Below are 115,343 nucleotides of genomic sequence, written 5' to 3'. Positions count from 1 at the left end.
CCTGCCGTTGCTGCGTGCGCACGCCAAGCAGTTCGGTGAGATGGCACTGATCCACTTCGATGCCCACACCGATACCTATGACATGGGCAGCCAGTACGATCACGGCACCATGTTCTACCATGCGCCGAAAGAAGGCCTGATCGATCCAAAACACTCGGTGCAGATCGGTATTCGTACCGACTACGACAACACGCTGGGTTTCAATGTGATTGATGCCGGTACGGCCAATGATTGGTCTGTTGAGCAAATCGTTGAAAACATCAAGCAGACGGTGGGCGATCGTCCGGTTTACCTGACGTTTGATATCGACTGTTTGGATCCGGCGTTTGCTCCGGGTACAGGCACACCCGTGTGTGGTGGCCTAACGTCAGACAAGGCACTGAAAATCATCCGTGGTTTGCAGGGCATTAACCTGATCGGTATGGATGTGGTGGAAGTGGCGCCGGCTTACGACCACGCAGATATGACCGCATTGGCTGCCGCGACCATCGCGACCGACCTGCTTCACCTGTGGGCGAGCCAGCGTTAATTGCTTTTCCTGCGCCAGTCATGATTGGCAGGCGTGACTGCAAGCCATTCGCTATGTTCAGATAAAAAATAACCGCCTTTCGGCGGTTATTTATTGTCTATCGAACACGGTTCGACCTGTCGCGCTCAACACGCTTAATGTGCAGGTTCCATTTCACTGCTGAATTGGAAATCCAATTCGTCATTGACGAGATCGACACGTACCGAACCGCCATTCACGAGGCAACCAAACAACAGTTCATTGGCCATCGGTTTCTTCAAGTTATCTTGAATCACACGTGCCATTGGACGGGCCCCCATCGCCTTGTCATAGCCTTTATCAGCCATCCATTCACGGGCAGCAGACGACACTTCCATCGACACGCCACGTGCATCCAACTGGGCTTGCAACTCGACAATGAATTTATCAACAACCAGAGAAATCACCTCTTTCTCTAGGTGGTTGAACCAAATAATGCCATCAAGACGGTTACGGAACTCAGGCGCAAACACACGCTTGATTTCGCCCATCGCATCCAAGCTGTGATCCTGCTGGATCAGGCCGATCGACTTACGAACGGTTTCCGTCACACCGGCATTGGTGGTCATCACCAAAATCACGTTACGGAAATCAGCTTTACGGCCATTGTTGTCTGTCAGTGTCCCGTTATCCATCACCTGCAGTAACAGGTTAAAGACATCCGGGTGCGCTTTTTCGATTTCATCAAGCAGTACCACTGAGTGTGGATTCTTGATCACGGCATCGGTCAGCAAACCACCCTGATCGTACCCCACGTAACCTGGAGGTGCACCGATCAAACGGCTGACAGTGTGACGCTCCATGTATTCCGACATATCAAAGCGTAACAGCTCAATGCCCAACGTACGTGCTAGCTGCACGGTCACTTCCGTTTTACCTACCCCTGTCGGGCCAGCAAACAAGAAAGAACCCACAGGTTTGTTATCCGCCCCCAAGCCTGCACGGCTCAGTTTGATTGCTTCTGTCAGCACATCAATCGCCGGATCTTGACCAAACACCAACATCTTCAGTTTGCTATCGAGCTTCTGCAACACATCACGGTCACTCGATGACACAGACTTCTCAGGAATACGTGCCATCTTGGCAATCATTGCTTCGATGTCGCTCACGTTCACGGTTTTCTTACGACGACTGGCTGGTGCAAGACGACAACGCGCGCCCGCTTCATCAATCACATCAATCGCCTTATCGGGCAAGTGACGCTCATTGATGTACTTGGCAGAAAGCTCCACCGCCGCACGGATCGCTTTGTTTGTGAAACGGACCTCGTGGTGCGCTTCATACTTCGGCTTCAGACCCATCAAAATCTTGGTGGTGTCATCAAGCGATGGTTCAACCACGTCGATTTTCTGGAAACGGCGAGACAATGCACGCTCTTTCTCAAAGATGTTGCTGTACTCTTGGTAGGTGGTTGAGCCCATGCAACGCAATTTCCCGTTGCTCAGTAGCGGCTTGATCAAATTCGCCGCATCCACCTGACCGCCAGAAGCGGCCCCCGCACCAATGATGGTGTGGATTTCATCAATGAACAAAATCGCGTGATCTTCTTTTTCCAGCTGCTTCAAAATGGTTTTGAAACGCTTCTCAAAATCACCACGGTATTTCGTCCCAGCCAAGAGTGAACCGATATCCAACGAGTAAATCACACAGTCCTGGATCACTTCCGGCACTTGGCCTTCAACAATTCGCCATGCCAAGCCTTCAGCAATCGCGGTTTTACCCACGCCTGCTTCACCGACCAACAACGGGTTGTTCTTACGACGACGACACAATACCTGCACCGTGCGCTCAAGTTCGCTATCGCGGCCAATCAGTGGGTCAACCCCGCCAGCACGCGCTAACTGGTTCAGGTTTGTCGCAAAATTTTCCAGCTTATCTTCGCTGTTTTGCTCTGCACGCGGTTCTTCACCGCCCACATCTGGACCATTCAAATCGTCATTGTCGCTGTCTTTCACTGTGCCGTGGGAAATGAAATTCACCACATCCAAACGGCTAATGTCGCTTTTCTTCAGCAGGTACGCCGCATGCGACTCTTGCTCACTGAAAATGGCCACAAGCACATTGGCGCCAGTGACTTCACTGCGACCGGATGATTGCACATGGAAAACGGCACGTTGTAATACACGCTGGAAGCTGAGTGTAGGCTGGGTTTCTCTGCTTTCATCATCGACAGGGATCAGTGGCGTAGTCTGCTCAATGAATGAGTCAAGCTCTTTACGCAACGTCTCTAAATCGGCTCGACAAGCCAATAAGGCTTCTTGAGCTGCCGCGTTTTCTAGCAGCGCCAACAGCAAATGTTCAACCGTCATAAACTCATGGCGCTTTTCTCTTGCCCGTGCGAATGCACCGTTCAAGCTAGCTTCAAGTTCTTTATTTAGCATAAGGCACCTCCCCTAAATACCACTCAATATGGCGTGCCGAAAAAAGCCTAGGCCTTTTCCATCGTACACAACAGCGGATGTTCATGCTCTCGCGCATGCATCATCACCTGGGCCACTTTGGTTTCGGCTACTTCAGCAGTGAAGGTTCCACAAACCGCTTTCCCTTCATAATGCACAGCCAGCATTAACTGTGTTGATTTCTCCAAATCCATGGAGAAGAACTTCTGTAACACTTCTATCACAAAATCCATCGGCGTGTAATCGTCATTGTTGAGGATAACTTTATACATCGATGGCGGTTTTACTTGGATCGCCTCTTCTTCCATCACATCGGAATCAGGAATGATCCATTCATATAACTTACTCATAACCTTAACTTACCAGTACAGTAGGAATAGTCCACCAATAAACAAACACTTAACGAAAGTTTGTTATTTACTAACGAACCTAGTCACAGTTTTCCTACTTCTCTATTCAGACTAATGCACTCATTGTATTCCAGCAAATCAGAGATGACTATGACCTAGCCAGCAATCCGCGCTGATACTAGATGTATCTGCTAATAAAATATGCACACATAACACAATCCATGAATGAAACGGCTAACTCACTCTACTCACCACGTAAACCTGCTGTGACACCCTTTTTCCGTCTTATACATAAAATTCTTTCTAGCAATAGCATTTTATGAAAATGTTATAATATGCACTTGACTGTCTATCTCATTTTACTACAGTGTAACCAGTAGACGGTGTTAACTGCATCAAATTAGCATTACTATGCAAGTCATGCTAAAAAGGCTGAGCAGCGTAATGCAAAATGGAACTTGAATGCAAAAAAGGATGTAAGCATGGCAACAGGTACAGTTAAATGGTTCAATAACGCAAAAGGTTTTGGTTTTATTTGCCCAGAGGCTGGCGAGGGTGATGTGTTCGCACATTATTCCACCATTCAGATGGATGGATACCGTACGCTCAAGGCTGGTCAGCAGGTTAGCTACAGTGTTGAAACGGGACCTAAAGGATTCCATGCGAAGGAAATCGTACCCGTTGTTGATGGCGAAGCGGCAAAATAAGCTCACTTCCCCCCCCTCCTTCTAAAGGCGAGTCTCAGACTCGCCTTTTTCGTTCTGATACCAACCGGTACTCACCGCATTATCATCGCCTATTCATAAAATGAATAGTTAATGCATAAACCGCACACATCCCACGCGGCTTTTCCTATTAACAATACCGTTACCCACGCCATCATTCAACTTGCGCTACAGGCATAAAAAAACCCAGCCTAAGCTGGGTCTTGTGACAATACGCTACGTATAGCCTTACATTTGCTCAATCATGTCATCAGCAAACTCAGAACACTTACGCAAGGTTGCCCCTTCCATCTGGCGTTCAAAGTCATACGTTACGGTCTTATTGCTGATAGCCCCTTCCATCGCGCTGATGATAAGGTCGGCCGCTTCCGTCCAACCGAGATGACGCAACATCATTTCGGCAGACAGGATCAATGAACCAGGGTTCACCTTGTCCTGACCCGCGTATTTAGGCGCCGTACCGTGGGTGGCTTCAAACAGTGCCACACCATCACCAATGTTGGCACCCGGTGCAATACCGATACCACCGACCTGTGCAGCCAGTGCATCAGACACGTAGTCACCGTTCAGGTTCATGGTCGCAATCACGTCATACTCTGCAGGGCGCAGTAGGATTTGCTGCAAGAACGCATCCGCGATGCTGTCTTTAATGATGATCTCTTTACCCGTGTTCGGGTTTTTCAGCGTCATCCATGGGCCACCATCAAGCAGCTGGGCACCGAATTCTTGTGCGGCCACTTCATAGCCCCAATCTTTGAAGGCACCTTCGGTGAACTTCATGATGTTGCCTTTGTGTACCAACGTCAGTGAATCACGATCGTTGTCAATCGTGTACTGAAGGGCTGCGCGGATCAGACGCTTCGTGCCTTCTTCTGATACGGGCTTAATACCAATACCACACTGCTGTGGGAAACGGATCTTCGTCGCGCCCATTTCTTCTTGCAGGAATTTGATCACTTTGTCTGCTTCTTCTGTACCGGCTTTAAACTCAACACCGGCGTAGATGTCTTCTGAGTTTTCACGGTAAATCACCATGTCAGTCAGTTCAGGCTGCTTCAGCGGGCTAGGTACGCCATCAAAGTAACGCACAGGACGAACACAGATATACAGATCAAGCTCTTGACGCAGAGCAACGTTCAGAGAGCGAATACCACCGCCAACAGGCGTGGTCAGTGGGCCTTTAATGGCCACTTTGTATTCACGGATAAAATCGAGGGTTTCTTGCGGTAGCCACGCATCTTCACCGTAGACATGCGTTGATTTCTCACCGGTGTAGATTTCCATCCAAGCGATTTCACGATCACCGGCATACGCTTTTTTCACCGCCGCATCGACGACTTTGATCATGGCAGGGCTGACATCTACCCCAATGCCATCACCTTCGATGTAAGGAATGACAGGGTTGTTAGGAACGACCAGTTTACCTTCAGCGTCCAGAGTGATTTTCTGACCTTCAGCGGGTACAACTACTTTACTATCCATTTAAATCTCCTAGCGTCCATTTGTTATCTTTTTGTAAGATGCGCGCAAATCATACTTGAAATTTTATCGATACGCCACTCACCTGATTTTTCGCGTATAATAGGCGTGTCAATTTCCTATTCCCTTTACAACACGCTATTTATGAAGCCAAATACCTCTCCGCGTCAACCCAAACGTAACAATATTGAGCGTCGACCATCAAGAATGCTCAACAAACCGAAGCGTCCTCGCGGCCCGCAAAAGATCATTTTATTTAACAAACCTTATAACGTTCTGACCCAGTTCACGGGCGAACCGGGTGACCAAACGCTGTCCGATTTCATCCCGGTGAAAGATGTGTACCCCGCCGGTCGTCTGGATAAAGACAGTGAAGGATTGCTGGTATTAACTAACGATGGCATCTTACAAGCACGCTTAACCCAGCCAAGCTCTAAACAGCCAAAAACCTACTGGGTACAAGTTGAAGGTGCTCCGAGCGATGACGATCTCGACGCACTGCGTCATGGTGTCACGCTAAAAGACGGCCCGACCCTGCCTGCCGGTATCGAGCGTATTGACGCCCCTGAAATCTGGGAACGTACGCCACCGATCCGTGAGCGTAAAAACATTCCGACCACGTGGCTCGCCATTACCCTCAATGAAGGCCGTAACCGTCAGGTACGTCGTATGACGGCCCACATCGGTTTCCCTACATTGCGATTAATCCGCTACAAAACAGCAGAATGGACGATCGCCGATTTAGCGCCGGGCGAATGGCGCGAAGTGACGCTGAAATAACCCTCGCGGCACCGCACTGATGGCCCATCATTGTTCGATACTACATGATGGGTCGAGTGCTTTACGCAGTTCCTCTTCATCCTTCAACTCCCCTTCATGCGCACACCCAGACAGACACCTCACCACACGCTTTTTTGTCATATCATGACAAAAAGACTACACATTTTGATGTGGCTCCACTATCATAACCACCATGACGCAAACGTTTGCGTAAGTGATGGATAACGTAATTCCGGTTACCAATGAAATTATTAAAGTGTGATTAGGCTCTCGCTCTGTTTCGGTAAAAAGCTTTCTGTTAGAATTACGCTCTTAACTCCATTATCGACTGAAGAGAAAAATGTCAGATAACAGCCAGAAAAAAGTCATTGTCGGCATGTCCGGCGGCGTTGATTCCTCTGTTTCCGCGTACCTCCTGCTTCAACAGGGCTACCAAGTGGAAGGCCTGTTCATGAAGAACTGGGAAGAGGACGATAACGACGAGTATTGCTCAGCGGCAGAAGATCTAGCTGACGCCCAAGCAGTTTGTGACAAACTGGGTATTACTCTGCACACCATTAACTTTGCAGCGGAATACTGGGACAACGTTTTTGAGTACTTCCTTGCTGAATACAAAGCAGGCCGTACACCTAACCCTGATATTCTTTGTAATAAAGAAATCAAATTCAAAGCCTTCCTCGAATTTGCCGATGAAGTACTGGAAGCCGATTACATTGCCATGGGTCACTACACCCGTCGCAGCTTCCCAACGGCAGAAGGCGAAAAGCCACAAATGCTACGTGGCGTCGATAACAACAAAGATCAGAGCTACTTCCTATACACCCTAAGCCACGAGCAAATTGCCCGTAGCCTATTCCCTGTGGGTGAGCTAGAGAAGCCAGAAGTTCGCCGCATTGCGGAAGAACAAGATCTGATCACCGCGAAGAAGAAAGATTCGACCGGTATCTGCTTTATCGGTGAGCGTAAGTTCACGGAATTTTTGGGCAAATACCTACCGGCACAGCCAGGTAAAATCGAAGTGGCCGATGACGGTTCCGTGATTGGTGAGCACCAAGGCTTGATGTACCACACCTTAGGTCAGCGTAAAGGTCTGCACATTGGCGGCCAAAAAGGCGGTAACGGCCACGAAGATGCATGGTACGTGGTTGACAAAGACGTCGAACGCAATGTACTGATCGTAGGTCAAGGTAAAGACCACCCTCGCCTGCAATCAGAAGGCCTGATTGCCGCGCAACTTCACTGGGTGGATCGTCAACCAATCCGTGAACCCCTACAGTGCACGGTGAAAACACGCTACCGCCAACAAGATATCCCTTGCACCATCATTCCGATTAATGATGAGAGCATTAAGGTGATCTTCGACGAGCCGCAAATTGCGGTAACACCGGGTCAATCTGCCGTATTCTATAACGGTGATATCTGCCTGGGTGGCGGTATTATCGAGAAGCGTATCTAAGGGAGTTAACGCACGTGGCACATTCTGTTTATGACCGTACTATTGCATTCGCTGGTCTCTGCCAGGCGGTAAAACTCGTTCAAAAAGTGGCGAAAGACGGTCACTGCGATCATGACGCACTGGAAACGAGTTTAAACAGCATCATTGTTACTGATTCCGCCAATACTGTAGATATTTTTGGCAGCGAATCACAACTTCGCATGGGCCTAAAAGCCCTGACGGAGATTGACGGCAGCCCATCTGGCAACGAGATGACCCGTTACCTTATGAGCGTATTGGTGCTAGAGCGTAAGCTCGCCAGCCGTCGCGACAGCATGCAACAGCTTGGCGACCGCATTGATACCGCAAAACGCCAAGTCGGCCATTTTGAGTTGATGGACGATCAGATGATCAGCAACCTTGCGAGCATCTATCTCGACATCATCAGTCCGTTAGGGCCACGCATCCAAGTGACGGGGACACCCGCGCAGCTGCAGCAACAGAATGTGCAACATAAAGTGCGTGCGTTATTACTGGCCGCAATCCGTGCCGCTGTCTTGTGGCGTCAGGTAGGTGGCAAGCGCCGTCATCTGATTTTCGGACGCAAACAAATGACTGAGCAGGCGAAGATCCTATTGGCCCGCAGTTAAACAATATGCCGGCTTAGCCGGCCTATTTTTTCAGCCTAGACACCGCTTCGTTCTAGGTACGTAACACCTTTTTTATTATTCTTTAATCAGGAGAGCAACATGGAACTGTCAGCATTGACTGCTGTTTCCCCAGTAGATGGCCGCTACGGAAGCAAAACGAGTGTACTACGCAGCATTTTCAGTGAATTTGGTCTGCTAAAGTACCGTACTATCGTTGAAATCCGCTGGCTACAAAAGCTAGCCGCTACTGATGCTATCGTGGAAGTCCCTGCGTTCAGCGCTGAAGCGAATGCCTTCCTAGATCGCATTGCTGCTGAATTCAGCGAAGAAGATGCGCTACGAATCAAAACGATTGAGCGCACGACAAACCACGACGTTAAAGCTGTTGAATACTTCCTGAAAGAAAAAGTCGCTGAAGTCCCTGAGCTGCACGCAGTGAATGAGTTCATCCACTTTGCATGTACGTCTGAAGACATCAACAACCTGTCTCACGCTCTGATGCTAACAGAAGCGCGTGAACACGTGATGCTGCCAGAAGTACGTAACGTGATTGATGCGATCAAAGGCCTTGCGAACGAATACCGTACCGTGCCGCTACTGACACGTACTCACGGCCAGCCTGCTTCTCCATCAACGATGGGTAAAGAAATGGCGAACGTGGCGTACCGTATGGAGCGTCAGTTCAAGCAAATCGAAAACGTGGAAATCTTGGGTAAAATCAACGGTGCTGTAGGTAACTACAACGCCCACATCTCGGCATACCCTGAAATTGATTGGCACCAGTACAGCGAAGAGTTCGTGACCTCGCTAGGTATCACTTGGAACCCGTACACCACGCAAATCGAACCACACGATTACATCGCTGAATTGTTTGATGCGTTCGCACGTTTCAACACCATTCTGTTGGACTTCGACCGTGACGTGTGGGGCTACATCGCACTGGGTCACTTCAAGCAGAAGACTATCGCTGGCGAAATCGGTTCTTCAACCATGCCGCACAAAGTGAACCCAATCGACTTTGAAAACTCAGAAGGTAACCTGGGCCTAGCGAACGCTATCTTCGGCCATTTGGCGCAGAAACTGCCTGTTTCTCGCTGGCAGCGTGACCTGACTGACTCAACAGTACTGCGTAACCTGGGTGTGGGCTGTGGCTACGCGATCATCGCGTACACATCAACCCTAAAAGGCATCAGCAAGCTAGAAGTGAACCAAGCCGCACTGGAAGCAGAATTGGATCGCAACTGGGAAGTCTTGGCAGAGCCAGTACAAACTGTGATGCGTCGTTACGGCATCGAAAAGCCATACGAGAAGCTAAAAGAGCTAACGCGCGGTAAGCGTGTTGATGGCGAAGGCATGCGTGTATTCATCGACGGTCTTGAGCTTCCTGAGCACGAGAAAACCCGTCTAAAAGAAATGACACCAGCTAACTACATCGGTGATGCGGTTAATCTGACTGACAAATTGTAATTTATACAATCTGTTAGCGATAAATATTAAGGCCAGCCTCGTGCTGGCCTTTTCTTTATCTGTCGCTGAAGCACTCCCCCTCATCATTTTGTACAAAGAAGTAGCACGCCAAACCGCACACCTTCAGATATAATCCCCTCCCTGAACAGTCAGCAACTAAGCGTATTTATGTACCAACTTACCTTCTCGTTTGATGAATTCCTCGCCGAATTCTGGCAAAAGAAACCGACCATCCTTAAGGGTGGTTTCAAAAACTTTATCGACCCAATCAGCCCGGATGAACTGGCCGGCTTGGCGATGGAAGAAGAAATCGACTCACGCTACATTGCCAAGCTTGGCAGTGAGTGGGATGTGCGTCATGGCCCACTGACGTTTGATGACGTACCAGAAGATAACTGGTCGTTCATCGTTCAAGCGGTGAACCATTGGCATGAAGGTGCGGCACGTTTAGTGACCCCTTTCCGTCAACTGCCAAACTGGTTGATGGATGATCTGATGATCAGCTACTCCACGCCAGGCGGTGGCGTGGGTCCGCATATTGACCAATACGATGTATTCATCATTCAAGGTTCAGGTAAGCGTCATTGGCGTGTAGGCCCGAAAAAAGATGACTACGAAGAAGAATTCGGCCACCCAGCACTGCGTCAGATCAAAGGCTTTGAGCCGATCATTGATGACATTCTGGAACCGGGTGACATTCTGTACATTCCACCAGGTTTCCCACACGACGGTTATGCCATTGAAACGTCCATGAGCTTCTCTGTGGGCTTCCGCTCACCGAAGAAGCAGGAACTGTTGAGCAGCTTTGCCGATTACGTGATTGCCAATGAAATCGGTGATGTGCACTACCACAACCCAGATTTGCCGGCACGCAGCACCCCGGGAGCGATTTTGGACGATGAGTTCAACGCGATGGAAAGCATGATGCGTAGCCTGCTGGATCACCCAGAAGCGATGAAGGCGTGGTTGGGTGAACACCTGAGCAATAGCCGTCACGAGCTGGACATCATTGCGGCAGAGCCGTCGTGGGAAAATGTAGAAGTGCATCAGTTCCTGAAAAGCGGTGAAGCACTGAAGCGCCTAGGTGGCCTGCGTGCCTTCTACTACCCGGAACAACCGTCTGTGCTGTTCATTAACGGCGAGCGCTTTGAGCTACCAGAAGAGTGTGGCGAAGCAGCGGCGCAACTGTGCGATGCGGAATCCATCACGCAAGCACAAATCGGTGAGATGATTGACCACCCTGCGTTTATTGACCTTATGGCGCAGATGGTTAACCAAGGTTACTGGTACCCCGCGGAATAACCTTTCGCACGCAGACATAAAAAAAAGCGCGGTTTTAACACCGCGCTTAAAGCCTGTCACAGGCTTAAATTCATAGGGCTAGCAGTATTGCTGGCCCTTTTTCGTTATTGTCGTGCGTACGATCTGCTCTACTTTGCTCTGGTCCACTCTGCGAGAACGTTAAGCCATCAGGCACGATACGGCATGCACGTCATTCCCTTTCAACTGGGGCTTGGTCGTGGCACAGGTTTCGTTAGCAATCGGACAACGCGTGCGAAACACACAGCCCGACGGCGGATTCATCGGTGAAGGCAACTCCCCTTCCAGCAACTCGATGTGCTTATTGCGCTCCAAATCCGGATCCGGGATCGGCACGGCCGACATCAAGGCTTTGGTGTAAGGGTGCTTCGGTGCATTAAACAAGGCCTCGGCCTCCCCCATCTCCACCGAATTGCCTAAATACATCACCAGCACACGATCAGAAATATGCTTCACCACCGATAAATCGTGGGCAATAAAAATCAAACTCAAGCCCATTTCTTTTTGCAGCGATTTCAGCAAATTCACCACCTGTGCCTGAATCGACACGTCCAACGCTGATACCGGTTCATCACAAATGATCAGCTTCGGCTTTAAAATCAATGCGCGCGCGATCCCGATACGCTGACACTGACCGCCTGAAAACTCATGCGGGTAACGGTTGATCACGTTCGGCAGTAAACCCACCTTGGTCATCATCTCACGTACCTGTGCTTTCACGTCTTCTGCCGGCATCTTAGGGAAGTAGGCTTTCAACGGTTCGGCAATGATCTCCCCCACCGTCATACGCGGGTTCAGTGACGCCAATGGGTCCTGAAAAATCATTTGAATGTCTTTGCGCTTTTCACGCATCGCCTTGTGATCCAGTGCGGTCAAATCTTGACCAATCCACAGCACCTTGCCTTCTGTGGCCGCCACGAGGCCGATCACCGCACGCGCAAAGGTGGATTTACCACAACCGGATTCCCCCACTACACCCAGAGTTTCACCTTCATACAGGCGAACACCGACACCGTCCACGGCTTTCAAGGTGATCGGTTTGGTCCATGGCCAAGCGGATTTTTGTGCGATGTTGAAATGCACTTTCAAATCACTGATATCGAGTAAAAGTTGTTTTTGTGCTTCCATTACCATGTCCCCATATCAGAAAAACACGCACGCAAACGGCCTTCGGCAAACGCTTTCAGGGCAGGCGCTTCTTGTGAGCATCGGCTGGTCACACGGTGACAACGCTCTTGGTAAGGACACCCAACAGGCAGGCGCAACAAGTTCGGCGGGTTACCCGGAATGGTCGGCAACTCTTCACTGTCAGTATCCAAACGCGGGATCGCTTTCAACAAGCCTTCGGTATAAGGGTGCGACGGCTGATAGAAAATCTCATTGATTTTGCCGTATTCCATCGTACGGCCGGCATACATCACCAACACTTTGTCACAGCTACCGGCGACCACACCCAAGTCGTGGGTGATCATGATGATGGCGGTATTGAAATCACTTTTCAGCTCATTCAATAACTCCATGATCTGCGCCTGCACGGTCACATCCAGTGCTGTCGTGGGCTCATCCGCAATCAACAATTTCGGACGGCACAACAATGCCATGGCGATCATCACACGCTGGCGCATCCCGCCAGAAAATTCGTGCGGATACATGGTGATACGCTGACGGGCTTCCGGAATTTTCACCGCATCCAGCATGCGGACGCTTTCTTCAAACGCTTCGGCTTTGCTCATGCCTTTATGCAGCATCAACACTTCCATTAGCTGATCGCTGACTTTCATGTACGGGTTGAGCGATGTCATCGGATCTTGGAAGATCATCGCGATCTGCTCGGCACGAATACGGTTCAGTTCTTTTTCTGGCAGGTTTAAAATTTCACGGCCTTCAAATTTGGCACTGCCGCCAATCATGCCGTTTTTGGCTAACAAGCCCATAATGGCGAACACGGTCTGGCTCTTACCCGAGCCCGATTCACCGACAATACCCAGTGTCTCTCCCTGCTGGAGAGAAAAATTCAGATCATTGACCGCGGTGACAATGCCATCTTGTGTTTTAAATTCTACGCGGAGATCTTTGACATCCAATAAACTCATACTACTTCCTTATCACGTCTCTCTGCGGCGCGCTCTCAGCTTGTTGTTATCGTTCAAGCCGGTCTTCGCACGCCACAGTCTGTCCCTTGGGTTATCTGTCTTTTGGATCCAGTGCGTCACGTAAGCCGTCACCCACATAGTTAAAACAGAACAAGGTCACCACCATAAAGGCGGCCGGGAACATTAACTGCCAAATCGCCACTTCCATCGTCTGTGAGCCTTCTTGTAGCAAAGCTCCCCAACTGGTCATCGGCTCTTGTACACCCAGACCCAAGAAGCTCAGGAAAGATTCGGTCAGGATCATCGACGGCACCAACAAGGTGGAATACACCGCCACAATACCCAGTACGTTTGGCACGATATGACGGGTAATGATGCGCCATTGGCTTACCCCTGACACGTGGGCTGCTTCAATGAATTCTTTGTTACGCAGTGACAAGGTTTGCCCCCGCACAATACGCGCCATGTCGAGCCAGGAAATCGCCCCGATCGCAACAAAGATCAGCATGATATTGCGACCAAAAATGGTCACCAATACGATGACAAAGAACATGAACGGAATGGAATACAGGATTTCCAGTATGCGCATCATCACGCGGTCAGTTCGCCCGCCAATGAAACCGGATGCCGCCCCGTACAAGGTGCCGATCACCACAGCAACCAAAGCCCCCATGATCCCGACCATCAAGGAAATACGGCCTCCAATCAAGGTACGGGTATAAAGATCGCGTCCCAAGCTATCAGTACCAAAGAAATGCCCTTCTGCGCCCAAACTTGGCGCCGCATGCAAGGCATACCAGTCGGTATCATCAAAGGCATAACTACTGAACATCGGACCAAAAATCACCGCAAGTGTGATCAACGTAAGAATGGTCAAGCTGACCATCGCCGCACGGTTACGCATGAATCGAATACGGGCATCCTGCCATAAGCTACGGCCTTCGATTTCTAATTGCTCAGAAAACTTCTCTACCGCATCAACGTTTTCTTTTTTCGTTAACATCATGTGATTGGCCCCTTAATAACGGATCTTCGGATCGATATACGCCAACACGATATCGACAATGGCATTGAAGATAATGGTCAATGAACCAATCAAAATAGTGATCCCCAGTACCAGCGAATAATCACGGTTAAACGCGGCATTGACGAACAATTTTCCGATCCCCGGCAAGCCAAAGATGGTTTCAATCACCACCGAACCGGTAATGATGCCGACAAACGCGGGGCCCATGTACGACACCACCGGCAACATGGCAGGCTTGAGCGCATGCTTCATGATGATGTACGGATAACTCAGGCCTTTCGCACGCGCGGTACGGATAAAGTTACTGTTTAAGGTTTCAATCATGCTGCCACGGGTGATACGGGCAAAAGTAGCCACGTACAACAAGGACATCCCCATCATCGGTAACAACATGTATTTAATTGACCCGTCATGCCAGCCCCCCGCCGGTAACCAACCCAGATTGATCGAAAAAATGTAGATCAATACCGGCGCCAATATGAAGGAGGGCATGACGACCCCCGCCATTGCGGTCGACATAATGGTGTAATCAATCCAACTGTTCTGTTTCAAAGCGGCAATGGTGCCGACAGTGACCCCCATGATCAGTGCGAATATGAAGGCAAAGACCCCAATCTTGGCCGACACAGGCAATGCCTTGCCCACTAATTCATTAACCGTGAAATCTTTGTATTTAAAAGAAGGACCAAAATCCCCTTGGACAATATTGCCCAAGTACGTGGTGTATTGCTCAAACACCGGTTTATCGAGGCCGTATTTAGCTTCAATGTTCGCCATCACTTCGGGTGGCAGAGGACGTTCGCTGGAAAACGGGTTTCCGGGGGCGAAGCGCATGAGGAAAAAGGAAATTGTAATCAATACCAACAAGGTGGGTATGGCTTCAAAAATCCGTTTTGCGATGAATTTAATCATAAACTACACCGTATTTTATCGTCTGTGACAGTCAATTGCTCACTGGCATAAAACCAGTAAAAAAGGGCACAGCTCCCATCCTGAGAGCTGCGCTTATAATCATTTTTCTTGCTGTTTATTAATCAGCAATGATGTACAAATCTTTACTAAAGATGTTGTCTTCTGGGTTGTTTACTGGATAACCGCCCAACTTCGGATTCACCAAACGCGCATTCACGTAGTGGTAGATCGGCATGATTGGCATGTCTTTCGCCAGTAAGGCTTCAGACACTTTATACGCTTGTGCACGCTCAGGGGCTGACGCGGCTAGCAACGCATTATCCAACTGCTGATCGAATTGCTTGTTGGCGTATTTCGGGTAGTTCTGTGAATGGCCATCACGCATGATCCCCAAGAAGGTTGACGCTTCGTTGTAGTCACCACACCAACCGGCACGTGACACATCGAAGTTACCCTGACGCTTGCTGTCGAGGTAGCTCTTCCACTCTTGGTTTTCCAATGTCGCCGTTACACCCAGTGTTTTTTTCCACATGGAGGCAATCGCCACGGCGATTTTCTTGTGGTTTTCACTGGTGTTGTACAACAAATCAAACTGTAGGGGTTTGTCTTTGCCGTAACCTGCCGCTTCCAGCAGAGCTTGTGCTTTCACGACACGCTCTTTCTGTGACAACTTAGCATAATCCGGCATTTCTACGTCAAGACCATTGGTGGCCAACGGTGTGAAGTTATAGGCTGGGGTTTCACCTTTACCTACGATGAACTTGGCAATCACGTCACGATCGATCGCGTAAGACAATGCCTGACGCACACGCTCATCGTTAAATGGGGCTTTCGCCGTGTTGAATTCGTAGTAGTAAGAACACAAGTACGGTGTCACTTTGACAGACTCGGCATGCTGCTTCACCAAACGCTTAAAGTGTTCGTTTGGCATTTCATACGTCATGTCGATTTCGCCCGCCAAGAAACGGTTCATGGCCGCCACTTGGTTTTCAATCGGCAAGAAAGAGACTTGAGTCAGTACGGTTTTTTCGTTATCCCAGTAATGGGTGTTTGGCTTTAGCACAATGCGCTCGTTCACCACCCACTTATCCAACTGGAATGCACCGTTACCCACGTAAGTAGCAGGGCTGGTCCACTTATCACCGTACTTTTCAACCACTTTCTGGTTAACCGGTTTCATCGAGGTGTGAACGGTCATTGCATCAAAGTATGGCAGCGGCTTTTCCAGCTCCACTTTCAGTGTGTGCGCATCAACCGCCACGACACCCAGTGTTTCAGGGGCTTGTTTACCCAGAATGATATCACCCGCGTTTTTCATGGTGGTCATTTCAAGGTAAGAGGCATACGGCGAGCCGGTTTTCGGATCGGCAAGACGACGCCATGTATAGACGAAATCACTGGCAAGTACAGGATCGCCATTGGACCATTTCGCGTCTTCACGCAAATGGAAGATCCACGTTTTGTTATCTTTACTTTCCCATGATTCCGCGACACCACCAATCAGGTTACCGTCACCGTCTTGGTTAACCAGACCTTCTAGCAAATCACGAATAACGTTAGATTCGGGAACACCAGACACTTTCTGTGGATCCAGTGATTCCACTTCCGTGCCGTTACCACGCACTAATTCTTGCGTCGTTGCTAGCTTTACGCCGTCGGGAACAGTTGCAGCAAAAGAGGGAGACGCCGTGGCTGCCATCGCTATGCCGAGTAGCACAGCCTGAGATACTTTATTCTTATACATGCATTCACTCCAACACATCATTTTATTACGTCCTTGAAACTCTTCCGTCGGCGCTTTACAGCAGCAACATGCATATTCTTTATCCTAAACAACACACATCAAACCGAAGATTTGCTCGAAACAGTATCAGCCATCAAAGTAATTTGCCACATTTTGGTTACAAAAACAGACATAATCCTTAATAACCACCCCATATGAAGCGTAAGTCTCCATTGGCGTAACAGCCAGCAGCGAGATCTATTGCAAAATCCATACTAAGAAGAAATATCCGCCATTTCATCCACTCTTAAAGCCTTTTCTGCATGATTTATCGCCTTTAAAAATCATTAGCCAGCATAAAAACCCACGTCATTTCACAGCAAACCTAAATCAACGCAACATGACCGTAAAACTACGATCACAAAAAAAGCGCCTCGCGGCGCTTTCTTATTTATTGTTCGATTACTTATTTTCACTGTCGAGATTAATATTGGGAGGCACTTCATGACCATCATTCGATTGTTTCTCATTCAGTGACTGACTATTCCCCTCTGATAGCGCCTCATCAAACAAACCATCGTGATTAATGTCTTCCATCATTTGCTTGATACGGCGATTCGTTACTCTTTTATGCTTCATAAGCCCTCCTCGGTTCACACAGCTAACAAAAAACAATCAGCAAAACACCGTTTACCAACCGTGCGCTGGGCGCCTTTTCTGGTGATGATGTCCCCACCCAGTAAGAATTTTTTATGATCAGCTACCAGCGCCTATAAAATATGGCACATAAATTGGTTTTCTGCTGATAACCCCTCACACCCCACCCTGTTTTAATAACAAAACTCTATATAAAAAAGAGCGCATAGATTAAGTTCTCACATAGTGAGATTTTCATACCCAATACGTTTCCATAACAGAACAATAACGCTACTATCTTCTTGTTGGCGTATACCCCTAATAATACTGGGTTTATCGCTGTGTCCGTTTCCGTTCCGTTCCATATTGAGAGTATGACATCCATGAGACCAGCAGGTTGTGTTTCACGTCCAAGTCCCTCCCGTCACCGTCCTGGCTACGTACCGTCATCGTACAAAACCAAAGATGTGGTTAACGGTGTTAAGTGATACTTTCTAGCCCCTCTCTCTGAGGGGCTAATTTCTTTCTCACCTCCCGTTTTTCCCTGTAACACACCCGCCTCCCTGCTTACCCCTTGTTATTTCAACAGCGCTATGAAATCATTTCTGACGGTCAGGGAATGGCCGCTCGACACTGCATTCATGCCCGTTAGGGGCGTAGACACCCCATGCAGTGAGACACGCAATACAGTTACGACGAAGGGATGACGGATGCAAACCACCACCACACGCCGCAACGATACCTATTCAATCTCGCAATTGGCTGACGAATTTTCAGTGACCTTGCGCAGCATTCGTTTTTATGAAGATCAAGGCCTGCTTAGCCCGACACGCCAAGGGCAACACCGGATTTTTTCGAGCCGTGATCGTGCCAGACTCAAATTGATTTTGCGGGGAAAGCGGCTGGGATTCAGCCTGTTAGATATTCAAGAGTTGTTCAATTTGCACGATGCGGATATACGTTCCAAGGGGCAGTTACAGGCCATGCTCAATACCATTCAGCAACGGCAACAAAAACTCCAGCAGCAGCAAACGGACATCAATTTGATCATGATGGAACTGAACGCCGCAGAGCGCCAATGCTATAAACAGTTGGGGAAATTTACGAAGCGAGTAAGCGAGTAAGCGAGTAAGCGAGTAAGCGAGTAAGCGAGTAAGCGAGTAAGCGAGTAAGCGAGTAAGCGAGTAAGCGAGTAAGCGAGTAAGCGAGTAAGCGAGTAAGCGAGTAAGCGAGTAAGCGAGTAAGCGAGTAAGCGAGTAAGCGAGTAAGCGAGTAAGCGAGTAAAGCATGGCGCCTGCGTCTTTTGCTGCAAGCACGAAGCAGAAAAAGCACAAAAAAATACCTGCACATTTGGCAGGTATTTTTTCAGTCTTTCAACGTCACTGAGCGCGGAAGATTATTGATCAACCCAGCGGTCAGCGGCAGACGTATCGGTTTCACGGGCATCAACCCAGCGGGATTCGTCTGGCGTTTGTTCTTTTTTCCAGAACGGGGCGCGCGTTTTCAGGTAATCCATGATGAACTCACACGCTTGGAACGCCGCGCCACGGTGTGCACTGGTCACGCCGACAAACACGATCTGATCGCCCAATGCTAAGTCACCGACACGGTGGATCACTCGTACTTTCAGTAGTGGCCAGCGTGTTTTCGATTCTTCAACAATGGCTTCCAGTGACTTTTCTGTCATGCCCGGGTAATGCTCAAGCGATAACCCTGTCACGCTGTCACCTTGGTTAAAGTCGCGGACTTTACCGATAAAGGTCACCACCGCACCGGCTTCTGTCCCTTGCGATAGAGCCGCATATTCATCGGCAACAGAAAAATCGTCAAACTGAACGGAGATCATACTTAGCCCCCGGTCACAGGCGGGAAGAAGGCCACTTCGTCACCGGCTTTGATTTCGCTATCCAGCGCACAAATGGTCTGGTTGATCGCCACCAGCAATTTACCTGGCTCCAACGCCAATGCCCACTTGTCACCTTGTGTGACAAGGTGCTGACGCAAGGCTTCCGCTGTGGTGAACTCAGCCGCGACCTCGAGGCGATCCACACCCACAAGCTCTTTCACTTGTGCAAAGAAAAGGACGTTAATCATGCTTCCACCTTAAAATGACCGGATTTACCGCCTGTTTTTTCTAGCAGACGCACATGGCTGATCACCATGTCTTTTTGCACGGCTTTACACATGTCATAAATCGTCAGCGCAGCCACAGAAGCGGCGGTTAGCGCTTCCATTTCTACGCCGGTTTTACCCGCCAGCTTACAGCATGATTCGATACGGACTTTGTTTTCCGCTTCAATCGCTTCCAGTTGTACTTCTACTTTTGACAGCAGCAACGGGTGGCACAGCGGGATCAAATCCCACGTTTTTTTCGCGGCTTGAATACCGGCAATGCGTGCTGTTGCAAACACGTCACCTTTATGGTGCTGACCTGAAACGATCAACTGTAGTGTTTCTGGTGCCATATGGACGAAAGCTTCTGCGCGCGCCTCTCGTACCGTTTCAGCTTTAGCAGAAACGTCCACCATGTTTGCTTCACCCGAAGCATTAATATGCGTAAATTGGTTCATCCGTTTTTGTTCCAACAGAAAAATGTATGAAAGGGCGGGCTCAGCCGCCAATAGAAGCCAGGTTCGGTGTCATACCGGTGTTGCCCTGATCCAAGAAATGGCTGACGGCTTTTTCGTCCAAACCACCTTGAATACGTGCAATCAGTTCATCGCGCTGATCGTCACGTTGCAGCAAATCACGCAGATCAATACCATGATCGCCAAACAGACACAGGTGCAACTTGCCCAACGCCGACACACGTAAGCGGTTGCAGCTTTTACAAAAGTCTTTTTCGTAAGGCATGATCAGACCGATTTCACCCTGATAATCAGGGTGACAGAATACCTGCGCCGGACCGTCATTGTTGCTCTTGATCTTCAACACCCAACCGTTCGCGATCAAGTGATTGCGGATGCTGGTGCCTGACACATGGTGATTTTTGAACAGGTCGTCCATCTCACCGGTTTGCATCAGTTCAATAAAGCGCAATTGAATCGGACGGGTTTTGATCCAATCAAGAAATTGAGGCAGTTGCTGCGCGTTCATATCTTTAAGCAGAACGGTGTTCACTTTCACTTGTTCAAAACCGGCATCAAACGCCGCATCGATCCCGTCCATCACTTTGTGGAACATGTTCTCACCGGTAATTTGGTGGAACATTTTCGGGTCAAGGCTATCCACACTCACATTGATGTGTGTCAGGCCTGCGTCACGCCATTCCGCCACATGTTTCGCCATGCGGTAACCGTTCGTGGTGGTCGCCACTTTTCGGATCCCCGGCTGCTCAGCCACGGTACGGATGATGTCGGTAAAGTCACGGCGTAGACTTGGCTCGCCGCCAGTGATACGCACCTTGGTTGTCCCACATTGGGCAAACGCCCCCGTTACCCGCTGGATTTCATCCAATGACAGGAACGACGGTTTCTTCTTCTCACCCGGGTGATACCCGTCTGGCAAGCAATAGGTACATTTAAAGTTACAAACGTCAGTAACAGAGAGGCGCAAGTAATAAAACTTGCGATGAAAATTATCTTCAAATGGTTTCGCCACGGAACACCTTTCCAAGTATGGGAGGCCGATGCATTTCTAGATCGACCCTGGTGACAGTATCGTCACTGGCTTTACACACATATCCCCTCTTGGTGACTTAGCGGGTAAAGCTCGGAGCTATGGCAGCTGCACAGTTGGCGTGAACCAAACGGCGTACAACAGCGTAATAGTTATAAAATATCAGATGATTTACCAAACAGGCAAACCACAGCAAAAATTTCGTGCTGCATTCTACCGTTCAGTGGTTTTCACGACAATACTACTAAAGGGAATACTGTCAGTTTTTCTTACGACTTGTGAGGATATTATGTCCAACATTATCGAATCTGCGACTATTGATGATATTGCGCTCTATCTGCAACGCGAAGAAGGGCTTAATGCGGCGACTGCCCATGAGCAAGCCAAAATCGTGGTGGATGGATTTACCGACATGCAAGCAAAAGGGTTAATCAAAGGCTGGTACTTTGACGAACAAAGCCATTTAGAGCTGCTACCGAGTGATAATGCGCTGCGAATCATCGCAAACCAAAAATGATTCGCATTTTGCATCTATCACTGAGATCATCATTGCAAAATGATAATCGTAAACCATGCCAGCAGTGGCTAATAAACTGGGCAACTGTTAGCAATACGGCGCTTAGGCCTTTTTTTCATCGGTATCGTTTTTAGGCATCAGATTTGCACCTCCTTTGCATAGACAACGTAAGGAGATAGCAATGAAACAAACGATACCGCTACTTTTCCAAAAACGTCACATTCTTCCTGGCGGTCGCATCCCTATCCGCGTCGCGCCTGGCATGCAAATGGAAGCCTTTAAAGCCGCCCTCAAGCAAGGTGACAGCTTCGGGATCTGCATGTTTGATAAAGATGACACCGGACACCACTTTTTCAGTGTGGGTACACGTGTGACAGTCGAAAATTTTGACACGTCCCTTCACGATGGCGCGCTGATTGTTACCGTTGCCGGTCATGAAGCCTTCCAAATTGATAACCTGGAAGAGGACGATTTCGGCTTTTTCACCGCTGGCTATGACACACTGCCACAATGGCCTGAGACTGCCGTTCGCCAAGATCAAGAAATACTGGCCGATAAACTCAAGCAGATGTTCCAAAAGCACCCTGAACTAGATGATCTGCACGAAGACAAGCAATTCCACAATTTAAGCTGGCTTTGTCAGCGCTGGCTCGAACTGCTACCCGTGCCACCCAGCGAAAAACAAATGCTGATCCAATCTCCCAGCTGCCAAGACACTTACGACTACTTGATGAGTATTATGCAAAAACCGCACTGACCGGTTTTCTGCACGCATTCGATTTTCTTGCTACCGCTGTTGTCTTTTCACCCTCTCCCCACCTTAGGATGAGGGTGTTTTTTTATATTGCCCTTCTGCCCGCTATCACTTTTGATGAAAAAATATTCAATAAAAGCATACCAAACGTGATTAATATACCAGCATGCCGACGGGATGCTGTATTCAGAGCCAACAAAGCAGTAGACTGCAGATTATTTTATATTGATCACACCATTTGATGAATCATGTCTAACTCAACAGGGAAAAATCCAACTCAAGCCAAAATCGTAGCGATCGGTGGCGGTCATGGGCTTGGGCGTATTTTATCGGCATTGTCCGATTACGGGAGCAATGTCACTGGGATTGTGACCACGACCGACAATGGCGGCTCGACGGGTCGTATCCGTGCATGCCAGGGCGGTATTGCATGGGGAGATACCCGTAACTGTATTAACCAGTTAATCACCGAGCCTTCTGTCGGTTCAATGATTTTTGAATACCGCTTTCGTGGCAATGGTGAGCTTGATGGGCATAACCTTGGCAACCTAATGCTAAAAGCACTGGATAATTTGTCGATTCGCCCCCTTGAGGCGATCAACCTGATCCGTGACATGCTCAAAGTGGAACCCCACATCCTGCCCATGTCAGAACATCCTGCCGACCTCTCTGCCATGACCCCTGAAGGGGATATTATTTGTGGGGAAACCAGTGTGGATGAATTGCTGGCCGTGCCGCAACGTTTATACGTTGAGCCCGCCGTGCCCGCAACAAAAGAAGCTGTGAGCAGCATTCAAGATGCCGATATTATTTTGCTTGGCCCCGGCAGCTTCCTGACCAGCGTGATGCCGCCGTTGCTGCTAGAAGAAATGAAGGTGGCGTTGCGAAATTGTCGAGCCAACATTGTCTTTGTCACCAATTTGGACAAAGAAAAAGGGCCGGCTGGCATGATGAGCTTGCAGCAGATGCTGCATTGGTGTGAGCGTGCGATGGGGGGACGTGCCGTCGACTCCGTGCTGACGGACAAACAGCAGGATATTGATGCAAAGTACCACCAACACATTGCGGTACTTGCATCATCTAATCATGAATGGCGTCATGACCGCGAGAAACTACGACAAGCAGTTGATCGGATTATCATGACTCGCTAAGTGTTTATATTCCATTGCCACCTGTTCGACCATCTGCCGATACTGCGGTAGATGGTCTTCCATCCATTGCTCTTGCCCCTGCTTCACGCGGAATTCACATTCCTGCGCCATCATCGCCAACTCATCGGCACCAAAACTCGCCGCACTGCTCTTGATTGAGTGACTAATTTCCCTCACTTGAGCCAGAGAGGGTTGTGCTGATAGTTGTTGAAAAAACTGATCCAATTCATCGCTAAACATATTCAACAAAAGCAATAAGGTATCCTGGCCCACTTCATCCGCCATACGCTTAATTGTGTCAGCATTCATTGTTGTTACCATGCAATCCTCTCCCTACAATTAACCTTGCGCTTCCTGCCAGGTTTGTAATTTACGGTAAATCGTTGATGGACTGACTTCCAAAAGTCCTGCGGCACGTGGAATATTGCCGTCACACGCATCAATCGCCGCCTGAATGGCCCGTTTCTCCACGACCCAAAGCGGCTCAACCTGTGATTTATCCACGTTGTAAGGCATCATCGGTGACTCAATGCTCGGCATGTCACTCGCTTTATCCCGATGAGCAACAAAAGACGATGCAAGTTTAACGCCACCATTGTTAATCGGAGGCGGAACCATCGACAATGTCACTTCTTCGCCGCTATTGAGCACCACAATATTGCGGATCACGTTTTGTAATTCACGCACATTTCCCTGCCAATGGTACTGCTTAAATAAGGCAAGTACCTCTGACGAGAACCGGCTGAAGTTTTTCCCTTCCTCCAGTGACATCAAGGCCAGCAAGGCGTGAGCGATTTCCAGCACATCCTCGCCCCGTTCACGCAATGGCGGCAGCGACACCGGGATCACATGCAGGCGGTAGTATAAATCTTCACGGAAGCGGCCTTCTTGCACTTCCAGCCACGGATTGCGGTTAGTGGCACACACAAAGCGCACATCGACCGTATGGGTTTTTGATGCACCCACTTTCTGATAGGTCCCAGTCTGAATAAAACGCAGCAATTTACTTTGCAAATCCAAATCCATTTCGCAAAGTTCATCCAGAAACAAGGTGCCTTGATTGGCGAGCTCTACCGCCCCTTGGCGCTCTGTCGACGCCCCGGTAAACGCCCCTTTGACGTGACCAAACAACTCACTTTCAATCAATTCTTTCGGTATCGCCGCACAGTTTAAGGCCACAAACGGTTTGTCATTACGCGGGCTCGCCGCATGCACGGCTTCCGCGCATACCTCTTTACCGGTCCCACTTTCCCCCGTAATGAAGACCGTGGCTTTACTGGATGCGGCCGATTCAATCACACGGTACACCGCCTGCATCGGCAAACTGTTACCAATAAAACCTTGGTATTGTGCCCCACCTTGTTTAGACGATGACGGTGACCCTTTGTCTTTCTGGTCTTCTTCTTTGAGCGCATTATTCACGGTGACACGCAAGCGATCGGCTTCGCATGGCTTGATCAGGAAGTCCTTTGCGCCATAGCGCATGGCCTCCACAGCCACATCAATCGACCCGTGCGCCGTCATGATAACCACGGGAATATCGCCATACTCCCGCTTCACCGCCTCAAGCACTTCCATGCCCGTCATATCAGGTAAACGCAGATCCAAGAGGATCAAATCCGGCGTGGTCTCCTTCACAAATGCCAGGGCGTCAGAGCCTGAACCTACGATTGTGACGGCCACGCCCAATGGATTAAGGTACGATTTATACAGTGCCGCAACAGACACCGTATCTTCCACCATTAACACTTGCCGCTGCCTCGGTTTGCTCTCCATTGCCCCCTCCCAATCCTGTTGCTCTTTACTAATTGTAATCAAAAGAAAAAAATGAGTATCACTTTTTTGTCCTGCTCGCCATGTTATGGCCATGGTCGCTTTTTCATAATGAATCGCATAATGATTCGCAAAATGCAAATACACAGTGATTTTTTACACCCGCAAAATGGAAATGTTTGCGCTAAGCCAATAAAAAAGTGCAATTAAATCGGAATAGAAAAGTTGGCACGCTGTCTGCATTACTTACTATGACTCTTCCTAGAGTCAACCTAGCCAACTGACGTTGTTTGTGGATTTTTTCACTAAAACAATGACGCCAACCGAACTGTTTATCGGTTGGCTTTTTTTTGCCTGAAATTTGGCACATGTACACAGTAGAAAGGATTTTCAGCGGCGGGATAGCACTCAGAGCAAATGCCCTAAGTGCTTTGTTTGCGGCAGATTAACTGTTGGCGATAAACTGCTCTCGCAGGGTATGAATTTTGTCACGCAATTCCGCCGCTTGCTCAAATTCGAGGTTCTGCGCGGCATCATACATGGCCTTTTCTAACTGCAAAATTTCGGTTTCAAGCTGCTGCGGTGTCAGCGTGGTATACGTCGCTTTTTGCTCTGCCACTTTATGTAGCTGCGCCGCACGGTTCACTTTTTTGCCTTTCCCTGCTCCGCCCAATTCCATAATGTCCGAGACTTTCTTGTTCAAGGCTTGCGGGGTTAATCCGTGCTTATCGTTATACGCGATTTGCTTATCTCGACGACGGTTGGTTTCACTGATCGCCCGCTCCATGGAACCGGTGATCCGATCCCCATACAAAATGGCGCGCCCTTCTAAGTGACGGGCCGCACGACCAATGGTCTGAATCAATGACCGCTCAGAACGCAAGAAGCCTTCTTTATCCGCATCCAGAATCGCCACCAGCGACACTTCAGGCATATCCAGGCCCTCACGCAGCAAGTTAATCCCCACCAACACATCAAAGACCCCCAAGCGCAAATCACGAATGATTTCGACGCGCTCAACTGTATCAATGTCCGAGTGGAGATAACGCACTCTCACGTCATGCTCCGCTAAATACTCGGTGAGGTCTTCCGCCATGCGCTTGGTTAAGGTGGTCACTAATACCCGCTCACCTTTCGCTTCTCGAATGCGGATTTCAGACAATAAGTCATCCACCTGTGTTGCTACCGGACGCACTTCAATTTGTGGATCCAACAACCCCGTAGGACGGATCACCTGCTCAGCAATGTCCCCACCGGATTTTTCGATTTCGTACTTGCCCGGCGTCGCGGAGATATATAAGGTTTGCGGCGCCAGCGCCTCAAACTCTTCAAACTTCAGCGGACGGTTATCCAAAGCAGACGGCAAACGGAACCCGTATTCCACCAAGTTTTCTTTACGGGAACGGTCACCACGGAACATGGCGCCAATTTGTGACACCGTTACGTGCGACTCATCAATGATGAGCAAGCCATCGGGCGGCAGGTAATCAAACAAGGTCGGTGGCGGCTCACCCTCTGTGCGCCCACTGAGGTAACGGGAGTAGTTTTCAATCCCTGAGCAGAAACCCAATTCGTTCATCATTTCGATGTCAAATTGCGTGCGCTGTGAAATTCGCTGCTCTTCCACCAGCTTATTGTTGGCCAGCAGTTGGGCTTTACGTTGCTCAAGCTCCACTTTGATCCCTTCAATGGCATCGAGCACTTTTTCACGCGGGGTCACGTAGTGGGTTTTCGGATAAATGGTGCAACGTGGCATATCCCGCTGCAAAACGGTGCCAGTAAGCGGGTCAAACTGGCTGATGCAGTCCACTTCATCGTCAAACAGCTCAATACGCACCGCTTCTTTTTCCGATTCTGCCGGAAAAATATCAATCACTTCCCCACGTACACGGAACGTACCGCGCTCAAAGGCCATGTCATTACGGGTGTATTGCAACTCAGCCAATCGACGCAAAATATCGCGCTGATCCAACACGTCGCCGCGTCGAACGTGCAGCATCATCTTTAAGTAAGAATCCGGATCACCCAAACCATAAATGGCCGATACCGAGGCAATAATAATGACATCGCGGCGTTCCATTAACGCTTTTGTCGCTGACAGGCGCATTTGCTCGATGTGTGCGTTTACTGACGCATCCTTTTCAATGAAGGTATCGGTGGTCGGCACATACGCTTCCGGCTGGTAGTAGTCATAATAGGATACGAAGTACTCGACAGCATTGTCCGGGAAAAACTCGCGCATTTCGCCGTACAGCTGCGCCGCCAAAGTTTTATTGGGGGCTAAGATCAATGTCGGCCTATCGACGCTCGCAATCACATTGGCGACGGTAAAGGTTTTCCCCGTACCCGTCGCGCCCAGCAACGTTTGATGCGCTAAACCTGCATCTAACCCTTTCAGCAATTGGTCGATCGCCGTGGGCTGGTCACCGGATGGCGAATAGGGTGATGAAAGTTTGAACGATTTACTGGCAGGCTTTTCCATAACGGTACCGAACTGGTTGGATAAACAGTGTATCTATTCAAACTACCTCAATATCTGCCTTTGAGCGAGAATTTCTTGATTCAGTACAAACGAAGGCAAAGCAACCCATAAAAAGACGATTAAAGCTTGAATGGTTTTTCATCAAGGCGTATTATCACCGCCCGCAACGTAGCCAATCAACCTCACTTTCGTGCAAAATACGTTCATTTATACCCCTTAAAAATACTGTTATACCCTTTTTGCCCACAAGTTATTCAAGGCTTGATATAAATCAATTCACAAGCAAACGATATCCTTTTTTTCCTTTCTGCTATTCTTAAACCTCATTTTTTTGTCTGCAGAAGTATCCCAAGATCCCCCCAATTACAGCGTTTTATTCCTTATTGCTCATTTGTTTATTTTTTGAACAACCTGCGAGAGACGTGAGCATTCACCCTTGTTCCTCAGTATCCATTAACACACTTATCCACAGTTTCCGTGGATAACTATGCTAACTCCTTGTGTTATCAGGGCTGGAGAAAAGCAAGCTCTTTGTATGATAAAATTTCTTTCTCCTTACGAGGGATTATTTTTATGACCATTATCGCTCCCCCTTTTCCTGCACGTCTTGTGCATCGCTGGTGATGACTTCCCCCTGATCCCTTTCAAAGACAATCCATGTAATGAAGGAGAATCTATTGTTAATGTCATCATTTTCTCCGCCATTTGGCTGGCGGGAATGGCCGTTAATGGCAAAAACCCTGCTCCGAGGGAGTTGTTAATGGGGGCACAAAGGAAGATAATGTAAGGATCTTTTGCAAACAGTATTTTGATGGTATGACTGAATACCTACTCCTCCTTGTCGGTACCGTGTTGGTTAACAACTTTGTACTCGTAAAATTTTTAGGCTTATGCCCCTTCATGGGCGTCTCCAAGAAACTGGAAACCGCGATTGGTATGGGGTTAGCCACCACGTTCGTACTGACCTTGGCGTCTGTGTGTGCGTATCTGGTTGAAACCTATATCTTGGTTCCGCTTGGGATCCAATACCTGCGCACCCTGAGCTTCATCTTGGTGATCGCGGTGGTCGTGCAATTTACCGAAATGGTCGTGCACAAAACCAGCCCGACCCTGTACCGCCTGTTAGGGATCTTCTTGCCGTTGATCACCACCAACTGTGCCGTATTGGGTGTTGCCCTACTGAACATCAATGAACGTCATAACTTCATTGAATCCGTGATTTACGGCTTCGGTGCTGCCGTCGGTTTCTCCCTTGTCTTGGTCCTGTTTGCTTCCATGCGCGAACGCATTGCAGCGGCTGATGTACCGGAACCGTTTAAAGGGGCGTCCATTGCAATGGTCACCGCTGGCCTGATGTCGCTGGCGTTCATGGGCTTTACTGGATTGGTGAAATTGTAAGATGAGCGGATTACTTATCGCGGTGATTGCCATTGCAGCACTTGCCGCTATCTTTGGTCTCCTGCTGGGCTTTGCGTCTATTCGCTTTAAAGTCGAGGCTGACCCTATTGTTGAGCAAATCGATGCGATCTTGCCGCAAACCCAATGTGGCCAGTGTGGTTACCCGGGGTGTCGCCCGTATGCCGAAGCCATCGCCAATGGCGATGCCATCAACAAATGTCCGCCGGGCGGTCAACAAGCCATTGAAAAACTCGCTGATCTCATGGGCGTTGAAGTGCAAGATTCTGCCCATGACGCAGAAAAAAGCCTCAAGAAAGTCGCTTTTATTCACGAAGATATGTGCATTGGTTGCACCAAATGTATTCAAGCCTGTCCGGTCGATGCCATTGTCGGCGGCACCAAGGCCCTGCATACCGTGATAAAAGACGAATGCACCGGTTGTGATTTGTGTGTGGCACCTTGCCCGACGGATTGTATTGAGATGATCCCTGTTGAAACCACGCCTGATAACTGGAAGTGGGATTTAAACCAGATCCCAGTGGTGAACCTCCCTGTTGACAATAAAGAAAGCGCGGTGAAGTAAACATGCTGTCAATTATCGAACAAATTAAACAAGGTCAGCTGTGGGACTTCCCGGGCGGTATCCACCCGCCTGAAAACAAAACCTTGTCCAATCATACGCCGATTATTCACGCGGGCATTCCTGACGAATTAGTGCTGCCACTGAAACAGCACATTGGTACCAAGGGCGACATTTTGGTTGCCGTCGGCGATCAGATACTAAAAGGCCAACCGCTGACCCAAAGTGACATGAGCATGTGTGTGCCTATTCACGCGCCGACCTCAGGCACGGTTACCGCGATTGAACCCCGTACTACCGCGCACCCATCCGGTTTGACGGATCTATGTATCGTGATCAAAAGCGATGGTCACGACACGTGGGCACCCCAACAAAAAATCACCGATTACACGGCCATGGCGCCGGGTGATCTGATCGATATTATCCGCTTTAGCGGCATTGCAGGTTTAGGCGGTGCAGGCTTCCCCACTGGGCGTAAGCTACAAGGCAGCTTGGGCTTGACAGACATCATGATCATCAACGCGGCCGAGTGTGAGCCTTACATCACTGCCGATGACCGTTTGATGCAAGATTACGCGCAAGAAGTCATCGAAGGTATTCGTATTCTGCGTCACGTCGTCAGCCCTAAACTGACCTTGATCGGTATCGAAGATAATAAGCCGGCAGCGATCAAAGCGCTTGAGCAGTGTGTCTCGCCAGAAGACAACATTCTGATCCGCGTGATCCCCACCAAATACCCGTCAGGCAGCTCCAAACAGCTGGTGAAATTGCTGACGGGCCGTGAAGTCCCATCCGGTGGCCGCTCTTCAGCGGTTGGCGTAGTTGTGCAAAACGTGGGAACCGCCTTTGCGGTAAAACGCGCGGTGATCGATGGCGAGCCTTTGATTGAACGTGTTGTCACCCTGACCGGTGAAGCCTTTAAAAACCGCGGCAATGTGTTTGCCCGCTTAGGCACACCCGTGTCCTACCTGCTGGACACCTACGGCTACCAACCAGATAAAAAATACCCGCGCGTGATCATCGGGGGCTCTTTGATGGGCTTTACCCTGCCCCACGCCAATGTGCCGATCACGAAAATCACCAACTGTATTCTGACCCCGAAGCGCCGCGAACTGCCGCTACACAACCACGAAATGGCGTGTATCCGTTGTAGTGCGTGTGCTGATGCGTGTCCAAGTTCTTTGCTACCACAGCAATTACAGTGGTACGCCAAAGACCAAGACTACGCCAAGTGCGAAGAATACAACTTGTTCGACTGCATCGAATGCGGTGCCTGTGCGTACGTGTGCCCAAGCGAAATTCCACTGGTGAATTACTATCGCCAAGCCAAAGCGGAAATCTACGCCCGTCGTCAAGATGAAGCCAATGCAGAGCGGGCAAAACAACGCTTTGAGGCCAAGCAAGCCCGTTTTGAACGCGAAAAAGCCGCCCGTGAAAACCGCTTTAAGAAAGCGGCGGAAGATCGCCGTAAAGACATGGCCGCCACTGGCGGTGATGATGCCGTTGCCGCTGCGATTGCTCGCGTAAAAGCCAAACAAGCCGCAGCCGCGTCAGGTCAAGACAACGATAAGAAACCGGCTGTGGCCGCAGCCATTGCGCGTGCGAAAGCCAAGCAAGAACAAGCCGCACAAACCGCCACAACCGCATCCGCGCAACCGGATAATACTGAAATGGCCAAGCTGCGTGAACAACGTAAGCGTGAAGCGCGCGAGCGTAAAGCCGCGAAATTCGCGGCCGATCAAGCATTAGCCGCTGAACACGCAGCCTCTTCGCATACCAACGAAGCTGCCGGCGCATCGACAGAGGCAGATCCAAAGAAAGCGTCTGTCGCCGCTGCCGTTGCCCGCGCTAAAGCCCGCAAGGCTGCACAAGCGACAGAATCGCAGACCGAGCCATCAGCAGAAGCTAAACCAGCTGACGTAAAACCAGTTGAAGCCGAACCCGCTAAAGCAGATACATCAGCTAATGCGGATCCGAAAAAAGCCGCAGTCGCTGCTGCCGTTGCCCGTGCTAAAGCCCGCAAGGCTGCACAAGCGGCGGAATCGCAGGCCGAGCCATCAGCAGAAGCTGAAGCAGAAACATCCGCTGAGGCAGACCCGAAGAAAGCTGCAGTCGCCGCTGCCGTTGCCCGTGCTAAAGCCCGCAAGGCTGCACAAGCGGCGGAATCGCAGGCCGAGCCATCAGCAGAAGCTAAACCGGTTGAAGCAGATACATCAGCTGATGTGGATCCGAAGAAAGCTGCAGTCGCCGCTGCCGTTGCTCGCGCGAAAGCCCGTAAGGCTGCACAAGCGGCGGAATCACAGGCCGAGCCATCGGCAGAAGCTAAACCAGCTGACGTAAAACCGGTTGAAGCAGATACATCCGCTGATGTGGATCCGAAAAAAGCCGCAGTCGCTGCTGCCGTTGCTCGCGCGAAAGCCCGTAAGGCTGCACAAGCGGCTGAATCACAGGCTGAGCCGTCAGCAGAAACGCAATCGGCTGAAGCCAAACCAACTAAAGCCGGCGCATCGGCTGATGCGGACCCGAAGAAAGCCGCAGTGGCGGCTGCCGTTGCCCGTGCTAAAGCTCGCAAGGCTGCACAAGCGGCTGAATCGCAGGCCGAGCCATCAGCAGAAGCTAAACCAGCTGACGTAAAACCGGTTGGAGCAGAAACATCCGCTGATGTGGATCCGAAAAAAGCCGCAGTCGCTGCTGCCGTTGCCCGTGCCAAAGCACGCAAGGCCGCGCAAGCCGCTAAAGCCGCACAAGAAAACAATGAGGAAAACTAACGGTGGCGTTTAATATTACCAGCTCACCCCATGCCCATAGCCGCCGCAGCACCAGCAGTCTGATGCGCACGGTCATCCTTTGTACCTCACTGGGCGTTGCTGCCCAGTGGTACTTCTTTGGTTGGGGTGTCTTAATCCAAGTGGCTCTGTCAGCCTTGCTGGCTGTGGTTGCTGAAGCGGCCGTTTTGTTGCTGCGTCGTCGCCCGTTAGTGCCATATTTACGTGATAATACTGCCCTGTTAACCGGTGTATTGATCGGCTTGGCGATCCCGCCGCTCGCCCCTTGGTGGATCAGCGTGATTGGTGTGCTCTCAGCCATCATCATCGCCAAACACCTGTACGGCGGATTAGGGCAAAACGTATTCAATCCAGCCATGGTGGCTTACGTGGTATTGCTGATTTCATTCCCTCTACAGATGACCACTTGGCTGCCGCCATCATCCCTGAGTGCCGAGCCCGTCAGCTTTATTGATAGCCTGTCTGCCATCATGACGGGCTTCACACAAGACGGATTCAGTGTCTACCAGCTGCGTTTGTCCGTGGATGGCGTCACTATGGCGACCCCATTAGATACGCTAAAAACCTCACTGACCACCGGACACACAACAACCGAAATTCTGGCCGGTCCCGTCTTCGGTACCTTGGCCGGTATTGGTTGGGAATGGGTCAACATCGGCTTTTTGATCGGCGGCCTGATCCTGCTCAAAATGCGCGTGATCCAATGGCATATCCCTGTCAGCATGCTTGGTGCCCTGTTTGCCATGAGCACGCTGGCATTTTTAATCAGCCCTGATACTGCGGGGTCTCCCCTGTTCCATTTGTTCTCTGGCGCCACCATGCTCGGTGCGTTCTTTATCGCCACCGATCCGGTAACGGCATCGACCACGGTAAAAGGCCGCTTGGTCTTCGGTGCCCTTATTGGTGTGTTGGTGTATTTGATCCGTACCTTCGGTGGTTTCCCCGACGGTGTCGCGTTTGGCGTGCTACTGGCCAATATGTGTGTCCCGTTGATCGATTACTACACCCGCCCACGAACCTTTGGCCACTAGAGGAACTACCATGCTGAATGCAATGAGAAAAAACGGTGGCGTATTGGCAATTTTTGCCCTGCTATCGACCAGTTTGGTTGCGGTCACTCACTTAATGACGGCCGATAAAATTGAAGAACAGCAGCAACAGCAGCTGTTGAAAGTCTTAAATCAGGTGATCCCTGCGGCCAATCACGACAATGAGTTATACAAAAGCTGTACCTTGTTGACCGATGAAGCCGCACTGGGCACCACCGTGCCTATGCCCGCTTACATCGCTGAAAAACAAGGGCAAAAAAGCGGGATGGCGATTGAAGCCATTGCGCCAGACGGCTACAGCGGTGCCATTAAACTGATTGTCGGATTAGACCAGCAAGGCGTAGTCACGGGCGTGCGTATTCTCAGCCACAACGAAACACCGGGGCTGGGTGATAAAATTGAAACCCGCATCAGTAATTGGATCGACAGCTTCACCGGTAAAAAAGTGAACGGGGCGGACGATGCTCGTTGGGCGGTACGTAAAGACGGTGGTGACTTTGACCAGTTTACGGGCGCAACCATTACGCCACGTGCGGTTGTCGGCGCAGTAAAACGCGTATCACTGTACTACCAAGCCAACCAAGATCGTCTTTTCGCACAACCACTGAACTGTCAGGGGGAATGAGTGCCATGAATACTGAATTAATGAAGAACGGGTTATGGAACAATAACCCGGCCATCGTCCAGCTATTGGGCCTGTGTCCCCTACTGGCGGTTTCCGCGACCGTCACGAACGCCTTAGGCCTCGGACTGGCGACCACCGCCGTGTTGGTTGGCTCTAACTTGATAGTGTCATTGGTCCGCCAATGGGTGCCGTCTGAAGTCCGTATTCCGGTGTTTGTGATGATCATCGCCGCACTGGTGACCTGCGTCCAGCTGCTGATGAATGCCTACACGTTTGGCTTGTACCAATCTCTCGGCATCTTCATTCCATTGATTGTAACCAACTGTATCATTATCGGTCGCGCTGAAGCCTTTGCATCAAAGAACAGTCCGATTCCGGCAGTGCTTGATGGCCTGTGGATGGGATTGGGCATGACTGCCGCCTTGGTGGTATTGGGTGCATTACGTGAAGTGCTAGGGAACGGTACCCTGTTTGACGGCGCAGATCGTCTGCTTGGTGACTGGGCTTCATCACTGCGTATTGAGATCTTTACCTTTGATAGCAGCTTCTTACTGGCCATCTTGCCACCCGGTGCCTTTATTGGCGTTGGCTTTATGATCGCGCTAAAAAATGTTATTGATAAGAAACGCGCGCAAAAAGCGACTCACTCACAAACGAAGCCAGTGATTGAACGCGCCCGCGTAAGCCCAACCGATTAATGCCCTGATGACGCTTCAACGGTTAAGCGCAACGCATTGATCGGCATGCCGTGGCTGATGGACTAGCCTCGGCACCTGACACCGTAGGGTGCAGGTAACTATAACAATAATGGCTTAACTGGAAGTCTCTATGAACAATGAAAAGCGCGTTCAGATCCTTGAACGTTTACGCGCAGAAAATCCCCATCCGGAAACGGAACTGAACTGGAGCAGCCCCTTTGAGTTACTCATTGCGGTACTCTTGTCGGCGCAAGCCACGGATGTCAGCGTCAATAAAGCCACTGACAAGCTTTATCCGGTCGCGAATACCCCACAAGCCCTCTTTGATTTGGGTGTTGACGGGGTAAAATCGTACATCAAGACGATTGGCCTGTTTAATTCAAAAGCCGAGAACGTCATCAAAACCTGCCAGATTTTGCTCGAAAAACACGGTGGTGAGGTGCCTGAAGATCGTGACGCGCTCGAAGCCCTACCGGGCGTAGGCCGCAAAACCGCTAACGTGGTGCTTAATACCGCGTTTGGTTGGCCGACCATCGCGGTCGATACTCACATTTTCCGCGTGTCGAACCGTACCAAGTTTGCGGTGGGCAAAAATGTGGATCAGGTTGAGCAGAAACTGCTGAAAGTGGTCCCGAAAGAATTCAAAGTGGATGTGCACCACTGGCTAATTTTGCACGGGCGCTACACCTGCATCGCACGTAAACCCCGTTGCGGCAGCTGCATTATTGAAGATCTTTGCGAATATAAAGACAAGGTCGATCCTGTCGACTAATCACCGATACCCCGCTTAATTCCTTCACACTAAGACACGCCGCCCCCTCGGGTACGGCGTGTTTTTTTATGGAAATCAGGAACAGGTCTTATTTACGGGGATCACATGCACGGTATCGTGTCACGCGGCGGACTTATTCTGCGTCCACTTTCCCGAAGTACTCCGTCACCATGGCACGATAAGCATTATCGTCACTGGTTGGGTCATTATATTCAATGGAATAGTACGGCATGATGCTCTCTTTCAGTTTTTCAGCCAACTGCAACTCGAGATTGTCCACACTGACTGTGCTCGTCACTTCATAAGTTTCAGCGCGGTTCAACCCCATTTCTTTGGCTTGATCCGCAGTGATCTTCTGCGCTTTTACTTGCTTCGCCAGTTCTGATTCCACTTTCGTGACATCACTGTCAACCACCACATCATCACCAGCAACCGCAGTACCCGAACTGATTGCAGCACCCAGTCCTACACTCAAGATAAGCATCCATAATTGTTTCATAGTCCACCGCCTTTCTTACTCTATTGTGATTATGGTGCCATGTAACAAGTTGCAACCCGGCACAAAATAACTGTAGTGCGCCCGCCTAATGACGCCGTTGCAAAAATAAGAAAACATCGTGGGATCACAATCCCATCGCCCCCAAAAAAAGGGCGTAAAAAAAGAGGCATAGTGCCTCTTTCTTCTTACCGATGATAATGACTACATCAAGGTGCGCCCCAACGAAATCACCACGCGACGGTTTTTATTGCGCCCAATCGGGGTCGAGTTATCCGCCACCGGACGACGCTTACCGTAGGCTTCTACCTGAATACGGTTTTTCGGTAACCCCATCGCCATAAAGTACTGCTCCAACTTCGTGGCTCGGCGTTCAGATAGCGCTTGGTTCACCTGTTTACCGCCTTGTGAGTCGGTATACGTCGCCACCAGCACCAAATCCACATCATCACTGTAACGCACAAAATCAGCAATTTGCGCCAACCGTTGTTGCGACGCTTTATTGAGCTCTTCGCTGTCTTGGGCATAGTGCAGCACGGTAAAGGCAATGTCTTCGAAACTGTAAGGCAGCAAATTATCCAGACACAGGCTGAACTGGTTATACGCCGTCTGGAATGCCACCGCAGACAGTGACACCTCAATACGCTTGTTACGGTGTTGCCAGTCTTGATAGCTAAAGGTCGGATAACGCCCCGTTTCTAGCTCTGCCAGCATTGACCACGCTATTTGACCACCAATATAGCCGTCGAACTGCTTAAAAAAGGTCAGCGTGGTAATGGATTCCGCCGCTTCACCCGGCATCCAGCGGGGAGGCATCGACACCAAATTCACATTGCGCGTTTCCCCCATCGGACGCCGCATCTTCAATTCAAAGTCCAAATTGACTTTTTTACTGGCACGAGACGTAAACTGCGCTTCGCCATAATTCGGGATCCCATGCAGCATACGGCACTCCAGCGGCGTATCGACCGCCACTTTCCATGACGACTGCGCTGGCTCTGCCACGTAAAGCTGCCGCGCAACAACGCCACTGCTCAATGCCAAACTGATTGCGGCTATACCGCATACGGTCAATGATGTTTTCGCCATTCTCTTGCCGGCCGAAGCCATTCTCAGGGTCGCGGCCGAAGCGGGCGACGTGCTTTGTGGGGGGTATTATTGTATCGGAAGTGACAGAAAAATCTTTAGCTAATCGTTATCAGCTAAAGGTTTAGCTCTGCCGACGAATCTGACATAATGTCCCCTTCACTTTTTTTGCCCGCAGTGCTATGAGCCAAGATAACGAACTAAATACGCTGAAAAGTCGCTTTCGCGGCTACTTCCCTGTCGTCATTGATGTTGAAACTGCCGGTTTCAATGCCAATACCGACGCCTTGTTGGAAATCTGTGCGGTCACGTTACAGATGGATGAAGACGGTTGGCTAAAACCGGCCACGACGTTGCATTTCCATGTGACGCCGTTTGAAGGCGCGATCATCCATAAAGAAGCCTTAGAATTTAACGGCATTCGCGACCCGTTCAGCCCATTGCGCGGCGCCGTGTCTGAAGAAGCCGCTCTAAAAGAGATTTATAAGCAGATCCGCAAAGAGCAAAAAGCCACGGGCTGCTCCCGCGCGATCATGGTGGCGCACAATGCCAACTTTGATCACAGCTTTGTGATGGCCGCGTCTGAGCGTGCGAAGCTTAAACGCAATCCGTTCCATCCGTTTGCGACCTTTGACACGGCCGCCCTCAGCGGATTGGCATTTGGTCAAACGGTATTAGCCAAAGCGTGTGCAACGGCAGAGATCCCGTTTGATAACAAAGAAGCTCACTCGGCCTTGTATGATACCGAACGTACTGCTGAGTTATTCTGCAAAATTGTCAACAAATGGAAAGCCTTGGGTGGCTGGCCATTGGTAGCGCCTCAAACAGACGAGGCTGACGTCGCGTCATAATTCAAACACGACGGTGCCACACAATCACACACAAGCCCTGTTATGCAGGGCTTGTGTGCATTTACGCTTAAACACACCAATCAATATCGCTGCCTGTTTTAAACACGCCTCTCTCCCTTCCAACTCGCCGCGCATCGCAACACCTAAAAAACAAACCATTACATAAAGTTAACATTTCATCTTTCAGCCTCTATACTGTCTGAGCGGTTTGGCATATTCCACGCAAATACAAGGTTTTAGCGATTTGTGCAGCTATACGGCCCTCCCGTGACGCTTACTGACTTTCATTCAAGGATCGGATTGCACGGTCACCTTTTAAAGAGGCGAACAGAATAATGATAAAGACGCGTACTTACATTGCACTCTCGGCAGCCCTCATGGCCTTCACAAACAGTGGCAGTGTCTATGCCGCAGGGTTTCAAGTGAATGAGCACTCCGCCTCCGGCCTTGGCCGTGCCTTTGCGGGGGATGCAGCCATCGCGGATAACGCCGCCGTTTTAGCCCGCAATCCGGCGGCCATGGCCTTGTTTGATACCATGCAACTGTCGGGCAGCCTGTCTGTCATTGAGCCGTCGATTGATGTGTCTACCGTCGGCTCCTCTCCCGCACAAACCTATAATGATATTGCGCCCGCGGCTGTGGTACCGGCCGGCTATTTTATTCAGCCACTCAGTGATCGCGTCGCATGGGGGATCGGCCTTTTCTCCAACTACGGCTTTTCTACCGACTACCCAACCGATGCCAACTTTGGCGCCCTGGCCGGTAAAACCGACCTTCTCACCCTGAATATCAATCCCAGTGTGTCATGGCGTATTAATCCACAATTGAGCGTGGGGGCCGGTGTGTCGTTAGTCTATGCCGATGCCGAACTCAATCGTCACTTTGGTGGATTGGGCACCGCCTTCGGTATTCCCCCGAGCCAGACACTGTTGAACTTGCAAGGGGACACATGGGAATGGGGCTGGAATATCGGGGCGTTATGGGAAGTGAATGACGATCATCGCTTTGGCCTGAGCTACCGATCGCAAGTGGATCTCGACTTTGATGGCAAGTTCACCGACTACCAAGGCAGCGGTGTCGCTGGCGCGAATCCCAGTAACCCGATCACCGTTGATGGCGCATTAAGCGTACCGCTACCGGCCATTGCCGAATTTGGCGGCTTCCACCAAGTCACGTCACAATGGGCGGTGCATTACGGCATTCAATGGACACAGTGGAGTGAGTTCGAGGAACTGAGAGCCACCAGCGAATCATGCAATAACAACACCTGCTTCCTCAAAAAAGAAGAATACGATGACAACGTCCGCTACTCCCTCGGTGCGACGTATAACCTCAACCCGGATTGGGTTGTGCGTGCAGGCTTTGCGTTTGATGAACAAGCTGGCGTTGCTACCCTCAGCATTCCAGACACCGATCGTTACTGGTATTCCGCCGGTGCCACCTACACTTACCACCGCCATTTAACGGTCGATATAGGCCTGACTTACCTCTACGGGAAAAGCAGCACCTTCACCGAAGAGTATGTAGACGGCCTTGAGTACACCTTTAACGGCAAAAACCACGCATGGCTTGGCGCCATCCAGCTCAATTACTTATTTTAAGCGAATTACGAATAATCCCCGTTATCATTTCCCTCCTCAAAACCACCGCCGTCACACGATTGGCGGCGGTGGCCACTCGTTAGCATCTTCATCTTTTATTCTGTCACCTTTGGCTGATAATTCAGTACGTTGCCCTCTCCGCCCCAGATCGTTTAGGAATATAATTCCCATTTCGTATGATTTTTTCCTCGACATGTTGTCATTTTTAAGCAAACTGAATGTTTTTGAGCAAAACCGCCAAAATAAATTAAAAAGAATTACACATTTAGTGTAAAAATCATGCAAATTATATCGACATAACACAACGGACGGATCTTAGTTTATGAACCCTGTAGTAGTATCGGTATGCGTCATGCTTTTACTCGCATTATTGCGGGTAAATGTTGTTGTTGCGCTTACCTTCAGCGCCATTGTCGGTGGTCTGATCGGCGGCCTGTCTTTAACAGAGACAGTCGCTGCCTTTGAAAGTGGCTTGGGTGGTGGTGCAACCACCGCATTGAGTTATGCGATGCTTGGTACGTTCGCGGTCGCGATTTCGCGCTCGGGTATTACCGATGTTTTGGCACAAAAAGTGATTAAACGTCTCAGTGGTACTGAGAACGCAGCCGCGGCAACGGGCGTAAAGTATTCTGTTATCACCATTCTTGCACTGCTTGCTATTTCTTCTCAAAACGTCATTCCGGTACACATCGCGTTTATCCCGATTGTGATCCCGCCGCTACTGCATGTTTTTGCCAAGCTAAAACTGGATCGCCGCCTGATTGCCTGTGTACTGACGTTTGGTCTAGTGACCCCCTACATGCTCTTGCCGATTGGTTTTGGGGGGATCTTCCTGAACAACATTCTGCTGAAAAACCTGCATGACAATGGGTTAGATGTCACCGCGGCACAAGTGCCCTACGCGATGATGATCCCAGCAATGGGCATGCTGTTTGGTTTGCTGGTGGCCGTCTTTTTCAGCTACCGTAAACCACGCGACTATTCCGTCGAAAAAATTCTGGCCAATGAACCAGAGCACAAAGAAATCAACATGCGTCACGTCTACATTGCCATGCTGGCGATTGTGTCGGCGTTGGGCGCACAGATCTACAGTGGTTCAATGATCATTGGTGGCTTGATGGGCTTCATGGTGTTCACGTTTGGTGGTGTGATCAAGTGGAAAGAAACCCACGATGTCTTCACCAAAGGCGTACACATGATGGCGATGATCGGCTTCATTATGATCGCGGCTGCCGGTTTTGCGTCGGTAATGAAGTCAACCGGTGGTGTAGAAACACTGGTTAGCTCGCTGGCGGATGTGATTGGTAACAACAAGCCACTGGCCGCACTCTTGATGCTGGTAGTGGGCCTGTTGGTCACCATGGGGATCGGTTCGTCGTTCTCAACCATTCCAATCCTAGCGACGATTTACGTGCCTTTGTGTATCACGTTCGGCTTCTCCCCGATGGCAACCATTGCCCTTGTGGGTACCGCAGCCGCATTGGGTGATGCGGGTTCACCCGCCTCTGATTCCACCTTGGGGCCAACGTCTGGCTTGAATGCAGATGGCCAGCACGAGCACATTTGGGAAACCGTTGTGCCGACGTTTATTCACTATAACCTGCCGTTGATTGCCTTTGGTTGGTTAGCGTCAATGGTGCTGTAACGCTTCATTTGCAACGGCAAAAAACAATACATAAAAAGACCGCTTCGGCGGTCTTTTTTATGGCCGTTATATCGCGTTAGCACCTGACGCTCCCCTGCGACAGGCAAAAAAATACCCCAACCAAGGTCAGGGTATTTTTCACACGCTGTGCATACCGCCAATAGCAGTATTCACATGGCGATGGCAATTACTCAGCCGGTGTTGCGCGCTCAGCCGCTTCTTTCACCAATGGCTGTAGTTCGCCTTTCTGGAACATCTCGATGATGATGTCACAACCGCCGATCAATTCGCCTTCAATCCATAGCTGAGGGAACGTTGGCCACTGTGCGTAAGCCGGTAGTTCAGCACGGATGTCTGGGTTTTGAAGGATATCGACATAGGCAAATTTTTCACCACATGCCATCAGCGCTTGTGCAGCCTGAGATGAGAAACCACAGCTTGGTAGTTTTGGGGAGCCTTTCATGTACAACAGAATGGCATTTTCTTCGATCTGTTGCTTAATTTTGTCGATAGTTTCCATAGCTTCCTCTTTACGACTTTACTTATAAGTTGAATCTTACAGGCATCATTCTACTGTTTCCCGCAGCGGAAAAAAATGCCTAATCGTTTTAGGGGTATTCTTTCGGCTGCACACTAAGCAGATAGCCACGTTATCATGCCGTGCCCCGCATTTCGCCTATCTTTTTTTACTCTAGCTCTTTTAATAAAGAAAAAACTTGCTAAAATGGTTTCACCGTCACAAATTCATCATCTTACACAGGTATCGTGGCAGAGATGAGAAGACGAGTCAGTTTCAAATAATAAGTTAGCTAAAGCTAACTGGAAGCAATGTCGAGGGGCACTCCCCCAAACCAATACGGAGAATCGAGCAATGGCTTTTGAATTACCCGCTCTACCATACGCAATCAACGCACTTGAGCCACACATTTCTCAAGAAACGCTTGAGTACCACCACGGTAAGCACCACAACACGTACGTTGTTAAGCTAAATGGCCTTGTTGAAGGGACTGAGCTTGCTGAGAAATCTCTAGAAGAGATCATCAAAACATCTACTGGTGGCGTATTTAACAATGCGGCTCAAATCTGGAACCACACGTTCTACTGGCACTGCCTAAGCCCAAATGCTGGCGGCGAGCCAACAGGTGCGGTTGCTGACGCGATTGTTGCTTCATTCGGTTCTTTCGACGCATTCAAAGCACAATTCACTGATTCTGCAATCAACAACTTCGGTTCGTCTTGGACATGGTTGGTAAAAAATGCAGACGGCTCTCTTGCTATCGTGAACACGTCTAACGCAGGCACGCCACTAACAGAAGAAGGTGTAACACCGCTTCTAACTGTTGACCTGTGGGAACACGCTTACTACATCGATTTCCGCAACGTACGTCCAGACTACATGGGCGCGTTCTGGGCATTGGTAAACTGGGAATTCGTTGCACAGAACCTAGCCGCGTAATCGCCTCTGCGTCTGGCAATTCAGACCCATAAAAAAACGCCTGCATTGCTGCAGGCGTTTTTGTTTGTGTTTTTCTTGATGGTTTTTCTTAATAGTTTTTCATGTCAGTCTAGCCCGTCACGTTTCTGCCACGGGCTATCTTTCATGTTATCCCGCGTATTTCTCTGACAGGATAATGCGCAGTGTACGACGTAGTGGCTCTGCCGCACCCCATAGTAGCTGATCACCCACAGTGAAGGCATTGAGGTAGTCATCACCCATTGCCAGCTTACGCAAACGACCCACAGGCACAGACAAAGTCCCCGTCACTTTCGTTGGGGTTAGCTCTTGCGCCGTGATATCACGGTCATTCGGGATCACTTTCACCCAGTCATTGTGTGACGCAATGATCGCTTCCACTTCATCCAACGGTACGTTCTTCTTCAGTTTCAGCGTCAATGCCTGGCTGTGACAGCGCATTGCACCGATACGTACACACGTGCCGTCGATCGGGATCGGGTTGTTATCAAGACCCAGGATCTTGTTCGTCTCAACCGAGGCTTTCCACTCTTCCTTGCTCTGACCGTTTTCACGCTTCACATCAATCCATGGGATCAATGAACCGGCAAGCGGTGCACCGAACTCTTGTGATGGGAAATCGGCAGAACGCATCGCTTCCGCGACTTTACGATCGATATCCAAAATAGAGGTCGCAGGGTTCGCCAACTCGCTAGAGACTGCATCGTTGATCACGCCCATCTGGCTGATCAATTCACGCATGTTCTTCGCACCCGCCCCTGACGCGGCCTGATACGTTTGAGAGGTCATCCACTCAACAAGACCCGCTTTATACAGACCACCCACGGCCATCAGCATCAAGCTAACCGTACAGTTACCGCCTGCAAACGTTGATACACCACGGTGGATGCCTTGTTGCATTTGGTCAAAGTTAATCGGATCCAATGCGATGATCGTGTCATCTTTCATGCGCAACGTCGAAGCTGCATCAATCCAGTACCCTTTCCAACCCGCTTGACGCAGCGCAGGGTAGACTTGTTCCGTGTAGCTGCCACCTTGGCAGGTAATAATGGCGTCGAGCTTTTTCAGGCTCTCGATATCAAAGGCATCTTGAAGCATGCCTGCGTCTTTCCCAAAATTCGGCGCGGGGATGCCAATTTGAGATGTCGAAAAGAAAACAGGCTCAATGACATTGAAATCGCCTTCTTCAACCATACGCTGCATGAGGACAGAACCCACCATGCCACGCCAACCCACTAAACCTACTTTCATCATGTGCACAACACTCCCTGATCATTATCTATCGGTATAACTATTGGCAATGCATCCCATGGCCTTTGGCTCACAGGTCTTGCCGATAGTTATAACGACAGGCCGCCTTACTTAGCGTCAGTCCAGCATACAAACATAAGGATAATATGCAATAAATCTGAAAAAAAAGTCATCACAATACAAACAAAACGTGTAAAAAAAGCACGTTCACGCCAAGAAGGCAACCAACTTTATTCACTCAACCGCGAATAAAACGCGCATAAATTCCGTACAACAAAACAAGAAAACGGTGTAAATAAAACCCAAAAAACCAACTAAACAAACGATAAAGCCACACCCATCAATAAAAACCAAAAAATAGGCTAAAATTTATACCTTCAATTTTTTGATCATTTATCCACATATTGATAACCTAGCCACCTTTCAAAAAAAGCAAAATATTATACTGCTTAAATCAGGATTATATGGAGTAAAAATCCGGACAATATCCATTGTTTATAGACGGACACATTTAAACACAACAGATAAAACACAACAAAAACACAACGTACGAACGTGAATTTAACAAAAACCCAAATTATAACTATGGTTTTTACGCGTTCCGCAATGATGATTGAATGAAGTCACAGAAAGAAACATTATCTGTCGTCGCCCTAGCCACATTCCGTTAGAGTAGCAACGACTAGCATATGTTTTGGTTTCATTCATGATCAGCCTGACCACACATTACGTGCAGGCTTGCTCTCTTTACAGGCTCGAACTGACAAGGTTAGAAGTATGAACACACAGACTGTAAAACTGCCGTCGATCACCCAGGTCGTGATTGCACTGGGTATTTTTCTTGCGCTGGCATTCTCTTTCACCGCACAACTGAATTTACCGATCCAATTAGCATTGTACATTGGCTGGTTTATCATCATGGCGCTGGGTATCAAACTCGGTCATGACTATAAATCATTAGAAAAAGCCGCCACAAAAGGGATTTCAAACGGCTTAGGCGCGGTATTGATCCTATTGGCTGTCGGCGCATTGGTCGGCACGTGGATTGCCGGCGGCATTGTTCCCACCATCATTTACTACGGTCTGAAAGCCATCCACCCTTCTATCTTCCTTTTGGCGACCATGTTGATCTGTTCAATGACGGCACTGGCAACCGGTACCTCTTGGGGTGCGGCTGGTACGGCGGGTATTGCAATGATGGGGATCGGTCAAGGCTTGGGTATCCCAGCGCCAATGACGGCGGGTGCGGTGCTATCAGGCTGTTACTTCGGTGATAAAATGTCACCGCTGTCTGACTCCGTGATCTTGGCCTCTTCAATGTCTAACGTTGAAATCGTTGAGCACATTAAAGGCATGCTGCCTATCGCACTGATCAGCTACGTGATCACCGGTATTCTGTTCACCGCCGTGGGCTTCCACTACGCCGGTAACGTTGACATGTCACAGGTTGAATCTGTGATTGTGGCAATGGATCAGCAGTTTGTGATTTCACCATTCTCGTTTGTTCCAGTGATCATCGTACTGGCACTGTTGGCCATGCGTCTGCCTTCTTTCCCTGTGATCTCATTGGGTTCTCTGCTGGGTATTATCTGGGCTGTGATGGTTCAGGACATGGATCCACTGCAAGCGTTTAACACCGCTTGGGCACCGTTCTCCATTAACTCTGGCGTTGATTTCATTGATGCCATTCTGAACCGTGGCGGCATGTCGTCCATGCTGAGTTCTGTTGCCGTGATCATCTTTGGTCTGGGCTTTGGTGGCTTACTGGATAAAGTCGGCGTGCTGCAAACCGTCGCGCAATTGTTTGAAAAGCGAGTGAACTCTGCAGGCAGCCTGTCGGTTTCTACCATCGCAACTGCCTTCTTGGGTAACGTCTTTGGCTCAGCGATGTATGTATCACTGATCCTGACCCCTAAAATCTGTGCGAAGAACTATGACCGCTTGGGCTACCAACGTAAGAACCTGTCCCGTAACGCAGAATTTGGTGGTACGTTGACATCAGGTATGGTGCCGTGGAGTGATAACGGTATCTACATGGCGAGTATCCTGGGTGTTGCGACGTTCTCGTACGCGCCATTCATGTGGTTAAGCTTCGTGTGTATTCTGGTGACGATTATCACCTCTTACATGGGTTGGTTCGTTGACCGCTGTCCACCGGTAGCAGAAGTCACGGAAACAGAAGAAGCGGCAACAGCCCAAGTGGCTACGCAGCAGCAAACCGCATAACGGTTTCTATCTTCCCTTTCTGACATCAAGAGCACCTACACGGTGCTCTTTTTTTATCCGCGGTCTTCGCACGCGACCCTGTTATGACAATCGCCTAATTCCTGCCGTCTAGGCGCTTCTATTCTTCGCATTTTAGCGCATCACCGCACGCTGTATGACATCACCGCCCCACACCCCGAACCACAACCCGAACCACAAAAAAGTTCAAACATATCGCATTACCGAACTTTGACTGCTATTACATAATCAGATAGTCACTTACATGCATAAAGGTGATATTTATTGGTTATTTCATTAATGAAAACATTGTTTTTACCAAAGCAAACCATTTAATTAATAAAGAAAAAACAACTACTCATGTATTTTTATTCCGATCACTCATATTAATGGTTATGAATGAGATATTAATGTAGATCAAGATCACAATTTGGCTCCTATCTGTCCTTTATAGGACTTTTCAGTGGCACATATTGACCCCGATCAAATTTTTCTCTTACTAATAAGCGAAAATAAGCGTGTTTTCTTATTTTCTGCAACATTTTGCGTCTTACACGATATGAAAGATTGTGAATTGCTGCCGATGGCCAGTTTGGCGTTTTTGATTCCTAAGAGGTTATATATGAGCAATCCCGCAGAGCAGGGTCGCAAAGTTACGATAGGCAGTTACATTGCCCTCGCCTTTGCTATCGTCTTTTTCTCAGGCGCACTACAGTCCAACCAGTGGTACGGTGTGTTTGACTTTACAACCCTAAACGGTTCATTCGGTAGCCTTGTGCACTCCGTGAATGAAACGGCTGATGGCGTACAAACAGCCAGCACCAGCATGCGTGGTAAAGGCGGTAGCGGTGCACGTGACGGTTTCATGTTTGCCCTAACCCTTATCCCTACTGTGATGTTTGCTCTAGGCATGATCAACGTGCTTGAGCACTACGGTGCCCTTGATGCGGCGCGTAAACTTCTTACACCTCTTCTGCGTCCGCTAATGGGTATTCCAGGCAGCACCGGTCTTGCATTGATCGCGTCGCTACAAAGTACCGATGCCGGCGCCGCCATGACCCGCCAGCTCAAAGATGAAGGCCACCTCACCAAGCGTGAAGCGGATGTCTTCACCATGTTCCAGTTCTCTGCCGGTGCCACCATTGTTAACTTCTTCTCTTCAGGTGCTGTGCTATTTACCCTTTCCAACATGGACGGTACCCCTGCGGTAACGGCATCCATTGGTATGGCGGTTATCGTGATGTTCGCGTTCAAATTCGTGGGTGCAAACCTGTTCCGCGTATACCTGAACATGACCGAAGGTAAAGCAGACAAAAACGAAGACGCACTGCAGACGGAGAAAGCATAATGAGCGCAGCTAAAAAACCAATGGTAACGGACATCTTCGTAGAAGGCGCTAAGAAAGGCTGGACCATCGCGACCATGTCTACCGTGCCTAACGTTCTGATGGCTTTCGTTATCATCAAAGCCCTACAAATCACCGGTGCACTTGACCTGATGGGCAGCGTGTTCTCGCCTATCATGGCGGTATTCGGCCTACCTGGTGAAGCAGCAGCCGTACTTATCGGCGCATGGATGTCGATGGGCGGCGCTGTGGGTGTTGTGATCACTCTGTTTGACGCAGGCATTCTTAACGGTAGCCACATCGCGATCCTTGCACCGGCTATCTACCTAATGGGTTCACAGGTGCAGTACCTTGGCCGTATTTTGGGTCCAATCGGTACAGAAGGCCGCTACATCCCAATCATGATCGCGATTTCAGTGATCAACGCCTTCGGCTCGATGCTGGTGATGAACCTGTTCGTTTAATCTTTTTCAAAAGGAGGCCTCGCCTCCTTTTTTTCCTGTCGCTATTCACACCCCAAAAGGGTTTTCAGGAGCAATTATGAATTTCTCACTACCAGATTACTTGGAAGAACTACGCCCACTGATCAACGTAGACTGCGGTACGCTAACGAAAGACGGCATCGAAGTTATTGCGAACCAGATGGAGCAGAAGTACCTAGACCTTGGTTGGCACGTAAAACGCGTTGACTGTGGTATTGCAGGAACCGGCCTTGAAGTCCGTAACAAGCCTGAAGCAGAAAACATTGATGTAATGCTAATCGGCCACATGGACACCGTGTTCCCAGTGGGTACCGTGGCTGCGCGTCCAATGACGTTTGACGAAAAACGTGCCTACGGCCCGGGCGTGTCAGATATGAAATCTGGCCTGCTAAACATCGTCTACATGCTACGTGAAATGGACAAAGCGACACTGGACAAACTGTCTATCTGTGTGTGCATGAACCCGGACGAAGAGATCGGCTCGCTACACTCTGAAGAGTGGCTGAAAAGCGTGGCAGTGAACGCGAAAAACGTATTGGTTGCAGAAGCAGCCCGTGCTGACGGTTCATTGGTTAAAGCCCGTAAAGGCATGGCACGCTACCGTCTAACGTTTGCCGGTAAAGCCGCACACGCCGGTAACGATCCACAAAACGGCCGCAGTGCAATCACTGAAATGGCGAACTGGATCCTTGCAGTTAACGCACTGACTAACTTTGAAACCGGCACCACACTGAACGTGGGTGTAGTGAAAGGCGGTGCAGGTGCGAACATCGTACCGGATCACGCTGAAGCGGTTGTGGATGTCCGTTTCTGGGACAACGATGAATACGCGGCGGCTGATGCAACCTTGCGTGCACTGACTGAAACGCCATTCGTTGAAGGCGTGCAGATCACCGTTGACCGTGAAGCACACAAACCGTCTATGGTTCCGTCTGAAAAAACACACGCATTGATGGCGTTGGTTGAAGAAGCGGGCCGCGAAGAAGGCATCGACATTACATGGCAAGAAGTGGGTGGCGGCTCTGACGCGAACCTGACGGCTGTGATGGGCATTCCTACACTAGATGGCCTAGGCCCAATTGGTGCGGGTTTCCACAGTGCTGATGAATACCTAGATCTAGAAAGCATTGCACCACGCATTCAGCTTTTGAAGCGTGTGATGACAAAGCTTGCCGATCAAGCTAACTAACGGCTCCCTCTATTCTCAGGGACAGACTAAGGGCGCTTCTGGCGCCCTTTCTTTTTTCTCTTTTCATCGTTTTGCCTTCTTTCTGCCACGAAAAAGCCGTTCTTATGGCCTGTTATCATAAACCGCAGGTTCTGCTGATTTATCCGCCTCATTCCCTCTCAATACATCACGTTTGAGGTAAAACACACACCTCACCTTATAAAGTATCATTTGAAATGCATGTTATTTTCGTAAATTGATCTCAATCAATGAATCACGGGCAAAGTCGCCGTATCCTTACCGCATAAGTTGCAAAACAAATATACCTTTAAAAAAGGATGCAGTAATGTCGAATCTAGCAATGTTCTGTCACCAGTGTTCAATGGCCCAATCTGGCGGTTGTGGTAGCAGCGGTAAAACCCAAGGTACTTGCGGCAAAGATGAAAACCTCTCTCGCCTGCAAGACATTATGATTTTTGGTCTGAAAGGCCTGTCAGCGTACCGCACACACGCCAACGATTTAGGTGCTGATACCAAATCTGTCGATGACGTCATTGCAGAAACCCTGTACTTCACCCTCACCAATGTCAACTTTAGCTTTGATCAACACATTGCCCAGCTAATGAAAATTGGCGGCGCGGGCAGTGAAATGATGGCGCGTTTGGGCGAAGCGCACCACAACCGTTTAGGTGTACCTACTCCGGTTTGCGTGCCGCAAAACAAAGCGGAAGGCAAAGGTATTTTGGTTACAGGCCACGATCTTGAGCTGCTAGAACGCCTGCTGATTGCCACTGAAGGCACCGGTATTAATGTGTACACCCACTCTGAAATGCTGCCTGCACACGGTTACCCTGAACTGCGTAAATTCAGCCATCTGAAAGGCAACGTGGGTAAAGCCTGGTTTGATCAGAAGAAACTATTCCAACAGTGGAACGGCACCATCATCGTGACCACCAACTGCATCGTACCACCGACAGGCCGCGCGGATTACGCCGACCGCCTGTACAGCTACGGCATTGTGGGCATTGATAACTGCCGCCAGCTTGAAAACGATTTTGCACCGATCATTGAACACACGCTCAGCCTGCCTGACATCGAAGGCTTCGAGAGCGCTGACACCATCATGACCGGTCACAACTACAAAACGATCTTGGGCTTGGCACCACAGATCCTTGACGCGGTGAACGCTGGTCAAATCAAACAGTTCTTCGTGGTGGCAGGCTGTGACAAGCCGGGCAAACAGAATGATTACTTCCGCGAATTGGCGCTGTCTATTCCTGACGATTGCATCATCCTGACCTCATCATGCGGTAAGTTCCGTTTCAACGACCATGATTTCGGTACCATCCCAGGTACAGAGATCCCACGTTACCTTGACCTTGGCCAATGTAACGACAGCTACGGCGCCGTGATGATTGCACTGGCGCTGAGTGATGCGATGGGCGTGCCAGTGAACGACCTACCGGTCAACATTGTGCTGTCTTGGATGGAACAAAAAGCGGTATTGATCCTATTGGCGCTGTTCAATCTGGGTATCCAGAACATTTACTTGGGTCCAAACCCACCTGAGTTCGTGAACGAAGCGATCTTCACCTTCCTGCAGCAGCAATTTAATTTGCAGCTGACCGGCGATGCACACGCCGATCTTGAAAAGATGCTGAACCCACAACCTCAGCTAACGGTGGTTGAGGTGTAATCACCGCACCCCCGAGGGGCACGCCTGTCATACCGTGACAGCGTGTCCCTGCTCTTCCCGAGAGTCCTTCCTCTCACCCCATCCCTCTGAGGTTTCTTCGTCGTCATTACAGTGCCCGTTCGCTGGAGTTCACTATGTCTGTACATTCTCAATCAACACGGGATCGCTCCCCGTTAACCGCGCCTCGCTTTGCCACCCTGGATGGCAATGATGCCGCCGCCTCTATCGCTTATCGCTGCAATGAAGTGATTGGCATCTACCCCATTACACCGTCTTCCCCGATGTCGGAAGCCTGTGAAGTGTGGGAATCACAAGGTAAAACCAATCTATGGGGACAGGTTCCCCGCGTGATTGAAATGCAATCGGAAGGCGGTGCCGCCGGTGCGGTACACGGGGCGTTAATGGCTGGCGCCATGGCTACCACGTTCACCTCCTCACAGGGTTTGCTGCTGAAAATTCCCAACATGTACAAAATTGCCGGTGAACTGACGCCGTTTGTCATGCATGTCGCGGCGCGTACGCTCGCCACCCACGCGCTCTCCATTTTCGGTGATCACTCCGATGTCATGGCCGTGCGCCAAACTGGTTTTGCCATGCTCGCCGCAGGCAGCGTACAACAAGCTCACGATTTTGCCTTGATCAGCCACGCGGCGACGTTGGCCAGCCGTATTCCATTCGTGCACTTCTTTGATGGTTTCCGTACATCGCACGAAATCAACAAAATCGCCCTGATTGACGATGCCACCCTCACCGCGATGATCGAGCAAGAACAGGTGGATGCCTTCCACCAGCGCGCACTCACGCCAGATGCTCCCAGCATTCGCGGCACCGCACAAAACCCAGATACGTTCTTCCAAGCGCGTGAAGCCGCTAACCGGTATTACCAAGCCTGCCCACACATTGTGGCCGACACCATGGCACGCTTTGCGACCCTAACAGGGCGTGACTACAAGCCGTTTGACTATTACGGTCACCCTGATGCCACCGACATGATTATCGTCATGGGCTCCGCCAGCGCGACCGTGCAACAAGCGGTCGATCACCGCCTCGCACAAGGCGAACGTGTCGGCATGATCAGTGTGAACCTGTACCGTCCTTTTTCGCTCGACCATCTGCTGACCGTGATGCCGCACAGCATCCAACGCATTGCCGTGTTGGATCGCACCAAAGAGCCCGGCGCCACAGGCGAACCGTTATACCTTGATGTGATGGCGGCGCTGCAACAAGCCGTACACCGTGGCGAACGCACACACTGCCCAATCATCATGGGGGGACGTTATGGGCTATCGTCGAAAGAATTTACCCCTGCCGATGCAGTTAGCATTTTTACCTCCATGGCGACAGACACACTACACCATGACTTCACCGTGGGTATCACCGACGACATCACCCATTTGTCGTTACCGGCTGCCACACCACTCGACATCGAACCGTCTTCACGTCTGCGTGCCTTGTTCTATGGCCTTGGTGCCGACGGGACGGTCAGTGCCAACAAAAACACCCTCAAAATTTTGGGTGAAAACACCCCGTTGCACGCACAAGGTTACTTTGTGTATGACTCGAAAAAGTCAGGCGGGATCACCACCTCGCACCTGCGTATCGACACCGATGCTATCGAAGCACCGTATTTGATCCAGCAAGCCGACTTCATTGCGTGCCACCAATTCCCGTTCCTCAACAAACTGGAAATGGTCGAAAAAGCCGCCCATGGCGCGACCTTGCTGTTGAACGCACCGTATGCAGCAGATGCCGTGTGGGATCACCTGCCACAAGAAGTACAGCAAGCCATCATTGATAAGCAACTGTCCCTCTACGTGATTGATGCCGTTGCACTGGCACGCGAACTGGGGCTGAAAAACCGCATTAATACCATTATGCAGACCGGCTTCTTTGCCCTGAGCAACCTCATGCCACTGGATGAGGCCATTGCAAAACTCAAGATCGCGATTGAGAAAAGCTACAGCAAACGTGGCCCTGCCATCGTGGCCGCGAACCATGCCGCCGTTGATGCCACCGTGGCACGCTTAGACGCCGTGACTATCCCAGCGCAAGCTACCAGCCTGTTCCGTCGCCCACCGGTGGTGAATGAACGTGCGCCGGATCTGGTTAAACACGTCAGCGCGATGATGATGGCCGACAAAGGCGATCAACTGCCTGTCAGCGCCTTCCCCGTCGATGGCTGCTGGCCAACCGGCACCACGCAATGGGAAAAACGCAACATTGCCCAAGAGATCCCAGTGTGGGAAGAAGACTTATGTACCCAATGTAATATTTGTACCTTGGTGTGCCCACATGCGGCGATCCGCGCCAAAGCCGTCTCGCCGGACGCACTTGCAGATGCCCCTGAGGGCTTTAAGCACACCGATTACAAACAGCGTGATTTCAAAGGCCAAGCGTACACTTTGCAAGTGTCACCGATGGACTGTACCGGTTGTAACCTGTGCACCACGGCGTGTCCGGCCAGCGACAAAAACGATCCGTCACGCAAAGCCATCAATCTGGCACCGAAGCAACCGCAGTTAACTGAACAGCAAACCCACTACGACTACTTCTTGGATCTGCCTGAGGTTGAACGCATTGACATCAAACGCATTGATGCGCGCACCAGTCAGTTATTACAGCCGCTGTTTGAATATTCCGGCGCCTGCTCTGGCTGTGGGGAAACGTCTTACGTGAAACTGCTGACCCAACTGTTTGGCGACCGTCTTTTGATCGCTAACGCCACTGGGTGTTCGTCCATTTATGGCGGGAACTTACCGACCACACCGTATACCGTCGACAAACACGGTCGCGGTCCGGCATGGGCCAACTCCTTGTTTGAAGATAACGCCGAATTTGGTTTAGGCATGCGCTTGGCGCTCGATAGCAAGCGCAATACCGCCCTAACATTGCTGGACACCGCGGCCGATTTCATCCCGCACGAACAACTGGCACAAATGAAAACCGATGCCTTTGACAGCAGCGAAGTAGCGGTTGTACGCCAACGTGAAAACATTGCGCATTTACGTGCACAACTGCCGTATTCGCACCGTCAACTTGATCAAAAAGCCGATGACTTGGTGGCGAAAAGCAACTGGATTGTCGGCGGCGATGGCTGGGCGTATGACATTGGTTTTGGTGGCCTAGACCATGTGCTGGCAGGTGGCGATAACGTCAATGTGCTGGTGATGGACACCCAAGGCTACTCCAATACCGGTGGTCAGCAATCTAAAGCGACGCCAACGGGCGCGGTCGCTAAATTTGCCACCCAAGGTAAAACCAGCAACGGCAAAGACTTGGCGCTGAACATGATGATGCACGGCAACGTGTACGTGGCCAAAATTGCCCTTGGCGCCAACATGAACCAGACCATTAAAGCACTGCAAGAAGCCGAAGCGTATCCGGGACCGTCATTGGTCATCGCCTACTCACCGTGCATCACCCACGGTTTTGATATGGCAGAAGGCGTAGAACACCAACAACTGCTGGTGGAATCTGGCCTGTGGCCGCTGTTCCGCTTTGATCCGCGTCGCTTGGAAAAAGGACGTGCAGCGTTGCAGATGGATTCCAAACCACCGAAGAAAGATGTCGACGCCCTGATTAGCCGCGAAGCACGCTTTACCCAAATTGCCCGTCGGGACCCGCAACGTTACCAAGCGAACCTCGACCGATTACGCGAACAAGTGGCCCATAAGCACCGCCTGCTCGAGCAGTTAGCGCAATGGACACCAGAACCGCAGAACGCCTAACTAATAACGCATAGCACTTAGCACTTAGCACTTAGCACTTAGCACTTAGCATTTTTAACTGATTGAGGCCGTGGCACACCGCCCGGCCTCCCCAAGAAACACGGAGATACCATGGCTACTATTGGCATTTTTTTCGGTAGCGATACCGGTAACACAGAAAACGTCGCAGCAAAGATCGCGGCACACCTTGATCTTGAAGCTCAAGACATTGCTGGCAACGACAACGCCATTTTTGATGACTATGATTTTTTGATTTTGGGTACGCCAACCGCCAACTACGGTGAAATGCAACCGGATTGGGATTACTTTGTGCCGGAATTGGAAGACGCGGATCTGAACGACAAAACGGTGGCGCTATTTGGTTTGGGTGATCAGGTGGACTACCCTGACAGCTACTTGGATGCCATGGGCGATTTGGCGGAACTGATTGAGCAAGCAGGCGGTAAGCTGGTGGGCGAATGGCCAACCGACGGTTACACATTCAATGATTCACGCGCTGTCAGAGACGGCCAGTTTGTCGGCCTCGCGTTAGATGAAGACCGTCAACCGGAGCTCACAGACAGCCGTATTGCCGATTGGTTGAAGCAACTGGGGCTATCCGCGTAGTTCCCCTCGCTTCTCGTCAGCCCCCTTATATGGGAGCAAATGACGCAGAAACAACAAGGGCAGCCGAATAAGCTGCCCTTTTGCATGTTTGTTCACTGACACTATGGGTTCACAGACGGTATAACGCGCGCCTTACGGCTCGATGGAAGTCGATGTATCGACGTTTTCACCTCGCCGCAAACAATCTAGCTTGAACTTCAGTGCTTGAACCGGATTACGCCAAGAAAATTTAGGCATCGTCCAGCGAATGACGTGCGCCAACTCCAGCCGTTTTGCCGGTTGATAGCAATGGCACTGGCATTGGGAACAGTTTGGCTTCTCATTGCCTAACCGGCAGTTTGTTATCCGGTTTTCCACGTACTCAATGAGTGCCTCACAATCAGGGCACACTACCGCGCCCCGGTGCAGCGTTTTACAGTAAAGTCGAATCATCGCTTTAGCCGTATCCAGTTCACGCTGCTGACGAACTGGACGATTAGTTTGTACGTTCATAGTGGCGATATTATCCACCGCGCGCTTGCCTTGCCTCTGATCTAGATCAAGATTGCTTGATGAACTACCCCGCCAACGGAAGGATTTTTTACAATGCGAGAGATCGCACTGAGAATATCCCTCGTGTCTGATAGCCCCAATTTCGTGTTTTGCGAAAAAAAACACATCCTCTATACGCAAAAAACACAGCAGCAAACGCAACAATACATGACCTATAACACCGTTTCTTCGTTGTCTTCTACCGCATCGGTACGGCGTCTTTCTCGCTGCACAAACACAGCGGGATCAGGTGCGTGATATTCTTCAATCGCCACTGCCGCCTCCGCCTGCGCGATATGTTCACGTAATCCCACCATATAAGTGTTAATTTCATCCTCTAACCCAGTGATGGTTCGCCCTAACCATGCCCTCTCTTGTGACGGCAAGGTATGCTCTGTTTTCAAATGTTTTTCCAGATACTCGCTAACCGCATGCAGTTGTGCAGCACCGACACTGCCCGCCACCCCTTTTAATGTGTGTGCAATACGGTGGGCGCTATCGTTATCCCCTTCCTCCAGCGCCTGTGAAAAACGCACGGCATCTTGACCGTGATCTTCCACAAAAAGTTCGAGCAACATCAGCACCGACTCGTGACAGCCATCCATACTATTGAGCAAGAAATCCGAGTCAAACACCGATAACGCCGACCAGCCATGCAGGTCATCCGGTGCCGTAGACTCGCTTGGCGCGACGATCGAAGACGCTTCAACGTCCCCTTCATCATTCGCCCCCATTTTATCGGCAACCCACGCATCCATATGGGCACAATCCGTCATCACCGTATTGTCTGACGCGACAGTCTGAGTCGTTGCTGCAGATTCTGTTGCTGGCAACTCTGCCGACGCAAAAGAATCCGCTGAACATCCCACATCAACGTCTTCCTCACTGGTAACCTGCGCACTCGCCATGACGTTATTTTTCAGATATCGATTCACCGCCAAGCCCGTACCAGCCACCACGACCATCACCGCGAAAGCGATCCCCCAATATCCCCACAAACTGGGAGTGGTCATGCTGAATAAGACACCCGTAACAATCGCACAAAGAGACAGGCCCCCCAACACCAATGAAATAAAGCGAAAGCGAGAAAGCGTATGACGTGATTTCATATCAGCTCCTGTCTATGTGAAAACACCTAGATGTGAAAACACCTAGATGTGAAAACACCTAGATGTGAAAAGCACTTATATGTAAAAAGCACTTAGGGAAGCATCCATCTGCTTACATAAAAACCGTCACAAATGAACAACAATGCATACAAATAAAGGTAGACAAAAAAACAGGAAGGCGACAAATGAAAAAACGGGCAATACGGTTATCCGTATTGCCCGTTTCGGGTCTGGCTTACAGCAAAGAAGCCAGGAAAAGGATCAGTTATCGCTGTTTAAACGGCGTAACAGCTGATCTTTTAGATTTGGCGGCACCCCTTTCAATGTCAGAGTGTCACTCTCTGCATCATAGAAAATGCGCTCACCCAGCAGCATACTGTCAAAGTTGATGGTCACACCGCCCCCTGAACCAACAAACTTGGTCAGCTTGCGCATCGCCGTGCGATCAGCAGGGAAGCTTTCTTCCAACTCATACCCCTGCTTAGAGGTGAATTGGTAAAAATCGGTGCCATCTTCAGATTCCGGCAGTTCTGCCGCCAATTCTTTGATGGTCACTTCATCACCCGATTGCAGCTGACCGTTGCAGTAGTCGTATACCTGCTTGCGGTACTGCTGCTTTTCTTCTTTGTCTAAGCGCGAATCCGCACAAAAATCTTCCACCGCCTGCATCAGCACCTGGTTTTGTACTTTGACATCCAAACCCACTTCGGCTTGCAAGAAATCCAAGAAGAAATCCGCGATCTTACGGCCAACACGCCCTTTGATGTACGTCAGGTAACGGTTTGATTCTGCATCCGTCTCCCAAGAAGACAAATCAATACGGGCCACGATATCCATCTTCGCGACATCCAAGTAATCGGTCGCGCTGATGTCCAGTTGCTCGGTCACTTTCATGCTATGACAAGTTGGCAGCAAGCCAATAAACAGATAATCCGTCGCCAGTGATTGGTATTCTGCAATCACAAGAGTGCCCACATCGGCAAACGGGTATTTCGCCAATTCTGCCTGCAAACGCTGCGCAGATTGGTTAGAAAAGGTCAGAAAATCCATTTCTCCACGGCGAACTTGCTTCAACCAATGGCTAAACTCACTGTCATCAGCGAAATGACCGAAGCCCTTTGCGCCTTTACTGCTATAAACGCGATGTAGCTCAGCAACTAAATCTTCTGTGGATGCATCGTTTTCAAGTGTTTGTTTTCGTAGATGAACTTCCAGTTCATCGTTGCCATTCTTAATCAATTGATGAAGGATGACATTGGAAAGGTTCAGACTCATAATGGAAAAGTTTCAGTAAATCTAAAGTGTAGGTTATTATAAGTCGCTTTCTTTAACATTAAACAAGATTAAACAAGACTTCCTATGCCAATTACTTCAAAATACACCAATAAAAAAGTTGAACAAATCATTGATGACGTGTTCGATGTACTAGAAAAGCATGACGCTACTGCAGAGCTAGCCCTAATGGTGGTCGGTAACATCGCGACAAACATCATCAACGCTGACGTGCCTGCATCGCAAAGGAAAGCCATCGCAGAGAAATTTGCACACGCTCTGCAATCTTCGATCAAAGAAGACTAATCTTGTTAGCTTGCGTTACAGCAATCGTTAAGACTGGGAAATTCTGACATTTATGGTCGCCAGCGGTAACAACTACAAAGAGAAAGTCTCTCAGCTGATCAGCTGGGGGCACTGGTTCAGTTTCTTCAATATCATCGCCGCAATCCTTCTGGGTACGCGATATATTGTGGCTTCTGAATGGCCAGACACACTCCTTGGGCAGCTCTACTTGGCATTAAGCTGGGTGGGGCATTTTAGCTTTTTGGTGTTTGGCTTCTATATTCTGATCCTTTTTCCAGCCACCTTCCTGATCCCCTCTCAGCGCTTAATGCGCCTGTTTGCGGTATTAGTCGGCACAGCAGGGCTTACCGCTCTGTTGCTGGATACACACGCCTATGAGTCACTCGATCTTCACCTCAGTCCGCTGGTGTGGGATTTGTTACTCAGTGGCGAGGGTTCAGAACTCAATACCCGCTGGCAATACCTGTTTGTCACTGTTCCGGTCATATTCCTGCTGCAGATGGTGCTGTCGGAATGGCTGTGGCGCAAGCTAAGAAAACTGACCCGTAAACACGTTGGCGTCCCTATTGCCACGGTGTTTGGGATCTGCTTTATCAGCAGTCACCTGCTGTATATCTGGGCCGATGCGAACTTGTATCGCCCGATCACCGCTCAGCGTTCAAACTTCCCCTTGTCCTACCCAATGACGGCCAAGTCGTTCATGGAAAAACACGGGTTGTTGGATCGCCAAGAGTACACAGAGCGCCTCAATGCCCAAGGGATTGAGAGCAGCCAACAAATTCGTTACCCCTTAGAACCACTGACCTTCAATGATCCTGGCACCGGCCAGAATTTATTGATCATCGTTGTCGATGGCTTGCGCAGTGATATTGTCGAAGCAGAAACCATGCCTTATCTGTCGGCGTTTGCCCGTCAGAATGTCAACTTCAGCAATCACTACAGCAGCAGTAACGACAATACGTCAGGGATTTTTGGGTTATTTTATGGCTTGCCAAGCAGCTACATTAATAGCGTACGCTCGGCAGAGACCTCCCCATTACTGATCAATACATTGGAAAAACGCGGTTACGATATCGGCGTTTTCAGTGGTAACGATCTTAATGATGACCCGATTTACGCAGAAACCGTGTTCCATGGCCTCACTCTGCCTGACAGTGATCAGCCGCACAGTGACACCGCGGCCATCAGCGAATGGACAGCCTGGTTAAACACTCAGACCGATGACACCCCATGGTTCGGTTACCTTGAATTGGCCTCGTTAGAAAGTTTTGAAGAAGGGGGCGACTACTTACCTAAGTTCACGCCTTCGCTCGGATCTGACAACATTGCGGGTCAAGACACCAATGTGCTGATGAAAAACAGCTACCGTAACGCGGCGTATCACCTTGATGAACAACTGATCACCATCTTTGATCAGTTAGTCGCGAAAGGCGTGATGGATAACACCATCATTCTGATCACGGCGAACCACGGTACTGAGTTCAACGAAACAGGCACCAACAGTTGGGGCGCCAATACCAACTACAGCCAATATCAGCTTAAAGTGCCTATGATCATTCACTGGCCGGACAGCATTGCTTCCGACACTGATCGTCTCACTAGCCATCTGGATGTGGTACCCACACTGATGGAATCGATGCTCAGTGCGACGACGCCGACATCGACATACAGCAGCGGTACCAGCCTGTTCAACAACGCGCCGAAACGCCGTTGGATTTTGGCCGGTAACGAAGACGACATCGTGATGATCCAGCCTAAATCAACCACGGTAATTGATAAATACGGTAATTACCGTGTTTACAATCAGGATTACAAGAAGCAAGACAGCGCCAAACCGAAACTGTCGACACTCATGCAAGCCATGCATGAAATGAAACGCTTTAACCAAGCGGAGTAAGCCTGAGAACGTCCTCGAAAAATGCAGCCCATCTGGCTGCATTTTTTATTTCTGCCGCTATCTTTATACTCAAGTGACCTCAATACGCAAGAACTCGGCATGCCCAAGGATTAAGACAGGTGATAAACAACCTGACACCGAACGATTCTGGATTATTCATTGATTACCAAGGTAATTCCCTCCCTTGGTAAGAAAAAGGGTCACTTTTATCCCGTATTAAAATGTGATCCGGACGAACTTTTACATCGCGATTGCACATAATTGCTTACAGCTTCTCGTTTTTATATCTTTTGTGCTGAAAATTAAAAACTTTGCGGCCGTTGTACCCAATTCATAATGAAAAATTCGTAACAATACATAACTGACCTTAGTTGTAATCGATGGATCCGATCTTTTGGCCCAGCACGCACCAATCACACGCTTCTACCATCATCTCTTCTCTCAATGGGGAAAGGCGCACGGTTTACATACCATTAGCGAATTGATTTGCCGCCGTTTAGCGGTCGATTTTTCCGTTGAAAAAACAGTGCTTATCGTTGCTTATAAATCACATTGGAAAATGCTTTTTTCGATGCAAGCCGACGATCTTTCGCATCACTTCCCCCCCATCGAACTCCCTGAGCATGTTGGTATCCCTTTCTATCAAATCACCAAAGCCATTCGCCGTGGAGAACCGTACATGGATGATATTGGTGATATACGTCGCTTATGGCTACCGTTAGAACGCCGCGCTGTGATCATGGGGTGCTTGGTGATTGATTTGCCCAAAATGGCGCAAAACGCCTCCCTCACTTGTGATCATTTCAAACAATTAGCAACCTTATTGGCCGCTGAGCTTGATGCCTCTTTAGTGAATGAAACGATTCAAGATGAGCATGCCGGTCGACGTACCGCAGAGCGAGAACTACAAATTCGTTTAGACGAACAGCACAGCCTGTACTTGCAACTGCAAGCACTGCACGACATCTCGTTTAAATTGTGGCGTGCAACGTCAATGGACAACATGTTTTTCACGGCCGTTGATGAAGCCAAACGCGCCTTGTGTATCGACCGTCTAGCCATTTTTCTGTTCAAAGAGCAGGGCCGTATGCAGGGCACGTACGGAACCGATCTGGAAGGCAAAACGGTGGATGAACGCTACTTTGAATCGGCGATTCCGGATATGTGGTTTGCGAACCACACAGTCGAGAACAAAGAATATCTCGTCGTGGAGAAAAACACGCAGATCATCCACGATTTGAAACCACTGGGCGTCTTGGGCTGGAGTGCGTATTTATCCCTGTGGGATGAAGACACCCCTATCGGCTGGATTGCTTGCGATAACTTACTGACAGGCGCACCGATTCACGATTACCAACAGCATGTGTTGAAGCAGTTTGGCTTTATCGTGTCGCAGCACTTTGTCCGCCGTCAAGCAGAAGAAAAACTCATTTCACTCAATGCCGAGTTAGAACAACGCGTTACGGAACGCACCGAAGCACTGCAATGTGCCAATGAGCAGTTGGAAATTATGTCGCGGTTGGATCCGTTGACCAACGTGGCCAACCGACGGGTGTTTGATGCGCGGTTTATTGAGGAATGGCGACGCGCTGAACGTCACCAGTTGCCGTTATCGCTGTTGGTGATCGATGTTGATCATTTCAAACACTATAACGATCACTACGGCCATGCCGCAGGTGATGACTGCCTGCGCGAAATTGCTCAGGCGCTGTCGTCACTGGAACGCCGTGCAGGGGCGTTATTTGCCCGTTATGGCGGGGAAGAGTTTGTATTGCTGCTGCCCGGGCAAGATCACTATGCCGCGCGCTATACCGCTAAACGGGCGGTGGATACGGTGTATCGATTACACCTTCCTCGCGAACAAGGTGCTGACAGTGCCCCCAATGTGGTCACTATCAGTGTCGGTGGGTGTACCGTGATCCCATCCAGCGACATCTCGCCAACCCAATTTTTTGAGCGGACAGATGGCGCACTGTATAACGCAAAATCAAAAGGCCGTAACCAATTCGTGATTGCATAGCCTAAACCAACAAGGCCGTGAGAAACTCACGGCCTTGTACATTATTCAGGGCTAATCCGTCTTGTTTCTGCGGTCTTAGTCCGCAGCACGTGGCTTACGGGTACGCTTGGTCGTGGCAGTCTTAGTCGCGGTTTTACGCCCCGCCCCGGACAATTTCGCGCTCCCGCCTTTCTTGCTGTATCGCCCTTTTTTACCCTTAAACGGCTCCGGTGAGGTGAGCGACATTAAGCTACGCGGTACCTCACTGGTTTGCACCTGTGTCATCAATCGATGCACTTGTGCTTCCAATGCCGCCATGAAGGGTTGATACGCGCATTTCTTATCTGCCATATCTTGCAACTGGTGTTCCCAATGGGCTGTCATATCCGGATACGTCGCTTCATCCGGCAACGCGTAAATCAGTCCGCGTCCCGCTTCTGTGGCGTGAATGCTTTTTCCCTGTCGCAGTAAAAGCTGACGCTTAAACAGAATATCGAGGATCCCCGCTCGGGTGGCTTCGGTGCCCAATCCGTCGGTATCGCGCAGAATTTTTTTCAACGATTGATCCGAAACAAAACGGGCGATCCCCGTCATCGCCTGCAACAAGGTCGCTTCTGTAAACGCCTTTGGAGGCTCCGTCATCTTGTCTTTGATCTCGCCATCCTGACAGAGCAACACCGTGCCTTTGTCTAACGGCGGCACTTTATCGGCCAAATCACTGTCGGTCTCTTTGCTGTCATCGCGCCCCAGTAGTTGACGCCACCCCGGTGACATCAACTGACGCCCACGGGCAATAAACAATCCACCCACAATGGTAAATTCGAGCTTGGCTTCACTGTACACGGCGGCCGGATAGAACTGCATCAGGTACTGACGGGCGATCTGCTGATAAATTTTTTGTTCATTCGCACTAAGACTCGCCGGATTCACCGCTTTCGGTGTAGGAATGATCGCATGGTGTGCGTCTACTTTTTTATCGTTCCACGCCTTGGATTTCAGACCCAAATCTGCGCCGGTGACCGCAGATGCAAGCTTAGGATCGGTATTGGCAATGGCCTGCGACACCTCGCTGGCTTGTCGGTAATGATCCATTGGCAAATAACGGCTGTCTGAACGCGGGTACGTGATGGCCTTGTGCTTTTCATACAACGACTGACACGTTGCCAGTACATCCGCCGCACTCATGCCGTAACGCTTGGCAGCATCAATCTGCAACGCGGACAGTGAATACGGCAACGGAGGTGCTTGGCGGGTTTCTTTTCGCTCAGCGGTTGTGACCTCGGCAGGCTGCCCTTTAATCCGGCTGATCACGTTTTCACACAGCTTACGGTTCAGAATGCGGCCATCTTCGTCTTGCCAAGGCTGACACGCCTCACTCGGTTGCCACTTGGCACGGATCACCATGTCCTGATACGGGATCAAGGCAAACAGTTCATAAAACGGTTTAGGGATGAAATTCGCAATTTCATCATCACGGCGTGTCACCAAGCCCAATATCGGTGTCTGTACCCGTCCGACAGACAATACGCCGCGGTAACCGCCCTTCTGCCCCAATAAAGTGTAGGCACGGGTCATGTTCATGCCGTACAGCCAATCTGCCCGCGAGCGCGCCAAGGCCGACACCGAGAGAGGAATGAAATCACGGTTACTGCGTAGTTGCCCCAAGGCACGTTTCACCGCTGCAGGATTAAGATCGGAAATGAGTAAGCGTTGCATCGCCGCTTTTTTGGCCTGTGATAACTTCACGTAGTCGATCACTTCGTCCACCAGCAACTGGCCTTCACGATCGGGATCTCCCGCATGCACCACGTCTGTTGCTTGCTTACACAGTTTTTTGACCACAGCCAATTGCTGCTTGGCCGATTTACGTGGGCTAAGTTGCCACTGCTGCGGCACAATCGGCAAGTCAGCCATGTTCCACTTTTTGTACTTCGCATCATAGGCATCCGGCTCAACTTGCTCGAGCAGGTGGCCAATACACCAGGTCACAATATCGCCGTTGCCCACTTCAATGTAACCATTATTGTTTTTATGGGGACGGGGTAACACCGCGGCAATCGCGCGGCCAAGACTTGGCTTTTCAGCAATGTACAAACGAGTCATTCACAGTTTCACTTGGTAGCAGTAATAGCGAGACTGTACCGAAAATGGCGAAAAGCGGCAACCATTACACTGGATATAAAAACAGTTACCGAGAAACAAAATCACCAATAAATACCACAAAGGAATGCTTGATAGCCTAAAAAGATGGGCGTAAGGTACAGATCTTCTTTCGGGTGCGTCTTTAAGGTACTAACCATTATGACCAAAGTTTCCACCGTTGGCGTGATCACTCTCGCCGCCGCGGTCAGTTTGACCGCGATTCATGCTATCAAGGTAAGAGCCGAGCAAACGCCACCGCACCATACGCCGACAACGCATCACCTTGTCGTAAACAATAACAAGCCAAACTTCGCCGCAATGGGCAATGTTGCGGAAAAGAAAACCGCCTTTTTCGCTTACCTGCAACCCATGATTGCTCAGGCTAATCACGCCATTGCACAAGACCGTGCCGCCCTTCAAAAGCAGTTTGCACAAAGCCCAACAACACAGAACACGCCTTTCTTACAGAAGATGGCCACACAGTACCGTTTGCCTATCCCGGCAGCGGGCGTTGATGCCGCTTGGCAGCAGGCCCTGTTAGCACGCGTTGATACCTTGCCCGCCCCTTTGGTGATGAGCCAAGCGGCGATTGAATCCGGCTGGGGCACATCGCGCTTTGCGGTAGAGGCTAATAATTACTTTGGGCAGTGGTGCTACACCCAAGGCTGCGGCTTGTTCCCGCACCAAGAAACCAGCGGCAATTTCCATGAAGTGCAACGCTTTAACAGCACACAAGCCGCCATTGATGCGTACTTTAACAATGTGAACACCAATCCGGCCTATCAAGCCTTGCGTGACATCCGTTTGCAGCAACACGCCACAAATAAAAGCATTACCGATGATGCAATGGCCGATGCCTTGGCAGAAGGCTTACTCCATTACTCGCAAATCGGCGAGAAATACGTGCAAGAAATTCAGGCGATGATCCGTGATGATCGCCAATACATGCCCCCTGTCAACGCCGCCTAATCGGTTGTGTCAGACATAAAAAAACACCCCGCGCTGTTCGCTTGAACGGCGCGGGGTGTTTTTCGTTTCATCGTGCGCAATCCGAGTGACTACGCATGAACAACAACTAGCGGGTCGCCAACCACTCACGCACCGTCGCGTAATCACCACGGAACACGATACGATCGGCTTTTTTACTCAGCTGATAGGTATACATGGGATCGTAATAGTCGGTCAGCAACGGCGTTAACCAGCCTTCGTGTCCAGCCAATGAGCCAGTCGCTTTCATCGCTTGAATCGCGGCTTGCTGTGTCGCCAGTAAGGCATCATAACGCTCAATGCCCAAACGCTTACGGATACCGAACATGCCACGGGCTAAGTAGTCAGCAAACTGCTGCCAGCCGTCTTCTTCGCCATACGTTGCACAGAAATCACGCTGCATACGTACCACGTAGTCATCCAATAAACGGCCTAGTCGTACCTCCAGCGGATCTTCAACAATCGCGATCTGCGCTTGCTCCATCCCGCGGTTAATCGACAATGGCGTACTGACCGAACCGATGATTTTGCCTTCATCTTCAAAGACGAAGCTCGACGCACCTGCGGCTTGTTTTTTCAACATTTCCACCGCCAGCACATTTTCAAAATCAATCTGCGTACGCTGCGCCGTCACATAGCGACCAAACGAGGAGCCACGGTGATTCGCCGCGCCTTCCAAGTCGATGCCATTGTTCAACTCATGCAGCATCAGGGTTTTACCGCTGCCGGTGTTCCCGCCAATCAGCGTCATCGGCTTCTCAGCCACCGCATCAATGGTATCGATCAGGAAACGGCGCAGGGCTTTATAGCCCCCGACGATCATCGGGTAATCAATGCCCGCTTCTTTTAGCCATTGCTGGGTAATGCGTGAACGCAAACCGCCGCGGAAACAGTACAAGTAACCGTTCGGGTTCGCCTCACAAAACGCTTTCCACTGTGCGACACGTTCCGCTTTCGTTTCACCGTTCACCAATGTATGACCCAGTGCAATGGCCGCCTCTTGCCCTTCCTCTTTGTAACAGGTGCCGACCGCTTTGCGCTCGTCGTCTGTCATCAGTGGACGGTTGTCTGAGGTCGGGAACGCGCCTTGTTCAAATTCAATCGGCGCGCGCATATCCATTAACGGGATATCGTTAATAAACAGGTGTTGAAAATCTTCACAGTTAGGACGAGACATTAGCGGATCTCAATCAAAACAGTGTCATTGTCTGTCGCGGTAAACAGCTCACCAATCGCATTCAGTGTGATACCGTGCTGCTGGGCAGCCGCTTGCACTTCCGCTTCCGCTTCCGGCGTAACGGCCAGCAATAAGCCGCCTGATGTTTGTGGATCACAAAGCAGTGATTTTTGCTCTTCAGTCATGGCACCTAAACGGTGACCGTAACTGTCAAAGTTACGGGTTGTCCCGCCCGGTACACTGCCTTGCGCGATGTAATCAAACACACCCGGTAGGTGTGGGATTTGATCAAACTGAATGGTCGCTTTCAGGCCGCTGCCTTCACAGATCTCATTCAGGTGTCCCATCAAACCAAAACCGGTCACATCGGTCATGGCTTTCACGCCCGCGATGTCAGCGAAGGTTTCACCCGGCTTGTTCAGTTTGCACATCCAATCACGAGCCAAACCTTGGTGCTCATCTTTTAGCAGGGATTTTTTCTCGGCAGTCGTCAATACGCCAATGCCCAATGGCTTGGTCAGGTACAACTTGCACCCTGCTTCCGCTTGGTTATTACGCTTCACGCGATCAGTATCCACAATACCGGTCACGGCCAAACCGAAAATCGGCTCAGGGGCATCAATCGAGTGACCGCCCGCCAGTGAAATACCCGCTTCGCGGCACACAGCACGACCACCTTCAATGACTTTTTGTGCAATCTCTGGCGGCAACACGTTTACTGGCCAGCCTAAGATAGCAATCGCCATGATCGGCTTACCGCCCATGGCATAGATGTCGCTGATCGCATTTGTTGCTGCAATTCGACCAAAATCATACGGATCATCGACGATCGGCATAAAGAAATCGGTTGTGCTGATCACAGCGGTGCCGTTGCCAAGATCATACACAGCGGCGTCATCTTTACTTTCGTTCCCCACCAGCAGGTTAGGGTCAGCGAACGGAGCGATCTGGGTTTTAAGAATAGTATCAAGCACTTGAGGTGAGATTTTACAACCACATCCTGCACCGTGGCTGTATTGAGTTAGGCGAACATTGTCCATGACGCGCTCCGATATAATAACAAGAAGCGGAGGATTCTACTCCTGCCACCAGATCCTGTCATCCATCAGGATCAAAAAGGGAAGCCTAAACGGCCTCCCTTTGCGCCACATCAAGTGGATTTGTTAGCAAATAAATACCTCAGGAAAGATATTCAACAAATTGTGCTAAATCTCGCTCTGGCGCTTTTACATCGCGACAACCCGCAGTGCCCACATACAAAAAGCCGACAATCATATCGTCACCCGTGACCCCCAATGCCTCACGCACGGCTTCATGATAGGCCCATTTTCCGGTTCGCCAGAAGGCGGCAAAACCCTGTGCGACAGCCGCCATTTGCATGGCATGAGCTGCGCAGCCTGCTGAGAGATACTGTTCAATAACAGGTACCTTCTCATGCTCGGTCACCTTGGCCACCACGGTGATCACCATGGGTGCACGAAACGGAGCGTTGCTGACTCTCTCCACCGTGGTCGTATCCTCGCCTTCCGTTTGCGCCGCCGCGGCGAAAATCCCCGACAAGGTGTGTAAGCCTTCGCCCTGCGACACAATAAACCGCCACGGCGTCAATCCGGCATGGTCGGGCGCGCGCAAACCGGCACGGAAAATCGTTTCCAGCGCCTCTCCATCTGGAGCAGGGGCGGTCATTTTAGGTAACGACCGACGGTTCAACAATAAAGCCAGTGCATCCATAATCCCTCACTATTACACGTTTTATAACACGCTCTTGTGTCATCAATGACGGTGACACGTTGTAGGATCTACCCTATCACACCCTGTTCGGCATAAAACCCGGCAAACAACATGGGTATATGACCCGCTCACATCACCGCCCTCTGAATCGTGACGGTTATCGCTTGGCCGTTATCGCTTACCCGTTACAGCTTGGCCGCCAATTCCACCCCTTGGCGGATCACGCGCTTAGCATCCACCTCACCGGCAACCTCGGCACCGCCAATCACATGCACGCTCACCTGCTTTGCACGCAACGTGGCCGACAACGTATCTACCGAGGTCTGTCCGGCACAAATGACGATATTGTCCACCGCCAGCACACGCGATTGCCCTTCTACCGTAATGTGCAGCCCTTGATCGTCAATATGATCGTAACGGACTCCACCCAGTAGCTCGACACCACGTTTTTCCAGCACTTTTCGGTGGATCCAACCGGTGGTTTTCCCCGGCCCTTTGCCTACTCGTCCAGATTTACGTTGCAGTAGCCAAACCTGACGCGGACTGACGTACGAAGCAAACGGGTACAAGCCGCCTGCGTGTTCCACTGTCTTATCAATGCCCCACTCTTTAAGCCAATCATCCAGACGCTGCTCCGTGGGCTCCGTCAGCATCGTGGCGACATCCACCCCAATCCCGCCGGCGCCAATCACAGCCACGTTCGCTCCCAGCACCCGCTGTTCACGGATCACGGTTTGGTAATCCACCACTTTGGGGTGATCAATGCCTGAAATCGCGGGCATGCGCGGTTGTACCCCCGTGGCCACCACAACCTCATCAAAGCCAGATAAAGCATCTGCATCAACCGCATGCTCAAGGTGTACCGTCACACCCGTTTGTTCTAGGCGGCGGGTAAAATAACGAATAGTTTCTTTGAATTCTTCTTTGCCCGGAATTTGCATGGCGAGATTAAATTGCCCGCCCAGCTCTGCATTTTTTTCAAATAACGTCACCGCGAAACCCCGCTCTGCTGCAGCCACTGCCGTCGCCATGCCAGCAGGCCCACCGCCGACCACGGCAATGGTGCGCGAGGTCGCTGCCGGTGTCAGTTGCAACTCCGTCTCGTAGCAAGCGTGCGGATTCACCAAACACGTTGCACGCTGGCCGACAAACACATGATCCAAACACGCCTGATTACAACCGATGCAGGTGTTGATATCCGCGGCGCGGTTCTCACTGGCTTTGTGCACAAAATACGGATCTGCCAAAAACGGCCGCGCCATCGACACCATGTCCGCTTGCCCCCCCGCCAAAATGTCTTCAGCCACCTGCGGGGTATTGATGCGGTTACAGGTGATCAGCGGGATAGACACCGCGTGTTTGACTTGCTCTGTCACCCAAGCAAAAGCCGCACGGGGCACTTGCGTCGAAATGGTAGGGATCCGCGCTTCGTGCCAACCAATGCCGGTATTTAACAACGTCACGCCGACTTGTTCTAACTCTTTGGCCAACTGCACCACTTCGTCATGGGTGCTGCCTTGCTCGACCAAATCAAGCATCGACAGCCGAAAAATCACGATAAAATCCCGCCCCACTCTAGCCCTGACCGCTTTCACGAGTTCAAGCGGGAAACGGATGCGGTTCTCATAACAGCCCCCCCATTCGTCATAGCGGTGATTCGCCCGCTGACAAATAAACTGATTAATGAGGTAACCTTCTGAGCCCATCAGTTCGATGCCGTCATAACCGGCCTCTCTGGCCAATTCAGCACTGCGGGCAAAATCGTCAATGGTGGCGCGGATCTGCCTTGCCGTCATTTCACTGGGGGTAAATTTGGAGATTGGCGATTTGATCGCCGACGCACTCACCGCAAACGGGTGCAAGGCGTAGCGCCCGGCATGCAGCAATTGGAGGGCGATTTTGCCCCCTTCATGATGGACAGCGTCGGTGATCACACGGTGGGCGCGCGCGGCGCGGGCTGAGCTGAATTCAGCACTCAACGGGTGTAAACGGCCACGCAGATTGGGCGAGAAGCCTCCGGTAACAATCAGGCCGACACCACCGCGGGCACGTTCGGCATAAAAAGCCGCCAATTTACGAAAACCATCGCGCGACTCTTCCAATCCCGTATGCATCGATCCCATCAAAACGCGATTACGCAATTGCGTGAACCCTAAGGACAACGGCGCGAGTAAATGCGGGTAAGCTTGCTCATCCATGGCGATCACACCTTTTCTGATATGGTCTGACCAGTATACGAAGGAGTGATAGTTTTATCAAAAATTTGTTTACATATCAGTAACGCAATATTTGCATCTTATCCCTCACACGCAAAGAAGCTCGCATGGCGATTTATTGCTCTATTTCATGCTAACCGCCTAGCCTATAGGGAATTGTTACTGAAATTGCGTGTCTACTCGGTTAGGATAGATACCCAAGCATCCCCAATATGCTTAGGGACTCATAATAATTAGGAATTTCAATGAAAGTGATCTTCAGAGGAATAGGAAAACTGTTTGGCTGGATAGGTAAAGGCATCAATATCCTTCGCCAGATCCTCACAAACCTGCTCTTTTTCGTCGTCATTGGTGCATGGCTATTCATCTTCAATGAAAGCTCGAAAGAGCCAGAACTCCCAGAGAAAGCGGCGCTTGTCCTCGACATTGCTGGTCCGATTGTCGAACAACGTTCGCCCGTGAATACGTTTGATACCCTCGCAGGCAACGCACTCGGTCAGCCGCCGGTACAAGAAACCGTGCTGTTTGACGTCGTAGAGACCCTGCGCACGGCAGCGACCGATGATCGCATTACCGGTTTGGTGCTGAACCTGAAAAACATGCAGGAAACCAGCCTGACCAAAATGCGCTATATCGCCAAAGCCATTGAGGAATTCAAGCAAACCGGCAAGCCGGTTGTCGCCATTGGCGAACACTACAAGCAAAGCCAGTACTACCTTTCAAGCTATGCCGATACCGTTTTCATGGCACCCGATGGGGGTGTGATGCTGCAGGGTTACGGCACCTATAGCTTGTACTACAAAACATTGCTCGAAAAGCTGAACGTCAACACCCATGTGTTCCGCGTGGGCACGTATAAATCGTTTGTTGAACCGTACACCTTAGACGGCATGTCAGACGCCGCGCGTGAAGCCAACGGTGTGTGGCTGAACCAACTGTGGGGGGCGTACACCAGTGATGTGGCTAAAAATCGCCAAATCGATACTGCGGTCATGACGCCAGAGTTGGATCAACTCATCGAACAATTTAAAGCCGTGAATGGCGATTGGGCGCAGCTCAATCTTAACCAAGGCATGGTCGATGAACTGCTTAGCCGTCCGGCATTGCGTCAGCGTTTGATCGATCTGTTCGGTGACAATAACGATCACAGCTTTAATCAGATCAGTTACTACGACTACCAGCCTACGCTGAAAGAGGCCATGACGTCGCAAGACAGTAATGCGCTTGATCCGACCGTGGAAACGAATCACATCGCTGTGGTTGTGGCCAGTGGCGCGATCATGGATGGCCCGCAAAAACAAGGCAATGTCGGTGGTGATACCACTGCGGCACTGCTGCGTAATGCCCGTTATGACGACAGCGTAAAAGCCGTGGTACTGCGTGTGGACAGCCCAGGTGGCAGTGCATTTGCCTCTGAAGTGATCCGCAATGAAGTCGTGGCTCTCAAAGAAGCAGGGAAACCCGTGGTTGTCTCGATGTCGAGCGTGGCAGCCTCCGGCGGTTACTGGATTGCAGCCAGTGCGGATAAGATCATGGCACAACCGACCACGATCACCGGCTCTATCGGTATTTTCGCCATCATGACCACCTTTGAAAAAGGCTTGGAAAAAATGGGCGTGTACAGTGACGGTGTCGGTACGACCCCGTTTGCAGGTGTGGGCGTGACCCGTGAATTGCCAGAAGGCGTAGCCGACCTGTTCCAGATCAGCATCGAAAATGGCTACCAGCGTTTTATCAACTTAGTCAGCACAAGCCGTGACATGACCTTGGCGCAAACCGATAAGGTGGCACAAGGCCGCGTATGGACCGGACAAGATGCCCTAAAACTGGGATTGGTGGATGCTCTGGGTGACTTCGATGACGCTGTCGCCAGCGCCGCTGAACTGGCCAATGTTGGTAATAACTACGAACTTGAGTGGATGGCGCAACCGCTGACACCGTTTGAATTGTTCATGAAAGACATTTCGGGCCAAGCCAAATTGTGGGTAACGGAAGCCATGTGGGGCAGCGTGCCAACGGCACTGCAACCGGTCTCCCAACAGGTTGTAACAGACCTTACCACCCTTGGTAACTTCAACGATCCAAAAGGGCAATATGCGTTCTGTATAAACTGCCTCAATATCGAAAAGTGAGATCAGCCCGGCGTTGCCGGGCTTTTTTTACGCGCTGTTCACCGTATAATGCGGGCCACCAACCGATAATTCTGTGCCTTACATATGGAAAGAAAAAACATTTACATCGCCTATACAGGCGGCACCATTGGTATGCAGAAATCAGACCATGGGTATATCCCGGTTGCTGGCTTCATGGAAAAGCAACTGGAAAGCATGCCAGAATTCCATCGTGCAGAGATGCCTACCTTCACGACCCACGAATACGAGCCTCTGATCGATTCGTCGGACATGACACCAATGGATTGGCAGCGCATTGCTGATGATATTAAAGCGAACTATGACGACTACGATGGTTTTGTGATTTTGCATGGTACGGATACCATGGCCTACACCGCATCAGCGTTGTCTTTCATGTTTGAAAACCTCGACAAGCCGGTGATTGTGACAGGCTCACAGATCCCACTGGCAGAACTGCGTTCTGATGGGCAGAGTAACTTGCTAAACGCATTACACATTGCGGCAAACTACCCTATCAATGAAGTCACGGTCTTTTTCAATAATAAATTGATCCGTGGTAACCGCAGTACTAAAGCACATGCTGACGGGTTTGGTGCCTTTATTTCACCTAACCTGCCCCCACTGCTTGAAGCAGGGATCAACATCCAACTTAACAATGTTGAATTGGATAAAAAACCAGACGGTCCCTTCCGTGTACACAACATCACCCCACAACCGATTGGCGTGATCACCATGTACCCGGGCATTTCACCGGAAGTGATCCGCAATACGTTGCGTCAGCCGGTGAACGCGATGATCCTGCTGACCTTTGGCGTCGGTAACGCCCCCCAAAACCCCGAGTTACTCGCGCAGTTGACGGAAGCAACAAGCCGAGGCGTGGTCGTAATGAACCTGACACAGTGCCTGTCTGGCAAAGTGAACATGGGCGGTTACGCGACAGGGTGTGCACTGGCAGATGCCGGCGTACTGAGCGGTTACGACATGACCCCAGAAGCGGCATTGGCAAAACTGCATTACTTGCTGAGCCAAGATCTACCGATTGAATCGGTACGCAGCTTGATGCAACAAGACCTGCGCGGCGAGCTGACACACTAAGTGCCCTCAACGCATCAGCAGGCATCTTGCCTGGCTTGAACGGATGCCCCGCGGCATCCGTTTTTTTATGCCTGCTCACCCAAAAACGCCACCGTCACTCACCGGATACACCCGTACATCCCCCATCACGGCCAACTCAGCTACACTTTCACTATTCCAATATCGTGAAGGCCAAGCACTGATTATGATCCTCCATGGTTCCTCTATTTCACCGTTTGTCAGGAAAATCATGCTCGCGCTTGCGTATAAGGGCATTACTTATGAGCTGCAACCCCTTAACCCTTATATGGAAAAAGAACTCGCGCAAAAACGCCATCCCATGGGCAAAGTACCGATCCTGGAACACGACGGGTTAACCATTATCGACTCCACCGTGATCGCCCATTATCTTGATGATTTGAACCCCGTCCCCCCTCTTTATCCCGGCACGGCACGTGAACGGGCACAGATCCGCTGGTTAGAAGAGTATGCCGATACACGGTTAACGTCTTTAGTGGGTGGGGTATTGTTTTATCAGAAGATATTACGCGGAAAAATGCTCAACAAAGACGTCGACCACGATGCGGTCGAACAGTGCATTGAGCACCATCTACCGTTGGCGCTGACGTATTTAGAAGAACAAATGCCCGAAAAAGGCTTCGTGGGAGGGCACTTTTCCATGGCAGAAATCAGCCTATGGAGCGTCTTGCGCAGTGGTTGGATGGCCGGGTTACGCTTTACCCATTACCCTCGCCTCAATCACTACCTCAGTACCATTGAGCAAGAGCCGTGGGTCGCTAATTTAATCAGTAAAGAAGATCATGAACTCGCCAGTTTTTACTGCGAGCCCATCATTGTGGGAACGGTGACTCGCTAAGCCCTGAATCGTGGTACAGGGCGCATAGTCTGCCATCATGTTTTTGACGGACAGCGCTTAAAAGCTGTCCCCCTTAAAGCGTGCAATGGTGGGCGAAATAGTCGGCGCGTCATCATGGTCGTCAGTCGGCACAAATTCCCGCGTCAACTCAGCCTTGGATTTGAACACCATCTCGCCCCCCTGCGCGACGGACATATGGGCTGCCTCTTCGTTATGGCGCGATTGGTATAACATCACCGCTTGCAGTGTGGCATCACGTTGTTCGGCAGTCAGGGGAGTACCATCCGGCCACTTGCCGATCTCCACCGCCGTACACAATCGCGTATACACATCAGGGGTCATTGCGTTAAGCAGCGTCTCTACATCCATGTTATTTCCTCTTCCGGCACGATGTCGGCACTGTGCGTCCGATCGGGTTTATTGCTATCACTCACGCAGTAATAACAGTTTCAGCTAAAGGTCGCTAAGAATACGTCGATAAAATGCTTAGGGGATCACACCCTGCCCCTGACTGTTTATTTATCCCGCGTGAGAACATGGCTGTTATGACTCGAGTATTGCGTCGCCTTACCCAAACTACGGTACTGCTGGTGAGCCTTGTGCCACTAGCGGGTTGTTTTGAACGCCACCGCACCACAGATCAACTGTGTGAGGCTTACCCCGAGATCTGTGCGGATACCAACCTCAATGACGGGCAATGCCGCATTCAGCGAGCAAACGTGATTTGGCAGCGTTATGACGTGATGCAAACGCCGACCGATCAAGAGAAATTCAAAGAACTGAAATTCACCTCGGCGTATCAGCACTGCTTGGAATATGCAGCCCGTATTGAACCCACTGAGCTCAAAGAACGCAAAACCCACCGCAACCGCGCGCTACTCAATACCTATGCATCGATAAAGCGGCTGAATGAGGAACTGGCGACATCCACCGATCCTGAGATCATTTACTACCGATGGAGCCAGGGGGATCAAGATGCGCTGCGTCAGTTTTTACGCCTTGAAGGGACACCCGCTTTAGATACGCCAGACTTACAATTGGCACTCGCGACGTTTTATATCGCCAAAGATCGCACGAAGACCCAGATGTTGCTGCTGCGGGCACTGTCGCTTTATGACGCCAATCAAACCGTGAAGCCTGAAATTATTCAAACGCTGGCGACCCTGTCGCATCAACAAGGTCACCCGCACCATGCCTATCTCTGGTCAATGACGGGGATTGCTCTCGACATGCCGATCGCAAGCCAAGAAAAATTGGCGTTCCTTTACCCTATGGACGAAACGCAACGTGCCGCGATCACGGCACAAGCGATACGTATGGCAGAAATGATCCGGCAGGGTGAGTTTGATCCCGCGCAGCTGATGCCATAAACGACTCAGATAGCCTACACCGGTTCTGCTGGCGGCTGGAAAATCAGCGACACGGAGTTAACGCAGTAACGCTCGCCGGTTGTCAGCGGGCCATCCGTAAACACGTGCCCAAGATGACTGTCGCATTGAGCACAACGGATTTCAACGCGTCGCATACCGTGACTGTCATCTTGCAAGAAACGAATCGCGTCTTTGTTAACAGGCGCATCAAAGCTCGGCCAACCGCAACCCGAATCGAATTTACTCTCCGAATGGAACAATGGCGCCTCACAACAGGTGCAGGTATACATCCCCGTTTCCCTGTTATGCAGCAACGTACCGGAAAATGGTGCCTCCGTCCCTTGTTCGCGACACACGCGATATTGTTCAGGAGATAGCTTTTCACGCCAATAAGCATCTAATTTATTTGACATTCGTTATCCTTTCTATCTGTCTTCCTCTCGTCATCGCTGAAAAGGTGTTGCCAACAGGGTACACCGTGGCACATACTTTCCGCCGAAAGGATTTTACATCTTCACTGCCCATTTAAGCATATTTCGATGTGGTGAGTGTTGATATTAAAAGTTAATAACGGTAATGATGGATATTCATACAATTGCTGGTTACTTTTGCAGCGTTGTAGTGGGAATGTAAAAAGAATCCGAACTTTTTTTTGACCTCAAGCAATTTAAGTACGTTTTTAGCTTGCAGCGTCACGTTAGATTCTGTAATTTTACTACCAGTTATCTTTCATTAGAAATTAAGTTGTGGAGCAACTGTAATGACTATCAAAGTAGGTATTAACGGTTTTGGCCGTATTGGACGTTTTGTTTTCCGTGCTTCTGTAGAGCGTAACGACATCGAAGTTGTTGGTATCAACGACCTTATCGACGTTGAGTACATGGCATACATGCTTAAGTACGACTCAACTCACGGCCGTTTCAACGGTACTGTTGAAGTTGTAGACGGTAACCTAATCGTTAACGGTAAAACTGTTCGCGTAACAGCTGAGCGTAACCCAGAAGACCTTAAGTGGGATGCAATCGGTGTTGACGTTGTTGCTGAAGCAACAGGTCTATTCCTAGACGACGCGACTGCTCGTAAGCACATCACTGCTGGCGCGAAGAAAGTGGTTCTAACTGGCCCTTCTAAAGACGCTACTCCAATGTTCGTAATGGGCGTTAACCACGCTTCTTACGCTGGCCAAGACATCGTTTCTAACGCATCTTGCACAACTAACTGTCTAGCTCCAGTAGCTAAAGTTCTTAACGACAAGTTCGGTATCGAATCTGGTCTTATGACTACAGTTCACGCAACGACTGCAACTCAGAAAACTGTTGATGGTCCTTCTGCTAAAGACTGGCGTGGTGGTCGTGGTGCTTCTCAGAACATCATCCCATCTTCAACTGGCGCTGCTAAAGCAGTAGGCGTTGTTCTTCCAGAACTAAACGGCCTTCTAACGGGTATGGCTTTCCGCGTACCAACTGCAAACGTTTCTGTTGTTGACCTAACTGTTAACCTAAAAACTGCTGCATCTTACGAAGCAATCTGTGCTGCTATGAAAGAAGCATCAGAAGGCGAGCTTAAGGGCGTACTAGGTTACACTGAAGACCAAGTTGTATCTCAGGACTTCATCGGCGAAACTCAGACTTCAGTATTCGATGCTAAAGCGGGTGTTGCTCTAACTGACAAATTCGTTAAAGTTGTATCTTGGTACGACAACGAAATCGGTTACTCAAACAAAGTTCTTGACCTAATCGCTCACATCTCTAAGTAATGTAAGCTTTTAGCAAGAAATAAGGCGACGCTACGGTGTCGCCTTTTTTGTATCTGTCATTCCATAACCCCCTACCCATCACGCCACAAAGGTGATCTAGCTCACAAAAACAGTCACAAATTTAACAAATAACTTTTATTATTTTCTTTTAATTTTTAAACAAAAATAAGTGTTTCAATCCGTGAAATATGCCCCAAATAGCGCTCTATTTCAGTGATTGACACATTGCCCAATGAAAGGATTGTTCGATGAAACTTCAAGATCTACCAACGATTGCGGTGTTATCTGATGCCGTCACTGTCTGCGAATACCAAGGTTTAAAAATGGTACGTGTCCTTCACGGCACAGCGGAAGCCGGCATTACGTTGCACGGCGGCCATTTGCTCTGCTTCAAACCGGCCGGTGAAGAGGACGTCATTTGGCTCAGTGAAAACGCAGAATTTGATCCAGCAAAAGCCATTCGTGGCGGTATTCCCGTCTGCTGGCCATGGTTTGGAAAGGCTGGCACACCCTCTCACGGCTTTGCACGCACCAGTGAATGGACGTTGCTAGAACATCGTGAGAACGAAAATGGCGTGATTGTTGCGCTTGTACTTGAAGACAGCGAAGCCACCCATGCAATTTGGCCGCATAAGTTTCGCAACGTACTGACGTTTGAAATCGGCCAATCACTGAAAGTAACACTCACATCAACCAATACTGACACGCAACCTTGGCAGTATTCGGGCGCGCTGCACACGTACTTTGCCATTGATGATATTCACCACGTCGCCATCAATGGTATGGGTGAAACCTACTTGGATAGCACCCAAGCGGGCAAAACCTGTACGGGGGGTGACAGCCTGCGATTCCATGGTGAAGTTGACCGTGTGTACACGCAACCTGCTCACACCATTACTGTGGCAGACGGCAGCCCACGCCAACTGCATATCACCAACGAAGGCCATACTGCCGCGGTGATTTGGAACCCATGGCAGGATCTGTCTATCAGCATGGCGGACATGGCAGACAACAGCTTTGAAACCATGGTCTGTGTAGAATCTACCATCCACGGTGACAGCGCCGTTACCCTTGAGCCGGGTGAGTCTCACGCCTTGGTGACCACCGTGGCCGTTAGCCGCTAACGTCAACGTACAAATGCAAACAGGGGAGCAGCCGTCGGCCACTCCCCTGCTTACACCAAATACGATCGAACCTACAAGTAAATCTATAATTAGATCTACAAGTAAACCTACAATTGAAATACGTTAAGCCAGCATCTGTGAATGTGCTTCAATCAACACCCAACCATTCCCATCCGGATCAGCAAATGTCGCAAAACGCCCACCAATAATGGTCACGATTTCCGATAACGGTACCCCGCGACGAGACAACTCGCCGTGCGTGGTATGAATATCATCTGTTTGTACAACCAACCCCTGTACCGAGCCGGCTTCCATTCCGCCAAATGGCATCACTAAGCTAATCGTGGTTTCCGCCCCTTTCGGTGCTAACTGGATCCACCGCTTATGGTTGTCTGCCAAATGATCACGTATCAGCTCAAAACCCAAGGCATCACGATAAAATGTCAATGCTTGCCCCTGATCAGAAACCGGAATTGAAACGGTATCAACACGTGAAATACTCATCAATCAAGCTCTCCCCAACTATGCGCACATTTTTAGCTTAATCTAGAGTTTTTGATTTCGCTCGCAAAAAAACACCTTGTCGCAATCATAAAACAGTCCCTCTTTATACCAAGCCGTAGACCAAAATCCGCCCACTCTCGTTTTTTTTGCAAGAGTCGCTGTTGAAAATGTCCGTTTTCGCAAAAAACAGTAAACCCCCTGAATTCGACCTACTTTTATCACCATTACATGACTAAAAGCCTTTATTTTTAGACGATATAACCAAATAAAAAACAAAACTCACAACAATCCACCGAAAAATAAAACCAGAAGGCACCATGTCACAAACGCATTAATTCGTTAACCATTTTCAAACATATTCCCTTGCAGTACGTGATGTATAGGAGGATAGTGAGGTCATACGCAAAAGAAATTCCTTTTTGCGATGAAATGTAGAATGGAAATTTTGGTTTATAAACCAACAACTCAGTGACGCAATTTAATCAGTTAGGTCTAGGCTTAGTTAGTGAGGGATGTGAAAGTATTTCGTTTTCGTCCTTTCTAATTGATTGAAGAACGATTCAGGGGGCATACCATGAGTATTTTTGACCACTATCGTCAGCGCTATGAAGAAGCCAAGGATGAAGAGCTTTCATTGCAAGAATTCCTTGATATCTGTCGTAACGATCGCAGCGCCTATGTAAATGCCGCAGAGCGTTTGCTAATGGCCATTGGCGAACCAGAAATGATCGATACCGCGCAAGACCCACGCTTGAGCCGACTGTTCTCTAACCGCGTGATCTCGCGTTACAAAACATTTGAAGATTTCTACGGCATGGAGGAAGCCATCGAGCAAATCGTGTCTTACCTTAAGCATGCTGCACAAGGCTTGGAAGAGCGTAAGCAAATCCTCTATCTTTTGGGACCAGTGGGTGGCGGTAAGTCCTCACTCGCGGAAAAACTCAAAAGCTTAATGCAAAAAGTACCGGTGTATGTACTGACCGCCAACGGCGAACGCAGCCCGGTCAACGACCATCCATTCTGTTTGTTTGACAAGAACGAAGACGGCGCATTACTCAACAGTGAGTACGGCATTCCAGAGCGTTACCTCAACAACATCATGTCACCATGGGCCGCAAAACGCCTGCATGAATTTGGTGGCGATATCACCCAATTTAAAGTGGTGAAAGTGCGCCCATCCATTTTGGACCAAGTCGGTATCGCTAAAACCGAGCCGGGTGATGAAAATAATCAGGATATTTCATCACTGGTTGGTAAAGTCGACATTCGTCAGCTTGAACACTTCTCACAAGACGATCCGGATGCATACAGCTATTCCGGCGCACTCTGTAAAGCCAACCAAGGCTTGATGGAATTCGTCGAGATGTTTAAGGCACCGTTGAAAGTGTTGCACCCGTTGCTGACCGCGACACAGGAAGGCAACTATAACGGGACCGAGGGACTTTCTGCCCTGCCGTTTGACGGGATCATTCTCGCGCACTCGAACGAGTCAGAATGGCAAACGTTCCGTAATAACAAGAACAATGAGGCCTTCCTCGATCGTGTGTATATCGTGAAAGTGCCTTACTGCCTACGCGTCTCGGAAGAGATGAGAATTTACGAGAAACTGCTGCAAAACAGTGAACTGTCTGCTGCACCGTGCTCACCAAGTACACTCGAAATTTTGGCGCGTTTCTCTGTGCTGTCTCGTTTGAAAGAGCCTGAAAACTCTAGCATTTACTCGAAAGTGCGCGTGTATGACGGTGAAACCCTGAAAGATACGGATCCGAAAGCCAAGTCATACCAAGAATACCGTGACTACGCCGGTGTCGATGAAGGGATGGCAGGTCTTTCAACGCGATTTGCGTTTAAGATCCTGTCTCGCGTGTTCAACTTCGACCACTCCGAAGTGGCCGCGAACCCCGTTCATCTGTTCTATGTGTTAGAACAACAAATTGAACGTGAGCAGTTCCCGCAAGAGATCGCCGAGAAATACCTCGAGCACCTCAAAGGGTACATCACGCCGAAATACGTCGAATTCATCGGCAAAGAAATTCAGACCGCCTACCTCGAGTCCTACTCGGAGTACGGCCAGAATATTTTTGACCGCTACGTCAGCTATGCCGACTTCTGGATTCAAGATCAGGAGTACCGCGATCCGGAGACCGGGCAGCTGTTTGACCGTGCAGCGCTGAACAATGAACTCGAGAAAATTGAGAAGCCAGCAGGGATCAGCAATCCGAAGGATTTCCGAAATGAAATCGTCAACTTCGTACTGCGTGCACGCGCCAGTAACGCCGGGAAAAACCCAAACTGGACGAGCTACGAGAAACTGCGCACCGTAATTGAGAAGAAAATGTTCTCCAATACGGAAGAGTTGCTTCCAGTGATTTCATTCAATGCCAAAACCTCCACCGACGAGCAGAAGAAGCACGATGATTTCGTGGCTCGTATGATGGAGAAAGGCTACACCCGTAAGCAGGTCCGCTTGTTGTCTGAGTGGTACCTCCGCGTACGTAAGTCTTCATAACCAATTGGATGGGATGAATAAGGGGAGAGCTTATGGCGCATTTTATAGACCGCAGGCTCAACGGTAAAAATAAAAGCACGGTGAATCGCCAGCGCTTTTTACGCCGACATAAACAGCAAATTAAAGAATCCATTGCTGATGCGGTAAATAAGCGTTCGATCACTGATGTGGATAGCGGCGAAGACATTACAATCCCTTCGCGTGATATTCGTGAGCCAAGCTTTCACCAAGGCCGTGGTGGACAACGTGAAGTTGTCCACCCGGGCAATGACCAGTTCTCACCCGGTGACCGTATTGAACGCCCCCAAGGAGGGGGCGGGCAAGGTGGCGCGGGCGAAGGACAGGCCAGCCAAGATGGTGAAGGTCAAGACGAATTCGTGTTCCAAATCTCGAAAGATGAATACCTCGATCTGCTATTTGAAGATCTGGAATTGCCAAATCTCGAGAAAAATCAGCTCAATAAAATTATTGAATGGAAAACCTTCCGTTCAGGCTACAAGTCATCCGGTGTACCGGCCAATATTGCGATTGTGAAATCATTGCAGAATTCTCTCGCACGACGGACGGCCATGACGGCCGCGAAACGCCGTAATCTGAGAGAACTCGAAGCAGCCCTTGATAGGCTGATGAATACGGAGCCCGCACAGCCGTTTGAAGAAGAACGCGTAAAAACAGAAATTCTGTCTTTACGTGAAAAAATCAGCCGTGTGCCGTTTATTGATACGTTTGATTTACGCTACAAAAACTATGAACGCCGTCCACTGCCCACCAGCCAAGCCGTGATGTTCTGCTTGATGGATGTGTCCGGCTCGATGGATCAAGCCACCAAAGATATCGCAAAGCGTTTCTATATTTTGCTGTACCTGTTCCTTAACCGTACCTACAAAAACGTGGACGTGGTGTTTATTCGCCACCACACACAGGCGAAAGAAGTGGATGAACACGAGTTCTTCTATTCGCAAGAAACGGGGGGCACCATTGTCTCCAGTGCATTGCGATTAATGGATGAAATCGTGAAAAAACGTTACTCGCCAGCGGAATGGAATATCTACGCAGCCCAAGCGTCTGATGGGGATAACTGGGCGGATGATTCACCGGGATGCCGAGAATTGCTTAACAAGCAAATTCTCCCTGTTACCCGCTACTACTCGTACATTGAGATCACTCGACGGGCACACCAAACCTTGTGGCGGGAGTATGAAGCACTCCAAGCAGGTCACCGCAATTTTGCGATGCAAAACATAAGGAGCGTGGAAGACATTTTCCCTGTATTCCGGGAGCTATTTAAGAAGCAAGTCAGTTAAGACGCTTTAGGGGGAGTGTGCTATGGAGACAAGCATTAAAACAAAAACACTCAATGATGGTCCTGATTGGACATTCGATCTGTTGGAACAGTATCACCAAGAAATTAAGCGTGTCGCCAACCATTACCGGCTCGACACCTACCCCAACCAGATTGAAGTGATCACGGCAGAACAAATGATGGATGCTTATTCCAGCATTGGGATGCCGATCAACTACCATCATTGGTCGTTCGGTAAACGCTTCATTGAGACTGAGCGCGGTTATAAACACGGCCAAATGGGGCTGGCGTATGAGATCGTCATTAACTCCGATCCTTGTATTGCTTACCTGATGGAAGAGAACACCATTACCATGCAGGCATTGGTCATGGCCCATGCCTGCTACGGCCATAATTCGTTTTTTAAAAGCAATTACTTATTCAAGACATGGACGGATGCCAGCTCCATTGTCGACTATCTGCTTTTTGCCCGTAAATACATCACAGAATGTGAAGAGAAATACGGTGTCGATGATGTCGAGAAACTGCTCGATTCCTGTCACGCCTTGATGAACTATGGGGTCGACCGTTACAAGCGACCACAAAAAATCTCGATGGTAGAAGAGAAAGCGCGACAAAAAGCGCGCGAAGATTACCTGCAAACCCAAGTCAATTCTCTGTGGCGAACCATTCCTGTCCAACAGGAAAAAGAAACCGTGACAGAAGAAGTGCGTTACCCGGCAGAGCCGCAGGAAAACATTCTCTACTTCATCGAGAAACATGCCCCACTGCTTGAACCTTGGCAACGGGAAATTGTGCGTATTGTCCGTAAGGTCAGCCAATATTTCTACCCGCAAAAACAAACGCAGGTGATGAATGAAGGTTGGGCGACTTATTGGCACTACACCATTTTGAATCACCTCTATGATGAAGGCTTGGTGAGTGAGCGTTTCATTATGGAGTTCCTCCACAGTCACACCAACGTGGTGGCACAGCCTGAATATAACAGCCCGTACTACAGCGGGATCAACCCGTATGCACTAGGGTTTGCGATGTTCCAGGATATCCGCCGGATCTGTGAATCTCCTACGGAAGAAGACAAACATTGGTTCCCTGATATTGCAGGGACAAACTGGCTAGATACCTTGCACTTTGCGATGGAGAACTTTAAGGATGAAAGCTTTATCAGCCAATTCCTGTCACCGAAAGTGATCCGGGACTTCAAGCTGTTTGCAGTGAACGACGATGACCGACACAACTATGTGGAAGTCAGTGCTATTCATAACGAAGAAGGGTATCGAGCGATTCGTGAAAAGCTGTCATCACAATACAACCTGAGCAACAACGAACCGAATATCCAAGTGTGGAATGTGGCACTAAAAGGGGATCGCTCACTGACCCTGCGTTATGTCCCACACAATCGGGTACCACTGGCAGATGGGCATCAAGAAGTCTTGAAGCACTTACACCGCTTGTGGGGGTTTGAAGTGACGATGGAAGAAGAACTCGCCGATGGTCGGTCGCAAATCTTAGCGACTTGCCCTTCCCGCACCCAGTACAACACGGATATTTAGACAACGGTAGACACAACAGTTACTGAGACTGAATAAAGACATACCGTCATAATAAAAAAGAGATGCCTTAGCATCTCTTTTTTTTGTGTTGTTCGCAGCCAGTTAATCGCGCTTATTGCTCTTCTTCAAACAAATAGCGTGCGATCTCAATGCGGTTGGCATACCAAATCGCCCCACTCTCGCGGCCGTATTTGCGGATACGGTCAGCAACAAGCTCTGGCTGATGATTACCACAGAACTGCTTCATGTCACGGTAGAAGTCTAACGCCAACTGGCATGCTTCTTTTGACATAAAGTAATAACCACCGACACGGGTATAGATCTTACGCAAACCGTTAATGGTCAACACGTACAGCGTGTTGCCTGATTTCGCCGCCATACCTTGGAACATACGGTAGTCATAGTAGTTGAACGCGCGAGCACGGCAGATCGCTTCGCACAGCTCAGGATCATCTTTACCGTACTTATCGACGATTTTCTTCACTTCTTGCGTCAGTACCACTTTGTCTTCACTGTTTTCAATGAAGTCAGCAAAGCTTTCTGCCGCAATCAGTCGCTCACACGATTCGATCACTTGATCGATCAATGCCGCCGACTCGTCTGCGTTACCTTTCACGGCATAACGCATGTATACACAGCTAATATCGGTACGTGCTGAAAGCAAATCTTCCAACACGCCCTGAACATCCTGTCCATCTAAGGTAATCAGTGTATCAAGAATGCTTAATCCTGACGTGTCCATGTAATTATTTACACGGGTCGGTTTACCGTGTTGAATGGTTAACCAACCGTCACGCGCCAAACGTTGCAACACTTCACGAAGCGTTGTACGTGTTACCCCAATTAGTTCAGACAACTCTCGTTCTGCGGGAAGGATTGAGCCCTGCGGGAAGTGATTATTCCAGATACTCTCAATGATGTATTTCTCAGCAAATGTTGCTGGGCTATCCGCCTTTATTACCATCTGATTAATTTTCCAGTTGCTTCTTGCTCTATTTTTATTAACTCATCATACCACCAGTGTTCACCGATTGCCTACCCAAATGCCAAAAGATGCCGCAGGTCTGACAGTAAACTGACGTCCATTCATATGCATACCGTTGGTCTCTTACTGACATATTGCCTATTCACTGCATTCGAAACACAAGTTTGATAAAGCTCAACGTAATTTGAAATGTGTAAGCATATATTTCAAAACCTGCCTGAAATCTTGTATGTAGCCCGTGTTTTTTGATGAAGTTTCACAATCTTAAATAAGTTCATCGCGAAGCACTTGACTGATCTCGATCTCAAGGTAGAGTGAGCACGTTTTATCATTGGGAGCTGAAAGGATGCTGCTGCCTGCTTTAAGTTAAATGCAATTGCACCGCAGGGTGTTTAGCTTAAAGAGTCTCTAAGAACATTTAACCAGAAAAATAACAAAATGGTTACCTTGCTCTCGGATGACAAGGCAATACTGCGCTCAGCCCTATCTATCCATTGCGTATTTAAGAGACTCAAACACATGGCAATTTCGCTAGGGAACGCCTTTATTAAAAACTTTTTAGGCAAAGCGCCTGATTGGTATAAAGTCGCGATCATCGCCTTTCTGATCATTAACCCCATCGTATTCTTCTTGGTCGATCCTTTTGTAGCTGGCTGGCTACTGGTGATTGAATTCATCTTCACATTGGCAATGGCACTGAAATGCTACCCATTGCAACCAGGTGGTTTATTAGCCATTGAGGCGGTCGCCATTGGCATGACCAGCCCTGATATGGTCAAACACGAAATTGTCGCAAACATTGAAGTACTCTTGCTATTGATCTTCATGGTCGCTGGTATCTACTTCATGAAGCAGCTGCTGCTCTTCATCTTTACCAAGATCTTGATCGGTATTCGTTCAAAAGTGCTGCTGTCATTGGCATTCTGTGTGATGGCGGCCTTCCTGTCTGCTTTCCTTGATGCATTGACCGTTATCGCGGTTGTGATCAGCGTAACCGTTGGCTTCTACAGCATCTACCACAAAGTCGCATCTGGCCAAGAGCCGCATGCCGCGCACGACCATACTTCTGATAGCGATATCCAAGAAGTGAGCCGTGACGACCTTGAAAACTACCGTGCATTCCTACGTAGCCTGCTTATGCACGCGGGTGTGGGTACTGCGTTAGGTGGTGTAATGACCATGGTTGGTGAGCCACAAAACTTGATCATCGCAGACCGTGCAGGTTGGCAGTTCGGCGAATTCATCATTCGTATGGCACCGGTAACCATCCCTGTGTTCTTGTGTGGTATCGCAACGTGTATGCTGGTTGAGAAGTTCAAGATCTGCGGTTACGGTACCGAACTTCCTGAGAATGTACGCCACATTTTGGTTGCTTTCGATAAAGAAGAAAGCAAGACCCGTACTAACTTGGATTACGCTAAGCTGATCATTCAATCTATCATTGCGGTATGGTTGATTGTGGCGCTGGCGATGCACCTTGCTGCCGTTGGTTTGATCGGTCTAACCGTGATTATCTTTGCGACCTCGTTCACCGGTATCACCGAAGAGCACGCACTGGGTAAAGCGTTTGAAGAAGCCCTACCGTTTACCGCGCTATTGGCCGTATTCTTCTCTATCGTTGCCGTTATTATTGACCAGAAGCTGTTTGCCCCTGTTATTCAGATGGTATTGCAGATGGAAGGTAATACCCAGATGACGATGTTCTACTTGGCGAATGGCTTGCTATCGATGGTATCGGATAACGTGTTCGTGGGCACGGTCTACATCAACGAAGTAAAAGCAGCATTGGTGGATGGCGTGATCACACGTGATCAGTTCGACATGCTGGCTGTCGCGATTAACACCGGTACAAACCTGCCGTCTGTTGCGACACCAAACGGTCAGGCTGCGTTCTTGTTTGCCCTAACGTCTGCACTGGCTCCGCTTATCCGCTTGTCTTACGGCCGCATGGTTTACATGGCATTGCCATACACCATCGTGCTGTCACTGGTGGGTCTAGCATGTATTGAATTTACCCTTGTGCCTATGACACAGTGGTTCTACGACATGGGTTGGCTAGAAGCGGCGAAAACCGTTGTGGAAGCCAGTTCACAAGCTGTTGGCCATTAATTGGAATTATTCGTCAGTTTCATTGACTAATAATCAGCTATCCTAAACACAAAGCCCTGACCTATCAGGGCTTTGTACTTTAAGGGGCCACACTACTTTTTGTGACTTTCACATTTACACCTCTCATAAATGACAACGTCATGATTGAGAGCGCGTTACTCAGGAAATCCGTTGATGGAATTTTTATACTCATTTTCAAAAAGCCGCCTGTCATGGCTGATCTTATTCGCCTTCATCATTTTCTTTGAAGGTTGTGCCCTTTTTTTCCAACACGTTATGAAACTTGACCCGTGCGTCATGTGTGTTTACGAACGTGTTGCGATGATGGGGATCGCCATTGCCGCGCTGGTTGGTATGCTTGCACCACAAAACGCCCTGATCCGTTGGGCAGGCTTGATGGGTTGGGGTTACAGTGCTTACCAAGGTTTGGTGCTGTCGACACAACACGTCGGTTACCAGTTCCCGGAGTTTCCGTGGTCAGCCAGCTGTGCGTTGGAGGTGAATTACCCAGCATGGGCACCGCTGGATCAGTGGGTTCCTTGGATGTTCGCGGCGTCAGGTGACTGCGGTAAGATTGTGTGGGAGTTTATGAACCTGACCATGCCACAGTGGTTGGAAGTGATCTTCGCAGCGAACTTAGTCGCGTTGGCCTTGATTGTGATTGCACAGTTATGGGCGCTCAAAAAGGCTAAAGGCTAAGTTCGAGATTCGAGCAGAATGTTAGACAATAAAAAGCGAGACAACGAATAGCTGTCTCGCTTTTTTATGATCTGCCGTCTAACGACACACTTAGCCGTGTCGCGCGTACAGGGCATCTACAATGGGATAATCCGCCGGACACAAGGGGTAATCACGAATGGCATCCAAAGGTACCCACACCGCCGCCTGATGGCTGTGCAGCATGATCTCACCCGACTGCCAGTGTGACAGGAATCCTTTCAAGTGGATCACCTTATCGCCGTAATCAAACACACTGTCCGCCAAAAACGCGCCGGTTTCCGTCTCTATCGCCAACTCTTCCCGCAACTCACGCACTAACGCTTGCTCAGGCGTCTCTCCGACTTCGACCTTACCCCCCGGAAATTCCCATAGCCCGCCTTGGCTAGCATGATCAAACCGTTGCATCAGTAAAAACTGCCCCGCTTTTACGATCACACCCGCGACCACCAGCAGGATCGGTTTCGCCGTGTTCTCACGCTGTATCGCCATGTCAGATGACGGTGCCATCGCGCTTATTGCCCGCAGCACTGCTTGAATTTTTTACCGCTACCGCACACGCAAGCATCGTTACGGCCTGTCTCTTTGTACGGGTTTACCGCTTGTGCGGCTGCACCTTGCTGACATTCGTCTGCCGCCATCACCACTTCAGACAGCATCAATGGCAATTGTGCATACAATGTCTCTGACGCAGGCATACCCGTGACACCGGCTTCCGCCATTTGTGCCAGCGTCGCCTCTTCGTCTACCATCAGCATCAAGGTGGTGATAAATGCAGACAACATACGCATGGTGCCATCAGAGATCGTCTGCTCAGCCCAGTTAGGCTCAATCAATGGCCAGACGGTCAAGAAACCTGCCGCAAACTCGCTCATCTCCGCCGTCAGTGATTGTGTTGTCACCCAGCACAGTTCCTCAGGCAACGCATATTCACCGGCTTTGATGTGGCGATACTGCATTTCAAAGTGATTCAACACCGCCATTTGATCGTCTTTCGCCATGGTGACAGGGGCGTTTTCTTCCACCTCTCCCGTCATCAGCACAGGCAACCAAGCATCAGGGTCTAACGGCTTAGGGTTCGCATTGGCCGCCAACAGCGCCCCTTCAATAAAGGTCGCAGGCATGCCTTCCCACGCGTCAGGCAGTGTCATTAGTTGTGTCATGTTTCCATCTCGTCTCATCGATCAATGCCGCGATTATATACCCAAGTGAGAAAAAAAGGCGATGCCGACCAGTGTGATGACCGGCATGCAGGGCCTGCTATCGGACATGATACTTCGACTAAGTTGTTGCGCTAGCTCAGAGAAATACCGATCAGACGATAAAACGGTTGATGTCATTATCAAAGAATGGCAAAAAAGACACAGTTTCAGGCCAACATGTAGACACAGAGATCAGCATGACGATGCACAACGCGATTATTGCCGGCGCCAGTGGGTTAGTGGGCGACGAGCTCATCCACCTTTTACTTAAACGCGAAGACATTCAACACATTTATGCCCTTGGTCGGCGCGAACTGCCGCTGCACAGCAGCAAACTGCATCAATGCATTCACCCTGAGTTGCACCTTGATCTTGGCCTGAATGAGGGAGAGCTTCCCCTGCCCGCCCCCGATTTTGGTTTTATTTGCCTCGGCACCACCAAAAAACAAGCCGGTAGCCGCCAAGCCCTGGAAGCGGTTGATTACCATTTGGTCAAACACGTTGCTGAACAAATGAAAGCGCACGGGGTGAAACACATTGTGGTGATTTCCAGCCTCTTTGCCAGTCGCCGTTCCCCGTCTCATTACCTGCGCTGTAAAGGCAAGATGGAGCACGCATTGATTGAGATGGGCTTTGAACACTGCATCTTTGTTCGCCCCGGCCCACTCCGCGGTGAGCGCGGGCACCCAAGAAAAGATGAACTGCTGGTACAGAGTATTTTTGACGCGCTACATCCACTGGCTGTCGGGCCGTTATCTAACTTTGATCCAATCCCGGCAGAACAAGTGGCGAAACGCATGATCGAATTAGCATTGGCCGCCACCCGCCGCGAACTGCCAGCGGTTCTCACCCTGTCCGGTCGGATGTTATTAGACAAGCCCGCCGTTACCCTCTAAAATCTCGCACCCAATCAATCACTATTTGGCCATCGGCACATTTTTGCCCACGGCAAAAAGAGAGAACCCATGCGAGTTATTTTAGGCCCAATGGAAGGTGTGCTGGATCACCTGATGCGGGAAATGCTTACTGAGATCAACGACTACGATTTATGCGTCACCGAATTTGTGCGCGTGGTTGATCAGTTACTGCCAAATAGTGTGTTTTACCGCCTGTGCCCCGAGCTACACCAAGGGGGCAAAACCGTTGCGGGTACGCCCGTGCGCGTGCAGTTATTGGGGCAAGATCCTCACTGGCTGGCCGAAAACGCCCACCGTGCGATTCAGTTGGGTTCACCGGGTATTGATATCAACTTTGGCTGTCCGGCAAAATCGGTCAACAAGAGCCGTGGTGGCGCCGTGTTACTGCAAGACCCAGAGCTCATGTACCAAATTGTCAAAGCCGTACGCGAAGCCTCTGACCCTCGCCTGCCCGTCACCGCTAAAGTGCGTTTAGGCTGGGATGATCCGAACCACTGCTTTGAGATTGCCGATGCCGTCGCCCAAGCCGGCGGCGATGAAATCGTCGTACACGCGCGTACCAAAACTGACGGCTACAAAGCGGAAACCATTAAGTGGGATTACATCCGCCAGCTGAAAGAAAAAATCACGATGCCGATCATCGCCAACGGTGAGATCTGGACCTACGAAGACGGCCAGCGTTGCATGGAAGTCACGGGATCAGATGCACTGATGGTGTGTCGCGGGGCAATTAACCTGCCGAACTTAGGCAGCGTGGTGAAACACAACCATGCCCACATGCCTTGGGCGGCGGTGTTAGAGCTACTGCTTAAATACTCCACTTACGAGATCAAAGGCGATAAAGGCCTGTACTACCCGAACCGCATTAAACAATGGTTCGCGTACTTACGCCATGAGTACCCACAAGCCAAAGCCCTGTTTGCCGACATTCGCCAGCACAACAAAGCCGCGCCCATTGTCGCGATTTTGCAGCAAGCACAGGACGACCTAGCAGCTTAAGCCTTCCCCCTCTTCAAACAGCCAAAAGCCCGACACGTTCGGGCTTTTTGTTGTCTGCACGTTAGCATTCATTTATCGCGAATAAACTGAGAAGCATCCTCCATTCACACCCATTGTGACTCACTCCCCGCATCATGTTTTGCTACTCTCCCTGTCTACGTCAGCGAGAATGCAGTGCTGTACTCGTTATGATTTCCATTCACTGGTTCTGGTGTCTATGAGTGACGTATTCTTATTTTATTTTGACCTTTCCGTTATCTTCGTTGGCATCTCATTTTTAATGAGCTGGCTTATTTTTAGCCGCGGTTCAGTCCAATCGATTAAAGATCGTATGGCCTCCGAGGTAGAGCTTTACTGAAGGCGCTTATGCTACTCGTTCATCAATACACTGGCTTTGAAGTCCAAGGTCTTACTCATGAATGAACTCATCTTAATTTTCAAAACCATAGCTAATGCTAATTTTTTAATATGGCTTATTAGTTGGCTTATTTTTATTCGCTGTTCAATTAAATCCATAGAAAAACGCATGGCAGCGGAGGGCGAATTGCCAGCATCATGGGATAGCAACGGGTGGGGATTTCGTTTTTCCATGTACGCCATGGTACTTGTCGCAGGAAAGCCAGCCAAAGTATCCCCCGTCAATGATGCGCTCATTTTAAAGCATGCTACCCGCTTTGATCGCATCATGGCATTTATCTGCGCGGGAAGCCTGATAATTCTGTTAGTCGCAGGAGCACTTATGACCTGGGGGCCAGAAGCTATAAGATTTGACGGTGATATGTAATCACTCCACGCATACAAAAACGGAGGCCATAATGGCCTCCGTTTTTTTATATCTCTATTAACCACTTAACCGACATTAACGATTTGGGTGATTTAGGATGTGGTCTTCCCAATCTATTACGTCGATTTCGTACACGATCTTATCGCGTACAGACTCGTCTGCGGCGTGCATCGCGTCTTTAGAGCCCGTTAGCAGTGGGTGCCACTCAGGGAGGTCTTTGCCTTCCGCCAGCAAGCGGTAGGCACAAGTTTCCGGCAACCACACGAATTCATCAATACGCTCACGGGTTAGCTTCAAGCACTCTTCACCGGACTCAAAACGGTTCGGGTAATCACGGCATGAGCACGTTTGATTGTCGAGCAGGCTACACGCCACATTGGTGTAATAGATATCATCAGTATCGTCATCGATAAGCTTATGCAGGCAGCATTTACCACAACCGTCACAGAGCGCTTCCCACTCATCATCGGTCATTGCTTTCAGATCTTTTTCTTGCCAATAGTGTGTCATCGCGCTGCCTTCTATTACCTCGCCGCTCCAGAATTGCCAGAGCAGTCTCACCTCGAAGGCGGTTTTATAGCCGCCAGCCCTACAAAGTGCAAGCACTTCTGCCGTTCAGAGGGAAATCCCCCCGCTTATGGCGATGGAATAAGAGTCATTACTGTTTACCACCCAGAATGGGCGCTAAATGGCGATATTTTTTGATCCCAATGGGCGACGGTGATAAGTTTCGCAACCGTTCAAATAAGTGTAGGTGAGTTATGGAATGTCGTTTAGGGTGTGGCGCTTGCTGTATCGCCCCGAGTATCTCTTCGGCGATCCCGGGCATGCCCAAGGGGAAACCAGCAGGGGTGCGCTGTGTACAACTCAATGATGAGAATCTGTGCAAAATTTTTGGCAAGCCAGAACGCCCTGCCGTGTGTGGTCAATTTAAAGCGTGTGCAGACCTGTGTGGTAAAACGGCACAACAGGCATTAGATAACATCACAGAACTAGAAAGCATGACCTGAGAGGTCATGCTTCATCTTTTATTGCTTAACGGTTTTCAGGCGGTCATCGCCTATCGTCACTATTCCGCGACTTTACCCGTCAAAATTCTCAGCACTGACTTGGCATGCTCGACGGCCTGATGACCAGAGTGAGTCAGATAGCCACCATCTTCGCTGGTCACTAACCCTTTCGCATATAGACGCTCAGCGGCTGTCACCATCTCAGGGGCGGCATTGCTACGCACTTTGATACCTTCCATATCACTGTGCATTGGGAATTTGATCAATAGGTTCATTTCATGAACTAAGTCTGCGTTATATGGCATGTGTTACTCTCTACTTATCTAACTTAGTGTTAATACTAGCGGGTCACTGTAAGAAAAATAGGTGATGAGATCATGTCCTGTCTAATCACTGAGAGATCAAGATCAAATTTTTGACATAAAAAAACCGCTCCGAAGAGCGGCTTTATTTCTTAATTATCTTATTGTTCAATAATTAAGCTTGAATGCCAACAATCAACCAAGGGGCGTTCGGGGTGCGCAAATCACGCTCAAGGTGCCAAACATCGGTGATGTCTTCTTCGACGCCTTCCGCCTGATCTTTATAACGACCAGAGAACTTAATACTCAGCTGTGCTGTGTTCGCATCGTAGTCTGCACGAACCAGTTCTGCATCCACGTACATCACTTCTGTCTGCTGCTCACCATCAAGCTTATTACGCTCAGCGGCAAGATCATCAAACAATGCAGGGCTAACGTATTCACGAATTTTGCCCAATTCATTGTGGTTCCATGCACCCTGAATAATACGGTAATGCTCACGCGAACCATTCAAGAACGCATTCATGTTAAAGCCAGGAGGCAGATTGAACGGTACATCGCTGTCTGTTGACGCGTAAGACTCCGTGTTCGCCTGCTGACGGAATTGCGCTTGATTACGCTGTGCTTGCTGCTGAGGGGAGTTACCCGCATACGCTTCGCGATGACCCATTGGGGTCGATTTCGTGCTGCGCATTGCTTTGAACAACTTAAAGATAACAAAGGCAATCAAGCCAATGATCAGGATATCCATAAACTGGATACCGTCAAACGCACCGCCAAAGAAGGCCGCAAGAAGACCACCCGCCAATAGACCGCCTAACAAGCCGCCCATCAAACCTTTTTTGCTCGAACCGGCTTGTTTCGCACCCGGCTGTTGCTGCTGTTTCAATGTGTCCGTTTGCTGGGGTTGCTGCTTTTTCACTGGCGCTGTTTTAAAGCTTTTGCCAAATGATTTACCGCCACCAAATTTCTTAGCCTCAACATGCGGTGACACGAAGGACACCGTCAAAATCAGGGCAAATATTGTGAAGATGCGTTTCATTTCAAGAAATACCTTTGCCTCATAGTAGAGCTTGCATCGTAGCGGCCTGCTGCTGAATGTCAACTAAACCCCATAAAGCAAATTGTTACTATTCTTAATAATGATAGATCCGCCTCCTTTTCATTCAGCCGCACACAGGGGCTGTCTCGATCGCATCAGGCTTGCAAACCATTCTTACTCTGTGCAATTCTCTTTCTCCCCCTTAGGCTTTGCCGCCTATACTAGGAGTCATTCATGCTCCTCGATCACCACGTGAAGAAGGCAACAGCGACATGCAAGATACACACAGCAAATTGATTGGCTATTTATTATGGATTTTTGGTTTCACCGGCGCACACCGCTTTTACTACGGTAAACCCGTAACCGGGACGATATGGTTTTTTACCCTCGGCCTGCTGGGTATTGGCTGGTTGATTGACTTGTTTTTGATCCCATCCATGGATCGCGAAGCCGATTTACGCTTTACTGCCGGCGAGACAGACTACACAGTGGGCTGGCTGTTACTGACCTTCCTGGGGGTCTTTGGCCTACACCGCATGTATATGGGGAAATGGCTAACTGGGATTTTATACCTGTGCACTTTCGGCCTGTGTCTGGTCGGTGTGCTGTATGATTTCTGGACGCTCAATGAACAGATTTCAATGAAAAACCGCACAGATCAACGTCATGCTTCTTAAGGCACTTTGACGCCCATTTATCCGGTGCGCGAGCGGGGAGCGGCAAGGCACTCCGCTCGATCTATCACACACAGGAACCCGCTATATGACGGTGTTCACAACTTGCCAAATAAACAGGCAAAACCCGAAGACTCCACCGTGAAAAGCAGTTGATCAAATGGTACACCGATCTAAAATATTGAACGTTGTTCTATAATATTTACTTTTACGATACAAAGTGATAGCTAAACTTTGCCTGTTAAGGTAAAAGGAAAGGCTGTCGTTGCTACGAGCAGCACATATGCAAACAATAATAAAATAATTCGATCATAGAGTAACCTTCCATGGCAAGACGCAATGACCATACTCGTGAAGAGTTGGTAAGTATGACACTGGAGCAAGTCAAAAACTTTCTCGCAGATCACCCACATCATGAACTTAGCCTGCGCAAAGTTGCCGCAATGATTGGCTATGTACCCAGCACACTCGTCAATGTTTTTGGCAATTACAATCTGCTGCTTTTACACGCGGTTGCGCAAACGCTGGATGAATTATTCGTACAAGCTGAAATCGAAATGGTGAGCGCCCAATCACCAGAAGATGCACTACGTAAGCTAGCCTACTGCTATTTGACTTTTGCGATGGAAAACCCTTATCGCTGGCAGCTGATTTTCCAACACACCATGAACGGTGAAGAGCTGCCTGAATGGCAAACCGAGCGCATCAATGGGATGACAGGCATGCTGGAAACCTTGATTGGGCAAATCAACCCACAGCAGAGTGAAAGTGACGTACTGGAAGCCAGTCGCGTATTGTGGGCTGGTGTACACGGTATTACGCTGCTGACGGTGGATGATAAGCTGTTCACGGCCACACCGGTTAATGGCAAAGCCTTGATCGACAACCTGCTCAATACTTACTTGAATGCATGGAAAGCATGATCATTCGTGCAGCTAAGCGATTTGCCTTCACGCTATCACACCCTTTGTTCGCTTAGCGGTACACGTATCACTGCTGTTCTTGTAATAGCAGTGATACCGCCTTCCCCTCCAACTGATCAGGTACATCACTGGCAAAAATAACAGGACAATAAGGTAACTAACATGTCACGGAAGTCACAATCCCACCTACTCACGACTCGACGTTTTTTACCCTACTTTTTGACCCAAGCATGCGGGGCGTTCAACGATAACGTCTACAAGAACGTACTGTTGATCTTCATTGCTTTTGCCGCGCCCAATACCTTGCCGTTTGACAGTGATTTGATCATCAACCTCGCCGCTGGCTTATTTATTTTGCCGTTTTTCCTTTTTTCAGCGACCGCTGGGGTGTTATCGGATAAATACGATAAAGCCAGTATCATGCGAAAAGTGAAGCTCGCTGAAATCGTGATCATGTCACTGGCAGCTGTCGCGTTTATCTATGAAAGTTATGTGGCCCTGCTGATCCTGCTGTTTTTAATGGGCACGCAGTCGGCATTTTTCGGCCCGGCAAAATACGCCTTACTCCCCCAGCACCTAAAAAAAGAAGAGTTAGTTTCAGGCAATGCATTGGTAGAAACCGGCACATTCTTGGCCATTTTGATCGGCACCTTATTGGCGGGCGTGATTGCCAACCAAGCACAGGCGACCTACTTGGCCGCCGCCAGTGTGGTGATTTTCTCCGTTATCGGTTATTTATGTTCTCGCCATATTCCCGACGCCACTGCGAGCGACCCGACCCTGACCTTCAAATGGCAACCGGTCCGACAAACCCGCCGCACCTTGGCGATTGCCCGTAAAGACAAAACCATTTTTCAGTGCGTGATGGGGATCAGCTGGTTCTGGTTCTTAGGCGCGTGCTACCTCACGCAATTGCCGAATTTTGCCAAGCTGTATCTCGGTGGCAATGCGGCGGCGGTGTCTTTCTTGCTGACGCTTTTTTCTATCGGCATCGCGATAGGCTCGCTGTTGTGTGATCGCCTGTCCAACCACCGCATTGAACCGGGTATCGTTCCACTGGGCAGCTTGGGGATCACTCTGTTCAGTGCTGGCTTGATGTTCACTACCCCTGCAAGCACGCCTGAAACGCTCACTATCATTGCATTCATCACTCACACTGCCCTATGGCCGGTATTCATCAGTTTGACCTTGCTGGGTGTCTCTGGCGGGATTTTCATTGTGCCGCTGTATGCCTTGATGCAGCAACGTGCGCCAGAAAGCGAACGCGCACAGATCATTGCCGCCAATAATATCTGGAATGCCATTTTCATGGTCGGCAGTGCCATCAGTGCCATCCTTTTGCTGTCGGTTCTGGGGCTGTCGATCCCAACCTTCTTCCTGATCTTAGCGGTGTTGAATTTACTGGTGGTGGTGTACATCTACATTCAGGTACCGGATTTCTTCTGGCGCTTTTTGGTATGGCTGGTTGGTCACACCTTGTATCGCGTCAAACATCAGGGCTTAGACAATATTCCGACCAAAGGGGGCGCACTGGTGATCTGTAACCATGTCAGTTACATGGATGCGCTGTTATTGGCCGGTGCTTGTCCGCGCCCTATTCGCTTTTTGATGGATGGCGATATTTATAAACTGCCACTGATCAACAGTTTTTGTCGTGCCTGTAAGGTGATCCCCGTGCATGCGACCGACAAAAAATCGGTGCTGAAATCCTTTATTGATGTCAGTAAATACCTTGAGCAAGGCGATGTGGTGTGTGTGTTCCCTGAAGGCCAATTAACCAAAGATGGGAATATAGGGCCCTTCATGCGTGGGATTGATTTGATCATCAAACGCTCACCGGTGCCAGTGGTCCCAATGGCATTACAAGGACTGTGGGGCAGCTACTTCAGCCATGAAGGGGGCAATGCCTTATTCAAGTGGCCAAAACGCTGTTGGTCTAAGGTCACTATCATCGCCGATACCCCGCTGGCACCCGAGGAAACCAACAGCGTGATGCTACGTGAAAAAGTACAGGCACTGCGCGGTGAGTACCGATAGCGCCAATGCCGGTAAGCGTGGTGATGACGGTGATGGAAAAACTGTATTGATCGGGACAAGCCGCACATAAAAAAAACGAGAGGCCATGGCCTCTCGCTTTTTATTGGGTCTGTGCCGTCAGACTAAACGTTCAACAAGGCCTTGTTGCAACCACTGCGCTAAACGTACCCGCGACACTTTGATCCCACTGGCCAACACATCTTGCGGTAACACAAAGTAGTCAACTGGTCGGCGGTAAGCGGCCACTTGCTCGCGCATGTAAGCCACCAGCAGTTCGCGTGGGTTCGCCACGTGTGCCGTCTCTGACAGCGCGACAATGGCCACCGGACGCTGACCAAATTCCGCATCCTCAACCGGCAGCACAAACGCTTGCGTGATCGCCGTATGGGCTAACAGCACACGCTCAATGTCTTCCGGTTGCACATTCTCGCCGCCCGAAATAAACATATTGTCAACGCGCCCGCCAATGTGCAGTTCTTCATCCTGCCAGTATCCCGTATCTTTCGTGGCAAACCACGCTTGATCGCTCACGGGAAAGACGGTTTTATTGCGGTAATAGCCTAAGCATAAGGTCGCCCCTTTTACCCACACTTCACCGTCGTGCAGCATCACTTCACGATTGGGTAGCACGGCTCCCACACCTGCACTGGCGTTGGCTTTTTTAACGGTCACGGTCGAGGCCATTTCTGTCATGCCATAACCACACCAACACTCAATGCCACGTTCACGCGCGGCATCGGTCAGGCTGACGGGGATCACCGCGCCCCCCAACAGCACCTGTTTCAGAGGCAAGGAAGCAACCACTTCACTGTCGAACGCCCTATCAAGTACGCGCTGTAATTGCGTGGGCACCAATGAAGCATGGGTTACCTGTGTCAGTTTTTGTTCCATGTGTTCCGGTTCGCACACGACCAACTGCGCACCGCGATACAACCAACGCCACACAATCGCCATGCCCGAGATATGGAAAAGCGGCAATGACAGCAACCAACTATCATCTTGCTCAAACGGTAACCAAGCCAACAAACCCGCCGCACTGGCCAGATGGGTTAAACCTGAATGCACCACGGCTTTAGGTTGTCCAGTGGAACCCGATGTTAACGTGAGCGTGACCGCGCGCGAAGGTTGCCACGTCACCGGCACCAAACGCGGTTGTGCCGCCGGTTGTAGCTTCAGACGCGGCACTGACACATCGACGCCCGTCAGCGGATCAGTATCGTCGGGATACCACACTGCATCACAGGCTAACTGCGCCAGTTGTGCATCTAATTCCGGTGCACTGGCGCGGGGGTTTAAGCCGACAAAGCGAGCCCCCACACGCATGGTCGCCAATAACAGCCCAAGCAGAGCTAACCCATTGGGCGCAATCGCCGCAATCAGTTGGTCCCGCTTGATGCCTTGTTCCAGTAGCCCTTGCGCATACACATCCACTTGCGTGGCCAATGTCGCCCATGAGATCGACTGATCCGCCCATTCAATCGCAACGGCATCCGGCCGCTCTGCCGCCCAATGCTGCCACGGCCATGTGACAAAAGGCGCTGAGATTACGTCTGCCATGCCTTATTGTTGCCACACAACCGTCAAGCTATCCAACGTGGTCACTGGCAACGTGCAACCCGGCCATGGGTGTTCCAATTGCATCTGGAACAACTGCATGGTGTCTAACCCCGGGATCACGTCGGGTGTCTGCCAAGCGGCAAAACGCGCCAACTGGTTCAAGCCTAAGCTCGATTCCATGCTTGAGCTGATCACCGCAGTTAAGCCAGCGGCATGGGCTTGCTCAACCAATTCCACACAACGCTGTACCGAACCAATCAAGGTCGGCTTGATCACAATCGCCACCACACCCGGCTCCGCTTTCACTTCAAAACCGTCATCACGCACGGTTTCATCCCACGCAATGTTAATACCGGTTTCAGCGGCAAACGCCAAGCTGTCAGCCGGTGTCATGCACGGCTCTTCCAAGAAAGCGATCCCGCTGCGGTGTTCAGGTTTCACGTATTTCGCAAACTGCTGGGCTTTCAACGGGGTCCAACGGCGATTGGCATCTAAACGAAGACGGATCCCCGGAATAGATTCAATGAACATGTCTGCCACCATGCCATCACGCACCGCTTCATACATGCCCACTTTAATTTTGGCCACTTTCTCGCCCGGCATGTCATTGAGTGCCACGACCAAATCATCCGGATCGCCCGAACACAGTGGCGCCACTTGGTAATTGCCTTCAACGGGTAAACCACCTTGCAGCTCTAACTCTGCCATGCTCAAACCAAACGCGACCGATGGCAGCGCATCGCTAAGGCCAAAACAGCCCGTGTCTACCCATTGTGCCAATCGTTGCTGCGCCTGCTCACCGGCTTGAGCGGCATCTTCTTGGCTAAACTCAGGCAACGGCGCAATTTCGCCGTACGCCACACGCTCACCATCGTGCAACTCCACAATCCAACCATCACGGTTAACCAATCGTTGATCACGCAAGATCACGCCAGAATCCATCGGAAGCTGATATTGGTACAGTTTTGCACTACGCATGTTAACAATCCACCTTGCTAAATCTTGAATCACATCATGTGACATAAATAATGTTCTACGGCCTTGGCAAACGCCAGTGGTTGTTCCACGTGCACGTTATGTCCAGCCCCTGCAATCACAGACACCGTTAACCCAGAACGGGTGGCAAGATCCGTAAACTTTGTGTCTTTCTCACCGCAAAGATAATGCACCGAAGGATACCGTTCGGTCAGTGGTGGCAGTAAGAAAGGTTGCTTGGCCAACGAGGTGGCCAAGAGCATGTGCGCGACAGCAGCCCCTTGGTTAGCACTGCGTTTCTGCACTAACTGTTGGCGTTGCTCTGCTGTCAAAGAAGAAAAGACCGGTTGTTGATACCAATCGGACAACACCGTTGTCAGCGGCTCCTGCGTTAAACGCTGTGCCCAGCGCGAATCATGGGCGAAACGCACGGCACGCTCCTCTTCCGGCAAACCGAAATGGCCACCTTCCAGCACCATGCCCACAAGCCGTGGCGATGACACCGCAGGGCGCATTGCGGATACCGAAGAGGATACCGCAGAATCTGTTGCATCATTGAATGTACAGACAGAAGACCGTAAATAGCAGCACGCGTGATACATGGCGACGCGCGCCCCGAGCGAATAACCGACCAAAACATAGTCCGTCACGCCACGATGGCGCAAGGTGACCTGAAGGCTTGCTGCGGTTTGCTCAAAATCATCCGCCCATTGGTGACGGCTGTGCCCGTGCCCGGGTAAATCCACCGTCAGGCAACGGTGACGAGGGGCAAGGTGATCCACCACGCTTTGCCAATCCCGCCCCGAGCCTAACAGGCCGTGCAGAAAGACCAGCGTGGGCTGATCGGCATTCAGCTGACTATCATCAATGCATTGATCATTACCCCGCTCATTAGCGTGGAGCTCAGAGTAAAGCAGCATGGCGTACCTCGGCAAACAATGCCTTCAGTTGCTCCCCACTCTCGCCTGCGGGCGTTTGGATCTCAATTAAAGTCGCTCCCGGCAAGGTTAACCCTTCACGGCAAGCGGTTTCCGCGTCTGCCAATGTGGTTGGACGTTCATAACGCAAGCCAAACATAGCCGCCGCATGCTGGAAATCCAGCCCGTGCGGCATGCGGTAGAGGGCCTCTTTTTGTTCATCCGGTACGGGCAATAAATCAAAAATCGCCCCGCCGTCATTGTTAGTGACCACCACCACGACCGGTTGTTCTGAAGCGCGCAATAACGCCAAGGAATTCAAATCGTACAACAACGACGTGTCGCCCAGCACACACAACAAAGGTTGCTGGCGGCCTTTTTGCACACCAGCCGCCGTGGCTATCAAACCATCAATCCCCGAGGCGCCACGGTTCGCATACGTGGCCGTGTGTGGCAAGGTGCCGCACATATCCAACAAACGAACGATCAGGCTGTTCCCCAAGAACAACGCGGTATCAGCAGGCACCCAATCCATCATGTGGGCCGCCAAGCTCAATTCGCTCAGCGCGGTATACTGGGTTTTCACTGAAGACAAATATCGCTGTGACGCTGCTTTCAGGTTATCAGCCCAACCAAACGCCGCTGGTGTCACTGTGGCTTCCAGTGCGGTTATCTTCAACGCATGGGCAAAATCGGCAACCGGTGCTTGCACACGCAAAGTACAACGGAAGCTTGGATCGAGCGGCACCGCCAGTGGATCCACAAGCCAATACTGTTGCCAATCACCGCTATCAATGTACTGCGCCAAACGCTTTGACACCAAGCGACCGCCAAATTGCAGCAACACATCGGCCTGCGCCAATTGCGCGCGACAATCTTCTTGTTGCAGCCAGACATCAAACCCTGCCCATTCACTGCTGCCACCCGCTTGCGGATCCGCCAGTAATGGCCAACCCAGGTGTGCCGCTAACGCCTGTACATCGGCCAATGCGTCCGGGGCTAATCGTCCTGCGATAATCACGCCTTTCTGGTGCATCATCGCTGGCCACTGCATCGGTACACTCACGGCCTCGCTCATGCGGGCATCGTGATAAACCGTATAAGGCTGAGATTGGGTCTGCCACGCGGATAACGGGGCTAAATACGCCGAAAAATCCGCCGCATCGCCATACAAGGGCTCTGGGTAATGGCAATTGAAATGCACCGCACCACCGTGTTGATGCTGCTGATGCATCACTTTATCCACGGTAGAAACTAACCAGGTTGGGGAAATATCGAGTGTCGGAGACGGGATCGCCTGAAAGGCGCTGACGTGGTCTGAAAAGATACCATGCTGACGAATGGCCTGATTCGCCCCGCACTGGATGAGTTCGTCCGGACGATCAGAGGTCAATAACACCAACTTTTCGCCGGTTAATCCACTCTCTGCGACAGCAGGCAACAGATTGGCCACTGCGGTGCCAGACGTCACTACCACCGCCACAGGGGCATCGGTGGCTTTGGCTAATCCCAAGGCCATAAAGCCAAGACCGCGCTCATCAAAGTGCGTATGCACAGTCAGCTTGTCGTTACTGTCAGCCGCTAAGGTCAGCGGCGTAGAACGTGAACCGGGGGCGATACAAATGTGTTCCACCCCAAGCCGTGCCAGCTCTTCCAGCATTAACCCTGCCCACAATTGGTTCAGGGCAGCACGGTAGGGTTTTGACGATGACATCACAGTCGAAGAATGCATCACATCACTCATGCCGTTTTACGCTCCCATTCGCCTTCCTCACTGGCAAGTAAGCTGCATAAGGTCGAGGTTTTCCGATCAAGCTCTTTCCATTCGCTGTCGGCCGTCGATCCCGGCACAATGCCCGCACCGGCAAACAGGTGAACTTCGCCATCCATCATTAATGCACTGCGGATCGCCACGCAAAATTCACTGCGTTGGCCACCCAAGAAACCCACCGCCCCGCTGTACCAACCACGGGCAAACGGTTCGTTTTCACTGATGAACGCCAAAGCTTTATCTCGCGGTAAGCCCGCAATGGCTGCTGTCGGTTGCAAGCTATCAAGCAATTCGGCGCTGTACACGTCATCGTTCAATTGGGCGTCAATACCGCGCTTCAGGTGCTGCACTTTACGCAGTTGGATCAGCTCCGGCGTTTGTGCCACGTTCATATTGACACAACGCGGTACCAAGCGGCTGACAATGTCATCCACCACTAAACGGTTTTCGTAGCGGTTCTTGCTGTCGTCCAGTAGCCACTGCGCCAACGATGCATCTTCTTCTGCATTGATACCGCGACCTGTAGTACCGGCTAATGCTTCCGTGTGTAAATCACGATCGTGACGCAGGAACAAGCGCTCAGGGGTCGACCCGACAAAGCAATGCTTGGCATCCAACGCCATCATGAAATGGAAGCTGTGATGATTACGGCTACGGCTGGCTTTGAGCAATTGTGCCGGTGACACCGGCGCATCCAGCGTTAACGTTGTTTTGCGCGCTAACACCACTTTCTCAAACACGTTGTGCGCGATGGCATCCAGCGCATTGCTGATCATCTGTGACCAACCTGAAAAATCCGGCGAATACCGGCGACCCAGAATTTTACTGGTGATCGCGCCCACTTCTGTGGTGTCTGCCGAGATCTGTGCCAACCCGTCCAGCACTTTTTGACGGTGCTCATCAGACAGGTTTACGGCCAGTAGCCAATCGCCATCAACGCGACTCACTTCCAGCACTGGCAAGAAAAAGAAAGAAGATAAACAACGCTGATTACGGTGCGTGCGTCCATCAAAAGATCGCCCACCCCAAATACGCTGTTCGGTGTCTAACACCTTTTCAGCCGCTTTCGGATCGGTAAAGGTTCGGATTTGACCAAGTGCAACCACTTCTTCCCGGCTGTCACGCGACTGCCAGTAAAACTTCGGAAACAAAGGTTGAGATTCCATCCAGTCAATCAAGTCGGTATTCGCTGGAAGCTCCAGTTTTACCGTTAATCGTTGAGTTGTCGCTGCAGATTGTTGAATTTTATTAATTAAGAACTCAACGGCTTTTTGTAACGCGGTCAAGGTAACCTCACTCAGCTCTTAAGCACTTTCAAAGGCTCATCCCTGGCTGATTGTAACATTGCTAATCACTTAGCTGACTTCTACCCTTATGGCGTTGTCGGGTTATTCCATCGGCAACCCCATAATGAATAGGGCATTCTACCTCAGAACTCGTATTCTGACTAATAAAGTAATGACTCAACACGAATCTTCATATCTCATCATAAACGCAGAAAAGCGCATCATAAATGCCATAAAGCATTGCTGAAATTCGCAGCAATTCCTTTCATTGTAATATTTTATACTGCCCAAAGAGGGAAACCCCCCTCATTTTTTACTGTGACTAGCGAATTCAACCTGACAACGCAGAATTTAATGATACGAATAACTATTTTTCACTATTTTTTCCTGCAGGGTGTTTATTTTTCACGGTTTTATAGTGTAATTTGAAGTCATAAACTCAAATCAGATCAGGATTACAGGAAATGCACAACATCGGGATGTCATCAAAACTCAATAATGTCTGTTACGACATACGAGGTCCCGTCCTGAAACATGCCAAACGCATGGAAGAAGAAGGACAGAAAATCCTCAAACTTAACATTGGCAACCCGGCACCGTTTGGCTTTGATGCCCCTGATGAGATCTTGGTGGATGTGATCCGCAACCTGCCCACCTCACAGGGTTACTGTGATTCCAAAGGGATTTACTCAGCGCGCAAAGCCGTGGTGCAGCACTACCAAAAACGCGGCATGTTGGATGTGGACGTGGAAGATGTCTACATCGGTAACGGCTGTTCTGAACTGATTGTGATGGCGATGCAAGCCCTGCTCGACACCAACGATGAAATCTTGGTACCGTCACCGGATTACCCGCTATGGACCGCTGCCGTTTGCCTGTCTGGCGGTAACGCGGTGCACTACACCTGTGACGAACAGTCTGACTGGTATCCTGATCTGGACGACATTCGTAGCAAGATCACGCCCAATACCCGCGGTATTGTGTTGATCAACCCAAACAACCCAACCGGTGCGGTGTACAGCCGTGACTTCTTGTTGGAAATCGTGGAAATTGCCCGTCAGCACAAACTGATCATTTTTGCCGATGAAATCTACGACAAAATTTTGTATGAAGGTGCGCAGCATACCTCCATTGCCCCGTTGGCACCGGATGTCTTCTGTGTGACGTTCAATGGCCTGTCTAAGTCGTACCGCGTGTGTGGTTTCCGTGCAGGCTGGATGGTACTGTCTGGACCTAAACTGCCCGCTAAAGGCTACATTGAAGGCCTCGATATGCTGTCTTCAATGCGTTTGTGTGCCAATGTCCCGATGCAGCACGCGATTCAAACGGCGCTGGGCGGTTACCAGAGCATCAATGAATTGATCTTGCCGGGGGGTCGCTTGCTGGAGCAGCGCGATAAAGCGTACGACTTGCTGACGTCAATCCCAGGTGTGTCGTGTGTGAAACCAAAAGGCGCACTTTACCTGTTCCCGAAACTGGATCAGAAGAAATTCAACATCGTCGATGACCAACGTATGGCGCTGGATTTCTTGCAGCAAGAGAAAGTCTTGATCGTACACGGCACGGGCTTTAACTGGAAAGAGCCGGACCACTTCCGTATTGTGACGCTACCGCGCGTGGACGATCTGGAACTGGCCATGAGCCGCCTTGAGCGCTTCTTGCACAGCTACCGTCAGTAACACGGGTTCGTTGCACGAATGATGATCACGATAAGCCTCAGTCTCACGACTGGGGCTTTTTTCTGTCTACGATTCGGATAGCGCTACGCCGTACCCCCCAAAGTCTGTTACCTTTATAGCGACCCTTCTGTAAAGAACCGATACGGTAACCGTTGAGAGCAACCTGATGAAACAAAGCCATTTTTTCGCCCACCTCGCCCGCATGAAGCTGATCCAACGTTGGCCGTTAATGCGTTGCGTAGAAACTGAAAACATCTCTGAGCACAGCTTACAAGTGGCCTTTGTGGCGCATGCGCTTGCCTTGATCAAAAACCGCAAATTCGGGGGGAACACCAATCCTGAACGTATCGCCCTGCTCGGCATGTTCCATGATTGCAGCGAAGTGTTAACGGGCGATATGCCAACGCCCATCAAGTACTACAACCCCGCCATTGCGCAAGAATACAAAAAGATTGAATTGGCCGCAGAGCAAAAACTGCTGTCGATGCTGCCGGAAGAATTCCATGATGACTATGCGCCCCTGCTGGACAGCCACTGCATTGACCCTGACGATTATGCCATCGTCAAACAAGCTGACAGCCTGTGTGCCTACCTAAAGTGTCTGGAAGAATTAAGCGTCGGCAACCATGAGTTTACGTCGGCGAAGAAGAACTTGGAGCAAACCCTTGCCGATCGCTCGACCCCCGAGATGGACTATTTTCTCGCTACCTTTGTCGACAGCTTCAACCTGACCTTGGATGAAATCAGCTAATGCCGTTGTTTACCCTAAACGCCGATTTCCACACCGCGTGGGAAGCCCGTAAGAGCAATGAACAAAAAGAACGCCGTAATGATCACCGCTCAGCGTTTCAGCGTGATCGTGCCCGTATTCTTCACTCCGCCGCCTTTCGTCGCTTACAAGCCAAAACCCAAGTGCATGGCGCGGGCCACCACGATTTTTACCGTACCCGCCTGACCCATTCACTGGAGGCGTCACAAATTGGCACCGGCATTGTCGCGCAATTGAAGATCAACCAACCGGATTTTCGCGATCTCTTGCCCTCCACCAGTTTGATGGAAAGCCTATGTTTAGCCCATGACATCGGGCACCCGGCCTTTGGTCATGGCGGTGAAGTCGCTCTGAACTACATGATGCGCCACCACGGCGGCTTTGAAGGCAACGCACAAACGTTCCGGATCGTCAGTCACCTTGAACCGTATACCGAACAGTTTGGGATGAACTTGTCACGCCGCACCTTGCTGGGCTTGTTGAAATATCCTGCGTTTATCAGCGACACCCGCGCCACTGAACTGCCTGCGGATGTCGTGAATTTTCGCCACCTGAAAGCCAAAGACTGGCACCCCGCGAAAGGGGTTTACCGGGATGACAGCGACACTTTTGATTGGGTATTAGCCCCATTAAGTGAACATGATCGCGCCTTATTCAGCACGATGCGTGCTGAGCGCCATTGTGCGACTGCCCACCTTAAAACACGGTTTAAATCGTTAGACTGTTCGATCATGGAACTGGCGGACGATATTGCCTACGGGGTACATGATTTAGAAGACGCCATTGTAATGGGCATTGTCACCCGTGAGCAGTGGCAGGAAGCGGTCGCCAGCAAGTTAGCGGACTGTGGTGAGCCGTGGATTGAAGAACGCATTAGTCAGCTCAGTGATCAGTTGTTTGGGACCCACCACGAACGCAAAGACGCCATTGGCGCGATGGTGAACGCCCTGCTGACCTCGATCCACATTGCCCCGACATTGCAAAACGGCGTGGAAGCCTTTGATTGCCCGTTGCTGCAATGGAATGCGTTTCTGAGTGAGCCGATGGAACACGTACTGAATGTGCTGAAACAGTTTGTCAGCCAATACGTGGTACATAAACCTGAAATCCAGTTGTTGGAATATAAAGGGCAGCAATTGGTGATGGAATTATTTGAAGCGTTTGCCGCGGATCCTGAACGCCTGTTGCCCGAGCACACCCGCGAACGCTGGCTGCGCGCCCATCAGCAAGGCGATAACGCACACCGTGTCATTGCCGATTATATCTCTGCAATGACCGATGGCTTTGCTCAACGCTTGTACAGTACCCTGTTCCACCCAACATCTGCTGTCGGCGTCGGGATTGAGGGGCATGGGTTTTAAGGACAAACGCAGGGACGTTTGTAGGGACGAGTGTCGAGTTCAAAGGGGCTAGGAAGAGCGGAAAAACTGGAAAAACAGGTACTAGGGGCTAGTGCAAAGGGACGAGAAAAAGCAAAAAAGACAAGACTGTGGTCCTGTGGTCCTGTGGTCCTGTGGTCCTGTGGTCCTGTGGTCCTGTGGTCCTGCAAGCAGGATTTCAGATCCCTTTATGGGTGTAAGCACTTTCGCTCCTGCTTTTTCCATAGGGCCTTAGGGCCACAGGGTCGCTTTTTCACGCCCCTCGACACTCGTCCCTTTACTTATAATTCTTCTCAAACACCCCTTCAGGCATTTGCTGGATCTGGAACTCAATCATCTGGTTAAAGACATCAAGCAACGGGGTGTATGCCTCTTCGTTGCCTTTGTCCAGCGCCGTTAACGCCAGATAGCCCGCTTCTACCGTAGATACGCCCTGCGATTTCGGGGATTTTCGGATACGGTAATTACCGTCGTCGGCATTGTCTAATGCCACCGCGGGCAGTTGCTGTAAATTGCTTGAAAGCTGCCACATTTTGTAGGCTTTCTTCCACGTGCCATCGAGCAAGATCAACGTCCGTTTTGTTGCCGTTGTATCAGATGCCATGGCATCAGGTGCTGCTTCTTTTGGCTCTGTCGCCTCAGCCAAGGCCGAGATCGGTGTGGCGTGCTCGCCAGGGTAAATCACCCACGCTTGACGGAGAGGATCAGCCAATAACTGGTTTATCTCAGCATGCGCAGAAAAGTCTTCACCGATCCATAATTTGGCATTGGGCAGTGACAACGTCAGAATACGTGCCGTGCCAATCGCACGTTTCACCTCAGAAGGGTGTTGTAAAATCCACAGTTCAGTTTTAGCATCAATCACTTGGATCCAGCGGCAAATACATGCCTGCTTGGCTTTACCGCACTGTTCACAATATCGACTCATCGAGGTGGCCTTGTCTATTCGTCTCTTTGTTATTCTCACTATCGCGCTGATAGCACTCATGCAATTGCCTGCGATAGCGTCCGCGCTGTTCTGGCAACGCGATGCCATTGTACACGGGGAGATCTGGCGGCTCATTACCGGCAACCTCACCCACACCAATTGGCCACACATGATAATGAACACGCTGGCCTTGGCAATCATTACCTTTATCTTTCGTGCACAATTAACCGCCGCACGGTTAGCCGGACTGATTGTCAGTTTATCGCTGTTTATTGGGCTGTGCCTGTTCGGCTCTTCAATGCACAACTATGCCGGGCTCTCTGGCGTCTTGCATGGGCTCTTTGCGTGGGGTGCCTGTCGGGATATCCTCGCCAAAGACAAACTGGGGACAGTGATGTTAGTCGGGGTCATTCTGAAAGTCGCGCATGAACAACTCTTTGGCGCCTCTGCCCTCTCTGAATCACTGATCCAAGCTCGCGTGGCCACAGAAGCCCACCTTGCCGGTCTGGTGGGGGGGATATTGATTGCGCTGCTCCCTGTCGTCTGGCGAAGCGTTCGCGCACGTTGCACGCAGTAAATACGTGGCCAAAGTATAAAAAAAGAGAGCACCACAACGGTGCTCTCTTTCGTTTTCACTGCGTGTAGTATCGCGCTTACAGTTTGATGCGCGCGCGATTCTTCTCAACCGTCGCCGCACCGATGCCCTTCACTTGAGACAAGGCTTCTGCTGACTCAAACAGTCCATTGGCCTGTCGGTACTGCACAATCTTCGCCGCTTTGTTCGGCCCAATACCCACCAATAAGGTATCCAACTCTTCCGCATTGGCCGTATTGATATTCACGGTGATTTCAATCCCTTCGTGCTTATCCACCTTCTCGACCTTGGGCTCAGTACTGTCAGCGGCCATCACCGGTGACGCCATCCCTACCAATAATGCCCAGCCCATCGCAGCAACTATGCGTTTCATCGTTCTCTCCTTATTATTGAGCCAGACTGTTATATCTGACATTAAACGCTTGTGTATCAAGCGATTGTTCATCAACAAGGGATACGCTGAAGGAATGGAGCAAAGGGGTAAAGCCCCCTATCGAATTCCTATGCGAAAAATACGCAAAAAAAAGACGGGCCGCACATGGCGGCCCGTCTACAAACGTATAAATTACAAATTAATTTGCCGCTTCGTCTTCTTCGACAGGGTATGACACTTCAGCCGTATCACGCAGCACTTGCAGTGTTGCCATCACGTCTTGCTGAGCGTACATCTGCTCTAACTGCATCGCCAGTTGGCTGTTTGTAGCAACATCACCCACGTTCGCATCAATGACATTATCCAGTGCAATGATCATCACGTTACCGGCAGCATCGCGCGTCACACTGTACACGGTTTTACCCGCGTCAGGTTTTGCCATGCTGAAAGCTTCTTGTGCAATCATGCGGTCAGAGCCAACACGTGCAATGGTTTCTGGTGCAGAGAAGCTCACGCCTTCCGTTTCCAGAATCGCGGTGTTGCCTTTGCGTAGCTCAGTAATCAGCTCATCCGCTTTCGCTTGCGCTGCCGCTTCACCCTTCTGGATAGCCAGTTGTTGCTTCACTTTTGCCGATACTTCGTCAAAAGGCAGCACCATTTCTGGACGACTGTCATCAATACGAACAACAACAACATGCTCAGGACCAACTTCAATCACTTCTGAGTTTTCGCCGTTATCACGTACTGTCGAGCTCATCAATGCTTGCAAAACAGCCGGTGTTTTTAGCAATTCTGGCGCATCGGCTTCTGAAATGAAGTCTGTCGTGTGCACAGTCGCATTCACCGCTTCTGCCGCATCTTGCAGTGTGTCATGCACTTCAAATGCCGTTTCAGCAAGCTTAGTTTGCTGGTCATAGAAGGCTTCAGCCGCACGCTGCTCACGCAACTCCGCCAGAATATCATCACGTACGTCAGCAAATGGCTTCACTTTCGATGGCTTAATATCATCAAGCTTGATGATGTGGTAACCGAAATCAGATGCCACAACACCCGAAATTTGGCCTTTGTTCAGGGCAAATGCTGCATCTTCGAATGCAGGATCCATCACGCCACGCTCAAACCAATCCAGCTTGCCGCCTTCTTTACCGCTGAAGGTATCGTCTGAGTCAGTTTTCGCCAGTTCAGCAAAATCCGCACCGTCATTCAGTTTCGCCAGAATCGCTTCTGCCTTAGCTTTTGACTCGTCGCTCTTACCTTCAACCAAAATGTGGCTGACTTGACGCTGCTCAGCAGAACCGAACTTGCTCATGTTGTCATCGTAGTACGCTTTCACATCAGCGTCAGACACATCCAGTGTCGTCTTCAGCGTATCACCCGATAGCTCAACATAAGACACCTTCACTTGCTCAGGACGGGTGTAAAGTGCTGGGTTTTGCTCGTAGAATGCTTTCGCTTCTTCGTCTGTCACGATCGCATTTTGCGTGAACGTGGCAATGTCGAGTGACAGCGTACGAATTTCACGTTGCTGCTGCTCAAGCTTTGTCAGTGCCGTTAGCTCATTTGCCAGTGCAAAGTCAGAACCTTGAATCGCCGCCAAGAACTGCTGACGCAGCATATCGGTACGCATAGATTCCGCAAACATATCAGGCGTCAGGCCAGCACGACGTAGCAATGCGTTGTACTGATCGTTGTCGAACGCACCATCACGCTGGAATTCTGGCATCGCCAAAATTGTCGTACGGATTTGCTCGTCACTGATACGCAGGCCAAGTTCATTCGCACGCTGCTCGATCAACAGGTCATTGACCATACGATCCAGCACGCTACGCTTGAACTGCTGCACATAAGCAGGATCGCCCATTAGTGAAGAGAAAGACTCTCCTAACTGCGATTGCATGCGGTTACGTTCGTTCTGATACGCCATGTCAAATTCACGCTGCGTGATTTCATGACTGTCGACCTTTGCCGCCACTTGCTGACCACTACCTGCGAGGTAGCCGCCCACACCAGCAAAAACAAAAGAAAGTATAATTAAGCCAAGAACGATCTTGACCCAAATGCTGCTTGCGCCTTCGCGCATACGGTCCATCATAATTTGCCGTATCTCCTACTGATTCGATCTGGCGTGGTAATACCAAGTTCACTGTTTATTTGATGCTTCCCGACAAGTTACGTTGCCAGAGAATAGTGTGCTTGGCTCGAGTATGGTTTAAGACGGATTTGCCTCAAAAAACACACGCATATAAAGTAAAAAAAGCGCATCTTCAGGATGCGCCCTTTGTCCATACCAAGTTGCTGTTATGACAACCGGAATGCTTGTTTGTTCACACAAACTGACGGGCTAGGCCCAACGGTTAGTTTACCGAATCTTTCAGCGCTTTACCCGCTTTAAAGCCAGGTACTTTCGCCGCTGCGATCTGAATCTCAGCACCTGTCTGTGGGTTACGGCCCGTGCGTGCCGCACGCTCACGAACAGAGAACGTACCAAAGCCAACAAGCGCTACTGAGTCACCTGCTTTCAAGCTATCAGAAACTGCGTCAAGGAATGCGTCTAAAGCACGTCCCGCAGACGCTTTTGAGATATCAGCATTCTCAGCAATTTTATCAACTAATTGAGTTTTGTTCACGGTCTCATCCTCTCTATGAACGCCATCCGTACGCCGCCGTTTTTACTGCTGTTTAGGGGCGTTACGAACACAAAAATATATCAGGCCTAATTCTATCAGCACACAACACCCCAATACGGGGAAGCGTTGATATTATTGAGCTAACGGCAAATTAGACTCTCTTATAGCGACACAAAAAAACGCTGACAAGGATTTTGTCCCTGAAAGCGTTTTTTCATACTTTAACTTTGCTGCATGTCACTGTTTTGGGTGTTGACCAGTTCAATACCTGTTGGATTATTCTGCAGTGCAATGGTGAGCACTTCATCAATCCAACGGACTGGACACACTTTCAAATCAGCAATCACGTTATCTGGGATCTCTTCCAAATCACGCTCGTTCTCTTTCGGGATCAGCACTGTCTTGATACCACCGCGGTGGGCTGCCAACAGTTTTTCCTTCAAGCCGCCGATAGGCAACACTTCACCGCGCAAGGTGATTTCACCGGTCATGGCGACATCCGCACGTACCGGGTTACCGGTCAGGCTAGACACCAATGCCGTACACATGGCGATACCGGCACTTGGGCCGTCTTTCGGTGTGGCACCTTCGGGTACGTGAACGTGAATATCACGCTTCTCGTAGAAGTCAGGTGCAATGCCCAGACGCTCCGCACGGCTACGTACCACTGTCATCGCCGCTTGGATGGACTCTTGCATCACATCACCCAGTGAACCCGTATAGGTCAACTTGCCTTTACCCGGCATGGATTCGGTTTCAATGGTCAGCAAATCGCCGCCCACTTCCGTCCACGCCAGACCAACGACTTGACCAATACGGTTGCTGTCTTCCGCTTTACCGTAATCAAAACGCTGCACACCCAAGTATTCTTTCAGGTTGTCCTGATTGATCACCACTTGTTTGGTGGTTGGGTTAAGCAAAATTTCTTTCACCGCTTTACGGCACAGTTTAGACACTTCACGCTCAAGGCTTCGCACGCCCGCTTCACGGGTGTAGTAACGAATAATGCCCAACAGTGCAGAGTCATCCACGTCGATTTCAGCCGGCTTCAGACCGTTGCGCTGAATTTGCTTACTCAGCAAATGGCGCTTCGCAATGTTCAGCTTTTCATCTTCGGTGTAACCCGACAGACGAATCACTTCCATACGGTCAAGCAATGGACCCGGAATATTCATCGAGTTTGACGTGGCAACGAACATTACGTCAGACAAGTCGTAATCGACTTCCAAGTAGTGATCATTGAACGCGTTGTTCTGCTCGGGATCCAGCACTTCAAGCAAGGCTGAAGACGGGTCACCGCGCATGTCTGATGACATCTTATCGATTTCATCTAACAGGAACAGCGGGTTCTTCACTTCTACTTTAGCCATTTTCTGGATCAACTTACCCGGCATAGAACCGATGTAAGTACGGCGGTGACCACGGATTTCCGCTTCGTCACGCACGCCACCCAGTGCCATGCGCACGTACTTACGTCCGGTCGCAGCAGCAATAGACTGACCCAATGAGGTTTTACCCACACCCGGTGGCCCCACCAAACACAGGATCGGGCCTTTTAGTTTGTTTACACGGCTTTGAACCGCTAAATACTCAAGAATACGCTCTTTCACACGGTCAAGACCGTAGTGATCGGCGTTGAGCACTTCTTCCGCTTTCGCGAGGTTCTTCTTCACTTTTGAACGCTTGTGCCATGGCACACTCAGCATCCAGTCAATGTAACCGCGAACCACGGTTGCTTCGGCTGACATCGGAGACATCATCTTCAGCTTTTGCAGTTCTTGTTCGGTTTTCTCACGCGCTTCGGCCGGCATTTTCGATT

At 50.1% G+C, this 115,343-nt stretch carries 102 protein-coding genes and 1 riboswitch (2 of these 103 only partly in view); of the genes, 55 read left to right on the top strand and 47 right to left on the bottom strand.

The window, feature by feature from the left end; translation table 11 throughout:
• On the top strand, window positions 1-529 hold the 3' portion of the coding sequence (gene speB, locus ACSF8W_RS05000; RefSeq protein ID WP_500845588.1) for an agmatinase. Its footprint begins 386 nt before the window's first position; 529 of the gene's 915 nt are visible here — the last part of the coding sequence; its start codon lies beyond the left edge, outside the window; the stop codon is at window positions 527-529.
• A 134-nt stretch (window positions 530-663) separates the two neighbouring features.
• On the opposite strand, the gene clpA is transcribed toward speB, so the two are convergent.
• Together clpA and clpS are read right to left on the bottom strand one after the other, a co-directional pair.
• Window positions 664-2,928, bottom strand: a complete 2,265-nt coding sequence (gene clpA, locus ACSF8W_RS04995; protein ID WP_500845586.1) for an ATP-dependent Clp protease ATP-binding subunit ClpA — start codon at window positions 2,926-2,928, stop codon at window positions 664-666.
• 47 nt (window positions 2,929-2,975) lie between these two features.
• Window positions 2,976-3,296 (bottom strand): ATP-dependent Clp protease adapter ClpS, encoded by a 321-nt coding sequence (clpS, locus tag ACSF8W_RS04990; protein WP_428476848.1) that lies wholly within the window; start codon window positions 3,294-3,296, stop codon window positions 2,976-2,978.
• Window positions 3,297-3,778: 482 nt separating this feature from the next.
• Between clpS and cspD the strand changes: the two genes are divergently transcribed.
• A complete protein-coding gene (gene cspD / locus ACSF8W_RS04985; RefSeq protein WP_428476849.1) occupies window positions 3,779-4,003 on the top strand; it encodes a cold shock domain-containing protein CspD in 225 nt (74 codons plus the stop codon).
• Window positions 4,004-4,249: 246 nt separating this feature from the next.
• Here the strand turns inward: cspD and icd are convergent, their stop codons facing one another.
• The gene (gene icd, locus ACSF8W_RS04980) at window positions 4,250-5,503 is read right to left on the bottom strand and encodes an NADP-dependent isocitrate dehydrogenase (protein ID WP_500845583.1); all 1,254 of its coding nucleotides are present in this window, start codon (window positions 5,501-5,503) and stop codon (window positions 4,250-4,252) included.
• Between the two features lie 141 nt (window positions 5,504-5,644).
• On the opposite strand from icd, the gene rluE reads away from it, so the two are divergent.
• From rluE to ACSF8W_RS04955, 5 genes are all read left to right on the top strand, one after another.
• A complete protein-coding gene (gene rluE, locus ACSF8W_RS04975) occupies window positions 5,645-6,280 on the top strand; it encodes a 23S rRNA pseudouridine(2457) synthase RluE (RefSeq protein ID WP_500845581.1) in 636 nt (211 codons plus the stop codon).
• 340 nt (window positions 6,281-6,620) lie between these two features.
• A complete protein-coding gene (mnmA, locus tag ACSF8W_RS04970; protein WP_500845580.1) occupies window positions 6,621-7,736 on the top strand; it encodes a tRNA 2-thiouridine(34) synthase MnmA in 1,116 nt (371 codons plus the stop codon).
• Window positions 7,737-7,750: 14 nt separating this feature from the next.
• Window positions 7,751-8,365 (top strand): high frequency lysogenization protein HflD, encoded by a 615-nt coding sequence (hflD, locus tag ACSF8W_RS04965; protein WP_500845578.1) that lies wholly within the window; start codon window positions 7,751-7,753, stop codon window positions 8,363-8,365.
• A gap of 99 nt (window positions 8,366-8,464) precedes the next feature.
• Window positions 8,465-9,832, top strand: coding sequence for an adenylosuccinate lyase (gene purB, locus ACSF8W_RS04960; RefSeq protein ID WP_500845576.1), 1,368 nt, complete (start codon window positions 8,465-8,467; stop codon window positions 9,830-9,832).
• Window positions 9,833-10,000: 168 nt separating this feature from the next.
• Entirely contained in the window at window positions 10,001-11,134 is a 1,134-nt protein-coding gene (locus ACSF8W_RS04955) for a ribosomal protein uL16 3-hydroxylase (protein WP_500845574.1), read from the top strand.
• A gap of 159 nt (window positions 11,135-11,293) precedes the next feature.
• On the opposite strand, the gene oppF is transcribed toward ACSF8W_RS04955, so the two are convergent.
• From oppF to ACSF8W_RS04925, 6 genes are all read right to left on the bottom strand, one after another.
• Complete coding sequence (gene oppF, locus ACSF8W_RS04950) at window positions 11,294-12,280, bottom strand: murein tripeptide/oligopeptide ABC transporter ATP binding protein OppF (protein ID WP_500845572.1); 987 nt, start codon at window positions 12,278-12,280, stop codon at window positions 11,294-11,296.
• Entirely contained in the window at window positions 12,280-13,245 is a 966-nt protein-coding gene (locus ACSF8W_RS04945) for an ABC transporter ATP-binding protein (protein WP_500845570.1), read from the bottom strand. Before ACSF8W_RS04945 ends, oppF begins: the two co-directional genes overlap by 1 nt.
• Window positions 13,246-13,336: 91 nt before the next feature.
• On the bottom strand, window positions 13,337-14,248 hold the full coding sequence (oppC, locus tag ACSF8W_RS04940) for an oligopeptide ABC transporter permease OppC (protein WP_500845924.1): 912 nt from the start codon (window positions 14,246-14,248) through the stop codon (window positions 13,337-13,339).
• A 15-nt stretch (window positions 14,249-14,263) separates the two neighbouring features.
• On the bottom strand, window positions 14,264-15,184 hold the full coding sequence (oppB, locus tag ACSF8W_RS04935) for an oligopeptide ABC transporter permease OppB (RefSeq protein WP_428476858.1): 921 nt from the start codon (window positions 15,182-15,184) through the stop codon (window positions 14,264-14,266).
• A gap of 118 nt (window positions 15,185-15,302) precedes the next feature.
• Entirely contained in the window at window positions 15,303-16,928 is a 1,626-nt protein-coding gene (locus tag ACSF8W_RS04930) for an ABC transporter substrate-binding protein (protein ID WP_500845569.1), read from the bottom strand.
• A 441-nt stretch (window positions 16,929-17,369) separates the two neighbouring features.
• Window positions 17,370-17,546, bottom strand: a complete 177-nt coding sequence (locus ACSF8W_RS04925) for a hypothetical protein (protein WP_500845567.1) — start codon at window positions 17,544-17,546, stop codon at window positions 17,370-17,372.
• Window positions 17,547-18,253: 707 nt separating this feature from the next.
• On the opposite strand from ACSF8W_RS04925, the gene ACSF8W_RS04920 reads away from it, so the two are divergent.
• Window positions 18,254-18,667, top strand: coding sequence for a MerR family transcriptional regulator (locus tag ACSF8W_RS04920; RefSeq protein ID WP_500845565.1), 414 nt, complete (start codon window positions 18,254-18,256; stop codon window positions 18,665-18,667).
• Between the two features lie 272 nt (window positions 18,668-18,939).
• Here ACSF8W_RS04920 and moaE read toward each other — a convergent pair whose 3' ends face one another.
• The 4 genes from moaE to moaA all read right to left on the bottom strand — a co-directional run bounded on the left by moaE (window position 18,940) and on the right by moaA (window position 21,143).
• A complete protein-coding gene (gene moaE / locus ACSF8W_RS04915; protein ID WP_500845563.1) occupies window positions 18,940-19,389 on the bottom strand; it encodes a molybdopterin synthase catalytic subunit MoaE in 450 nt (149 codons plus the stop codon).
• Between the two features lie 2 nt (window positions 19,390-19,391).
• On the bottom strand, window positions 19,392-19,637 hold the full coding sequence (gene moaD / locus ACSF8W_RS04910) for a molybdopterin synthase sulfur carrier subunit (RefSeq protein WP_500845561.1): 246 nt from the start codon (window positions 19,635-19,637) through the stop codon (window positions 19,392-19,394).
• Window positions 19,634-20,113, bottom strand: coding sequence for a cyclic pyranopterin monophosphate synthase MoaC (gene moaC, locus ACSF8W_RS04905; RefSeq protein ID WP_428476864.1), 480 nt, complete (start codon window positions 20,111-20,113; stop codon window positions 19,634-19,636). The genes moaD and moaC overlap by 4 nt, the downstream gene beginning before the upstream one ends.
• Before the next feature lie 40 nt (window positions 20,114-20,153).
• Window positions 20,154-21,143, bottom strand: coding sequence for a GTP 3',8-cyclase MoaA (gene moaA, locus ACSF8W_RS04900; RefSeq protein WP_500845559.1), 990 nt, complete (start codon window positions 21,141-21,143; stop codon window positions 20,154-20,156).
• A riboswitch (molybdenum cofactor riboswitch) is annotated at window positions 21,133-21,272 on the bottom strand. It overlaps the preceding gene by 11 nt.
• Before the next feature lie 178 nt (window positions 21,273-21,450).
• Between moaA and ACSF8W_RS04895 the strand changes: the two genes are divergently transcribed.
• The 3 genes from ACSF8W_RS04895 (at window position 21,451) to yvcK (ending at window position 23,583) form a co-directional block, all read left to right on the top strand.
• Window positions 21,451-21,678, top strand: coding sequence for a hypothetical protein (locus tag ACSF8W_RS04895; protein ID WP_500845557.1), 228 nt, complete (start codon window positions 21,451-21,453; stop codon window positions 21,676-21,678).
• Between the two features lie 181 nt (window positions 21,679-21,859).
• Complete coding sequence (locus ACSF8W_RS04890) at window positions 21,860-22,435, top strand: LON peptidase substrate-binding domain-containing protein (RefSeq protein WP_500845555.1); 576 nt, start codon at window positions 21,860-21,862, stop codon at window positions 22,433-22,435.
• 245 nt (window positions 22,436-22,680) lie between these two features.
• Window positions 22,681-23,583, top strand: a complete 903-nt coding sequence (gene yvcK, locus ACSF8W_RS04885; protein ID WP_500845553.1) for a uridine diphosphate-N-acetylglucosamine-binding protein YvcK — start codon at window positions 22,681-22,683, stop codon at window positions 23,581-23,583.
• Here the strand turns inward: yvcK and ACSF8W_RS04880 are convergent.
• The 3 genes from ACSF8W_RS04880 to uvrB all read right to left on the bottom strand — a co-directional run bounded on the left by ACSF8W_RS04880 (window position 23,545) and on the right by uvrB (window position 27,838).
• Window positions 23,545-23,904 (bottom strand): Hpt domain-containing protein, encoded by a 360-nt coding sequence (locus tag ACSF8W_RS04880; protein WP_500845551.1) that lies wholly within the window; start codon window positions 23,902-23,904, stop codon window positions 23,545-23,547. The two genes, yvcK and ACSF8W_RS04880, sit on opposite strands and share 39 nt — an antisense overlap.
• 18 nt (window positions 23,905-23,922) lie before the next feature.
• The gene (gene luxO, locus ACSF8W_RS04875; RefSeq protein ID WP_500845549.1) at window positions 23,923-25,359 is read right to left on the bottom strand and encodes a quorum-sensing sigma-54 dependent transcriptional regulator LuxO; all 1,437 of its coding nucleotides are present in this window, start codon (window positions 25,357-25,359) and stop codon (window positions 23,923-23,925) included.
• Between the two features lie 442 nt (window positions 25,360-25,801).
• Window positions 25,802-27,838: an excinuclease ABC subunit UvrB gene (gene uvrB / locus ACSF8W_RS04870; RefSeq protein ID WP_500845547.1), complete on the bottom strand. Its 2,037-nt coding sequence runs from the start codon at window positions 27,836-27,838 to the stop codon at window positions 25,802-25,804.
• Window positions 27,839-28,654: 816 nt separating this feature from the next.
• On the opposite strand from uvrB, the gene rsxA reads away from it, so the two are divergent.
• From rsxA to nth, 7 genes are all read left to right on the top strand, one after another.
• On the top strand, window positions 28,655-29,236 hold the full coding sequence (gene rsxA, locus ACSF8W_RS04865) for an electron transport complex subunit RsxA (protein ID WP_428476872.1): 582 nt from the start codon (window positions 28,655-28,657) through the stop codon (window positions 29,234-29,236).
• A gap of 1 nt (window position 29,237) precedes the next feature.
• Window positions 29,238-29,819, top strand: coding sequence for an electron transport complex subunit RsxB (gene rsxB / locus ACSF8W_RS04860; protein WP_428476873.1), 582 nt, complete (start codon window positions 29,238-29,240; stop codon window positions 29,817-29,819).
• A 2-nt stretch (window positions 29,820-29,821) separates the two neighbouring features.
• Window positions 29,822-32,584: an electron transport complex subunit RsxC gene (rsxC, locus tag ACSF8W_RS04855; protein WP_500845544.1), complete on the top strand. Its 2,763-nt coding sequence runs from the start codon at window positions 29,822-29,824 to the stop codon at window positions 32,582-32,584.
• A 2-nt stretch (window positions 32,585-32,586) separates the two neighbouring features.
• Window positions 32,587-33,633 carry an electron transport complex subunit RsxD gene (rsxD, locus tag ACSF8W_RS04850; protein WP_500845542.1) on the top strand — a complete coding sequence of 349 codons (1,047 nt, stop codon included), beginning with the start codon at window positions 32,587-32,589 and terminating at the stop codon, window positions 33,631-33,633.
• A 10-nt stretch (window positions 33,634-33,643) separates the two neighbouring features.
• Complete coding sequence (gene rsxG, locus ACSF8W_RS04845; protein WP_500845540.1) at window positions 33,644-34,276, top strand: electron transport complex subunit RsxG; 633 nt, start codon at window positions 33,644-33,646, stop codon at window positions 34,274-34,276.
• Window positions 34,273-34,974, top strand: coding sequence for an electron transport complex subunit E (locus ACSF8W_RS04840; RefSeq protein WP_428476877.1), 702 nt, complete (start codon window positions 34,273-34,275; stop codon window positions 34,972-34,974). The genes rsxG and ACSF8W_RS04840 overlap by 4 nt, the downstream gene beginning before the upstream one ends.
• A gap of 130 nt (window positions 34,975-35,104) precedes the next feature.
• Window positions 35,105-35,746 (top strand): endonuclease III, encoded by a 642-nt coding sequence (nth, locus tag ACSF8W_RS04835; RefSeq protein WP_500845538.1) that lies wholly within the window; start codon window positions 35,105-35,107, stop codon window positions 35,744-35,746.
• A 133-nt stretch (window positions 35,747-35,879) separates the two neighbouring features.
• On the opposite strand, the gene ACSF8W_RS04830 is transcribed toward nth, so the two are convergent.
• Both ACSF8W_RS04830 and motY read right to left on the bottom strand, forming a co-directional pair.
• On the bottom strand, window positions 35,880-36,245 hold the full coding sequence (locus tag ACSF8W_RS04830) for a hypothetical protein (RefSeq protein WP_500845536.1): 366 nt from the start codon (window positions 36,243-36,245) through the stop codon (window positions 35,880-35,882).
• Window positions 36,246-36,446: 201 nt separating this feature from the next.
• Entirely contained in the window at window positions 36,447-37,331 is an 885-nt protein-coding gene (gene motY / locus ACSF8W_RS04825; RefSeq protein WP_500845534.1) for a flagellar protein MotY, read from the bottom strand.
• 179 nt (window positions 37,332-37,510) lie between these two features.
• On the opposite strand from motY, the gene rnt reads away from it, so the two are divergent.
• The 3 genes from rnt (at window position 37,511) to ACSF8W_RS04810 (ending at window position 41,425) form a co-directional block, all read left to right on the top strand.
• Complete coding sequence (rnt, locus tag ACSF8W_RS04820) at window positions 37,511-38,179, top strand: ribonuclease T (protein WP_500845532.1); 669 nt, start codon at window positions 37,511-37,513, stop codon at window positions 38,177-38,179.
• Between the two features lie 332 nt (window positions 38,180-38,511).
• Window positions 38,512-39,780: an outer membrane protein transport protein gene (locus tag ACSF8W_RS04815; protein ID WP_500845922.1), complete on the top strand. Its 1,269-nt coding sequence runs from the start codon at window positions 38,512-38,514 to the stop codon at window positions 39,778-39,780.
• A gap of 322 nt (window positions 39,781-40,102) precedes the next feature.
• Complete coding sequence (locus ACSF8W_RS04810; RefSeq protein ID WP_500845530.1) at window positions 40,103-41,425, top strand: Na+/H+ antiporter family protein; 1,323 nt, start codon at window positions 40,103-40,105, stop codon at window positions 41,423-41,425.
• A gap of 187 nt (window positions 41,426-41,612) precedes the next feature.
• On the opposite strand, the gene ACSF8W_RS04805 is transcribed toward ACSF8W_RS04810, so the two are convergent.
• Entirely contained in the window at window positions 41,613-41,945 is a 333-nt protein-coding gene (locus ACSF8W_RS04805; RefSeq protein WP_500845528.1) for a Grx4 family monothiol glutaredoxin, read from the bottom strand.
• 351 nt (window positions 41,946-42,296) lie between these two features.
• On the opposite strand from ACSF8W_RS04805, the gene sodB reads away from it, so the two are divergent.
• Entirely contained in the window at window positions 42,297-42,881 is a 585-nt protein-coding gene (gene sodB / locus ACSF8W_RS04800) for a superoxide dismutase [Fe] (RefSeq protein WP_428476885.1), read from the top strand.
• 147 nt (window positions 42,882-43,028) lie between these two features.
• On the opposite strand, the gene asd is transcribed toward sodB, so the two are convergent.
• Window positions 43,029-44,150, bottom strand: coding sequence for an aspartate-semialdehyde dehydrogenase (gene asd / locus ACSF8W_RS04795; RefSeq protein WP_500845920.1), 1,122 nt, complete (start codon window positions 44,148-44,150; stop codon window positions 43,029-43,031).
• Window positions 44,151-44,927: 777 nt separating this feature from the next.
• Here asd and nhaC point away from each other — a divergent pair.
• The 7 genes from nhaC (at window position 44,928) to fldA (ending at window position 55,398) form a co-directional block, all read left to right on the top strand.
• A complete protein-coding gene (nhaC, locus tag ACSF8W_RS04790; RefSeq protein WP_500845525.1) occupies window positions 44,928-46,376 on the top strand; it encodes a Na+/H+ antiporter NhaC in 1,449 nt (482 codons plus the stop codon).
• Between the two features lie 619 nt (window positions 46,377-46,995).
• A complete protein-coding gene (locus ACSF8W_RS04785; protein WP_500845523.1) occupies window positions 46,996-47,721 on the top strand; it encodes a nucleoside recognition domain-containing protein in 726 nt (241 codons plus the stop codon).
• Complete coding sequence (locus tag ACSF8W_RS04780; protein WP_428476888.1) at window positions 47,721-48,182, top strand: YjiG family protein; 462 nt, start codon at window positions 47,721-47,723, stop codon at window positions 48,180-48,182. The genes ACSF8W_RS04785 and ACSF8W_RS04780 overlap by 1 nt, the downstream gene beginning before the upstream one ends.
• A 76-nt stretch (window positions 48,183-48,258) precedes the next feature.
• Complete coding sequence (locus ACSF8W_RS04775) at window positions 48,259-49,389, top strand: M20 family metallopeptidase (RefSeq protein WP_500845521.1); 1,131 nt, start codon at window positions 48,259-48,261, stop codon at window positions 49,387-49,389.
• Window positions 49,390-49,714: 325 nt separating this feature from the next.
• Window positions 49,715-51,064: a hydroxylamine reductase gene (gene hcp, locus ACSF8W_RS04770; protein ID WP_500845519.1), complete on the top strand. Its 1,350-nt coding sequence runs from the start codon at window positions 49,715-49,717 to the stop codon at window positions 51,062-51,064.
• A gap of 134 nt (window positions 51,065-51,198) precedes the next feature.
• Complete coding sequence (gene nifJ / locus ACSF8W_RS04765) at window positions 51,199-54,792, top strand: pyruvate:ferredoxin (flavodoxin) oxidoreductase (RefSeq protein ID WP_500845517.1); 3,594 nt, start codon at window positions 51,199-51,201, stop codon at window positions 54,790-54,792.
• 111 nt (window positions 54,793-54,903) lie between these two features.
• A complete protein-coding gene (fldA, locus tag ACSF8W_RS04760; protein ID WP_500845515.1) occupies window positions 54,904-55,398 on the top strand; it encodes a flavodoxin FldA in 495 nt (164 codons plus the stop codon).
• A 132-nt stretch (window positions 55,399-55,530) separates the two neighbouring features.
• Here fldA and ACSF8W_RS04755 read toward each other — a convergent pair whose 3' ends face one another.
• From ACSF8W_RS04755 to yejK, 3 genes are all read right to left on the bottom strand, one after another.
• Window positions 55,531-55,890: a nitrous oxide-stimulated promoter family protein gene (locus ACSF8W_RS04755; RefSeq protein WP_500845513.1), complete on the bottom strand. Its 360-nt coding sequence runs from the start codon at window positions 55,888-55,890 to the stop codon at window positions 55,531-55,533.
• Between the two features lie 212 nt (window positions 55,891-56,102).
• Window positions 56,103-57,038: an Hpt domain-containing protein gene (locus tag ACSF8W_RS04750; RefSeq protein WP_500845511.1), complete on the bottom strand. Its 936-nt coding sequence runs from the start codon at window positions 57,036-57,038 to the stop codon at window positions 56,103-56,105.
• A 261-nt stretch (window positions 57,039-57,299) separates the two neighbouring features.
• Window positions 57,300-58,313, bottom strand: a complete 1,014-nt coding sequence (yejK, locus tag ACSF8W_RS04745) for a nucleoid-associated protein YejK (protein ID WP_500845509.1) — start codon at window positions 58,311-58,313, stop codon at window positions 57,300-57,302.
• Between the two features lie 84 nt (window positions 58,314-58,397).
• Between yejK and ACSF8W_RS04740 the strand changes: the two genes are divergently transcribed.
• From ACSF8W_RS04740 to ACSF8W_RS04730, 3 genes are all read left to right on the top strand, one after another.
• Window positions 58,398-58,616 (top strand): YejL family protein, encoded by a 219-nt coding sequence (locus ACSF8W_RS04740; protein ID WP_500845507.1) that lies wholly within the window; start codon window positions 58,398-58,400, stop codon window positions 58,614-58,616.
• A gap of 52 nt (window positions 58,617-58,668) precedes the next feature.
• Window positions 58,669-60,513, top strand: a complete 1,845-nt coding sequence (locus ACSF8W_RS04735; protein WP_500845505.1) for a DUF3413 domain-containing protein — start codon at window positions 58,669-58,671, stop codon at window positions 60,511-60,513.
• Window positions 60,514-60,907: 394 nt separating this feature from the next.
• Window positions 60,908-62,533: a sensor domain-containing diguanylate cyclase gene (locus ACSF8W_RS04730; RefSeq protein ID WP_500845503.1), complete on the top strand. Its 1,626-nt coding sequence runs from the start codon at window positions 60,908-60,910 to the stop codon at window positions 62,531-62,533.
• Between the two features lie 75 nt (window positions 62,534-62,608).
• Here the strand turns inward: ACSF8W_RS04730 and ACSF8W_RS04725 are convergent, their stop codons facing one another.
• A complete protein-coding gene (locus tag ACSF8W_RS04725; protein WP_500845501.1) occupies window positions 62,609-64,615 on the bottom strand; it encodes a DNA topoisomerase III in 2,007 nt (668 codons plus the stop codon).
• A gap of 198 nt (window positions 64,616-64,813) precedes the next feature.
• Here ACSF8W_RS04725 and ACSF8W_RS04720 point away from each other — a divergent pair, with 198 nt between their 5' ends.
• A complete protein-coding gene (locus ACSF8W_RS04720; protein ID WP_500845499.1) occupies window positions 64,814-65,623 on the top strand; it encodes a glucosaminidase domain-containing protein in 810 nt (269 codons plus the stop codon).
• Between the two features lie 106 nt (window positions 65,624-65,729).
• Here ACSF8W_RS04720 and mnmH read toward each other — a convergent pair whose 3' ends face one another.
• The 4 genes from mnmH to ACSF8W_RS04700 all read right to left on the bottom strand — a co-directional run bounded on the left by mnmH (window position 65,730) and on the right by ACSF8W_RS04700 (window position 70,747).
• A complete protein-coding gene (gene mnmH / locus ACSF8W_RS04715) occupies window positions 65,730-66,818 on the bottom strand; it encodes a tRNA 2-selenouridine(34) synthase MnmH (RefSeq protein WP_500845497.1) in 1,089 nt (362 codons plus the stop codon).
• The gene (gene selD / locus ACSF8W_RS04710) at window positions 66,818-67,858 is read right to left on the bottom strand and encodes a selenide, water dikinase SelD (RefSeq protein WP_500845495.1); all 1,041 of its coding nucleotides are present in this window, start codon (window positions 67,856-67,858) and stop codon (window positions 66,818-66,820) included. The genes mnmH and selD overlap by 1 nt, the downstream gene beginning before the upstream one ends.
• Before the next feature lie 139 nt (window positions 67,859-67,997).
• On the bottom strand, window positions 67,998-68,549 hold the full coding sequence (locus ACSF8W_RS04705) for an NAD(P)H nitroreductase (RefSeq protein WP_500845493.1): 552 nt from the start codon (window positions 68,547-68,549) through the stop codon (window positions 67,998-68,000).
• Between the two features lie 185 nt (window positions 68,550-68,734).
• Entirely contained in the window at window positions 68,735-70,747 is a 2,013-nt protein-coding gene (locus tag ACSF8W_RS04700) for an FAD-dependent oxidoreductase (protein ID WP_500845491.1), read from the bottom strand.
• 263 nt (window positions 70,748-71,010) lie between these two features.
• Between ACSF8W_RS04700 and sppA the strand changes: the two genes are divergently transcribed.
• From sppA to ACSF8W_RS04685, 3 genes are all read left to right on the top strand, one after another.
• Window positions 71,011-72,897, top strand: coding sequence for a signal peptide peptidase SppA (gene sppA, locus ACSF8W_RS04695; protein ID WP_500845489.1), 1,887 nt, complete (start codon window positions 71,011-71,013; stop codon window positions 72,895-72,897).
• 84 nt (window positions 72,898-72,981) lie between these two features.
• On the top strand, window positions 72,982-73,992 hold the full coding sequence (gene ansA / locus ACSF8W_RS04690; protein ID WP_500845487.1) for an asparaginase: 1,011 nt from the start codon (window positions 72,982-72,984) through the stop codon (window positions 73,990-73,992).
• A gap of 184 nt (window positions 73,993-74,176) precedes the next feature.
• Window positions 74,177-74,848: a glutathione S-transferase family protein gene (locus tag ACSF8W_RS04685; protein ID WP_500845485.1), complete on the top strand. Its 672-nt coding sequence runs from the start codon at window positions 74,177-74,179 to the stop codon at window positions 74,846-74,848.
• Between the two features lie 57 nt (window positions 74,849-74,905).
• Here ACSF8W_RS04685 and ACSF8W_RS04680 read toward each other — a convergent pair whose 3' ends face one another.
• On the bottom strand, window positions 74,906-75,217 hold the full coding sequence (locus ACSF8W_RS04680; protein ID WP_500845483.1) for a YeaC family protein: 312 nt from the start codon (window positions 75,215-75,217) through the stop codon (window positions 74,906-74,908).
• 167 nt (window positions 75,218-75,384) lie between these two features.
• Between ACSF8W_RS04680 and ACSF8W_RS04675 the strand changes: the two genes are divergently transcribed.
• Window positions 75,385-76,218, top strand: coding sequence for a DUF2989 domain-containing protein (locus tag ACSF8W_RS04675; RefSeq protein WP_500845481.1), 834 nt, complete (start codon window positions 75,385-75,387; stop codon window positions 76,216-76,218).
• A 14-nt stretch (window positions 76,219-76,232) separates the two neighbouring features.
• On the opposite strand, the gene msrB is transcribed toward ACSF8W_RS04675, so the two are convergent.
• A complete protein-coding gene (gene msrB, locus ACSF8W_RS04670; protein WP_500845479.1) occupies window positions 76,233-76,631 on the bottom strand; it encodes a peptide-methionine (R)-S-oxide reductase MsrB in 399 nt (132 codons plus the stop codon).
• Between the two features lie 347 nt (window positions 76,632-76,978).
• On the opposite strand from msrB, the gene gap reads away from it, so the two are divergent.
• Entirely contained in the window at window positions 76,979-77,974 is a 996-nt protein-coding gene (gap, locus tag ACSF8W_RS04665) for a type I glyceraldehyde-3-phosphate dehydrogenase (protein ID WP_500845477.1), read from the top strand.
• 248 nt (window positions 77,975-78,222) lie between these two features.
• Window positions 78,223-79,098 (top strand): D-hexose-6-phosphate mutarotase, encoded by an 876-nt coding sequence (locus tag ACSF8W_RS04660; RefSeq protein ID WP_500845475.1) that lies wholly within the window; start codon window positions 78,223-78,225, stop codon window positions 79,096-79,098.
• A gap of 123 nt (window positions 79,099-79,221) precedes the next feature.
• On the opposite strand, the gene ACSF8W_RS04655 is transcribed toward ACSF8W_RS04660, so the two are convergent.
• Complete coding sequence (locus ACSF8W_RS04655) at window positions 79,222-79,602, bottom strand: VOC family protein (protein WP_428476913.1); 381 nt, start codon at window positions 79,600-79,602, stop codon at window positions 79,222-79,224.
• Between the two features lie 574 nt (window positions 79,603-80,176).
• Here ACSF8W_RS04655 and ACSF8W_RS04650 point away from each other — a divergent pair.
• Genes ACSF8W_RS04650 through ACSF8W_RS04640 form a run of 3 tightly spaced genes read left to right on the top strand, consistent with a single transcriptional unit; the run spans window position 80,177 to window position 84,967 of the window.
• Window positions 80,177-82,111 (top strand): PrkA family serine protein kinase, encoded by a 1,935-nt coding sequence (locus tag ACSF8W_RS04650; RefSeq protein ID WP_500845473.1) that lies wholly within the window; start codon window positions 80,177-80,179, stop codon window positions 82,109-82,111.
• 32 nt (window positions 82,112-82,143) lie between these two features.
• Window positions 82,144-83,415 carry a YeaH/YhbH family protein gene (locus ACSF8W_RS04645; RefSeq protein ID WP_500845471.1) on the top strand — a complete coding sequence of 424 codons (1,272 nt, stop codon included), beginning with the start codon at window positions 82,144-82,146 and terminating at the stop codon, window positions 83,413-83,415.
• Between the two features lie 22 nt (window positions 83,416-83,437).
• Complete coding sequence (locus tag ACSF8W_RS04640; RefSeq protein ID WP_500845469.1) at window positions 83,438-84,967, top strand: SpoVR family protein; 1,530 nt, start codon at window positions 83,438-83,440, stop codon at window positions 84,965-84,967.
• A 112-nt stretch (window positions 84,968-85,079) separates the two neighbouring features.
• Here the strand turns inward: ACSF8W_RS04640 and fadR are convergent, their stop codons facing one another.
• Window positions 85,080-85,931: a fatty acid metabolism transcriptional regulator FadR gene (gene fadR / locus ACSF8W_RS04635; protein ID WP_500845467.1), complete on the bottom strand. Its 852-nt coding sequence runs from the start codon at window positions 85,929-85,931 to the stop codon at window positions 85,080-85,082.
• Window positions 85,932-86,471: 540 nt separating this feature from the next.
• Here fadR and nhaB point away from each other — a divergent pair.
• Together nhaB and dsbB are read left to right on the top strand one after the other, a co-directional pair.
• The gene (nhaB, locus tag ACSF8W_RS04630; protein WP_500845465.1) at window positions 86,472-88,061 is read left to right on the top strand and encodes a Na(+)/H(+) antiporter NhaB; all 1,590 of its coding nucleotides are present in this window, start codon (window positions 86,472-86,474) and stop codon (window positions 88,059-88,061) included.
• Window positions 88,062-88,235: 174 nt separating this feature from the next.
• On the top strand, window positions 88,236-88,760 hold the full coding sequence (dsbB, locus tag ACSF8W_RS04625; RefSeq protein ID WP_500845463.1) for a disulfide bond formation protein DsbB: 525 nt from the start codon (window positions 88,236-88,238) through the stop codon (window positions 88,758-88,760).
• 90 nt (window positions 88,761-88,850) lie between these two features.
• Here the strand turns inward: dsbB and ACSF8W_RS04620 are convergent, their stop codons facing one another.
• Both ACSF8W_RS04620 and ACSF8W_RS04615 read right to left on the bottom strand, forming a co-directional pair.
• Window positions 88,851-89,288 (bottom strand): (deoxy)nucleoside triphosphate pyrophosphohydrolase, encoded by a 438-nt coding sequence (locus ACSF8W_RS04620; protein ID WP_500845461.1) that lies wholly within the window; start codon window positions 89,286-89,288, stop codon window positions 88,851-88,853.
• A gap of 5 nt (window positions 89,289-89,293) precedes the next feature.
• Window positions 89,294-89,941, bottom strand: coding sequence for a YecA family protein (locus ACSF8W_RS04615; protein ID WP_500845459.1), 648 nt, complete (start codon window positions 89,939-89,941; stop codon window positions 89,294-89,296).
• 236 nt (window positions 89,942-90,177) lie between these two features.
• On the opposite strand from ACSF8W_RS04615, the gene ACSF8W_RS04610 reads away from it, so the two are divergent.
• The 3 genes from ACSF8W_RS04610 (at window position 90,178) to ACSF8W_RS04600 (ending at window position 92,680) form a co-directional block, all read left to right on the top strand.
• Window positions 90,178-90,876 (top strand): NAD(P)H-binding protein, encoded by a 699-nt coding sequence (locus ACSF8W_RS04610; protein WP_500845457.1) that lies wholly within the window; start codon window positions 90,178-90,180, stop codon window positions 90,874-90,876.
• A 69-nt stretch (window positions 90,877-90,945) separates the two neighbouring features.
• Complete coding sequence (gene dusC, locus ACSF8W_RS04605; RefSeq protein WP_500845455.1) at window positions 90,946-91,896, top strand: tRNA dihydrouridine(16) synthase DusC; 951 nt, start codon at window positions 90,946-90,948, stop codon at window positions 91,894-91,896.
• Between the two features lie 415 nt (window positions 91,897-92,311).
• Window positions 92,312-92,680, top strand: a complete 369-nt coding sequence (locus ACSF8W_RS04600; protein ID WP_500845453.1) for a hypothetical protein — start codon at window positions 92,312-92,314, stop codon at window positions 92,678-92,680.
• A 75-nt stretch (window positions 92,681-92,755) separates the two neighbouring features.
• Here the strand turns inward: ACSF8W_RS04600 and ACSF8W_RS04595 are convergent, their stop codons facing one another.
• Window positions 92,756-93,190 carry a YcgN family cysteine cluster protein gene (locus tag ACSF8W_RS04595; protein ID WP_500845451.1) on the bottom strand — a complete coding sequence of 145 codons (435 nt, stop codon included), beginning with the start codon at window positions 93,188-93,190 and terminating at the stop codon, window positions 92,756-92,758.
• 251 nt (window positions 93,191-93,441) lie between these two features.
• Between ACSF8W_RS04595 and ACSF8W_RS04590 the strand changes: the two genes are divergently transcribed.
• Window positions 93,442-93,690 (top strand): YkgJ family cysteine cluster protein, encoded by a 249-nt coding sequence (locus ACSF8W_RS04590; protein ID WP_428476925.1) that lies wholly within the window; start codon window positions 93,442-93,444, stop codon window positions 93,688-93,690.
• Window positions 93,691-93,749: 59 nt separating this feature from the next.
• Here the strand turns inward: ACSF8W_RS04590 and ACSF8W_RS04585 are convergent, their stop codons facing one another.
• Together ACSF8W_RS04585 and ACSF8W_RS04580 are read right to left on the bottom strand one after the other, a co-directional pair.
• Complete coding sequence (locus ACSF8W_RS04585; RefSeq protein WP_500845449.1) at window positions 93,750-93,995, bottom strand: TIGR02647 family protein; 246 nt, start codon at window positions 93,993-93,995, stop codon at window positions 93,750-93,752.
• Window positions 93,996-94,167: 172 nt separating this feature from the next.
• Window positions 94,168-95,034, bottom strand: a complete 867-nt coding sequence (locus ACSF8W_RS04580) for a Tim44 domain-containing protein (RefSeq protein ID WP_500845447.1) — start codon at window positions 95,032-95,034, stop codon at window positions 94,168-94,170.
• Between the two features lie 272 nt (window positions 95,035-95,306).
• On the opposite strand from ACSF8W_RS04580, the gene ACSF8W_RS04575 reads away from it, so the two are divergent.
• The 3 genes from ACSF8W_RS04575 to ACSF8W_RS04565 all read left to right on the top strand — a co-directional run bounded on the left by ACSF8W_RS04575 (window position 95,307) and on the right by ACSF8W_RS04565 (window position 98,668).
• Entirely contained in the window at window positions 95,307-95,711 is a 405-nt protein-coding gene (locus ACSF8W_RS04575) for an NINE protein (protein WP_500845445.1), read from the top strand.
• Between the two features lie 323 nt (window positions 95,712-96,034).
• Window positions 96,035-96,631, top strand: a complete 597-nt coding sequence (locus ACSF8W_RS04570) for a TetR/AcrR family transcriptional regulator (RefSeq protein ID WP_500845443.1) — start codon at window positions 96,035-96,037, stop codon at window positions 96,629-96,631.
• Between the two features lie 162 nt (window positions 96,632-96,793).
• Entirely contained in the window at window positions 96,794-98,668 is a 1,875-nt protein-coding gene (locus ACSF8W_RS04565; protein ID WP_500845441.1) for an MFS transporter, read from the top strand.
• A 117-nt stretch (window positions 98,669-98,785) separates the two neighbouring features.
• Here the strand turns inward: ACSF8W_RS04565 and menE are convergent, their stop codons facing one another.
• From menE to ACSF8W_RS04540, 5 genes are read right to left on the bottom strand one after another with little or no spacing between them, the layout of a single operon-like run.
• Window positions 98,786-100,225 (bottom strand): o-succinylbenzoate--CoA ligase, encoded by a 1,440-nt coding sequence (gene menE, locus ACSF8W_RS04560; RefSeq protein ID WP_500845439.1) that lies wholly within the window; start codon window positions 100,223-100,225, stop codon window positions 98,786-98,788.
• Between the two features lie 3 nt (window positions 100,226-100,228).
• On the bottom strand, window positions 100,229-101,203 hold the full coding sequence (gene menC / locus ACSF8W_RS04555; protein WP_500845437.1) for an o-succinylbenzoate synthase: 975 nt from the start codon (window positions 101,201-101,203) through the stop codon (window positions 100,229-100,231).
• Between the two features lie 29 nt (window positions 101,204-101,232).
• A complete protein-coding gene (gene menH / locus ACSF8W_RS04550; RefSeq protein ID WP_500845918.1) occupies window positions 101,233-102,069 on the bottom strand; it encodes a 2-succinyl-6-hydroxy-2,4-cyclohexadiene-1-carboxylate synthase in 837 nt (278 codons plus the stop codon).
• Window positions 102,070-102,103: 34 nt separating this feature from the next.
• On the bottom strand, window positions 102,104-103,861 hold the full coding sequence (menD, locus tag ACSF8W_RS04545) for a 2-succinyl-5-enolpyruvyl-6-hydroxy-3-cyclohexene-1-carboxylic-acid synthase (RefSeq protein WP_500845436.1): 1,758 nt from the start codon (window positions 103,859-103,861) through the stop codon (window positions 102,104-102,106).
• Window positions 103,858-105,174, bottom strand: coding sequence for an isochorismate synthase (locus tag ACSF8W_RS04540; protein WP_500845435.1), 1,317 nt, complete (start codon window positions 105,172-105,174; stop codon window positions 103,858-103,860). Before ACSF8W_RS04540 ends, menD begins: the two co-directional genes overlap by 4 nt.
• A 464-nt stretch (window positions 105,175-105,638) precedes the next feature.
• Here ACSF8W_RS04540 and ACSF8W_RS04535 point away from each other — a divergent pair, with 464 nt between their 5' ends.
• The 3 genes from ACSF8W_RS04535 (at window position 105,639) to ACSF8W_RS04525 (ending at window position 108,983) form a co-directional block, all read left to right on the top strand.
• Complete coding sequence (locus tag ACSF8W_RS04535; RefSeq protein ID WP_500845433.1) at window positions 105,639-106,853, top strand: pyridoxal phosphate-dependent aminotransferase; 1,215 nt, start codon at window positions 105,639-105,641, stop codon at window positions 106,851-106,853.
• A gap of 166 nt (window positions 106,854-107,019) precedes the next feature.
• The gene (gene yfbR / locus ACSF8W_RS04530; protein ID WP_500845431.1) at window positions 107,020-107,604 is read left to right on the top strand and encodes a 5'-deoxynucleotidase; all 585 of its coding nucleotides are present in this window, start codon (window positions 107,020-107,022) and stop codon (window positions 107,602-107,604) included.
• Window positions 107,604-108,983, top strand: a complete 1,380-nt coding sequence (locus ACSF8W_RS04525; RefSeq protein ID WP_500845429.1) for an anti-phage deoxyguanosine triphosphatase — start codon at window positions 107,604-107,606, stop codon at window positions 108,981-108,983. Before yfbR ends, ACSF8W_RS04525 begins: the two co-directional genes overlap by 1 nt.
• A gap of 295 nt (window positions 108,984-109,278) precedes the next feature.
• On the opposite strand, the gene ACSF8W_RS04520 is transcribed toward ACSF8W_RS04525, so the two are convergent.
• Window positions 109,279-109,929: a tRNA-uridine aminocarboxypropyltransferase gene (locus ACSF8W_RS04520; RefSeq protein ID WP_500845427.1), complete on the bottom strand. Its 651-nt coding sequence runs from the start codon at window positions 109,927-109,929 to the stop codon at window positions 109,279-109,281.
• 10 nt (window positions 109,930-109,939) lie between these two features.
• On the opposite strand from ACSF8W_RS04520, the gene rrtA reads away from it, so the two are divergent.
• Window positions 109,940-110,506 carry a rhombosortase gene (gene rrtA, locus ACSF8W_RS04515; protein WP_500845425.1) on the top strand — a complete coding sequence of 189 codons (567 nt, stop codon included), beginning with the start codon at window positions 109,940-109,942 and terminating at the stop codon, window positions 110,504-110,506.
• Between the two features lie 76 nt (window positions 110,507-110,582).
• Here rrtA and ACSF8W_RS04510 read toward each other — a convergent pair whose 3' ends face one another.
• The 4 genes from ACSF8W_RS04510 to lon form a co-directional block, all read right to left on the bottom strand.
• Window positions 110,583-110,837 (bottom strand): ComEA family DNA-binding protein, encoded by a 255-nt coding sequence (locus ACSF8W_RS04510; protein ID WP_500845916.1) that lies wholly within the window; start codon window positions 110,835-110,837, stop codon window positions 110,583-110,585.
• Window positions 110,838-111,096: 259 nt separating this feature from the next.
• On the bottom strand, window positions 111,097-112,989 hold the full coding sequence (gene ppiD / locus ACSF8W_RS04505) for a peptidylprolyl isomerase (protein WP_500845423.1): 1,893 nt from the start codon (window positions 112,987-112,989) through the stop codon (window positions 111,097-111,099).
• Window positions 112,990-113,251: 262 nt separating this feature from the next.
• Window positions 113,252-113,524, bottom strand: a complete 273-nt coding sequence (hupB, locus tag ACSF8W_RS04500) for a nucleoid-associated protein HU-beta (RefSeq protein WP_500845421.1) — start codon at window positions 113,522-113,524, stop codon at window positions 113,252-113,254.
• A 221-nt stretch (window positions 113,525-113,745) separates the two neighbouring features.
• A protein-coding gene (gene lon / locus ACSF8W_RS04495) for an endopeptidase La (RefSeq protein ID WP_500845420.1) crosses the window boundary here: on the bottom strand, window positions 113,746-115,343 show its 3' portion. It continues 775 nt past the right edge of the window; 1,598 of the gene's 2,373 nt are visible here — the last part of the coding sequence; its start codon lies beyond the right edge, outside the window; it ends in the stop codon at window positions 113,746-113,748.

Source organism: Photobacterium sp. 270122K (assembly GCF_059941365.1).
Note: the sequence above shows the minus strand (reverse complement) of the source record. Positions and strands in the feature narration are given on the sequence as shown.

Bases quoted from the DNA above. Each gene is read 5' to 3' on its own strand.
- clpA (WP_500845586.1), bottom strand. From the start codon at position 2,928: ATGCTAAATAAAGAACTTGAAGCTAGCTTGAACGGTGCATTCGCACGG.
- clpS (WP_428476848.1), bottom strand. From the start codon at position 3,296: ATGAGTAAGTTATATGAATGGATCATTCCTGATTCCGATGTGATGGAA.
- cspD (WP_428476849.1), top strand. From the start codon at position 3,779: ATGGCAACAGGTACAGTTAAATGGTTCAATAACGCAAAAGGTTTTGGT.
- icd (WP_500845583.1), bottom strand. From the start codon at position 5,503: ATGGATAGTAAAGTAGTTGTACCCGCTGAAGGTCAGAAAATCACTCTG.
- rluE (WP_500845581.1), top strand. From the start codon at position 5,645: ATGAAGCCAAATACCTCTCCGCGTCAACCCAAACGTAACAATATTGAG.
- mnmA (WP_500845580.1), top strand. From the start codon at position 6,621: ATGTCAGATAACAGCCAGAAAAAAGTCATTGTCGGCATGTCCGGCGGC.
- purB (WP_500845576.1), top strand. From the start codon at position 8,465: ATGGAACTGTCAGCATTGACTGCTGTTTCCCCAGTAGATGGCCGCTAC.
- ACSF8W_RS04955 (WP_500845574.1), top strand. From the start codon at position 10,001: ATGTACCAACTTACCTTCTCGTTTGATGAATTCCTCGCCGAATTCTGG.
- oppF (WP_500845572.1), bottom strand. From the start codon at position 12,280: ATGGAAGCACAAAAACAACTTTTACTCGATATCAGTGATTTGAAAGTG.
- ACSF8W_RS04945 (WP_500845570.1), bottom strand. From the start codon at position 13,245: ATGAGTTTATTGGATGTCAAAGATCTCCGCGTAGAATTTAAAACACAA.
- oppC (WP_500845924.1), bottom strand. From the start codon at position 14,248: ATGTTAACGAAAAAAGAAAACGTTGATGCGGTAGAGAAGTTTTCTGAG.
- oppB (WP_428476858.1), bottom strand. From the start codon at position 15,184: ATGATTAAATTCATCGCAAAACGGATTTTTGAAGCCATACCCACCTTG.
- ACSF8W_RS04930 (WP_500845569.1), bottom strand. From the start codon at position 16,928: ATGTATAAGAATAAAGTATCTCAGGCTGTGCTACTCGGCATAGCGATG.
- ACSF8W_RS04925 (WP_500845567.1), bottom strand. From the start codon at position 17,546: ATGAAGCATAAAAGAGTAACGAATCGCCGTATCAAGCAAATGATGGAA.
- ACSF8W_RS04920 (WP_500845565.1), top strand. From the start codon at position 18,254: ATGCAAACCACCACCACACGCCGCAACGATACCTATTCAATCTCGCAA.
- moaE (WP_500845563.1), bottom strand. From the start codon at position 19,389: ATGATCTCCGTTCAGTTTGACGATTTTTCTGTTGCCGATGAATATGCG.
- moaD (WP_500845561.1), bottom strand. From the start codon at position 19,637: ATGATTAACGTCCTTTTCTTTGCACAAGTGAAAGAGCTTGTGGGTGTG.
- moaC (WP_428476864.1), bottom strand. From the start codon at position 20,113: ATGAACCAATTTACGCATATTAATGCTTCGGGTGAAGCAAACATGGTG.
- ACSF8W_RS04895 (WP_500845557.1), top strand. From the start codon at position 21,451: ATGTCCAACATTATCGAATCTGCGACTATTGATGATATTGCGCTCTAT.
- ACSF8W_RS04890 (WP_500845555.1), top strand. From the start codon at position 21,860: ATGAAACAAACGATACCGCTACTTTTCCAAAAACGTCACATTCTTCCT.
- yvcK (WP_500845553.1), top strand. From the start codon at position 22,681: ATGTCTAACTCAACAGGGAAAAATCCAACTCAAGCCAAAATCGTAGCG.
- ACSF8W_RS04880 (WP_500845551.1), bottom strand. From the start codon at position 23,904: ATGGTAACAACAATGAATGCTGACACAATTAAGCGTATGGCGGATGAA.
- luxO (WP_500845549.1), bottom strand. From the start codon at position 25,359: ATGGAGAGCAAACCGAGGCAGCGGCAAGTGTTAATGGTGGAAGATACG.
- uvrB (WP_500845547.1), bottom strand. From the start codon at position 27,838: ATGGAAAAGCCTGCCAGTAAATCGTTCAAACTTTCATCACCCTATTCG.
- rsxA (WP_428476872.1), top strand. From the start codon at position 28,655: ATGACTGAATACCTACTCCTCCTTGTCGGTACCGTGTTGGTTAACAAC.
- rsxB (WP_428476873.1), top strand. From the start codon at position 29,238: ATGAGCGGATTACTTATCGCGGTGATTGCCATTGCAGCACTTGCCGCT.
- rsxC (WP_500845544.1), top strand. From the start codon at position 29,822: ATGCTGTCAATTATCGAACAAATTAAACAAGGTCAGCTGTGGGACTTC.
- rsxG (WP_500845540.1), top strand. From the start codon at position 33,644: ATGCTGAATGCAATGAGAAAAAACGGTGGCGTATTGGCAATTTTTGCC.
- ACSF8W_RS04840 (WP_428476877.1), top strand. From the start codon at position 34,273: ATGAGTGCCATGAATACTGAATTAATGAAGAACGGGTTATGGAACAAT.
- nth (WP_500845538.1), top strand. From the start codon at position 35,105: ATGAACAATGAAAAGCGCGTTCAGATCCTTGAACGTTTACGCGCAGAA.
- ACSF8W_RS04830 (WP_500845536.1), bottom strand. From the start codon at position 36,245: ATGAAACAATTATGGATGCTTATCTTGAGTGTAGGACTGGGTGCTGCA.
- motY (WP_500845534.1), bottom strand. From the start codon at position 37,331: ATGGCGAAAACATCATTGACCGTATGCGGTATAGCCGCAATCAGTTTG.
- rnt (WP_500845532.1), top strand. From the start codon at position 37,511: ATGAGCCAAGATAACGAACTAAATACGCTGAAAAGTCGCTTTCGCGGC.
- ACSF8W_RS04810 (WP_500845530.1), top strand. From the start codon at position 40,103: ATGAACCCTGTAGTAGTATCGGTATGCGTCATGCTTTTACTCGCATTA.
- ACSF8W_RS04805 (WP_500845528.1), bottom strand. From the start codon at position 41,945: ATGGAAACTATCGACAAAATTAAGCAACAGATCGAAGAAAATGCCATT.
- sodB (WP_428476885.1), top strand. From the start codon at position 42,297: ATGGCTTTTGAATTACCCGCTCTACCATACGCAATCAACGCACTTGAG.
- asd (WP_500845920.1), bottom strand. From the start codon at position 44,150: ATGAAAGTAGGTTTAGTGGGTTGGCGTGGCATGGTGGGTTCTGTCCTC.
- nhaC (WP_500845525.1), top strand. From the start codon at position 44,928: ATGAACACACAGACTGTAAAACTGCCGTCGATCACCCAGGTCGTGATT.
- ACSF8W_RS04785 (WP_500845523.1), top strand. From the start codon at position 46,996: ATGAGCAATCCCGCAGAGCAGGGTCGCAAAGTTACGATAGGCAGTTAC.
- ACSF8W_RS04780 (WP_428476888.1), top strand. From the start codon at position 47,721: ATGAGCGCAGCTAAAAAACCAATGGTAACGGACATCTTCGTAGAAGGC.
- ACSF8W_RS04775 (WP_500845521.1), top strand. From the start codon at position 48,259: ATGAATTTCTCACTACCAGATTACTTGGAAGAACTACGCCCACTGATC.
- hcp (WP_500845519.1), top strand. From the start codon at position 49,715: ATGTCGAATCTAGCAATGTTCTGTCACCAGTGTTCAATGGCCCAATCT.
- nifJ (WP_500845517.1), top strand. From the start codon at position 51,199: ATGTCTGTACATTCTCAATCAACACGGGATCGCTCCCCGTTAACCGCG.
- fldA (WP_500845515.1), top strand. From the start codon at position 54,904: ATGGCTACTATTGGCATTTTTTTCGGTAGCGATACCGGTAACACAGAA.
- ACSF8W_RS04755 (WP_500845513.1), bottom strand. From the start codon at position 55,890: ATGAACGTACAAACTAATCGTCCAGTTCGTCAGCAGCGTGAACTGGAT.
- ACSF8W_RS04750 (WP_500845511.1), bottom strand. From the start codon at position 57,038: ATGAAATCACGTCATACGCTTTCTCGCTTTCGCTTTATTTCATTGGTG.
- yejK (WP_500845509.1), bottom strand. From the start codon at position 58,313: ATGAGTCTGAACCTTTCCAATGTCATCCTTCATCAATTGATTAAGAAT.
- ACSF8W_RS04740 (WP_500845507.1), top strand. From the start codon at position 58,398: ATGCCAATTACTTCAAAATACACCAATAAAAAAGTTGAACAAATCATT.
- ACSF8W_RS04735 (WP_500845505.1), top strand. From the start codon at position 58,669: ATGGTCGCCAGCGGTAACAACTACAAAGAGAAAGTCTCTCAGCTGATC.
- ACSF8W_RS04725 (WP_500845501.1), bottom strand. From the start codon at position 64,615: ATGACTCGTTTGTACATTGCTGAAAAGCCAAGTCTTGGCCGCGCGATT.
- ACSF8W_RS04720 (WP_500845499.1), top strand. From the start codon at position 64,814: ATGACCAAAGTTTCCACCGTTGGCGTGATCACTCTCGCCGCCGCGGTC.
- mnmH (WP_500845497.1), bottom strand. From the start codon at position 66,818: ATGTCTCGTCCTAACTGTGAAGATTTTCAACACCTGTTTATTAACGAT.
- selD (WP_500845495.1), bottom strand. From the start codon at position 67,858: ATGGACAATGTTCGCCTAACTCAATACAGCCACGGTGCAGGATGTGGT.
- ACSF8W_RS04705 (WP_500845493.1), bottom strand. From the start codon at position 68,549: ATGGATGCACTGGCTTTATTGTTGAACCGTCGGTCGTTACCTAAAATG.
- ACSF8W_RS04700 (WP_500845491.1), bottom strand. From the start codon at position 70,747: ATGGATGAGCAAGCTTACCCGCATTTACTCGCGCCGTTGTCCTTAGGG.
- sppA (WP_500845489.1), top strand. From the start codon at position 71,011: ATGAAAGTGATCTTCAGAGGAATAGGAAAACTGTTTGGCTGGATAGGT.
- ansA (WP_500845487.1), top strand. From the start codon at position 72,982: ATGGAAAGAAAAAACATTTACATCGCCTATACAGGCGGCACCATTGGT.
- ACSF8W_RS04685 (WP_500845485.1), top strand. From the start codon at position 74,177: ATGATCCTCCATGGTTCCTCTATTTCACCGTTTGTCAGGAAAATCATG.
- ACSF8W_RS04680 (WP_500845483.1), bottom strand. From the start codon at position 75,217: ATGGATGTAGAGACGCTGCTTAACGCAATGACCCCTGATGTGTATACG.
- ACSF8W_RS04675 (WP_500845481.1), top strand. From the start codon at position 75,385: ATGGCTGTTATGACTCGAGTATTGCGTCGCCTTACCCAAACTACGGTA.
- msrB (WP_500845479.1), bottom strand. From the start codon at position 76,631: ATGTCAAATAAATTAGATGCTTATTGGCGTGAAAAGCTATCTCCTGAA.
- gap (WP_500845477.1), top strand. From the start codon at position 76,979: ATGACTATCAAAGTAGGTATTAACGGTTTTGGCCGTATTGGACGTTTT.
- ACSF8W_RS04660 (WP_500845475.1), top strand. From the start codon at position 78,223: ATGAAACTTCAAGATCTACCAACGATTGCGGTGTTATCTGATGCCGTC.
- ACSF8W_RS04655 (WP_428476913.1), bottom strand. From the start codon at position 79,602: ATGAGTATTTCACGTGTTGATACCGTTTCAATTCCGGTTTCTGATCAG.
- ACSF8W_RS04650 (WP_500845473.1), top strand. From the start codon at position 80,177: ATGAGTATTTTTGACCACTATCGTCAGCGCTATGAAGAAGCCAAGGAT.
- ACSF8W_RS04645 (WP_500845471.1), top strand. From the start codon at position 82,144: ATGGCGCATTTTATAGACCGCAGGCTCAACGGTAAAAATAAAAGCACG.
- ACSF8W_RS04640 (WP_500845469.1), top strand. From the start codon at position 83,438: ATGGAGACAAGCATTAAAACAAAAACACTCAATGATGGTCCTGATTGG.
- fadR (WP_500845467.1), bottom strand. From the start codon at position 85,931: ATGGTAATAAAGGCGGATAGCCCAGCAACATTTGCTGAGAAATACATC.
- nhaB (WP_500845465.1), top strand. From the start codon at position 86,472: ATGGCAATTTCGCTAGGGAACGCCTTTATTAAAAACTTTTTAGGCAAA.
- dsbB (WP_500845463.1), top strand. From the start codon at position 88,236: ATGGAATTTTTATACTCATTTTCAAAAAGCCGCCTGTCATGGCTGATC.
- ACSF8W_RS04620 (WP_500845461.1), bottom strand. From the start codon at position 89,288: ATGGCACCGTCATCTGACATGGCGATACAGCGTGAGAACACGGCGAAA.
- ACSF8W_RS04615 (WP_500845459.1), bottom strand. From the start codon at position 89,941: ATGACACAACTAATGACACTGCCTGACGCGTGGGAAGGCATGCCTGCG.
- ACSF8W_RS04610 (WP_500845457.1), top strand. From the start codon at position 90,178: ATGACGATGCACAACGCGATTATTGCCGGCGCCAGTGGGTTAGTGGGC.
- dusC (WP_500845455.1), top strand. From the start codon at position 90,946: ATGCGAGTTATTTTAGGCCCAATGGAAGGTGTGCTGGATCACCTGATG.
- ACSF8W_RS04600 (WP_500845453.1), top strand. From the start codon at position 92,312: ATGAATGAACTCATCTTAATTTTCAAAACCATAGCTAATGCTAATTTT.
- ACSF8W_RS04595 (WP_500845451.1), bottom strand. From the start codon at position 93,190: ATGACACACTATTGGCAAGAAAAAGATCTGAAAGCAATGACCGATGAT.
- ACSF8W_RS04590 (WP_428476925.1), top strand. From the start codon at position 93,442: ATGGAATGTCGTTTAGGGTGTGGCGCTTGCTGTATCGCCCCGAGTATC.
- ACSF8W_RS04585 (WP_500845449.1), bottom strand. From the start codon at position 93,995: ATGCCATATAACGCAGACTTAGTTCATGAAATGAACCTATTGATCAAA.
- ACSF8W_RS04580 (WP_500845447.1), bottom strand. From the start codon at position 95,034: ATGAAACGCATCTTCACAATATTTGCCCTGATTTTGACGGTGTCCTTC.
- ACSF8W_RS04575 (WP_500845445.1), top strand. From the start codon at position 95,307: ATGCAAGATACACACAGCAAATTGATTGGCTATTTATTATGGATTTTT.
- ACSF8W_RS04570 (WP_500845443.1), top strand. From the start codon at position 96,035: ATGGCAAGACGCAATGACCATACTCGTGAAGAGTTGGTAAGTATGACA.
- ACSF8W_RS04565 (WP_500845441.1), top strand. From the start codon at position 96,794: ATGTCACGGAAGTCACAATCCCACCTACTCACGACTCGACGTTTTTTA.
- menE (WP_500845439.1), bottom strand. From the start codon at position 100,225: ATGGCAGACGTAATCTCAGCGCCTTTTGTCACATGGCCGTGGCAGCAT.
- menC (WP_500845437.1), bottom strand. From the start codon at position 101,203: ATGCGTAGTGCAAAACTGTACCAATATCAGCTTCCGATGGATTCTGGC.
- menD (WP_500845436.1), bottom strand. From the start codon at position 103,861: ATGAGTGATGTGATGCATTCTTCGACTGTGATGTCATCGTCAAAACCC.
- ACSF8W_RS04535 (WP_500845433.1), top strand. From the start codon at position 105,639: ATGCACAACATCGGGATGTCATCAAAACTCAATAATGTCTGTTACGAC.
- yfbR (WP_500845431.1), top strand. From the start codon at position 107,020: ATGAAACAAAGCCATTTTTTCGCCCACCTCGCCCGCATGAAGCTGATC.
- ACSF8W_RS04525 (WP_500845429.1), top strand. From the start codon at position 107,604: ATGCCGTTGTTTACCCTAAACGCCGATTTCCACACCGCGTGGGAAGCC.
- ACSF8W_RS04520 (WP_500845427.1), bottom strand. From the start codon at position 109,929: ATGAGTCGATATTGTGAACAGTGCGGTAAAGCCAAGCAGGCATGTATT.
- ACSF8W_RS04510 (WP_500845916.1), bottom strand. From the start codon at position 110,837: ATGGCCGCTGACAGTACTGAGCCCAAGGTCGAGAAGGTGGATAAGCAC.
- ppiD (WP_500845423.1), bottom strand. From the start codon at position 112,989: ATGATGGACCGTATGCGCGAAGGCGCAAGCAGCATTTGGGTCAAGATC.